Genomic DNA, 115,343 nt, shown 5'->3' with positions numbered 1-115,343 from the left:
AGCTGCGCGATGATCCAGTCACTGATCGCGTCGTTGGTACGCGACGTGTCCTGCATCTGCAGGCGTCCCCGGTCGACGGTCAGCCGCCGGGCGATGACGAGATCGATGAGGCAGGCACCGGCCAGCCCGATCGCCAGTGAACCGGTGTGGATACGGGACTCGCCACGGTCATCGTGGGCGAGCAGGTACAACTCGTCGCGCAGAGTCAGCCGCTCCACACCGGTCCTCCGTCTTCCTACAGGCTCGCGGCAGTCGCGCGAAGCCTTGCGTGCACGCCTTCGTACGCCTCGGCGCGACCCGGCAGGTAGCGCTTGGCGATCTTGGCGAGCATCGTGTAGTTGGGGTCAACGACATTGCCGGCGGGACTGGTGCCCGCCTGCGACAGCAACTGGTACGCGTCCAGCTGTTCCAGCCCGGTGAGCGAGCCGATCCACTCCGTCATGTCCACGTGCGCGATGCGGTACGCGTCTTCCAGCGGTCGCGTCACACCGATGGACAGCAGGTGCTCGTCCGTCTCCAGGCGGGGCCACGCGGTCGCCACGCCGGGGATGAGGTCCACCACGACCGTGGTGTTCATCGCCGTCTCGACGGCGACTCCGCAGACCTCGCCCTCGCCCTGGCGGGCGTGGCCGTCGCCGAGGGCGAACAGCGCGCCCTCGACGTTCACTCCGAAGTAGACGGTGACGCCCGCCCGGATCTCCGGGGTGTCCAGGTTGCCGCCGTGCGCGTCGCACGTCAGCGTGGACCGGGCCTCGTACCCGCCGGGCGCGAGCCCGACCGTTCCGTGCATCGGGTCGAGGGGCAGTTCGACCTCGTGTCCGCTCTGCGTGGCGCGGTAGCGCACCACGCCCTTGTCGGCGTCGATCTCGTAGACCCAGACCCGCTCCTCCAGAGCCGGGTGCAGGGTCGCCGTGTTGTGCGTACCGGTGAGCGCCCCGAAGTGCGGGAAGGTCGCCGACACACCCCAGTCACGCGCGGGCGTGATCGAGGCGAAGTGCAGGGCCAGCGTGTCGCCCGGGCGGGCCCCCTCCACAAAGAAGGGGCCCGTCGTGGGGTTGACGAACGGCAGTTCACATACCTGCGAAGGCAGGTCCTTGCCGGTCCGCACGAGACCGCCGAAGCAGTCCTCCGTGTAGACCTGGAGCACATCGCCGGGGCGTACCGTCGCCACCGGTGAGCGGCCGCCGAGCGTGTAGCCGTACTCGTCGGTCCCCGGCCGGTAGGTGATCAGTTCGCTCATGCGCTCGCACCCTCCGGGGCGGGCGTAGAGGTCTGCTCCAGCGGGTGCGGCTCGAACTTCGGCTTGTTGCCGACCGCGTACAGGCCGATGAGGACGAGGACGCCGACGCCGAGCCAGACGAAGCCGACGATCTGCGCCAGGATCTTCGCGTTGATGATGACGAAGATCAGGATGGCCGCGCCGATGAGCGGGGCGACCAGGTGCGCCCACAGGTTGCCCGAGCGCTTCTTCACGACGTAGTGCCAGATGACCGTGACGTGCAGGATGACGAACGCCACCATCGCACCCATATTGATCATCGAGCTCATGATCGTCAGACCGTCCGTACGGCCGTAGTTCATGTACAGCACCAGGCCGATCGACAGCGCGGCGACGAGCAGGATGGCGTTGGTCGGGACCGCCCGGCGGGGCGACACCTTGGCCAGGAAGCTCGGCAGCTGCTTGTCGCGGCCCATCGCGTACAGGAGGCGGGAGACCGCGACCTGGGCGACGAGGGTGTCCGCGAGGCCCCACGCGATGGCGGTGGCGATGGACGTCGTCTGGTACAGCCAGTGCCCGCCCGCCACCTGGGCGGTGTCGTAGAACGCGGTGCCGGCGGTGTCGCCGTTGGCGATCAGGCCGGCCGCGTCCGGAACGAGGGCCGCGGCCACCCAGACCTGCGCGATGAACAGCAGGCCGGCGAGGCCCAGCGCCCAGCGCATCGCCTTGGCGACGTCGGTCGCGCCGCCCTTGGACTCCTCGACCAGCATCGCGATGCCGTCGAAGCCGAGGAACGACAGGACGGCGACCGAGACGGCCGCGCCGACGACCGACCACGAGAACGCGGACGAGTCGAAGACCGCCTTGAAGCTGAGGTGGCCCTTGCCCTGCGAGATGGCGTAGATGCCGACCGCCAGGTAGATCGCCAGGATGATGAGCTCACCAATGATCATGAGCTTGGTGAAGTTCGCGGTCAGCTTGATGCCGCGGAGGTTGATGATCGTGTTGGCGCCCACGAAGATGAGCAGCCAGCCCCAGACCGGGATCGAGGTCACCGTGGCGTTCATGGCCAGGCTGGCGACCAGGTAGAGCAAGCCGGGGACAAGAAGGTAGTCGAGCAGGATCGCCCAGCCGGTGATGAAGCCGAAGGGCGCGCCGATGCCCCGGCCCGCGTAGCTGTAGACGCTGCCGGAAAGCGGGTACGCGCGCACCATCTGCGCGTAGCTCGCCGCGGTGAAGAGCAGGGCCACCAGGCCGACGGCGTACGCCAGCACGGGCATGCCGTTGGAGACCTGGAAGACCTGGCCGAAGATGGCGAACGGAGCGATCGGAACCATGAAGATCAGGCCATAGAAGACCAGGTCAGCAAGGTTTACGCCGCGGCGCAACTCCTGCCTGTACCCGAACTCGCCTAACGTGTTGTCAGACACGCGCACTCTCCCCTATCGACTCCCGCTGGGGGGTAGCGGGAGGAACGTTCGGTGGTCGAGGGAGAACACGGGGCGGGCAGCACCGCTCGCACCGGCGAGAGTGTGGGGTAGCCGGTGTGCAGATGCCGCACCTGCCCCGAGGCTCGCCCCGGGCCCCCCGTTTCTGCCAGCGGACAGCCTCCCATGTAGATCCGCTTTTGTCCACCAGCTCTTTCGTTCTACTATGGACCGTTTTCGGGAAGGTTAACGGGACGTCGCGGATGACGCCATCGATGAACGTCGTACCAGGTAGACGGGCCTTGCGACGATCCCGATCTTCATCGACGCCGCCGCATTCACCACCGTCTGACCGAATAGCACGCAGAGTAATTGCCGAAAGGCAACGACCGGACCGCCTGTAAAGGGTTACAGACCCGACCCGCGTACCGTGACCGCGGGACTCCGTAGTCATACGAGCACGATGTTGGAGCCGCCTGGGAGGCGTCCGGCGGAGTCATTACTCCTTATATGGAGACGGACTCCCTATAGGGAAACAGGTAGCATGGCGCCATGCCCCGCTATGAGTTCCGCTGCCGCGCCTGCGGCGACACGTTCGAGGTGGACCGGCCGATGAGCGGCGCCACCGAACCCGCGCGCTGCCCCGAGGGCCACGACGACACCGTCAAGCTCCTCACGACCGCCGGGATGGCGGGACGCGTACAGGTCTCGGCCCCGGCCGGCGGTGGTGGGGGCGGCTGCTGCGGCGGCGGCTGCTGCGGCTGACCGGGGTACGGAAAAGGCGCGGGACCCCGTCGGGGACCCCGCGCCTGGGTACGCCTGCTACTCGGCGGCGATCAGCTCCGCGATCTGCACCGCGTTGAGGGCGGCGCCCTTGCGCAGGTTGTCGCCGGAGCAGAAGAGCGCCAGACCGTGCTCGACCGTCTCGTCCGCGCGGATCCGCCCGACGAAGGTCGGGTCCTGGCCGGCCGCCTGCAACGGGTTCGGCACGTCGGTCAGCACGACGCCGGGCGCGCCGGCGAGGATCTCGCGGGCCCGCCCCGGGGTGATCTCCCGCTCGAACCGGGCGTTCAGCTGCAGCGAGTGGCCCGTGAACACCGGCACGCGTACGCAGGTGCCGGAGACCTTCAGTCCGGGCAGTTCGAGGATCTTGCGGCTCTCGTTGCGGAGCTTCTGCTCCTCGTCCGTCTCGTCCCGGCCGTCGTCCACGAGCGCGCCCGCGTACGGCAGCACGTTGAACGCGATCGGCCGGACGTACTTCCTCGGCTCCGGGAACGCCACGGCGGAGCCGTCGTGGGTCAGCTCGGCCGCGTGCTCGACGACGGCGCGGACCTGGCCGTCCAGCTCGGCGACGCCTTCCAGGCCGGAGCCGGAGACCGCCTGATAGGTGGCGGCCACCAGGCCGACCAGCCCGGCCTCCAGATGCAGCGGCTTGAGCACCGGCATCGCCGCCATCGTGGTGCAGTTGGGGTTGGCGATGATCCCCTTCGGCCGGTCGGCGGCGGCGTGCGGGTTCACCTCGGAGACGACCAGCGGCACCAGCGGGTCCATCCGCCAGGCCGAGGAGTTGTCGATGACGACCGCGCCGGCCGCCGCGACCTTCGGGGCGAGCGCGAGCGAGGTGCCCTTGCCGGCCGAGAAGAGCACGATGTCCAGGCCGCTGTAGTCGGCCGTGGCCGCGTCCTCGACCGTGACCGTGCCGTCACCCCAGGGCAGCTGCTTGCCCGCCGAGCGGGCGGAGGCGAACAGCCGCAGCTGGTCGACCGGGAACTTGCGGTCCGCGAGGATCCGGCGCATGACCCCGCCCACCTGGCCGGTCGCGCCCACGATGCCGATTTTCATGGCGGCCAGCCTACCGAGGACACCGGGCCCGCGAGCAGCTGACTTCCCACCTGCTGAACGTCGGGTGCGTCACGCGGCCGCCGCGGCGAGCAGGGTGTCGGCGGCCGGCGTACGCACGTTCAGCACGGAATGCCCGGATCGGTGGGCCGTGATGAGCCCGGCCGCCCGCAGCACCCCCAGCTGCTGCGACACGCCACCGGCCGACAGCCCCGTACGCCGGGCCAGCTCGGTCGTCGAGACCGGCGTCTCCAGCGCCACCAGCAGTTGCGCCCGGGACCTGCCCAGCACCGCGGCCAGCGCCTCGGGTGCCGACGCGGGGGTTTCCCAGAGCGTACCGACGCCGCGGGGCGGGAAGGCGAGTTGCGGGTGCTCGGCCGAGCTCACCGTACGCACGGCCGGCCAGGTGAACACGACCGGCACGAGGACCAGCCCGGCCCCGGCGAGCACCGTCCCGCCGGCGCACCACTTGTGCGCGACCGACAGCGTGTCGGCCTCCCAGCCGACCCGGTCGTGCAGCCCGTTGAGCAGGCCCGCCGTGCCCTCCTCGGCGAGCAGCCGGGCCCGGTGGAAGACCTCGGCCTCCAGCAGCGCCCGCATCCGGGGCCAGTCGGCGGCCAGCGCGATCTCCCAGTAGCGGGCGATCTCGCCGGTCAGCCGGGCCAGGCCGGCGGCGGGATCCGCGTACAGGGCCGCGACCGGTGCGGTGAACGGCGGTTCCAGGAGATCCAGCTCCCGGCGTACGACGGTGTGGTCGGTGGCGAGAACGACCCGCAGCTCGGCCGCGAGCGACGGCGTCAGGGTGCCCGGCGGCGGCGTCAGGAAGTCGGGCATGTAGCGCGGGCCGGCCGGGATGAGGCCGGTGAGCAGGTTGTCGCCGCCCGGGGCGAGACCCGCGGCGGACAGCGCCGGCAGGACCCGCTGGGCCCACGGCCGCAGCGCGGCGGGCGGGTCGAGCAGTGTGTGGAAGCTCGACGCCGCCTCCCAGAGGCACGAGAGCGCGAACCGGATGCGGGCGACGTCACCCGCGGTGAACTCCATGGTCAGCATCGGCCTGCCCCCAACATTCGGACCGGCCTAAAACAATACTCCGCACGCGGGGGCCGCCCGACGATCATCATGTGCGAGAACTTCCCCGCTCTTTCTGGATCATCGCCGGTGGCACCGTGGCCAACCGGATCGGCGGCATGGTCGTCCCCTTCCTCGTCTTCTTCCTCGGCGCGCACCAGGTGTCCGAACAGGACACCGGCTGGATCGTGACCGCCCTCGGCGCGGGCGGCGTCGCCGGCTCCGTCCTCGGCGGCTGGCTCGCCGACCGCGCCGGACACCGGACCACCCTGCTGATCGGCCTGCTCGCCGCCCCGGCCAGCCTCGGCTTCCTGTTCGCCGCGCCCGGCGTACCGGTCATGGCGGCGGCCGCCGTCCTCGTCGGGGTCACTGCCAAGATCTACCCGCCGGCCGCCGCCGCGCTCGTCGCCGACGGCGTCACCGGCGCCCAGCGCCTGCGCGCCTTCAGCCTCATCCACTGGGCCTACAACATCGGCGCCGCCGGGGCGGCCGCCCTCGCCGGCTTCCTCGCCGCGCACGGCTTCGGCCTCATCTTCGCCATCGACGCCGGCACCAGCCTGCTGTTCGCCGCGATCGTCGTGGCGGGAATCCCGCGCACCGGCCGGCGTACCCGGCCCGCCGGCGGCACCGGCTACGGCATCCTCCTGCGCGACAAGCTCATGCTCGCCTTCGTCGCCCTCGCGCTGTCCCAGGAGATCGTCTACAGCCTCACCGAGTACGCCGTCCCGTTGTCCATCCGCCTCGACGGACTGTCACCCGCCGTCTTCGGCACGGTCGCCGTGGTCAACGCCGCCCTCGTGGTCCTGCTCCAGCCGGTGGTGTATCCGGTCGTCGCGCGCCTCAACCGCTACGCGGTCCTCGCGGGTGCCACCGCCGTCGTCGGCCTCGGCATCGCGGCGACCGGCCTCGGGCACACCCCGCTCTGGTACGCGATCACGACCGCGATCTGGTCGGTCGGCGAGGTCGCCGGGGGCATCGTGGCCGGCGCGATCGCGGCCGACCTGGCGCCCGCCGGGGCGCAGGGCCGCTACCAGGGCGTGATCACGTGGACGGCGGCGTCCGCCCGGCTGATCGGCCCCGCCGTGACGACCTGGCTGTTCAGCACGGCCGGCCCGGGAGCGCTGTGGTCCGCGACGGCGGTGACGGGGGTCGTCGGAGCGGTCTGCCTGCTGGCGCTGGCCCCGGCCCTGGCCCGCCGCTCGGTCCCCGCCCCGGCCCCGGCTCTCGTCCCGGCCTGAGGCCCCTGATCCCCGTGGCGCCACACGACCCGTGGCGCCACATGATCCCGTTTGGATCAGCGAAATCACCCGGATCATGGGCCATGATTCGGGTGGCAACCGTGATCCAAGCGGGATCTTGAGGGCGGGAACGCTCAGTCGAGGAGATCCGGGTCCTCGGGCTCCTGGTCCTGGTCCGGGTCCGTACGCTGCGTCGGGATCACCGGCGCCGGTCCTTCCGGATAGACGGGCGCGACCGCGCGGTCGAAGAAGCGCAGCAGTTCCACCGGGAACGGCATGACGAGCGTCGAGTTCTTCTCCGCCGCCACCTCGACCACGGTCTGCAGCAGCCGTAGCTGCAACGCGCCCGGCGTCTCGGACATGATCTGCGAGGCGTCGGCGAGGCTCTGCGCCGCCCGGTACTCGCCGTCGGCGGTGATGACCCGCGCGCGGCGTTCCCGCTCGGCCTCGGCCTGGCGCGACATCGAGCGCTTCATCGACTCGGGGAGCTGGACGTCCTTGATCTCGACCCGCTCGATGTGGATGCCCCACGCCGCCATCGGCGCGCTGAGCACCTCCTGCAGGCCCCGGTGCAGCTCGTCGCGGTTGGACAGCAGCTCGTCGAGCTCCGCCTTGCCGATGGTCGAGCGCAGCGAGGTCTGCGCGAGCAGCTCGACCGCGACCCGGTAGTTCTGCACCTCGATGATCGCCTTCATCGGGTCGACGACGCGGAAGTAGACCACCGCGTCCACCTTCACCGACACGTTGTCACGGGTGATGCCCTCCTGCGACGGCACCGGCAGGGTGATGATCTGGATGTTCACCTTGCGGACGCGGTCGATGAGCGGGACGACGATCGTCAGCCCGGGCTGGCGTACGCGCCGCAGCGCCCGGCCGAACCGGAAGACGACGCCGCGTTCGACCTGATTGACGACGCGTACGCCGCCGAGGACCATCCAGCCGACGATGACGGCGGCGACCAGGCAACCGGCCGTCGAGGCGTATTTGTCCACGGTCATCACTCCCTCGATCCCCGCCCACCGTAATGCATGGGAGCGCGCGGGATCAGCCCGCCAACCGGACGAAGGCCTCGGTCAGGTGCGGCGTGGCCAGGATTCCGCCGCGCAGTTCGCGCAGCAGCCGTACGCGTACCGCCCGGGCGGCGGACTGGTCGGACTCGTGCGCGTACCCGAGTTCGGGGTGGAGCAGCTGGATCGCGTGCACCAGCAGGTCGCCGGTGACGAGCAGGCGGTCGTCCCCGTCGGCGACCAGGACGGACTGGTGGCCCGGGGTGTGGCCGGGGGTCGCCACGATCCCGACGCCGGGCGCGAGGCCGCGGTCGCCGGTGACCACGTCGAGCTGCCCGGTGCCGCGCAACGGTTCCAGCAGCCGGTCGAGCAGGGCCGAGCGGGCCTCCTCCAGGGCCGTCACGTCGGCCGCCTGCAGCAGGTAGCGGGCGTTGCGGAAGTACGGCCGGCCGCCGGTGACCGACCATCCGATGTGGTCGGTGTGCACGTGGGTGAGCACGACGATCTCGACGTCCTCGCGGGCGATGCCGGCCTCGGCGAGCGCCGCCGGCAACCGGCCGGGGACCGGCGCCCACGAGGCGGCGGGCGCGTCGGCGGGCCCGATGCCGGTGTCGACGAGGATCGTGCGGCCGTTCGGCTGGCGCAGCGCGAAGCACCGGAACCGCAGCTGCCACCGGCCGTCCGGCAGCAGCGCACCCGGGTCGTACGTGTCCGCGGCCGCCCACTGTTCCGCCGTGGCGGCGGCGAAGACCTCTTTCCGATCGGCGAAGAAGGGGCCGGCGCCGTCCTCGAGCATCACGATCTCAATGTCGCCGATCCGCAACGGGTCCATCCCGGGATCATGCCATCCGCCCGCTCACATTCCGCCCGCCGACTTTCGACGATCTTGCGCGAATGCCCCGAAATCAGCGTGCTATGTCCACAATGCCCGAACATTCGCGCAAGATCGTCGGAATCAGGGGGACGGTGGGCCGGCGAGGATGCGGGCGCGGGCGGCCTCGACTCCGCCCCGCCACCAGCCGAACGCCTCGATCCACCAGGTCACCCCGGCGTCTGCATAGGACGGTAGCAGCGGGGTCGGCGACACTCCTTCGATCGCCAGGTCGAGGCCGGGTACCAGGGCGGCGGCTGCGCGTACAGCCTCGGGGTCCGGGTTGCGCTCGCGCTGGTCGTCGAACGTGGGCATCGCGCCCTGCCAGCGCGCCGCCCGGCGCAGGCCGACCTTGCGGGGCCAGCGTCCGCCGCACCAGATCGGCAGGCGCGGCACACCCCATTCGTCCCACAGCCGCGTCAATCGGGCCAGGCCGTCGTCCAGCCGGGCGCCCCGGCCGGGCAGCGAGGCGTCCAGGCCGAAGTTCGCGTACTCGGAGTCCATGGAACCGATGGTGGCGACCAGGGTGACGCCGCCACGGGCGAGCGAGGCCAGCGTGGCGGTGTCCCGGGCGACATCCTGGACCTGCCGGCGCGGCAGGGCGACGGTGAGCATGATGTGCAGGTCCGTGGCCGCGGCGACGGCGCCGGCCACCACCGTCGGGCTCGCGACCGCCCAGCCGGGCTCGTGGTAGAGCACGTGGTCCCACAGCTGCACGCCCGACCAGCCGTTCCCGGCGGCGAGGGTCGCGAGGTCCGCGAGCACACGCGGATCGCCGAACTCGCCCACCGTCGGCAGCCCGATCGCGTATCTCATCACTGACACACTGCCACACCCCGGATACGCCGAACGCCGGCCCGGACGGGTCGGCGTTCCTCGGTACATCTTCAGTTCATCAGCTCATCCGGTGCCGGAGCCCCGGGGCGGTGTCGTCAGGCGCCGATGCGGGTGTGACGGCTGTCGGCGGTCCAGCCCGCGAGGCCGGCCACGGCGACGACGACCATGGTGGCGACTACGAACAACATTTCAGTTTCCTTCCCGGTGGGGGTGGTATTCCTATCGACAAGAACCATTCTGCGCCGCCGAGGATTCCGGATACAGTGGCCGGATTGCCAGTTGCCCTCGAAATCCTGCCAACTCCCGGCTACCCTGGTGGCGTGGCTCTCACCAAGGTGGCCGTTCTGGTCTTCGACAACGTCGCACCGTTCGAACTGGGGACCGTCTGCGAGGTCTTCGGCACCGACCGGACGGCCGACGGCTTCCCGGCCTACGACTTCCGACTGTGCGGTGTGGACGGTTCCGCCGTGCGTACGTCGTCGGGGTTCGAGCTCACCCCGCACGGCGACCTGACCCCGATGTCGTACGCCGATCTCATCGTCGTGCCCGCCCACGGGACCGGCACGCCCCTCCCGCCGGCCGCGCTGGACGCGTTGCGGCAGGCGTACGCGCGCGGCGCCATCATCATCAGCGTCTGCTCGGGGGCCTTCGCGCTCGGCGAAGCCGGCCTGCTCGACGGCATACGCTGCACGACGCACTGGAAATACGCCGAGGAACTGCAACGGCGCTTCCCGCTCGCCCAGGTCGATCCCGGTGTCCTCTACGTCGACGCCGGGCAGATCCTCACCAGCGCGGGCACGGCCGCCGGCCTCGACCTCTGCCTCCACCTCGTACGCCGGGAGCAGGGCACCGAGATCGCCACGAAACTCGCCCGGCGGATGATCGTGCCGCCGCACCGCGACGGCGGCCAGGCGCAGTACGTGGACGTGCCGCTGCCGGCCGAACCCGACGCGCCGACCCTCACCCCCATGCTGCTGTGGCTGGCCGAGCACCTCGACCGGCCGCACACCGTCGAGGACCTGGCCGCCCGGGTGTACATGGCACCGCGTACGTTCGCCCGGCGGTTCAAGGCGGAGACGGGCACCACGCCGCACGACTGGATGACGGGGCAGCGCGTCCTGCTCGCCCGCCGCATCCTCGAGGAGACGGACCTGTCGATCGACGCCGTCGCGGACCGGGCGGGCTTCGGCGATGCCGCGACCATGCGCCACCACTTCGCCAAGCGCCTCGGCACGACCCCGGTGTCCTACCGGGCGACCTTCTGCCGCCGCGACAAGCTCCCCGCCTGACCCTCCCCGCTTCCCCGCCTCCCGCCCTCTCCCTCCCCAAGATCCCGCTGGGATCAGGGAAATCACCCGAATCTTGGGCCATGATTCGGGTGGCAACCGTGATCCCAGCGGGATCTTGGGGGCTGTGCTACCGGCTCGCCGTCAGCGGGTGAGGGTCCGGGTGAACAGGACGGCGCCGGTCGCGTCGCGGAGGCGGACCGTGAGGTCTCCGCTGTGGCCGTCGATGTCCACCTCCCCGAAGTGCTGGTACGCGGGGTCCAGCGGTGAGGTGTTCGCGGCCGGCGGCGCGTGGACGAACACCGCTTCGGGGCCGAAGGTCGCGTCGAGCGCGTTGGGCCCGAACGCTCCCGCGTTGGCCGGACCGGAGACGAACTCCCAGAACGGCGAGAAGTCCCCGATCGCCGCGCGGGCCGGGTCGTAGTGGTGGGCCGCCGTGTAGTGCACGTCGGCGGTGAGGAAGACGATCCCGTCGACACCGCGCCGGTGCACTGTCCGCAGCACCTCGGCGAACTCCAACTCCCGGCCGAGCGGCGCGCCGCCGTCGCCCTGCGCGACGCCTTCCTGGGCGCTGGCACCGTCCGGGACGACGAGGCCGAGCGGCAGGTCGTTCGCGATGACCTTCCACGTGGCCTTCGAGTGAGTCAGCCCGTCGATCAGCCACCGGCGCTGGCGGGCGCCGAGCATGCCGAGGTGCGGGTCGGCGTACACATTGGAGCTGTTGGGGTCCTTGTAGGTACGCATGTCCAGCACGAACACGTCCAGCAGCGGGCCGAACGAGAACTTCCGGTAGACCTCGCCGGAGGCGATCGGCACGTACTCGAAGAACGCCTGCCTCGCCCGTGACGCGAGCACGTCGACGTTCTTCTCGGTGTACCGGTCGTCGGCGAGGATCTGGCCGGGGTACCAGTTGTTGCGTACCTCATGGTCGTCCCACTGGTTGATCTGCGGTACGCGCGCCGCGAACGCCTTCAGGTTCTCGTCGAGCAGGTTGTAGGCGAACTGGCCCCGGTACTCGGCCAGCGTCTCGGCGACCTTGTCCTTGGCCGGGTCGGTGAGGTTGCGGTAGACCCGCCCGTCGGGCAGCGTGACCGCGGCCGTGATCGGCCCGTCGGAGTACACCGTGTCACCGCTGCACAGGTAGAAGTCGGGGTCCACCCGGCCCATCGCGTCGAAGATGCGCATCCCGCCCAGGTCCGGGTTGATGCCCCAGCCCTGGCCGTTGACGTCGCCGGTCCAGACGAACCGGACGCCCCGGTGCCGGCCCGTCGAGGCGGTGGTCAGCCGGCCGGTCAGCCAGTCGGACGCCACGCCGTGCCGGTCCAGGCTCTCCGCGCGTACGCGATAGAAGACCTGGGTGCCCGGGTCGAGGTCGCGCAGGGCGACCTTGCCGGTGAAGTCGGTGCCGGGGGTGAGGACAGGGCCGCGCACGTGGCGCGCGCCGCGGAAGTCGGGCCGGTGCGAGTACTCGACCAGCAGCCGGCTGGGCCGGTCCGCGCGGGTCCAGACCAGCGCGGAGGTGGCCCGCGGCTCGCCGCTCTGCACGCCGTGGGTGAGGATCGGGCGTCCACCGGGGACATAGGCCGCGGCGGCGCCGGGAACCAGCAGGCTCCCGGCGGCTGCGGCCACGCTGCCCCGGAGAAGGTTGCGTCGATTCATGCCCGTGGTCTACCGACCACAGGTGACGCTCAGTCGACGTCCACCCGGCGGGCAAGGATGAGGTGGGTGTCCACTCGCATCGCCACCGAGCCGCCGCGCCCGGCGACCAGGTCGCGCAGCTCGATGTCGATCTCCGCCTGTACGCCGGCGGGCCGCGACCGGTACGGCCCGTACGTACGCTGCAGGTCGAGAAATTGTTGATCATCCAACGTAGAGGATCGCCGAGTGGTCCAGAGGACGGGCTCCGTGAAGAGCCCCGACTCCGTCAGCTCGGCCGGCGCCCAGCTGAACAGCGGTGGCCGGCGCAGGACCCCGCCGGGATGCTCCGTCATGATCCGCAGGATCTCCGCGTCCAGCTCCTCGTCCTCGATGACGTTCCGAGCCCCGATGATCGCCAGTACGCCGCCCGGCGCGAGGGCCGCCGCCGCCAGCTCGGTACGGCGTACCGGGGTGAGCCAGTGCCAGACGAGGGCGGCGTAGAGGAACGGGACGCCCCCGGCCGGCGGGGTCCAGTCCTCGAACGTCGAGGAGACCACGGTGACGTCGGGCAGTCCGCGGTCCAGCAGGACGGCCGCCATCCGGTCGTCCGGCTCGACCGCGGTGATCGGGAAACCGTTGCCGGCGAACAGGACCGTGGCCTGCCCGGTACCCGCTCCGATCTCGACGGCCCGGTCGGGCGTACCGCCGAGGTAGGTGAAGACCTGCTCGGCGACCTCGGGCGGGTGGCCGGGGCGGCGGGCGTCGTAGAGGGCGGCGACCTCGCCGAAGTTCGTCGTCATGTCCCCAATTTATAGGCACCACTTGACTTTTCGGAGGTGGAGGGCGACCGTGGGAACGCTCCCATTCGCGCTGTCCTCCACGCAGCGCTCGCCCACAGTCTCCTAGGGAGATACACGCCCATGAAAGTCCGTACCGCCCTGCTCGCGGCCACCGCGGCGGCGACGCTGGCGGGGGCCGTCAGCATCGCGCTCGCGCCCGCCGCGAGTGCAGCCGCGGGCTGCTCCGTCACGTACAACAACCAGAACCAGTGGCCGGGCGGGTTCACCGCCAACGTCACCGTCACCAACCTCGGCGACCCGATCTCCGGCTGGAACCTCGGGTTCGACTTCCCGGCCGCCGGCCAGTCCGTCCAGCAGGGCTGGAGCGCCACCTGGACGCAGTCCGGCCAGCATGTCAACGCCGCGAGCCTGGACTGGAACAAGAACCTGGCCACCAACGGCTCCACGTCGATCGGCTTCAACGGCCTGTGGACGGGCAGCAACCCGGTGCCGGCGTCGTTCACGCTGAACGGCATCACCTGCACCGGCGGGGTCACCACGAGCCCGTCGCCGTCCAAGAGCGCCTCCGCGTCCCCGTCGGCCTCGCCGTCGAAGAGCGCGTCCGCCTCACCGTCGGCCTCGCCGTCCAGGAGCGTCTCGCCGAGCCCGTCGGCCAGCACCAGCCCGCCGCCCGCGGGCAGCGCGCCGGCCCTGCACGTGTCCGGCAACAAGCTGCTCACCAGTACCGGCGCCACCTACCGGCTGCTCGGCGTCAACCGCTCCGGCGGCGAGTTCGCCTGCATCCAGGGGTACGCGATGTGGAACGGCCCGATGGACCAGGCCTCGATCGACGCGATGCGGACCTGGAAGATCCGGACGGTACGCGTACCGCTGAACGAGGAGTGCTGGCTCGGAACGGCCGACGTGCCGGCCGGCGGTACCTCGGGAGCGGCGTACCAGACCGAGGTCAAGAACTACGTGAACCTGCTGGTCGCCAGCGGCATCACGCCGATCGTCGAGATGCACTGGAACTACGGCCAGTACACCGGCCCCTCGGCGGGCTGCTCGGACGTCAAGGCGACCTGCCAGAAGCCGATGCCCGACGCCCAGTACGCGCCGAGCTTCTGGACCGGCGTCGCGAACGCTTTCAAGGGCAACAACGCGGTCGTCTTCGACCTGTTCAACGAGCCGTACCCGGAGCGCGGCTCGGGCAGCAGCGAGACGGCCGGCTGGGTCTGCTGGCGCGACGGCGGCACCTGCCCCGGCATCACCTACCAGGTGGCCGGTTTCCAGACGCTGGTCAACTCGGTCCGCGCGACCGGTGCCACCAACGTCATCATGCTGGGCGGCCTCGCGTACTCGAACGACCTGACCCAGTGGCTGGCCTACAAGCCGACCGACTCGACCGGCAACCTGATGGCGTTCGCGCACATCTACAACTTCAACACCTGTTCGAACACCTCCTGCTACGACAGCCAGCTGGCGCCGGTCGCGGCGTCGGTGCCGCTCACCCTCTCCGAGATCGGTGAGAACGACTGCTCGCACGGCTTCGTCGACACGCTGATGAACTGGGCGGACGGCAAGGGCGTCGGCTACCTCGGCTGGACGTGGAACAACTGGGACTGCTCGAGCGGCCCGTCGCTCATCAGCGACTACAACGGTACGCCGACCGCGTTCGGCCAGGGCCTGAAAGACCATCTCGCGGCGGTCTCCAACTGACGTTCCGCTGGATCGACGGCCACCCCTGGTCACCGGGGGTGGCCGTCGCTTACGTTGATCGCATGGCGCTGACGTCGCATGATCCCGCCTCACAGACCTGGCTGCTGCGGACGCCCGCCAGCGCGTACGCGCTGCGCTGGGACGGTTCGTCCGTCCGGAGCGTGCACTGGGGGCCGCCGCTGACCCTGGAGCAGGCCGCGACCATCCCGGTCCGGCCCGACCGCGACGACGAGCGGACCGGTGAGGAGTTCCCGGTACGCGGCGGCCACCGTTTCGGCCCGCCCAGCCTCGACGTCGTCTACCCCGACGGGACGGCGGCCGTCGAGTGGCACCTGGCCGGCCAGCTGCTCGACGGCGGCCGGCTGACCGTCGCCCTGGCCGACCGGCACTACCCGCTGCGGGCGGACCTGCACTACGTCGTCCGCGAAGGCACCGACGTGATCGAGCGGTGGACCGAGATCACCAACACCGGCCCCGACCCGGTCGAGGTACGCCGCGCCGACAGTGCCGCGTGGACGGTGCCGTGGCGGGACGCGTACCGGCTGACGTCGGTGTCGGGGGCGTGGGCCGCGGAGTTCCAGCTGCAGCGCACACCGCTGCCGGTCGGCGAGACGACGCTCACGACCCGCCGCGGGATCGCCCGCGGCCAGGGCAACCCGTGGGTGATGGTGGACACCGGCGACGCCACCGAGACCTCCGGCGAGGTCTGGAGCACCGTGCTCGCCTGGAGCGGCCCGTTCCGGTTCGACGTCCGGCGTACGCACGGCGGGCACGTGCACGTCGCCGCCTCGGGAGCGCACGAGGGCGTCACGATCCGGCTGGCTCCCGGCGAGACCTGGCGTACGCCGTCCAGTCTCGGGCTCTACCGGGCCGACGGGTTCGGCGCGACGAGCCGGTCCTGGCACGCGTACGCCCGCGCGCACGTTCTGCAGCACGCGGACGAGGTCGCGCCGGTGCTCTACAACGGCTGGGAGGGCACCTGGTTCGACGTGAACGAGGAGAACCAGAAGGCCGTCGCCACGATCGCCGCGGGCCTCGGCGTCGAACTGTTCGTGATGGACGACGGCTGGTTCGGCCGCCGGGTCGACGACCATGCCGGGCTCGGCGACTGGTGGCCCAACCCGGACCGGTTCCCCGACGGCCTCGGCCCGCTCATCGAGCACGTGCACGGGCTCGGGATGAAGTTCGGCATCTGGGTCGAGCCCGAGATGGTCAACCCGGACAGCGATCTCTACCGGCGCCATCCCGACTGGGTGCTGCACATGCACCATCGCCACCGCTCCGAGCAACGCAACCAGCTCGTCCTGAACTTCGCCCGGCCCGACGTGGCCGCCTGGGCGTACGCGTGGCTCGACGACCTGCTCAGCAGCAACGCGATCGACTTCGTCAAGTGGGACATGAACCGGTCGTTCACCGAGGCCGGCTGGCCGACCGCGGACGACCCGGACCGGCTGTGGGCCGGGCACACCCGGGCGGTCTACGACATCCTCGACCGGCTGCGCGCCACCCACCCCCACGTACGCGTCGAGAGCTGCGCCAGCGGCGGCGGCCGGGTGGACCTCGGCATCCTGGCCCGCACGGACCAGGTGTGGACGTCGGACAACACCGATCCGGTCGACCGCATCGCGATCCAGCACGGCTACTCGCAGGTGTATCCGGCGATCGCGATGGGCTCCTGGGCCAGCGACAGCCCGAACCCCATCACCCATCGGGCGGCCCCACTGGCAATGCGGTTCCACGTGGCGTCGGCGGGTGCGCTGGGCGTCAGCGGCAACCTCCGCGAGTGGGACGCCGGGGCGCTCGACGAGGCCCGTTCGCTGGTCGACGCGTACAAGCGGGTGCGGAAGATCGTGCAGCACGGCGAGCTGCACCGGCTCGCGAACGGGACGACCACGGTGGTCGAGTATGTCTCCGCGGACCGACGGGAGGCGGTGGTGCTGGCGTGGCGACCGTCGATGGCCTGGGCCACGCCCCAACCCCCCGTACGCCTCGCGGGGCTCGACCCCGACGTCGAATACGAGCTGGTCGGAACGGCCGAGACCTATAGTGGAGCGGTGCTGATGGGGCACGGTCTGGACCTCGCGCTGCCACCGGGACCGGACGCGAGCCGCATGATCCATGTTCGCGGACAGTGAAAATGCGGTGACACTCACCCTTTTGGCGGACCCGAGGGATCTCTAATGTCGGTACTCTGCGGCAGTGGGCGAACCGTGGCCATTTGTCGGACGTCACGCTGAGCGCGACGCGGTACTGCATTCTGTGACCGCGACCGCCCCGCGCGGCGTCGTCCTCAGTGGAGCGGCAGGGATCGGCAAGAGCCGTCTGCTGCGCGAGGTCCTCAAGCAGCTGGATCGCGATCGACTGTCGGTGCTGCAGGTCGCGGCCACCGCGGCGACGCAGAACCTGCCGCTCGGCGCGTTCGCGGAGATCCTGCCGCCGGCCCCGCCCATGGGCGCCAACGCCTCGCTGCTGCTGCGCTGGGCGCTCGACGCCATCCGCAGCCGCGCGGACGACCGGCGGATCGTGCTCGTCGTCGACGACATCCACCTGCTGGACCCGCTCGGCGCGACGCTCGCCCTCTACGTCTGCCGCAACAACGCGGCCACCCTGATCGCGAGCCACCGCTCGGAGGCCTCGGTCGACGACGCCATCACCGCATTGTGGAAAGACGGCCTCGTCGACCGGATGGAGATCAAGGCGCTCGACGAGACGCAGACGACCGAGCTGCTGACCACCGTCCTCGGCGGACCGGTGCAGCAGGCCAGCGCCAACCGGCTGTGGCAGATCACCGAGGGCAACGCCCTGCTGCTGCGCGAGGTCCTCGCCAGCATCGGCGACACCTCGGAACTCAACCAGGCGCAAGGACTGTGGACCTGGAGCGGCCGGCTGAACACCGGGACCGCGCTGTCACAGCTCGTGGACAGCCGCATCGGCCGCCTCGAAGAGCCGGAGCGGCGCGTCCTGGAACTGGTCGCGCTGGGCGAGCCGATCGGCTTCAGCCTCGTCGTCCGCGAATGCGGGGACGTCGCCCTGCGCTCGACGGAGGAGAAGGGCCTCATCCGCATCCTCGACGACGGCATGCGGTCCAACGTCCGCCTCACGCACCCGATCTACGGCGAGGTCATCCGGCAGAACCTCGGCACGACCCGGTCCCGGCAGCGGCGGGCCGAGCTGGCCGCGATGATCGAATCCACCGGCGCCCGCCGCCGCGAGGACCTGCTGCGCGTGGCCGTCTGGCGGCTCGACAGCCGGACGGCGACCAATCCCGACCTGCTGCTGCGCGCGGCCGGCATCGCGTTCGCCGACATGGACACGCGGCTGGCCGCCCGGCTCGCGCAGGCGGCCCAGGCGGTCGGGGCCGGACTGCCCGCGCTCGAACTGCACGCCACCGCCGTCGGCTTCAGCGGCGCGCCGCAGCGCGCGATCGACATGCTCGACGAGGCCGCCGAGACGCACACCTCCGACTGGGAGGTCGCCCGGATCGCGGTCGCCCGCAGCGTCCAGCAGATGACCGGCATCGACGACGCCGATCCGCTGCGCGACCTCGAAGAGGCGACCGCCAAGGTCACCGACCCGACCACCCGGGCCTGGATGCGCGCCCACATCGCCCCCGAACGCATGCTGTACGCGCAGTACGACAAGCTCGACGAACTGATCAACGACATCACGGCCGACCCGCACTCGTCGGACGCGGCCCGGGCGTTCGCGCGTACGCTGCAGTTGGAGATGAGCTGTGCCCGGGGCGAACCGGTGACGGCCCTCAAGCGCATCGTCCAGATGGAACGGACGTCCCTCGCACTGTTCCCGGAGATGCCCTACCTGAGCAACTCCATCCAGAACACGATCGGCACGGCGTCCCTGCTCTCGGGCGACCTGACGCACGTGCTCGGCCTGCTCGACGAGCCGGGCAGCTTCGCGATCCAGTTCTTCCCCATCCTGGAGGGCCAGGTCGTCCTCAACCGGGCGCAGGGCCTGCGGATGATCGGGCGTACCCGGGAATCGTTCCGGCTCGCCCAGGGCGCCCTGTCCCACCTGCACACCGCCGGACGGATCTTCCTGCCCGCCGTGTACGCCGAACTCGCCCAGGCCGCCGCGATCAACGGCGACGGCGTGGCGGCCGACGAGTACCTCGTCGAGGCGGAGCGGACCCTCGTGCGGTCGCGGCGCAACCACGCACCGGCCGTCGGGCTGTCCCGCATCCAGGTCGAGGCGAGCGCCGGGCGGCTGGAGGCGGCCCGCGACTCGGCCGAGCGGCTCCTCTTCGACCTGCGCCGCAACGGATTGCACGCGTTCGAGGTGCTGGCCCTGCACGCGCTGACCCGGGCCGGGCTCGCCGACGACGCCGTGGGCCGGCGCATCGCGGAACTCGCCGCGCACGTCGAGGGCGCGCTCGCCCAGGCCGCCGCAAGGCACACGAAGGCCCTGCTCTCGGCCAACGTGGGCGAGTTGAAGTCGGTCGTCGAGGACTTCGCCGGACTGCGCCTCAACCTGTACGCCGCCGAAGCGGCCGCGCAGGCGTACCAGCTCAACGCGACGGACGCGATCGCCTTCCGGCTGGCCGACCTGCTCGCGCTGTGCGAGGGCGTGCACACGCCGGCCCTGCGCCTCGGCATGATCCAGCTGACCGAACGCGAACTGGAGATCGCCGAACTGGCCGCGAGCGGCATGTCCAGCCGCCAGATCGCCGAGCACCTCGTCGTGTCGACGCGTACGCCGGACAATCATCTCTTCAAGGTGTACACGAAGCTGGGCATCGCCGGCCGCGCCGAGCTGACCGCCAGGTTGAAGCTGTACAAGGCCCTGCACGGCCAGCGCACCCGCTGACCAGGTCCGCCAGGGACTACTCAGCTCGGTACTACCCATTACTCAAGGGCAGTGACGCCGCCACTCATCCCGCGCCCGACTGTGCGCGATCGTGCAAATTGCACAGTGCACGGTGGGATGCTGTGCGTGCTCGCAACACCACCCTGCGGCGAGCGTCCCCCTTGAGAGGATCTTCCATGGTGAACACGGGGCTCCGGCTCCAGCGGTGCTTCGCCCAGACGCTCGGCGTCGGCGCGCTCTTCTGGCAGGCCGCCTCGGGAACCAGCTCGGCGGCCATCTGGCTGATGATCATGACGCTGGAAGAGAACGGCGTCACGGCGCAGGCCGACTACTGGCGGCGCATCCTCACCCAGGATCCGCAGACGACCTACGAACTCGCCGCCGACCTCGCCGACGTCGGTGCGTACCGGGCCGCACTGCACTGGGCCAACCAAGCCGCCACCTGTGGCCACCGCCAGGCCGGCGAGCTCTGCGTACAGATCAAGAACCGGCTCTCCCGTCCCGCCTGCGACGCGTCGCCCTAGGCGCGTACACAGCTGGGCCGCGCGGTGAACGCTCGCCCACGAGGTGCCCCTCTCACGAGCTGATCCGTTCGACCGGCGTCACGCACCGATGCACCGGCCGGATGCCGAACCACCGCGCGGCCCGCCCACACAAGCTCTGGATGCCCCGTGTTCTCGCCCGGCCGCGAGAGACGGGGCATCCGGATTTCCCTTCGGGAGCCACCCCGGAATCAGTCGTCGAGGCGGGGGCGCAGATCGTTGGGGGCCAGGCGGCGGACGATGTACAGCAGCTGCGGCGGTTCCAGGCGGCCCTCCAGGTCGCCCAGTTCCGACCAGTGCACCCACTTGCTCTCGACCAGGTTGCGCTGCTCGTCGGCGGTCAGCTCGGCCGGGGTCACCGGTGGCCTGGCCGACGGGAACTTGGCGAGGAAGAAGGGTTCCACGCCGACCCAGCGCCGGCCGTTCCACTGCGTGTCGCGGTGCACCGCCACGCTCATCTCGCCGATCATCGCCGGGTTGAGGCCGGTCTCCTCGACCAGTTCGCGCCGCGCGGTGTCGATCGGCTCCTCGCCGTCGTCGATCCCGCCGCCCGGGGGCTCCCACAGGGTCTCCCCGTTCGCCGGATCGCGCCAGCGCATCAGCAGGATCCGGCCGTCGGTGTCGAGGCAGACGACGCGTACGGCCGCACGGTGGGCCATCTCCTCCACGTGTACGCCTTCCCGGAAGCGCGCGTACGCGTCCTCGTCGAACTGCCCGGCGACCGGAGCGGCGACCGCGGCGGCCGAGAGGGCGATCGCGTCGGTGACGAGGTCGGACCAGGCCGCGTCGCGGACGAGTCCGCGGGCCAGGGCCGCCACCGCGGCGTCGCCGGCCCCAGTCGCGTTGCCGTAGACGCGTTCGGGCGGGTACGCGCGCCAGGTCCCCTGCTCCGTCACGACCTCCATGCCCTCTTCGCCCTTCGTGGCGACCACGGCCTTCGCTCCGCGCTTGAGCAGTTCGCGGGGTGTGTCGTCGCCGAGTTCGTCCACGTTGGGCTTGACGACGTCCGGCCCGGCCTCGATCCCGGCCGCCAGGGCGGGACCGTCCGCGTCCAGCACGGTCCGTACGCCGACGGCCTGGGCGGCCCTGATCAGCTGCGCGTACGCGTCCTGCGGCACGCCGGTGGGCAGCGATCCCGAGAGGACGGCCACGCGTACGGAGGGAAGGAGGCTCTGAAAATGGCCCACGAACCGCTCCCATTCGTCGGCGGTGACGGTGGGGCCGGGTTCCCAGAAGCCGGTGGCCTCGCGGTCGTCGACGACGGTGACGGTGCGGCGGGCCTCGCCGGCGACGGGCCAGAAGGCGTGCGGGATCGTGCCGAGGAGGGTGCCGAGCCGCGCGCCGGTGATCCCGCCGACCAGGCCGGTCGCGAGGACGGGCTCGCCGAGCTGGGCGAGGACGCGGGCGACGTTGAGCCCCTTGCCGCCGGCCCGCTCGGCGACCTCCCGTACGCGGTGCGTGGCGTGCGGCCGCAGCGTGTCGACCCGGTAGGTGATGTCCAGCGCGGGGTTCAGCGTGACGGCCAGGATCATGCCGCCATCCTGCCGGATCGGCGGCCGTCGGGACACCCTGCCACCAGACGACCGCTTGACCGCTCCACAAAGGGCGGACTAGCATTCCGCAGCATATGTAAGTCAGTCTAACTAACTGACGACATCGCCTCAGCAACCAGCACCACCGCATGAGCATCAGCACCTGGGCCGACGCGCCATCGGCCACGCGGACCTGTCCCGTCCGCGTGCACCGCATGCCCACATTCATCACGGCCGGGCGAGAGGCCCCGCCGTCCGTCGAACCATTTGGGAGGGTTCGATGAGTTTCCGCCATCAGCGCGGCCTGGTCGCCGGCCTCGCCGCCGCCGGGCTCGTCCTCGGCCTGCTGACCGCCGGCGCGGCGCCCGCCGCGGCCGCACCGACCCGGTACGAGGCCGAGAACGCCACGATCTCGCAGGGCGTCCTGGAGACCACGCACACCGGCTTCTCCGGCACAGGCTACGTGAACTGCGACAACGTCGCCGGCAGCTATGTACAGTGGACGGTCACCATGGCGTCCGCGGGCACGGCTTCCGTCTCGATCCGATACTCGAACGGCACCGCCGTCGACCGCGTCTCCGACATCACCGTCAACGGGTTCCTCGCGATGAGCGGCGTCTCGTTCCCGGCCACCACGAACTGGGACACCTGGGCGACGAAGACCGTCACGGTGCCCGTGAACTCCGGCGCGAACACCATCCGGATCACCGGCACGACCGCCAACGGCCCGGCCAATCTCGACTACCTGGACGTGGACCTGCTCCCCGCGTACACGGACTATCAGGCGGAGAACGCGACCATCTCGCAGGGGGCGGTCGCCACGAACCACCTGGGCTACACCGGCACGGGCTTCGTGGACTACACGAACGTGGCCGGCAGCTACGTCGAGTTCGCGGTCACCGGGGCGGTCGCGGGCACGGCCCAGATCACCTTCCACTACTCGAACGGCACAGCCGTCGACCGGCCGATGGACGTCTCCGTCAACGGCAACGTCGCGGCGAACGACCTGTCCTTCCCGGCCACCACGAACTGGGACACCTGGACCGACACGACGATCAGCGTGACGCTGGCGGCCGGGAGCAACACGATCCGGGCGACCGCGACGACCGCCAACGGCGGCCCCAACCTCGACCGGCTGCGGGTCACCCAGCAGAGCGACTCCCAGGCACCCACCACGCCCGGCCAGCCCGCCTGCTCGAACATCACCTCGACCAGCCTCACGCTGACCTGGCCGGCCTCCTCGGACAACGTGAGCGTGAGCGCGTACGACGTCTACAACGACGGCAACAAGCTGGCCTCCGTCGGCGGCACGACGCCGAGCGCGGACCTGACCGGCCTCAGCCCGAACACCGAGTACCACCTGTCGGTCTTCGCCCGGGACGCGGCCGGCAACGTCTCGCTCTCCAGCGCCCAGGCGTACTGCACCACGCTGCCCAGTTCGGACACGCAGGCGCCGACGGCCCCGACCGGCCTCGCCCAGTCCAACGCGACCGCCAGCACGGTCAACCTGACCTGGACGGCGTCGACCGACAACGTCGGCGTCACCGCGTACGACGTGGTGAGCGGCGGCACGGTCGTGCAGACCTTCGGGAAGGTGACCTCCGGACAGGTGACCGCGCTGCTCTGCAACACCTCCTACACCCTCAGCCTCGTGGCGAGGGACGCGGGCGGCAACGTCTCCGCGGCCAGCAACGCCGTGACGTTCTCGACCACCGCCTGCGGCTCGGGCGGCTTCCCCGGCACGCCGTCCACCTTCTCCTCCGGCTGGACCATCCCGTGGGGCACGTACTTCGCCCCCGACGGCCTCTCGGCGCTGGTCACCGAGCGGGACGACAAGACGACCGCCGGCCAGTTCAAGGTCTACAAGCTCACCACGGGCGGCACCAAGACCCAGGTCGGCACCGTCCCGAACGTGGTCACCACCGACGGCGAGGGCGGCCTGCTCGGCGTGGCCTTCGACCCGAACTGGGACACCAACCACTACGTGTACTTCATGCACACCGCCAGCGAGGGCAACCGCATCGTGCGGATGACCTACAACGGGAGCACGCTCACGGCGTACACGATCCTCGTGCAGGGCATCGCCAAGAACCGCTACCACAACGGCGGCCGGCTCGCCTTCGGGCCGGACGGCTACCTCTACGCCACCACCGGCGACGCCCAGAGCAGCAGCAACGCCCAGAACAAGAGCTCGCTCAACGGCAAGGTCCTGCGGATGAAGACCGACGGCACGCCCGCGCCCGGCAACCCGTTCGGCACCCTGGTCTACAGCTACGGCCACCGCAACCCGCAGGGTCTCGCCTGGGACTCGCAGGGCCGGCTCTGGGAGGCCGAGTTCGGCGACAGCATGTACGACGAGCTCAACCTGATCAAGCCCGGCAACAACTACGGCTGGCCCACCTGCGAAGGCACCTGCAGCGTCGCCGGCATGACCAACCCCGCCCGCCAGTGGTCGGTCTCCACCGCCTCGCCCTCCGGCATCGCCATCGTCCGCGACGTCGTCTACATGGCGGCGCTGCGCGGCACGCGGCTCTGGCGGATCCCGCTGCTGAGCGGCGAGAGCACCGGCTCGCCGACGGCGTACTACGTCGGAACCTACGGCCGGCTGCGCACGGTCACGAAGGTGCCGGGCGCGGACCAGATCTGGCTCAGCACGACCAACTGCGACAACAACGGCGGCCAGGCCAACGGCTCCGACAAGATTTACAAGATCATCATTTCTTGATGATCTTCGGGTGAGACCCCTGTGGTCCGGAGGGCGCGCTCCGGACCACAGGACCATATCCAGGGAAAAGTCCGTTCCCTTACACAAGATCAAAGTCAAGATCATATTCATGGCCCGGGTTCGTCGATCTCACTTCCGCTCCTCGCGCGGGAGACCGTTCCGCCCCTGTCGCTGCGCTCCGGGGACTCCACTGCCAGGTTTCTGGGGCGAAGCATCATCCACCGCGATCCGGTCGCCGTTTCACCCAAACCCCCGCCGTGCCTTTGTCGCGACTGTCCGATATGGCGGTTGGGTGGGTCGGCTCGCCGGTGATCGTTCGCGGCTGGGATGTAGTTTCCAGGCCCATCCCCTCGATCCATTACGGCTGAGATGTAGGCAGAGGCCGTTTTCCTACATCCCGACCGCTGTGGATCGAGGGGATGGGGTGCGTTTTGACATCTCAGCCGCTGCGGATCACGTCCACACCGTCCCGCGGTCGACCGTTGCCCGCGATGCGGGAACGATCTTCCGGCAGATGGGCACGGGGCGCTGATTTGTTGATCGTTTACGGCTGGGGTGTCAATCCGGCCCGATCTGCATGATCAATTACGCGTCAGGTGTGGCAAAGGTCGGTCAGCGTGCTCCAGAACCGTAAACGATCATGCGTCGGGGGGCTGTTTCCACGCCGCAGCCGTAAACGATCACCCCGTCGACCGCCGCCCCGCGCCCATATCGGACAGTCGCGACAAAGGCCGGGCAGGGGTTGAGGCGGTGACCGGGCCGCGGTGGATGATGCCTCGCCCCACTCACCTGGCAGTGGAGTCCCTGGAGCGTAGCGATAGGGGCGGAACGGTCTCCCGCGCGAGGAGCGGAAGTGAGATCGACGAACCCGGGACATGAATTTGATCTTTAGTGCCTACATGATCACAGGGTGAGTTCGTAGATCTGGCCGGTGAGGGTGGCGCCGAAGGACTCGTGCTCGTAGGACTCCACGAGCTGGAAGCCCTCCGCCAGGTAGATCTTGCGGGCGGCCGTCAGCGGATGGTTGGTCCAGAGCATCATCTTCCGGTAGCCGGCCGCGCGCGCGTACGCGATGCACGTGCGCACGAGTGCGCCGCCGATCCCGTGGCCGCGGAATTCCGGGTCGACGAGCAGGATGCGCAGCTGGGCCGTGTCGGCGTCCTTGCGTACGCAGAAGACGCAGCCGGCCCGCACGCCGTCGACCTCGGCGATCCAGGCCTGTTCGCGGGCGGTGTCGCGGTCGGTCGCGTAGTCCGCGACGATCTGCGCGACCAGTTCCTCGAAGGTCGCGTCCCAGCCGAACTGGTCGGCGTAGATCTCGCCGTGCCGCTGGACGACCCAGCCCAGGTCGCCCGGCCGGTCCAGTGGTCGTATCGCGGCTGTGCCCCGCGTCTGCGCCGTGCCCCGTGTCGTACCCCGTGTCGTGCCCCGTGTCTCAGCCATGACCTCAGTGAAACAGTCGTTTCAGTCCAGCGTCAAGGGCCAGTCCAGCGCCAAGAAGGGCGGTCCAAACGTCAAGCGGGCGGCTCGGCCGTCAGGAGGTTCTCGAACAGCGCCACGGCGGCATCCACCCGTTCGGTGTCCCCGGTGGCGAGGCGGTCCATGAGCAGGCCGCGCAGCATCGCCAGGATCAGGGTCGCGCCGGTCTCCGCCGGTACGCCGGGCAGCAGCCGGGCCGACAGCGGCAGCAGATGCGGGAGCCATTCGCGTACGCTGGCCGCGCCGAAACCGGCCCACGGCCCCGGATCGTCGCGCAGCGAGAGCGCGTAGCTCTCGTAGAACAGCCGGGTGACGTTGTCGTTGTCGGACAGCCACGCCCACAGCCGGTCGACGGCGGCCGCGTTCAGCTCCGGGGCGAGCGTGGCGACCTGCTCCGCCCGCGTGTACGCGACGACCTCGCGGACGAGCTTCTCCTTGCTGCCGAAGAAGTACAACAGCACGCGCGGGCTCGACCCGACGGCGGCCGCGAGCGGGCGCAACGACACGTCGGCCAGACCGTGCCGGCGCGCGTACGCGACGATCTTGTCCAAGAGCTCTGCCCGGCGGGCGCTGTCCTCAGGCTGCACCCGCCTACGGTAAGGCAGCGGTCAGACGGCGATCATCTTGTTCCACGGAATGTCCCAGACGGCGCCGGCGCTGTCGCCGATCTGCTGGGCCCGCCCGGTGTTGCGGACGACGACGACGTCGCCGAGCCGGAAGTTGTCGTAGAACCACTGGGCGTTCGGCGTGCTGATGTTGATGCAGCCGTGCGAGACGTTCCGCTTGCCCTGCGAGCCGACGCTCCACGGCGCCGCGTGCACGAACTCGCCGCTGTACGAGATGCGGCAGCACAGCTTGATCAGCTCGTCGTAGTAGTTCGGGTTCTTCGGGTCGGTGACCCCGTAGCTCGCCGACGACATCTGGTGCTCGAGCTCGCGGCTCATGACGACGTGCGTCCCCGAGCGGGTCGGGAACAGGACCTTGTCACCGGTGGCGGTGGTGACGTAGCCGTCCTTGCCCATGCTGATCGGGATGTTCTTCACCTGTACGCCGTCGATCGTGACGATCATGCGGTGGGTCTTGTTCTCGGCGATCGCGATCCGGGCCGGCCCGATCGTGAACGTGAGCGCCTTGTTGGCGTCGCCGTAGACCCCCTTGCCGAGGTTGGCGCCGACCATGTTGGCGTGCACGCTGACCTTGGTGCCCTTGACCCAGTACTGCTCCGGCCGATAGTGCGCGGTACGCGAATCGACCCAGTACCAACGGCCCTCGACCGCCGGCTCGCTGGTGATCTCGATCGCCCGCAGCGCCGCCGTCTTGTCCGACGGGGTCTTGCTGAACCGCGCGATGACGACCTGGCCGACGCCGTAGGTGGCGCCGTTCTGCAGCGAGGTCATGGCGTTCGCCTGGAAGGTCACGCTGGCCGTCGAGCCCGGCTTGACCGTGGTGAAGCTCCCGGTCTTCTGCACGGTCTGCCCGTCGGCGCCCGTGCCGGAGGCCGTCACCTGATAGGTGCGGTTGTAACCCAGCGGCCCGGTGCTCCGCCAGGTCTTGCCGTCCGCGTCGAGCGTGCCCACGACCGCCTTGCCGCTGTTGGTCACGGCGACGGTCGTCAGGGTGGCGTTGGTCGCGGTCACGACGACGGGCTCGCCCGGCGAGACGCCGGTGGCTCCGGCCGCGGGCACGATCGAGAATGCCGCGTCACCCGGTGCGGGGCTCGCGTCACCCACGGGGCTCGCGGACGAGCCGGTGCTCGGCTGACTCCAGGCAGGCTGGTCGTCGCTCTTGCACGCGGAAAGCAGGCTCGCGGTCGCGGCGGCGGTCGCCGCTCCGGCGGCTGAGATGAGAACGGTACGGCGGCGCATGTCGGATCCTCCCGCCGGAAGGGTACTCAACGCCGCCCCCGCCGCGACACCCCGTCCGGTATGCCTTGCCCTCCGCCGGACGGACCAACTGAGATCACAATCCGCTGGGAGTGGCAACCATCCCCGGGGCAGCCGACGTCTACCTTCACGCCCGCCGGGAACGCGCCTGCTCGCAGGCCCCGGCGGGACCATCTTTCCAGGGCTCCCCGCCCGTATGTGTGGGCGGCTCCTGCGGCGATCGTCTGGTTCGGGATCGCAACGGATCGGTTCCTCATGTGATCCGGGCTTTGTCGCAACCGTCCGGTATGGAACGTGCCGACCTCGTTCGCGGACGGCAGCCCCGTTGCGGGCTCGAAGACTTGATCAAATACCACTATTGCGGCATCACGACGCCGATTACCTTGATCAAATACCGTCATTACGGCGAGAGTGCACCCCCCTGCCGGATAGCCGGTATTTGATCAAGGAGACACGCCGCGGACTGCCGAAATAGCGGTAAATGATCACTCTGCGGCTGAGGCTAGTCGCTCACGACGGAAATCATGATCAAGTTCCCGGATTCTGCAGAAAACGGGCCGATTCTGCAGCTCCAGGGAACTTGATCAAGCCGTGGAGATCAACCACTACAGCATCCGGGCACTGGATCGAGGTCCAGGGGCGATCCGGACCCACACAAGCGACCGAAGAGCCCTTTCTAGAATCAAGATCTTTTTGTCCCGGGTCCGTCGATCTCACCTCCGCTCCTCGCGCGGGAGACCGTTCCGGCCTCCCGACCCCGGCGATCTTGCGCGAATGTCCCGAATTACGCGAAGTATGCCCGAATAGCCCGGACATTCGCGCAAGATCGTCGGGGATCGGGGGCTGCGCGGACGGAAGGGTGGGGCATCTTGACATGTCCATGGGTGAGGATAGACAGTCAGTCTGACAATTCATTCCGCTATGGCGACCTGGCTGATTGAGGTATCGATGGGTGTCTTGACGTCAGGGATGGGTACTCGTAACCTTCCTACGAACTGATTCCATCCTTCCGACACCCGTCCACATACATGAACAGGAGACGGTGATGCCCAGCCGTTCCGGAGGCGTATTGCGCCTTCTCGCGGTGCCCACGCTCGCCGTGGCACTCGTGGCCTGCTCATCCACGCCTTCGGGCGACACCCGCCAGGACGCCAAGGCGCAGATCGACATCTGGATCCGGCAGGCGCCCGATTCCGACTCGGCCAAGACCGCGCAGCGGCTCGCCGCCGCCTACACCGCCAAGACGGGCGTACCGGCGCACGTCACGGCGATCTTCGACGACTTCGAGACGAAGCTGCAGCAGCAGGGTGCCCAGCACAAGCTGCCGGACATCGTCATCAACGACACCGCCCAGCTGGGCAACATGCAGAGCCAGGGCTGGCTGCGCGAGGTCGACCGCGCTTCCTTCCCGGGCGCCGACAAGCTGCAGGAGCGTACGTGGAAGGCGGCCACCGCGGCCGACGGCAAGTACTACGCGGTCCCCTTCTCCGCGCAGTCCTTCGTCATGCTCGTACGCGCCGACTGGCGTAAGAAGCTGAACCTGCCCGTTCCGCGGACGTGGGCGGACGTGGCCGCGATGGCCAAGGCGTTCACCGAGCAGGATCCGGACGGCGACGGCAAGAAGGACACGTACGGCTTCGACATCCCCGGCACCACGCAGCGCGGCTACATGTCCTGGTACGCCTCGACGTTCATCTGGGGCAACGGCGGCGACTTCCTGACCGAGGCGGGTACCGGCCACTGGAAGCCGGCGGTCGCCGGGGACAAGACCGTCGAGGCGGTCAAGTTCCTGCAGGACCAGTTCTGCGTGGCGAAGACGGTGAACCCGGGCGCGGTCAACAACAACACCACGGTCGCCCACGAGGTGTTCGAGAAGGGCATCGCCGGCATCTACCTCACCGGACCGTACGTGCTGGCCCGGTTCGTGGCGAGCCTGGGCAGCGACAAGATCGAGGCGATCCCGCTGCCGGCCGGGCCGTCCGGCGGGCCGGGCACGCTGGCCGAGGGCGAGCACGTCTACCTGATGGCCGGTTCGAAGAACCAGGACGGGCAGCTCAAGTTCGCCGAGTTCGCGTCCTCCGTGGAGGGCCAGACGATCGGCATGAACGGCGACAAGGCCGGCGCGATCGTCCGGCTGCCCGCGAACAAGGACGTCGACATGGCCAAGGTCCGGCAGGACCCGCGCTGGCAGGTCTTCCAGCAGGCCTACGACTCCTCCAGCGTCTACACCCCCTCGGTGCCCAACTGGGCGCCGTTCCGGCAGGAGACCGCCGACGGGCTCAACGCCGTCATGGCGAACTGCGCCACCGACGTCAGGCAGGCCATGGCCAAGCTCTCGGATCAGCTTGGCGCGGAGCTGACCAAGCAGAAGGCCCTGGCTTCCTGACCCTCTCCGGCCCGGGCGCGACAATTCCGGGCGCCCGGGCCGGAGCCCCCAGAAAAGAGGGCACCCATGGCGAGCCATCGCCTGAAGAGCACCCTGGTCGCCTGGGGCTTCCTCGCCCCGGCGCTCGTGCTCTTCCTCTATTTCAAGTTCATCCCCATGGCCACCGCGCTGCGCATGAGCCTGTACGAGGTGCGTACGTATCTCGGGGACGAGTGGGTGGGGCTCGACAACTACAGGACCATCGTCAGCGACGAGCGGTTCACCGCCGCCATCTGGCACAGCGCCCTGCTGACCGTCGGTGTGACGGCCGGCTCCATGCTGCTCGGGCTCGTTCTCGCGCTGCTCGTCGAGGGACGCGCGAAATACCTGTGGTTCGTGCGTACGGCGGCGTTCCTGCCCGTGGTCACGACGCTGGCCGTGGTCGCCGAGGTCTGGCGCATCCTGTACTACCCGGCCGACAACGGCCCGCTGAACACCGTTCTCGGCTGGGTCGGCCTCGGTCCCCTGCCGTTCCTCGCGAACGAGCACAGCTCGCTGCTGTCCATCATGGCCGTCGGCGTCTGGAAGGGCGCCCCCTACGACATGATGATCATCCTGGCCGGCCTGGCCGGCGTCGACCGCACGCTCTACGAGGCGTCCGCTGTGGACGGCGCCACCACGTGGGGCCGGTTCCGGCACGTCACGCTGCCGTCGCTGCGCGGCGTGTTCGGCATCCTGTTCATTCTCGCCGCCATCCGCGGGCTGCGCGTGTTCACCGAGGTCTTCCTGCTCACCAACGGCGCGCCCAACGGCTCCACCGAGGTGCTCATGACCCTGATCTACAAGCTCGGCCTCCAGCAGGGCGAGCTGGGCGTGGCGGCCGCCGGGTCCGTCGTGCTCTTCCTCGCCACCGTCGTGCTCACGCTCGCCGTCCGGCTCGTCCGCCGCCGGGGTGCCGCATGATGGGCGACCGTTACGACAGCGTCCTGGGCCTCGACGCGCGCCGCGGCCCGCTGGCCGTCATCCTCAAGATTCTCCTGTACGCGACGATGACCGTCGTGTTCGCCGGCCCGCTGCTCGGCGTACTCTGGGGGGCCTTCAGCAAGATCGTCGATCCGACGCAGTTCACCCTCGTCCCCGAGCACGGCCTGACGCTGGAGAACTTCCGCCGCGCGGCCGACCGGAACGTCTTCGGCTACCTGCTCAACTCGTTCGTCGTGGTCGGCGTCGGGCTGCTGCTGCAGATCATGGTCAGCATCTTCGCGGCGTACAGCCTGGCGCGCAAACGGCTGCGCGGGGCCGCGATCGTCATGCTGCTCATCCTCAGCACGATGATGCTGCCCGAGGAGGTGCTGGCCGTTCCGCTCTCGGTGGTGCTGGCCGACCTGCCCGTCGTGCACCTCGACCTCATCGGCTCGTACGCCGGCATGATCCTGCCCGTCGCGGCCTGGGGCTTCTCGATCCTCGTCATGACCGAGTTCATGAAGGAGGTGCCGATCGAGCTGGAGGAGGCGGCCCGGATCGACGGCGCGGGCGAGCTGCGGACGTTCTTCTCGATCATTCTGCCGATGTGCCGGCCCGCGCTCGGCGTCATCGGCGTCTTCGGCTTCACGATGATCTGGGACCAGTACCTGCTCCCGCTGATCGTCGCGACGGACTCGCCCCAGTACACACTGCCGATCGCGCTGCGTACGCTGCGCGGCGACGAAGAGGTCGGGATCGGCGTCCTGCTGGCGGCGGCACTGCTCGCGCTGCTCCCCTCGGTCCTGGCGTTCCTGGCCTTCCAGCGCCAGTTCGTCCGGGGCCTCACGAGCGGCGCGATCAAGGGATGACCCCAACGGAGGTTCGATGCGTCCCCTTCCCCTGATCCTCGCCGGCGTCCTCGCGGCCGGCGTGATCGCTGTGCCGACACCGGCGTCGGCTCTGTCCACCGTGTACGAGGCGGAGAGCGCCACGGTCTTCCACGGCACGGTGGACGCCGACCACACCGGCTACACCGGCTCCGGTTTCGTCAACAGCACCAACGAGGCCGGCGCGTACGTGGAGTGGAGTGTTCCGGCGACCTCGGCCTCGGCGGTCACCCTCGTGATCCGCTACAGCGAGGGCGTCGCCGCGGGCCGGCCGGCCACGGTGGCCCTCAACGGAACGACGGTCGCCACGCCGTCCTTTCCGTCCACCGTCGACTGGAACACCTGGTCCACCCAGTCGGTGCCGGTGACGCTGGCCGCCGGGACGAACCGCGTACGCGTGACCTCGACGACCGTCGACGGCCTGGCGAACCTGGACTCGCTGACGGTCGACGACGGCTCGGGACCGCCGCCCGGCACGGACTGGACGGCCGAGGTCGTCCGCTCCACGATGCAGCGGTACACGCCCGCGACCCTCGGCTCCTGGAGCTATCCGGTCGTGCTGTACCTCTACGGCCAGTACCTGTACTACCAGCGGACGCACGACCCGGCGCTGCTGGCGTACATCAAGGCGTGGGTGGACCGGTTCGTGGGCTCGAACGGTTCGATCAGCGTGTCGTTCAACAGCCTCGACAACATGCTCGGCGGCCGGCTGCTGCTCATCCTCTACACGGAGACGGGCCAGCAGAAGTACAGGACCGCGGCGGCCACGATCCGCAACCGGTTGACCACCTATCCGCGTACGACCGATGGGGGCTTCTGGCACTCGACGGACCGGACCGGGCAGCTGTGGGACGACGGCGCGTTCATGGCCTTCCCGTTCCTGGCCGAGTACGGCGCGGTGGTGGGCGACGCGACCGCGACCGACGAGGCGGCCCGCCAGATCCAGATCTACTACAGCCACCTGAAGGCGACGAACGGGCTGCTCAAGCACGCCTGGGACGAGGACGGCAGCGAGAGCTGGGCCAACCCCTCGACGCACCAGTCGGCCGAGTCGTGGTGCCGGGCCGTCGGCTGGTTCGGCATGGCGACCGCGCAGATCCTCGACGTCCTGCCGGCGAACCAGCCCCGCCGGTCGTCGCTCGTGTCCGTGCTGCAGACACTGGTCCCGGCGTACGCGTCCTATCAGGACCCCGCCACCGGGCGCTGGTTCCAGGTCGTCGACAAGGGTACGCAGGCCGGGAACTGGACGGAGACGTCGTGCTCGGCGATGTTCGCGTACGCGGTCGACAAGGCGGTCGCGAAGGGCTACGTCGGTACGCAGTACCAGCCGGTCGCCGACCGCGGGTACGCCGGCGTGCTGCAGAAGATCTCGTTGCACTCCGACAACCTGACCTACCTGACGGACATCAGCATCGGTACGAGTGTGGGTGACTACGCGTACTACATCGGCCGGACCCGGGCGACGAACGACTTCCACGGGCTCGGCGCCTTCCTGATCATGAACGAGCAGCTCCGCTAGCCCCCCAAGATCCCGTTTGGATCAGGGTTTCGCACGTAATCTTGGCCCAAGATTCGGGTGATTTCCCTGATCCAAACGGGATCTTGGGGTGGGCGCCCGGGCGGGGAACGGGCAGGATCGGGGTCATGGACGCACTCACCGCGATGTCGATGCTGATGACCGCCGAGGGCCGCCGCGACCCGTACCCGCTGTACGAGGCGATCCGCGCCGCCGGGCCGGTCGCCGATTTCGGGGAGCAGGTCGTCGTCACCGGGTACGCCGAGGCCGACGCCGTCCTGCGCGACCCCGGGATGCGGGTGGTCGACCGGGCGATGCTGCTGCGGGTGGCCGGTCCCGAGTGGGCCGACCGCCCGGCGCAGCGCCTGATGACCGACTCCCTGCTCAACACCAACCAGCCCGATCACCGGCGGATGCGCCGCATCGTCAGCGCCGCCTTCACGCCCCGCCGCGTCGCCGGGCTGGCCGACGCCGTCACCGCCCAGGCCGAGCACCTCGCCGAAGCGGCCGCGGCCGACGCCGCCGTCGACCTCATGGCCGCCTTCGCCGTCCCGCTGCCGGTCACCGTGATCTGCGAGCTGCTCGGCGTACCCGAGTCCGACCGCGCCTGGTTCCGCCCGGTCGCGCTCGACTTCGCCGAGACCGTCGAGTACGCGCAGACCGCCGACGGCGCCGACCGGGCCGACGCGGCCGCCCGGGAACTGCGCGACTACTTCATCGGGCTGGTCGCCGACCGGCTGCGTACGCCGACCGACGATCTGACCAGCGAGCTCGCGCACGCGGAGGGGCTGTCCGGGGCCGAGCTGCTCGGCAATCTGGCCCTGCTGCTCCTGGCCGGTCACGAGACGACCACGAATCTGATCGGCAACGGAATCTCGATTCTTCTTCAGCGGCCGGAATCACAACTGCGGTTGCGGTCCGACCCCGCGTACGCGCAGCCGCTCGTCGAGGAGTTCCTGCGGTTCGACCCGCCCGTGCAGATGACGACACGCGTACCGGCGGAGGCCACCGAGATCGGTGCGGTGACGGCGGACCACCGCACGGCCGTCACCGTCCTGATCGGCGCGGCCAACCGGGATCCCTTGCGGTTCAACGATCCTGCGGTGTTCGACCCGGACCGTCCGGACAACACGCCGCTGTCGTTCGGCGCGGGAGCGCACTTCTGCCTCGGCGCCGCCCTGGCCCGGCTGGAGGGCCGGATCGCCTTCCCGTTACTGCTCGGCAGGTTTCCCCGGATCGCTCTCGGCGCCCCGGCGGTACGCCGCGACCGGCTGGTTCTGCGCGGTTATGAGCGGCTGCCGGTCACTCTCCGATAAGGACGGCGCGAAAACGGTCTTGTGATCGTCACAGCGCGCGACAAGTACATGGAAAACTCATTCCATCGTCCCATGAATGCGGTTGTTGAAAGGGGACACAATCACCGCACAAACCATTACTCACCTGGGACAACCATGCTGGAGTGAGTTGAAGCGGGCCGACGGAATTGGTACAACTTCCGGGGGACGATGCGCGCTGTCCGACGCGTACGCGAATGCGAGACAATGGAACCTCTCGCCCGCGGACCATTCGGTCGGGCATCGCCGACCGGCACACCACCCCCGGGCCGGCGGCGCGCCTCGTCGGAACGACCGATGGGTGGACATGACGGGGAGGGGCGCCCGTGCGCAACGAAAGGCTGCAGGCCGCCTTGACGGCGGCCGGTGTGACGATCAGGGAACTCAGCGAGTGGGCGGGCGTCGACCCGAAGACCGCCGAGCGCTGGATATACGAAGGACGTACGCCGCGCCGGGCGACCGCCCACCGCGCGGCCGCCGGACTCGGCGTCCCGTCGGGCTGGCTGTGGCCGCGGCTCGACGGTCAGCACGTGCCGACCGTCAACGGCCGCGGCGACTTCCTGCGGTTCTACACGCACCGCACCGAGGTGCCGACGGACATCTGGCGCGAGCTGGCCGGGGCCGCCACCACCACGATCGAGATCCAGGCGGTCAGCGGGCTGTCGATCCTCGCCGCCGAGCCCGCGCTGCTCGGCATCATCGAGGCGAAGGGGGCGGCCGGGACGGCGGTGCGGCTGCTGCTGGCCGACCACCGCACGCCGCAACCGCCGGCCTACGACGACGGCTCGTTCTACCAGAGCGCCGCCGACCGCGCCCGGACCGCGCGGGGGCTCTTCGACCCGGTCATCCGGGCCGGCCACGCCGAACTGCGCTGGAACCGCGGCGCGGTCTACAACTCGCTGTTCCGCTTCGACCACGAGATGCTCGTCCACCAGCACGTCTACGGCTCGCTCGGCTTCGTCGAGCCGATCATGCACGTCCGCCGGCTCACCGACGCCGGCCTGTTCGACATGTTCGCCACCGGGTTCGACCGGGCCTGGGCGCACGCGCGTACCGACGACGGACTCGCGGCGGAGACGCAGCCCGGGCCCGACGACGGGGACCACTTCTGACCGGACGCACGGGTAGGGTCGCGATCATGCTTGACGAGGACGGCATCGCCCGCGCCCAGTACGCGACCCTCGACCCGCTCTCGGTCCGCATCGAGACACACCGCCGCTACAGCGCCCGCCCGGATGACATCGAGGCGAGCGTCGACGAGGCCGTGGTCCTGCGCGACACCGCCGACCTGCTCGACATCGGCTGCGGCACCGGCTCCTACCTGCGCCGCCTCGCCGCTTCCGGGCACGCCGGGCGGCTCGTCGGCGTGGACGCCTCGCCCGCGGCGATCGCGGCGCTGGACGGCGTACCGGGGGTGACGGCGGTCGGGGCCGACGCCCAGGAGCTGCCGTTCGAGGACGCCACCTTCGACGTGGTCACCCTGCGGCACATGCTCTACCACGTCCCCGACCCCGGCCGCGCGCTCCGCGAGGCCCGGCGCGTTCTGCGTCCGGGTGGGACGGTGGCGGCTCTGGTCAACCTCGAACACACGACGCCGCTGCTGCACGAGGCGTCCCGGAGACCGCTGGCGGCGTTCGGCGTACGGCGGCCGGAGTTCTGGCTCAAGGTGCACTCCGGCAACCTGCCCGGCCTGGTCGGCGACGTCTTCGGCAACGCCCGGGTGCACCGCCACGACAACGAGCTCGTCTTCGACTCCCCCGGACCCGTTGCCGCGTACGCGGTTTCGTGCCTCACGGGCTACGGGATCACCGCCGACGACCCCCGGCGGGACGCGATGGTCGCGGCGATCGAGGCGTACGCGGTGGCGCTGTTCGACGAGGAGTCGCCCCGCCGCGACCCCAAGGGCTACGTCATCGTCACCGCCCACCGCCCGTAAAGCCCTCCCCCTGCCGCGCGACGATCTTGCGCGGATGTACCCGCATTCCGGGCATGCCCGACGAAATTCGAGACACTCGCGCAAGATCGTCGAGGAAAGGGATGAGGAAAAGGGATTCCGTCGGGCGGAGTTTACGTGCCGGAGGTGTCACCGACTCTCGCCCGCTAGTTGATCTTCGTAGCCTGCGGCCATGCGGGTCGCGATCATCACGGAGTCCTACGCCCCCGACGTCAACGGCGTGGCCAACTCGGTCCTGCGCGTGGCCGAACACCTGATGGCCAGGGGGCACAAACCGCTGGTCATCGCGCCGCAGCCGGGCCGGGCCCTGCGGCACCTCGCCGCACCGCAGGCGTACCCGGTGCTGCGGCTGCCGTCGTTGCCGATGCCGGGTTACCGGAACGTCCGCCTGGCCGGGCCCAGCCGTCTGATCAAGGATGCGCTGCGGCTGCACCGGGCCGACGTCGTGCACCTGGCGAGCCCGTTCGTGCTCGGCGCCTGGGGCGCGCGGGCGGGCGCCGAACTCGGGTTGCCGGTCGTCGCGGTCTACCAGACCGACGTTCCCGGGTACGCGGACGCGTACGGGGTCACGTTGGCGCAGCGGGCCGCGTGGCGGTGGATCGCCGACATCCACGGGCGGGCCAGCGTGACGCTCGCGCCGTCCTCGTCGACGGCCGACCAGCTGACCGAGCACGGGATTCCGCGGGTGGCCCGGTGGGGTCGCGGGGTCGACACCACGTTGTTCCATCCGGGCCGGCGCAGCGCCGATCTCCGCCGGGAGCTGGCGCCCCAGGGTGAGCTGATCGTCGGATACGTCGGCCGGCTCGCCCACGAGAAGCGGGTGGAGCTGCTGCGGGACGCGTCGCGGGAGCCGGGCGTACGCGTGGTGGTCGTCGGCGACGGGCCGACCCGCAAAGCCGTCGAGAAGGCGTTGCCGGACGCGGTGTTCCTCGGCGGGCGGTCCGGCGCGGACCTGGCGACGATCTACGCCAGCCTCGACGTGTTCGTCCACACCGGACCCCACGAGACGTTCTGCCAGACCATCCAGGAGGCGCTGGCGAGCGGCGTACCGGTGGTGGCGCCGGCTTCGGGCGGCCCGCTGGACCTCGTCGAGCAGGGCGTGACCGGCTTCCTCGTGCCCGCGTACGATTCCGCCGCGATCGCCCACGCCGTGACCGCACTCGCCGACCCCGAGGTACGCCAGCGGTTCGGGCTCGCCGCCCGGCTGGCCGTGGCCGACCGGAGCTGGGCCGCGCTCGGCGACCAGCTCATCTCGCACTATCGGGCCGCGCTCGGCCGGCGCGCCCGGGAACTGGAGCTCGTGCCGTGAGCGGCCTGCGTATCGTGCGCCTCGCCAACTTCATCACGCCGAAGTCGGGCGGCCTGCGGACCGCGCTGCGCGAGCTCGGCCGGGGGTACGCGGCCGCCGGGCACGAGCCGGTGCTCGTCATGCCGGGCCCGGCGCACTCCGACGAGCTGACCCCGCAGGGCCGCATCATCACGATTCCGGGGCCGGAGGTGCCGTCGATGGGCGGCTACCGCGTCCTCTTGGGACGGTCGGACGTCGCCGACGTCCTGGCGGGCCTGAAGCCCGACCGGATCGAGGTCTCCGACCGGCTCACGCTGCGCTGGACGGGCGGCTGGGCGCGCCGCCGCGGCGTCGGATCGGTGATGGTGTCGCACGAGAGCCTCGACGGGCTGCTGCGCGTGGCCCGGCTGCCGCAGGGCGCGCGGACGGCGTTTGCGAAGCGGCTCAACCGGGCCACCGCCCGGCACTACGGGCGGGTCGTCTGCACGACGAGCTGGGCGGCCGAGGAGTTCCGGGCGGCCGGCGCGCGGAACATCGCGCAGGTGCCGCTCGGCGTGGACCTCGACCTGTTCCAACCGGCCCGGTTCGATCCCGCCGTCCGCGCCCGGTACGCCGACCCCGGCGAGCTCCTGCTCGTCTGCTGCACCCGGATGTCGGTGGAGAAGCGACCGCAGCGGGCCCTGACCACGCTGGCGACCCTGCGGGCGGCAGGCGTACGCGCGAAGCTGGTGATGGCCGGCGACGGGCCGCTGCGGGAGCGGCTGCGCAGGACGGGCGAGGCCGAGTTCACCGGCTGGATCACGGACCGGACCGAACTGGCCGGCCTGCTCGCGGCGGCGGACGTCGTGCTCGCGCCCGGGCCGATCGAGACCTTCGGGCTCGCCGCGCTGGAGGCGCTCGCCTGCGGTACGCCGGTCGTGGTCAGCTCATCGAGCGCCCTGCCGGACGTCGTCGGGCCGGCGGGCGTCGCGGTGGCCGGCGAGGACTTCGCGGCGGGGGTCCGGCAGCTGCTGGCCGAGCCGGCCGACGTGCGCCGCCGGCGGGCTCGCGACCGGGCTGAGCGGTTCGGCTGGGACGCGGCGGTCCGCGGCTTCCTCGCCGTCCACGAGAGCCTGTGACGCGGAGCCTCCGGCAGCAGCCGCGGAGCCCCCGGCGGCAGCGGAGCCTCCGGCAACGGCGGAGCCCCGGACCGGCAGCCCGAACAGCAGTCCCAGTCCCACGAACACGTACGCGTCGGCGCCGAGGAAGCCCAGGACGCCGTCGTAGTGCACGGACCACAGCCAGACGATGCTGCTGACCAGGATCACGTATCCGGTCACGCCCCACCAGGGCACCCGGCGGCGGCGTACGCCCTCGTCGAGGAGGACCGCGAACGCCGGGACCACCCACACGAGATGGTGTACCCACGTGATCGGGCTGAGCAGGCAGGACGCGATTCCCGTCAGAGCGAATCCGGCCGTCGGCGTCGCTACGCGTACCCGGAGGAACCAGACGACGAGCACGACGAGCCCGGCGGCGGCCCAGAGGGTCTGATCGGCGTGCAGCCGGCTGACGAGCCCGAGCAGCGACTGGTTGGAGACGTAGTCGAGGTTGCCGATGCGGCTGGTGTCGAAGGCGACGCCGGTGAAGTACGTCCGCGAGGTGTCGGGGTCGTACGCGGCCGCGAGCAGCGTGGCGGCCGCGGCGGTGAGGACCGCGGTGAGCGCGGCGCGGCCACGGCGGGTGACGACCAGGTAGAGGATGAACAGCGCGGGGGTGAGCTTGATCGCGGCGGCGAGGCCGATGCCGATGCCGGCCCAGCGGCTGCCCCGGAGTAGCAGCTGAAGGTCCACATAGGCCAGTGCGACGAGCACGAGGTTGATCTGGCCGAAGCTGACCGTGTCGCGGACCGGGTTGAGGCAGGCGAACGCGCAGGCGGCGAGGGCGAGGCTGTACCACCGGCTCCAGCCCGCCCGCCGGGCGATCGGGTCGACCAGCGTGAACAGCAGGAACGCCGACGCGATCGCGGTCAGGACGCACGAGACCGCGATCGTCGTGTGCCAGCCGAGCAGCGCCATCGGCAGCATGACCACGGCCGCGAACGGCGGGTAGGTGAACCCGTAGATCGTGCCCGGGCGCAGGAACGCGTAGAGGTCGCCGTGATCGTCCACCCAGTAGTGGACGGCGTCGTGGTAGACGCCGACGTCGAACCAGCCGCGGTGACCCGGGACGAGCGCGATCACCACGCCGATCGCCGTCGCCAGGGCCGCGACGATCCCCGCACGCCTGACGTTCACCATCGGTAGGCCGGGGCGAGGGTCTCGGCCCACAGGCGGCCGTAGGCGAGCACGATCCCGGCCAGCAGGACGCCGGCGGCGGCGAGGGCGAACTGCGTACCGTCGGGGCCGAAGCCGCTCGGCAGCACGAGCAGGGTCAGCATCGCGCTGCCGGCCGCCGCCCATCGGCGTACCACGCCCTCGGGGGCGGCGGCGGCCAGCGGGATCACGCCCCAGAGCGCGTACCAGGGGCGGGTCGCCGGACCGAGCAGGGCCACCGCGGCGAGACCGAGGCCGATCGCGTACACGGGGCCGAGCCGGGCGCGCCGCCACCACACGTAGGCCACGATCGCCGCCGTCGCCGCGAGCCCGCACCAGATCCAGAACTGCATCGCCGCGTCACCCAGGCCCGGCGGCGCGATCAGCTTCGAGGCCCGCCCCAGCGCCGTCGACAGCGACCAGCTGCGGGGGGACATCGGCGTACGCAAGGAGGCCACCCAGCCGTAGCCGGTGCCCGTCGCCCATGTCACGGCCGCGGTCGTCGCCGCCGCGATGCCGCCTGTACGCACGGCCGCGTTCACCAGGGCCGCCCGCTTGGGCAGGTAGGGCCACCACAACGCGGCGACCACCAGGAGACCGGCGGCGGCCGGCGCCTTGACCAGGGCCGCGAGCGTCACGAGGACCGCGGCGGCGGCGAACCGGCGGTCGAAGGCGATCGACAGGCCGGCGACGAGCAGCCCCATCATCAGCGCGTCGTTGTGCGCCCCGGCCACGAGATGCAGCGGCACCAGTGGATTGAGTACGCCGAGCCACAGCGCCCGGCCCGGGTCGACGCCACACTGGACGGCCAGCCGCGGCAGGAAGTACGCGAGCAGTGCCACACCGCCGACGGCGACCAGCCGCAGGCCCAGGACACCGAGGACGATCTTCGCACCGGCGAGGGCCGACACCGCCGCCGCCATGGCCAGGAACACCGGGCCGTAGGGCGTCGGGGTGTGCTGCCACATCCCGGGCACCTGGGCGGCCAGCTGCCCGCCGAGTTCCGCCACACCGTCCTTGTACACGTCGATCCGGGACACGACCATCGCGCCCTGCGCCAGGTACGCGTACGCGTCGCGGCTGAACAGGGGCGGGGCGAGCAGCAGCGGGGCACACCACAGCGCGAGCGTCGTGAGCTGGCCCCGGCGGTCGGTCTCGACCCGGCCGGCCCACAGCCAGGCGGCCACGAGCAGAGTGACGCCGAAGTATCCATAGAGGACGGCAGGCAGGGCGTACTCGCTGAGGTCGGGGCCCGGCCAGACCTCGAAGCCGCCCACAGGTAACGCGCCGGCCGCGAGCCCGGCTCCCGCGAGCGTGATCGCCCCGGCCATGCCCAGCAGGCGAGCGCCGATCACGCTGGGGAGTCTTGACACCTCGGCAGAGTGCCAGCCGCTCGTTTCCGGCAGGCGAACAGCCGGCCACTTCCCGGTATCCGCCGGGTTGCTTGCCCGCCGGTCACTTGATGTTCACAGAGTGTCATGCCGCCGGACGACCGGCCACCGCATGATCCGGAGCATGCCGGCCGGAATACTCCTCGCACTGACCTCGGCCCTCTGCTTCGCCGCCGCCGGTGCGCTGCAGCACTCGGCGACCCGCACCATCGCGCTCGACGCCGGCCCGCCGTCCGGCGTCGCCCGCTGGATGCCGGTGCTCGGCTTCGCCTCCCGGGTCCTGTCGCATCCGGTGTGGTGGCTCGGCCTCGGCGGCAACGTGCTCGGCTTCTTCTTCCACTCCACCGCCCTGCACGTCGGCTCGATCTCCCTCGTCCAGGCGCTGCTCTGCGTCCAGCTGATGTTCGCGCTGCCGCTCGGCGCCTGGCGTACGCGGATGCCGCTGCTGGCCCGCGACTGGATCGGAACCGCCTCGACCTGCGTCGGCCTCGTCGTCCTCGTGGCCGCCCGGGGTGCCGTGCCGCAGACGCTGTCCCGCACGCACCTCGTCCCGTACGTCGCCGCCGCGGCCGCCACGCTCATCGGGCTGTTCATCGGTCTCGCCCGGCTGTTCCACGGGCGGGTCGCGCGTACGGCGCTGATCGGAACCGCCGCCGGCATCGGATTCAGCCTGTCGGCCGTGCTCATCGTGGTCTGCACCGACCTTCTCGTCCATGGTGGACTGTTCCAGCACTGGCCGGTGTACGCCCTGGCCGGCTCCGGCGTCGTCGCGTCGATCCTGGCCCAGGACGCGTACGCGAGCGGCTCGTTCCCGGCCGCACTGACCACGATGAGCATCGCCGACCCGTTGTTCAGTGCGATCTGGGGAGCGATCCTGTTCGACGCCACCCGGCCGACGACGGCAATGTCGCTCGGCAGCATGGCCCTGGCCGGCAGCCTGATCGCGCTCGGAGTGGGGTTGCTCGCCAACTCGCCCACCGTCGCACCCCAAACCTAGAACCTCTCCTGCTCACGCACCGTCCGGCGCGCAGGCGAAATCGGCGGCCCTGGTCGCACCGGACGCGTCCATGTTCGTGCAATATGGGCTGGAGATGGAGAAATAATAGTCCCGCATCGCCGACGCGATTGCCTTGATCGAGTACCGCCATTACGGCACCGCGACACCGATTTCCATGATCGAGTGCCGTCATTGCGGCGGGAGAGCGCTCCCTTGCCGAATAGACGGTACTTGATCAAGGAGTTCTGCCGTGGACTGCCGAATCGGCGGTACGCGATCACTCGAGGTGAGGGTCACTTGATCACGACATGAAAGCATGATCAAGTTCCCGATTCCTGCAGAGAACGGGCCGATTCTGCAGCTCCAAGGAACTTGATCAAGCTCTGGAGATCCACTACTGCAGAATCCGGGCACTGGATCGAGGTCCGGTATTGGGTCGCGGGGCGAAGATCGTGGTGGTTTTCCGAGCTGTCCTGATGATCGTGGTTGGTCGGAGGCTCGTTGACACACGTCTGATCAGCGGATGACGTCGCCCGTGCCGGATTCCGCCAGCGCCCGCACCTCGGCCAGGGTCGCCATCGACGTGTCGCCGGGGGTTGTCATGGCGAGCGCGCCGTGCGCCGCCCCGTACTCCACACAGGACAGAAGGTCCAGCCCTTGGTGCAGACCGTAGAGGAAGCCCGAGGCGAATCCGTCGCCGCCGCCGATCCGGTCGAGCACGGCCAGGCGCTCGCGGTGGGTCGCCACCGCGACCTCGCCGTCCCGCCAGGCGATCGCCCCCCAGTCGTGGCAGTTCGCGGAGTACGCGTGCCGCAGCGTGGTCGCCACCACCCGCAGGTCCGGGAACTCGGCGGCCAGCCGCTCGGCGTGCGCGGCGAACGAGTCGACGTCGACCGGGTCGGCCGTCGGTACGCCGAACACGACGTCCACGCCGCGCAGCAGCCGCCGGTTGACGGCCTGGGCCGCGGTGAGCCCGCCCCGGCCGTGCCACAGACTCGGCCGGTAGTTGAGGTCGTAGGAGGTACGCACCCCGTGCTCGCGGGCCGCGTACAGGGCGGTCTCGATGAGGTCGGGGGTCGTGTCCGAGAGGCCGGCGAGGATGCCACCGGTGTGCAGGCCGCCGACGCCGGTGGCGAACAGCGCGCCGAAGTCGACGTCGGCCGGCTTCAGCTGCGCGACGGCCGTGTTGCCCCGGTCGGAGACCCCGAGCGGGGCGCGTACGCCGAACCCGCGCTCGACGAAGTTGAGTCCATTGCGGACGGTGCGGCCGATCCCGTCGTAGGGCAGCCAGCGGATCAGGGAGGTGTCGACGCCGCCGGCGAGGATCAGGTCCTCGACGAGCCGGCCGACCTCGTTGTCCGCCAACGCCGTCACGATGCCCGTCGACAGCCCGAAGCAGCGGCGCAGCGCCCGGGCGACGTTGTACTCCCCGCCGCCCTCCCAGACGGCGAAGCTGCGCGCCGTGCGTACGCGGGCGTCACCGGGGTCGAGGCGGAGCATCACCTCGCCGAGGGCGACCAGGTCGAGGCTCACAGCGCCGCCACGGCCGCGGCCCGACGGGCGACCTCGGCCCAGTCGCCGGCGGCCAGCAGGTCGGGGGCGGCCGGGAACGACGTCCCGACGGCGAACACGCTCGGCTCGGCCAGGTAGGCGGGCATCGTCGCCGGCGAGACGCCGCCGGTCGGGATGAACCGGACCTCGGGGAACGGTCCGGCCAGCGCGCGGATCGCGGCCGGGCCGCCGAGCTGCTCGGCCGGGAAGAACTTGACCGTGCCGACCCCGTGCTCGAGCGCGTTCTGCAGCTCGGTCGCGGTGGCGATCCCCGGCACCACCGGTACGCCCAGCTCCAGGCAGCGCAGCACGACGGCCGGGGAGAAGCCGGGGCTGAGGACGTAGCGGGCGCCCGCGTCGACGACCTCGGCGACCTGGGCGGCGGTGAGCACCGTGCCGGCCCCGACGATCAGGTCGGTCCGCTCGGCGAGGATCCGGATCGCGGCGAGCGCCGCCGGCGTCCGCAACGTGACCTCGACCGTACGCAGGCCGCCGGCGGCCAGGGCCCGGCCGAGATCCTCGGCGACGGCGGCGTCGCGGATGGTGACGATCGGGATGACGCGCGTTCCGTCCAGCTGAACATCGTTCACGTAGATGAAACTACCGGTCAGACCTCGGGCGCGTCCAGCCGCCGGTACAGCTCGGCCAGCTCCTGGGACAACCCCTCCCCGCCCAGGTACGCCGACGGCACCGGCAGCTGCCGGAGCACGGGGACGTCGGGCCGGTCGGCGGGGATCTCCGCCGGGATGGGGCTCGGCGGCGTCCACCACTGCGCCGGGACGGCCGGGCTTGCCCCGGCGGCCGGCGGCATCGCACCGAGCGCCGCCCGGGTCCCGATCGTCGGCGCCGCCACCGCGGGCTTCGCCGGGGGTTCGGCGGCCCCGCGCAGCTTCCGCAGCCGCCCGAGCAGTTCCTCCCGATCGCGGCCCCGCCAGCGCAGCAGCTCGAACGGGTCGGCGTCGAACGCCTCGGCCAGCAGGTAGCAGGCGGCCGCCACGTGCTTGCACGGCCAGCCCCAGTCCGGGCAGCTGCACTCCAGGTCGAGGTCCCGGGTCGCGGCCGGGAACAGGTCCACCCCCTCGGCTTCGAACACGTCCACCAGTTCGTGCGGGACCTGGCCGGCGAGCAGGTGGGCGGCGTACCGGGCCTGGGCCGCGAGGCGGTCCTCGATCCGCCGCCAGACCGGGGACGGCACCGCCGCGTACGCGATCCGGACCTGGTACGGCTCGTCCCGCGAACCCTGCACGACGGCGGTCACCACGCCGGCCGAGAGCTGCATCGAGACGACCTGGCCCTTGCGCGCGTACGCCCGGCCGCGTTGCAGGCGACCGCCGTCGGCCAGCCGTTCGAGCGCCCCGAGGAACGCCTTCGACCACCACGTGTCGCCGATCGCGCCGCGGGTGCTGCGAGCCTTCAGTCCACCTTGGACGGACTTGGCCGGGCCGGGGAAGCCGTCGGCGAACCTCATTCGACCGCCGCGTTCGTCTCCAGCCGGAACAGGTCCTTGAGTTCCGCGGTGCTCAGTTCGGTCAGCCATCCCTCCCCCGTCCCCACGATGCGGTCGGCCAGCTCCCGCTTGTCCCGGATGAGGGCGGCGATCTTCTCCTCCAGGGTGCCGGCGCAGACGAACTTGCGGACCTGGACGTTGCGGCGCTGGCCGATCCGGAAGGCCCGGTCGGTCGCCTGGTCCTCGACGGCCGGGTTCCACCACCGGTCCACGTGCACGACATGGTTGGCCGCGGTCAGGGTCAGGCCGGTGCCGCCCGCCTTGAGCGACAGCACGAACACCGACGGGCCGCCGTCGGCCTGGAACCGCTCCACCATCGCGTCACGGTCCGGTTTGGACACCCCGCCGTGCAGGTAGAGCACCTCGCGACCGAACCGGCCCGACAGGTGGCCCTGCAGGGCGCCCCCGAACTCCGCGTACTGGGTGAACAGCAGGGCCTTCTCGCCGGCCGCGAGCACCTCTTCGAGGATCTCCTCCAGCCGGGCGAGCTTGCCCGAGCGCCCGGCCAGCCGCGACCCGTCCCGCAGCAGCTGCGCGGGATGGTTGCAGACCTGCTTCAGCTTCGTCATCGTCGCCAGCACCAGGCCGCGCCGCTCGATCCCCTCGGCGTTCTCGATCGCCCGCAGCGCGTCGTCCACCACCGCCTGGTAGAGCGTGGCCTGCTCGGTGGTCAGGTTGCAGACCACTTCCATCTCCAGCTTCTCCGGCAGGTCGGTGATGATCGTCTTGTCCGTCTTCAACCGGCGCAGCACGAACGGCGCCGTCAACCGCCGCAGCCGGTCGGCCGCCAGCTCGTCGCCGTGCCGCTGGATGGGCTCGGCGTACGCCCGCTTGAACTCGGCCGCCGGGCCGAGCAGTCCGGGATTGGCGAACTCCATGATCGACCAGAGGTCGGCGAGGCGGTTCTCGACCGGCGTACCCGTGACGGCGACGCGGTGCAGCGCGGGCAGCGACCGAATCGCGACGGCCTGCTTGGTCGCGGCGTTCTTGATCGCCTGCGCCTCGTCGACCACGATCCGGTGCCAGCCGATCCTGCGCAGCGCCGCCGCGTCGCGCGTCGCGAGGGAATAGGTCGTGACGACCAGGTCCGAGGCTTCGACGGCGTCCGTGAACTTCTTGCCCTGCACGCGTTCCGCGCCATGATGCACGTGTACGCGCAGCGCCGGCGCGAACTTGGCGGCCTCCCGCTGCCAGTTGCCGACCAGGGACATCGGGCAGACGATGAGCGTCTTGCCCCCTTCGCCGGCGGTGCTCGCCAGGGCCAGGATCTGGGCGGTCTTGCCGAGCCCCATGTCGTCGGCCAGCACCGCGCCGAGCCCGAGCCGTTCGAGGAAGCACAGCCAGGACACGCCGCGCAGCTGGTACGGGCGCAGCGTCCCGGTGAAGGCGTCGGTCAGCTCGGCCGGCGGGATCTGCTGTCCCGTCAGCAGGTCGCCGACCCAGCCGGTCGCGGCCACCTCGACGACCGGAAGCTCCACATCGGACGCGGCTCGCCCGGTCAGCAGGTCGAGCACGGTCATCTGGCCCTGATCGGCCAGCAGGGCCAGCCCGGCGGCCAGCCGTTTCGGATCGAGCTCCACCCACTGCCCGCGTACGCGTACCAGCGGGGCCTTGAGCCCGGCCAGCCGTTCGAGCTCCTCCTGCGTCAGGGTGTGCTCGCCGAGCGCCAGCTCCCACTCGTAGTCGACCATCGCTTCGAGGCCGACCGTGGACTTGTTCGCGACCGTGGCCGGTGCCGCCGGCGACGACGCGGTGAGTTTCACGCCGATCCGGGCCGCCGGCTTGCCCCACCACCGCGGCAGCAGTACGCCGAATCCCGCTCCCGCCAGCAGCGGCGCGGCGTCGCGGAGGAACGCGTGCGCCCGGGTGGCGTCGAGATCGAGGATCGCCGGCTTGGCCTCGCTCAGCGCCCGGTCGAGGTCCGGCCACAGCCGGGCGGCCCGGCCGAGCTCGCCGAGGAAGGTCTCCTGCGGGGCGTCGAGGTGCCGGGCGAACGCGCCGGTGCCCGCCCAGATGTCGGCCGCGCCGACCACGAGGCTCGGTTCGTCGGCCGCCTGCAACGACAGCTCGACCCGCCACGGCTCGTCGTCGCCGGCCTCCTTCGGCGGTTCGACCAGCCGGAACAGCGCCCGCACGGCGCCACCGGCCGCGTCGCGCTGCCAGGCGGCGAGCTCGGCCGCCAGCCGGACCAGGTCCTCCGGCGCCGCGGGGAACTCGCGCCGGCGGCCGGTCAGCGCGGAGCGCCAGTCCTTGGGCGTCCGCCGGGTGGACGGGAGGAAGGCGCGGGCGGTGGCGTCCACGAGCGCGTCCAGCGCATCGCTCACGACGGCCGCGGCAGCCGGCATCCCGGTCGCGGGAGACCCCGCATCCACTATGGACTCGGGCCGGACGGCGCAGCGGCCCGAGGGCGGCAGGGAGGCGGCGAACTCCTGGGCCCGGCGCCGGTCCGTGTCGGTGAGCACCGGCCGCCAGACGGCCCGCCCGCCGCCGGCCGCCCGCTCCAGGTCGGCCCGCGCTTCGGCTGCGTCGACGACCCGGCCGTCCCCGGCGAGCACGTCGAGGCTGGGCAGGATCCGCCCGCGCGCCACGATGTCTGCCGCGAACTCCGCCAGCGCGACGAGATGGCGCAGCGAAGCCCCCATCGTGATCCCGCTCGCCGGCAGGTCGCGCAGCATCGACAGCGCCTCGTCGGCGTCGAACGCGACGGCCGGCACCGCCCACCGGCCGAGCAGCGTGGGACCGGCCGCCGGCGACCCGTCGGTCTCCACCGGCTCGCGGAAGACGTCCGGCGAGTCGTACGGGCGGCGGCCGTCGCCGGGCAGCAGGAGCTCGAGAGTCCCCGGCTCCCCCGCCCCGACCTCGGCGAGCAGGGTCTCGACCGCCGCCGCCGACGGATGCCGCCCGATGCCGTCCGAGGTCACCGGCGGCACCGGACCCGGGAAGGGCGAGCCGGCGGAGGGGTCCTCCGCCCACACGGCCAGGCGGCCCTCCCACCACAGTCCGTGTGCGACGATCACCCGCATAGTTTAGGAGTCCAGCTCAGTCGGCCCGGGTGGGCGCCTCGACGGTGATGCCGAGCGCGCCGGCCAGCAGCTCGGCGAGGACCGCGAGATCGTCGGCCGCGACGGTCGCACCGGCGAGCGCCGCGACGCCGCCGAGCCCGGCGAGATCACACCCGGCGATCCGGGCACCGTCCATCTTCGCGTTGCTGAACTGCGCCCCGCCGAGGTCGCAGTTCTCGAACACGGCGCCGCGCAGGTCCGCCCCGATGAAGTCGGCCCGGCGCAGGTCGCAGCCGGTGAACACGGCCTGGGTGAAGGTCGAGCCGCGCCAGGTCGACAGGTCCAGCCGGCAGTCGCGCACGACGACGTCCCGCAGGGCCCCGGCGATGTAGGTCAGGCCGGTCATCCGGCACTCGACCAGTTCGACCCGGCGCAGGCCGCAGCCCTCGGCGTAGAGGTTGGCGAGGTCGCCGTGCTGGACCAGGCAGTCGATCACCGTCGACTTCTCCAGGCGTACGCCGGACATGCGCGGCCGGGTCAGCCGGCACTGCTCGATCTCCATGCCGGCCGCCGCGCCGGCGAGCACGGGCCCGTCGAGGTCGAGCTGCCACCACTCCGCCTCGTCCTCGATCACCGGCTCGATCGCGGGCGGACCGGGCGGGAACGACTTCGGCAGTTGCGGCGCGGCGGGAGTCTTCGGCATGAGGACGACCCTAGAACCAGCCCCCGACAGAACAGCCGTAGGGACCATTGACTGCGAACGCGAAAACCACTCGAATACCCTGCATGATCGAGATCCGCCGGGCGACCCCCGCCGACGCTCCGGCCCTGGCGACGACCCTCGCCGAGGCCTTCGACGGCGATCCCGTGTGGTCCTGGATGATCCCCGCGGCGCACCGGCCGAAGCGACTGGAACGGATCTTCGGCGCCCTGCTCGCGTACGCCCTCCCGCGCGGGCACGTCTACACGACCGGGGATCTGCGATCGGTGGCCGTCTGGTCGCCGCCCCGCCAATGGGAGATGCCCCAGAAGGAACTCCTCAAGGCGGCGCCGTCGATTCTGCGCGGGGCCGGGCTGCGTACCGGGCGGTTGCTGGGCCGGCTGTCGGCCGTCGACCGCCACCACGCGCGGCAGCCCCCGGAACACTGGTATCTGGAGTTCATCGGCACGGCGCGCTCCGGACGCGGTCAAGGGCTAGGCTCGGCGGTGCTGAGCGACGCGCTGCGCCGGTTCGACGCCGACGGCCTGCCGGTCTATCTCGAATCGTCGAACCCCCGCAACCTGCCGTTCTACCGTCGGCACGGCTTCGAGGTCAGCGGAGACGTGCCGGTCGACTCCGGCCCGCCCCAGCCCGCACTGTGGCGCAGCCCCGGGCAGGTGTAGGAGGTGGGCATCGTGACCGAGGCCATGCCCGGCGTCTCGCAGACCGCGATCGGCGTCGCGATGGTCCGCGCGTACGAGAGTTCGCGGCCGGACCGGCTCTTCGACGATCCCTACGCCCGGGACTTCGTCCGCGCGGCCCCCCGCGAATTCGTCGAGCGCCGCCGGGCCGACGTCGACCACGCGCAGGGCGTACCCAGCCTGGCGGTGGTGGTCGGCTTCTCGGCGATCATCCGGACCCGCTACTTCGACGACTACCTGCTGGCCGCCGCCCGCGACACCGATCAGGTCGTGCTGCTGGCCGCCGGGCTGGACACCCGCGCCTACCGCCTCGACTGGCCGCCCGGCGTACGCCTCTTCGAGGTCGACCTGCCGCAGATCCTGGCGTTCAAGGCACGCGTACTCGGGGAGAAGGGCGCGACGCCGCGGTGCGAGCGCCGGGAGGTCGCCGCGGACCTGCGGTTCGACTGGGCCACCGCGCTCACGGCCGCGGGTTTCGATCCCGCGCGGCCGACGGCGTGGCTGGTGGAGGGCTTGTTGATCTACCTGACCCACGAGGAGGCCGCCGCCCTGCTGACCACGGTGGGCGGCCTGTCGGCGGACGGCAGCCGGCTCGCCTTCGAGCACAGCTCGTACAACGGCACCGCGCGGCGCGGCCTGGATCATTACGTGGCGCTGTGGAAGGGTGGACTCGGCCCGGAGGCGCCGCGGTGGCTGGCCGAGCACGGCTGGGACCCGCACCCCGACGAGCGGGTGGACGTCGCGCGCGGCTACGGCCGCCGGCCGCCGCCCGGCCTGCGCGGCACGTTCATCACCGCGAACAGGACGGAGAGGGCCCCGGATGCGGCCTGAGACCCCCGGTTACGAGATCGACGACGATCCGGAGCGGATCGACCTCGACGCCGCCTGGACGTTCCTGTCCACCGAGGCTTACTGGGGCAAGTGGCGCGGCCGTGAGGACTTCGCCGCGCAGGTCCGCGCCTCGTGGCGGGTGGTCGGCGCGTACGACGGGACCGGCGCCATGGTCGGGTTCGCGCGGGCCGTCTCCGACGGGCTCGCCCTGGCGTACCTGGCCGACGTCTACGTGGACCCGGCGCACCGCGGCCGGCGGCTCGGCGTCGCCCTGGTCCACGTCATGATCGAGGAGGGGCCGGGCGCCGAGTTCCGCTGGATGCTGCACACCTCCGACGCTCACGACCTCTACCGGAAGTTCGGCTTCGGCGAGCCCACCACCGTCCTGGAACGGCCCGCGGGCCCCAGCCGCCAGGCCGTGGGCTAGGGCTTGTCTCCCAGGCCTCGTGGTCCAGCCGCCAGGCCCCAGGGCGCCGCGCTCCCCAGCGTCGCCGTCCACTCCGCGACACTCAGGGAACGCGGTACGCGGCCCTCCGCCGCGAACCGGTTGGCCCAGCGCCGCGCGTTCTCGTTCAGCGGCGCCGCCAGCCCGCGCTCGCGCGCGAGCAGCACGATCTCGCCGTTGAGGTAGTCGGTCTCGATCGAGCCGGTCCCCCGGGTCAGGCTCTGCCACGACGATCCGCCGCCCCGCTCGGTCCGCACCTGCAGGATCTCCCCGCGCCGCACGGCGTCCTCCGCGTCCGACGCGTACCCGATCCCCGCCGCGTCCAGTACGCCGCGCGCCTCCGCCCGGGCCCGCGCGGTCAACTCCGCCACCTCGGGGGTACGCGTACACACGGCGTCGATCGCGTTGCCGAGGTTCGTCAGCAGCTTGGCGTACTTCCAGCGCATGATGGCGGGGTCCGGTTCGCTCACGAACCCGGCGTCGGCCAGTGCGCTCGCGATCGCCACCGCGGTCTCGTCGACGCCGCCGGGGAACTGTCCGATGTCGAGGATGCCGGGTGTCGGGGCGCAGTCGGCCCGCACGACCCCCGGTTCGAGATGCGTCGTCGGGCACATCACGCAGATCCCGTAGACGTGCTCGAAAAGGCGCAGCGCCGCCCGCTCGTTGGCGACGCCGTTCTGCAGGCACACGACAGGCGTACGCGGATCGGCGACGGGCGCCAGCGACCGCAGGGCCGCCCCGGTGTCGTTGCCCTTCATCGCGAGGAACACGACGTCGTCCGGGCGCATGCCGAGTTCCGCCGGCGTCTCGGCGGCCGCGACCCGGACCAGGTGCCGGTCGGTGGGCGTCTCGACGGTCAGCCCGGCCGACCGGATCGCGGCGAGATGCCGGCCCCGGGCGAGCAGCGCGACCTCGTGCCCGGCCACCGCCAGCAGACCGCCGACGACACCGCCGACCGCACCCGCCCCGAAGATCACAAAGCGCATGCGGCGAGCGTACGCGTCGCGCTCCGGGGACGGGTGTGGCGGATCGGCGGTCGTGGTGGATCGACGGTTGTACGGATCAGCCGGCGCGGCGGTTGGACCAGATGCGCGGGGCGTGGCCGCCGCCGCCCTTCGGCACGAAGTTCCCGGAGCCGTAGGGCTGCGGCTTGGCGCCCTTGCCCTTGGCCCGGCGCTCGGCCCGGGTGAGCTGGACCTCTTCGCCGGTCTCCGGGGTCTCCTCGGACTCGGCGGCGTCGTCGGCAAGCGGTTCGGTTGGCATGATGTCTCCTGACAAGGGTTTCGGGGCGCCTTCGCATCACGTGAGTCGCATCAACGCCCTAGGGGCGGACGGGGACTATGGCTGCCGACAACGGCACAGGCGGGACATCACGCTCAGATGAACATGGCCCGAGCCTAACAGCATCGCGGCTTGAGTACGCAACCGCCTTCCCGCCGCCTTCCCGCCCCCTTCCTGCCGGCCCGCCCGCCGGCCCGCCCCCAAGATCCCGCTTGGATCAGGGTTTCGCACGTAATCTTGGCCCAAGATTCGGGTGGTTTCCCTGATCCAAGCGGGATCTTGGGTGGGCGGCGGGCGTACGCGGGATGATGGCGGGATGAGGCCCTTCGCCGATCGCGCGGAGGCCGGCCGGCGGCTCGCCGACGAACTGCGGCACCTGGCCGGCGGCCGGCTCGTCGTGCTCGGACTGCCCCGGGGCGGCGTACCGGTCGCGGCCGAGGTCGCCCGGGTGCTGCGCGCCCCGCTCGACGTGATCGTCGTCCGCAAGCTCGGCCACCCCGACCAGCCGGAGTACGCCGTCGGCGCCCTCGGCGAACAGGGCGCCCGGATACTCATGCCGGCCGCCGCCCGGGTCGACCCGGGCCGGCTGGCCGACGTCGAGCGGGCCGAACGCGCCACCCTCCACAATCGAGTGATCGCGTTGCGGGGCGGCCGCCCGCCGGTGCCGCTCGACGGCCGGACGGCGATCATCGTGGACGACGGCATCGCCACCGGAGCCACCGCCGCGGCCGCCTGCCACGTGGCCCGCGTACGCGGTGCGGAGCGGATCGTGCTCGCCGCGCCGGTGGCGCCGCCACAGGCGTACCACGAGCTGGCGGAGGTGGCGGACGAGCTGGTGGCCGTCCTGGTCCCGCCGCACTTCACCGCGGTCGGCGCCTGGTACGCGGACTTCACCCCGACGACGGACGCGGAGGTGGCACGGGCCCTCGCCGAAGCCGGAACCGTGCCATGATCCTCGCGTGAGCACCTACGAAGTGGCCATTGTCCTGTTGGTGGACCGCGACGGCCGGCTCCTCATGCAGCAACGCGACCAGTACGCCGAGGTGGCCCCGCTCCAGTGGGCGATGCCCGGCGGGCGCATCGAGCCCGGCGAGACCCCGATCGAAGCGGCGCACCGCGAACTCCTGGAAGAGACCGGCCTGACCGTCGGCGAGCTCGAACCGTTCTGGAACGGGCCGCGCCCCTACGAAGAAGGCTTCCCGCACACGGTGACGATGCACGCGTTCTGCGGGGCGACCGACGCCCGGCAGGAGGACGTGGTCCTCGGCGAGGGGCTGGCGATGGTGTTCATCCCGGCCGAGGCGACGACCGACCGGGACCTCGGCGCATCGGCCCGCTTCCTCGTGCCGCTGTTCCTCGCCTCCGACGCCTACACCCGCCTCACCGCCTGACCACCCACCAAGATCGCGCTTGGATCAGGGAAATCACCCGAATCTTGGGCTCTCCGCCGGCCCGTGTGGGCCGCGACCACGTAGGCGCGGTCTTGGATCCGGTGGACGCGTTGGTCGCCGACGCGATTCGTCTTGATCAAATACCGCTATTACGGCACCACGACGCCGATCTCCTTGATCAAATACCGTCATTACGGCGGGAGAGCGCTTCCCTGCCGAATAGGCGGTACTTGATCAAGGCCATTCGCCATGGCCTGCCGTAATAGTGGCAAACGATCACCCCGTGACGGTCCGCGCGACAGGGGCCGCTCGATCACGACGAGAAAGCATGGTCAAGTTCCCAAATCCTGCAGAAAACCGGCCGATTCCGCAGCCCCAGGAAACTTGATCAAGCAATGGAGATCTTGCGAATCGAAAGAGGGAGTGGGCGGCGGCGAACGATGCCTCGCCCCACTCACCTGGCAGTGGAGGCCCCCAGGGCCGGAACGGTCTCCCGCGCGAGGAGCGGAGGTGAGATCGACGAACCCGGGACATGAATTTGATCTTAAATTTGATCTTGAATTTGATCTGCCCTCGAACGTCGTGAGCTGGGGAAGACGAAAACGGGCCCCGCCTCTGCCGCTCAGCAGAAGGTCGAGGCCCGTTCACGAGGGCGGTGCCGCCGGTCGCCTCTCGGCGCGTGGCACGATACGGCTCCAGCCGAACGGTATTCCGTAAAGGCGATAGTTGAGGCCCGGGGACACTGTCGCGGCACCGACCTGTCCAACCGTAGACCACGCGCAACGATTCCCCCAGTGGCCCAGCTCACCCTCACCCCCGCCGCGCGGCGGCGGGCGGCGGATCAGGACGGGTCGAGGACGTGGATGGTGACCGAGCGGGCGGTGACCGCCGCCTCTTCGAGGACCGCGTACCGGGGTTCGGGGACGTCCAGCAGGCGGGCCGAGCGCAGCGCCGCCAGCTCCGCCAGCCGGGGATCCTCCAGGATCGCGTCCACCGTCGTCCGGTCACCCCCGCAGACCAGGGCGGACAGCTGTCTGCGGTACGGCTCGACGACCCTCAGCACGATCTCGGCGGCGTCGCGTACGGCGGCGGTGGCCTGGTTGCCGCGACGGCGGGCGTACCGCTGCTGGGACCAGCCGCCGGCCGCGGTACGCGCCTGGACGTAGTAGCGCTCGACCTTGGAGGTCGCGACCGCGCCGTTCTTGATCACACCGATCGCGACGGCGTTCTTCCGGGCGAGCAGCAGTCCGAGCGTGCGGTCCTCCTCGGCGGCGGCGACCAGCCGGTCCAGGTCGAGCAGGCTGGGTTCGCCGGTGGGCGGTGGCACGACGGCCCCCGCGGGGGTGTGGAAGGTCGCCCGGGAACCGTCGTCGCCGACGAGCGTGATCCAGCCGCCCGGCGGTGTCGCATCGGGCCGTTCGACCGTGACCGAACCGTGCCGGGTGCGGAACCCCGAGATCCACTTGGACAGGCGCTCGGGTGGCACGTCGACCCAGCGGCCGCCCCCCGCGGCCGGGCGCGCCGTCACGAGGAGAGCGCCGCGACAGCCGCGTCGACGTCCGCGATCGTGGTGTAGACGTGGAAGGCCGCGCGTACGCGTCCGGCCCGCACGGCCGCCCGGATCCCGGCGGCGGCCAGCTTCTCCTCGGCCCCGGGCACGTCGACGGTGACGATCGCGCTGTTGCCCGGCGCCTGGCCGAGCGCGGTGAGGAAGCGGTTGGCCAGGCCCACGTCCCAGTCGTGGATGTTGGCCACGCCCATCCGCTCGATCAGCTCCAGGGCGGGCGCGGTGCCCACCCACGGGTGCCACGCCGGTGAGAGGTCGAACGCGCGCGCGTCCTTGGCCAGCCGCAGCGGCATCGAGTAGTAGGAGTCGTGGACGTCGAGCCCCGCGTACCACCCGGCGCTGAGGGGGCGCAGCCGGTCACGCAGCGCCGGTGCCAGGTACGCGAATCCGGTCCCGCGCGGCGACATCATCCACTTGTACGCGCCGACCACCACGACGTCGGCCAGCCGGCCGTCGAAGGGCAGCCAGCCGCACGCCTGGGTCGCGTCGACCACCACGAGGGCGCCCACCGACCGGGCCGCCGCCGCGATCGCCGGCAGGTCGGCGACGTAGCCGTTGGCGGACTGGACGAGCGCGAACGCCACCACGTCGATGCCCGGCCGGATGGCGTCGAGGTAGGCCTCGACGGGCGCGGTCTCGACCCGCACGCCGCGGTCCTGGTGCACCGCCCACGGGAAGACGTTCGAGGTGAACTCGATGTCCGGCACCAGCACCGTCGTCCCGTCGGGCAGCCCGGCCGCCACCGGCGCGAGCAGCTGCGACACCTGCGCGCCGACCGCCACGTCCGAGGCGTCGACGCCCACCAGCCGCGCGAAGGACTCCCGCGCGCGGGAGGTCGCCCCGTCCCAGACCTCCCAGCTGGTACGCCCGCGGCGCCAGTCCTCCAGCGCCGACTGCAGCGCTTCCCAGGCGGGTTCGGGCGGCAGGCCGTAACTGGCGGTGTTCAACCAACCGGGTTCGGCCCGCCACAGCGCCGGCGGATTCCACGGGGCCGGCGAATTCCACGAGGTGTCCACCCGCCGAGTATGTCAGGCTGGACGGACAGTTTCGCCAGATCCAATCCAGGGGTGGTGGCACGATGGCCGAGCTGGCCCCGACCGTGCTCGGCCGGTTGCGCTCGACCCTGCCCGAGCACGCCGATCCGGTACGCGCGGCCGCGATGTCGGCGTACATGCGGGACAAGTTCGCCTTCCTGGGCATCCCGAGCACGCCCCTGACCGCCTTGACCCGGCAGGCGCTCGCCGGACTGCCCCGGCCCACCTCCGCCGACGCGGCCGGGATCGCGCTCGGCTGCTGGGCGATGAACGAACGCGAGTACCAGTATGTGGCGTGCGCGTACCTGCGCCGGCACGTGCGGGTTCTCGATGCCGGCTTCATGGCCACCCTGCGGGAACTCGTCGTCACGAAGTCGTGGTGGGACACAGTGGACGCGCTCGCCGCCCACGTGGCCGGGCCGCTGCGGGAGGCGTACCCGGAAGTGGTTGTGATCTTGGACGAGTGGGCCGCGGGCGAGGAGCTGTGGCCGGCCCGCACGGCGATCCTGCACCAGCTCCGCTACCGTGCGCGCACCGACGCCGAGCGGTTGTTCCGCTACTGCGCGATGCGGGCGGACCACCCGGACTTCTTCATGCGCAAGGCCATCGGCTGGGCCCTGCGCGAATACGCGAAGACCGACCCGGCCGCGGTCGTCCGCTTCGTCGAGTCGCACGAGCTGTCGGGGCTGTCGCGGCGGGAGGCGCTGAAGAACCTACCGCGCTGACCCGCGGTGTGGCAGGCTTCCCGGATGGAGTTCACGCTGCCCGGTGTTCCCCTGGAGTTCACCTGGACCGTGCCGCCCGCGGAATGCGGACTGCGCAACGGATCGCTGCGCGCCGTGCCACCCGCCCGCACGGACATCTTCGTCCCGCCCGACGGCAGTCCGTCCACCATGAACGGTTCCCGCGCCCTCGCCCCCCTGCCCGACGGGGACTTCTCCCTGTCCGCCCGCGTACGCGTCACCTTCCGCGACACGTACGACGCCGGAACCCTGCTGCTGTGGGCCGACGAGAAGCATTGGGCGAAACTCTGCTTCGAACGCTCCCCGGCCGGCCAGCCGATGGTCGTCAGCGTGGTCTGCCGGGACCTCGCCGACGACGCCAACTCGTGGCCGGTGTCCTCGTTGGACGGTGTCTGGCTGCGCATCTCCCGGGTCGGCGGCGCCTTCGTCTTCCACGCCGGCGACGACGGCTCCCGCTGGGAGTTCGTACGCCAGTTCGCGCTGCCCGCGACGCACGTCGGCTTCGGCGTACAGGCGCCGAGCGGCAACGGGTGCGACGTGCTGTTCGACCACGTCGGCTTCAGCACGGCCAAGCTCACCGATCTCCGCGACGGAAGCTGAACCCGTCAGGGCCGCCGCCCCGTCACGAAGCCATGGATCGCAGGCCGGAGGGGCGCTGCACCGTTCCCCGACTATCCGATGTGGAGACGAAGGTCGGCCGGCCTTGGTGATCATTCGCAGCTGAGATGCCATTTCCGGCCCGCTTTCTCGATCCATTGCGGCTGGGACGCAGCCAGAGCCGGCATCCCGCACCTGAGGCGCTTTGGATCTTGGACGAGGAGCCGGGTTTACCGTTCAGCCGCAGTGGATTACGCTGACGCCGCCCGGCCATCGAGTGCTTCCCATGATGCGGGAACGATCTTCCAGCAGGCGAACCGGGATCACCGATTTCTTGATCAACCCCGCCGCCCACCGCCGACTGCCGCCCGCCGCCGCCAGGCCCCCATATCGGACAGTCGCGACAAAGGCCAACAGGCCGAGGTGAACGGCATCCCCGATCCTCAGGGACCTTCAGCGGCGCTCGGCGATCTTGCGCGAATGTCTCGAGTTTCGTCCGGAGTACCCGAAATGCCCGGACATTCGTGCAAGATCGCCGAGCAGCTCCGGGTACAAGTCGGATCGACGAACCCGGGACATGAATGAACTTGAGGACTTCCCAAGGAAAGGTCCCGCCCGGCGGAGAACCACCGAGCGGGACCCAGAAGAACGGTCAGCTACAAGCGACACCGTTCAGCTTGTACCCCGAGGGCGCCGGAGAAGACGCCCCGTTCGCCTGGAAGCTGAAGTTCGTCGACGCACCCGGCGCCAGGCTGGACGCCCACGACGGCGCGGTGGCCGTCAGCGTCTGCCCGCTGGCCGCGACCGTCGCGTTCCAGCCGTTGACCAGCGACACTCCGCTGGGCAGGGTCAGCGTGACCACCCACGGGTTGTACGTGGTCGTCCCGTTGTTCTTCACCGTGACCGTGGCCTGGAACCCTTGCGGCCACGAGTTGTCGATGTGGTAGGTCACCGCACACCCGCCGGTTCCGCCCGAGGAGGGCGAGACCGACGGCGAAACCGAAGCCGACGGCGAGGGCGAGACCGAGCGGGACGGCGACGCCGAGACCGAGGCGGCCGGCGACGAGGGCGGCGGCGAGGTCGTTCCCCCGCCCACCGGCGGGATCAGGTACGGCTGCAGGATGCTCTGCTTGTTCTGGTTGACGGTCACCCAGTCGTCCTGGACGATGCCGCCCGTGTCGCCCGAGTCCGGGTTCCACGACCAGTAGGTGAACGACATCCCGCTGGTGCCGGTGCCCATGTACGCCATGAGCTTGGTCATCCACTGGGTGTCGAGCGGGTTGGCCAGGGTGCTGCCGAACTCGCCGACGAGGATCGGGGCGGTGTTGTTCTTGTACAGGTAGCCCCAGAAGTGGTCCCACACGTCGGGCAGGTTGTTCGGGAAGTTGGCGTCCTTGAACCAGGGCTGCCGGTCGTAGACCGAGATGCCGTAGTCGTGCGCCGAGTAGACGAGCCGGTTGGCGGTGTTGAGGACCACCGGGTAGGTGCCCGCCAGGGCGAGGTTGCCGCCCCACCAGTCGCAGGTCATCGGGTCGTCCGGGATGGTGTCCCAGGTGTTGGGCGTACCGCCGGAGGGGCAGCTCACGCCCTCGACGATGATCAGCCAGTTCGGGTTGGTGCCGAGGATCGCGTTGCCGATCCGCTGGGCGGCCAGCCGCCAGTCGCGGGCCGTGTCGCCGCAGCCCCAGCAGGAACCGGTGCTGTTGGGCTCGGTGCCGTCGGCGTGCGGCTCGTTGAACAGGTCGCCGCCGATGACGGTCGGGTTGCCGGCGTAGTGGCCGGCCAGCATCTGCCAGTCCGCGATCATGCTCGCCTCGGACGCCGAGGCCGTGTACCAGAGGGCGGTCTGGCCGGCGGCCGTCGGGCGGTGGCGGTCGAGCAGGATGCGCATGCCCTTCTGGCCCGCGTAGTCCACGACCTTGTCGAGGATCTGCAGCGGGGAGAGGCCGACCAGGTCCGGGTTCGTGTTCGTGTTGACGCTCGTCGCCTGGGCGCCCGAGCGCAGCGAGTCGCCGGTGTAGGGCACGCGGATCGTGTTGTAGCCCAGCTGGGCCATGTGGTCGATCATGGACTTCCACGTCACGTTGGCCCAGAGGCCGTGGAACGTGTGGTTGTCGGTCTCCATGCCGAACCAGTTGATGCCGGTCAGGCGTACCGTCGCGCCGGTGCTGTCGACGATCTTGCTGCCGCTCGTGTGCAGGTAACCCGTACCCGTGCCGGCCGCCTGGGCCGGGGTCGCCGTGAGCACGGCGCCGGCCACGAGGGCCGCGCCGGCGAGGGCCAGCGACGTCGCCGCCGCACCCCAGCGTCTGATGGGGGACATAGGGAAACTCCCGTCCGTGGAGGTGGATGTCGCGGGCATGGGCGTGCCCGTGGCCGGAACGCCCCTGCGCCGCCCGGAACCGAAAGCCACTCGGCACCGAAAGCCGCTCGGAGCTGCAAGCCGCTCGGAGCTGCAAGCCGCTCGGAACCGAAAGCCGCTCGGAACTGAACGCGCGGGAGCGTTCCCACCACCGTCGAATCTAATCGAAGAATCAGCCGATGTCGCGCCTGCGGAAGCCCCAGACGCCGGCCCCGGTGAGCAGCGCGGCCAGGACGGCGAGCCAGATCAGCGGCGGCCAGCTCAGGGTGCCGCCGGGCAGGTGGGGCACGTGGCTGAACGGCGAGAGGTCCAGCGCCCACTGTGGAAGTTGCAGGACGGCGCCGAGCTGACCGAGCAGCAGGAAGGCCGCGAGCAGCACCCAGCCCGCCGCCACCAGCCGCGGCAGCAGGCCGAACAGGGCCACGACGATGCCCACCGTCAGCCACACCGCCGGCAGCACGGCGAGCGCCGCGCCGAGCACCCGGGGCAGCTGGCGGCCGACGCCGTCGCCGCCGGCGCCGTAGCTGATCCCGCCGCAGAGGCCCAGCACGACCAGGCTGAGCGCCGGGCCGCCGAGGGCGAACCCGATCCACCAGCCCCACCAGCGCGTACGGCCGACGGCGGCGGCCAGCACCGGCTCGACCCGGCCGGCCTGCTCCTCCGCCCGGGCCCGCAGCGCGGTCTGGATGCCCTGCGCGGCGGCGGCGATCGCCGCGATCGAGATCAGCGTGACCATGAACAGGTCGCCGAGCGCGCCCGCCCCGCCGAGGCGGCGGAAGATGTCGGCCAGCTGCGGGCTCTCCTTCACCGCGTCGCCCGCCGAGTTCGCCGCCGAGCCCAGCACCAGGCTCAGCACCGCGAACCCGACCGCCCAGCCGATCAGCGTCCCCCGCTGCAGCCGCCAGGTCAGGCCGAGCGGTCCGGTCAACAGCCGCGAGGCCCGCGCCGGTCCCGGCCGCGGCGCGACGAGCCCCGCGTCCAGATCGCGCTGGGAACTCAGCGAGTACGCCCAGAGCGCCACCCCGATCGCGACGGCCGCCCCGACCGCGGCGATCCACCAGCGTTCGCCGCCGTAGGGCCGAATGCGCTGGAGGAACCCGAGCGGGGAGATCCACGACAGCGGGCTGTCCTGCGAACCGCCGGCGTCACCGGCCGCCCGGAGCAGGAAGGAGCCGCCGAGGACCGCGCCGAGGATCCACCGGGCGGTACGCGCGCTCTGCGTCACCTGCGCCGCGACGCCGGCCACGGCCGCGAAGAACCAGAGGCAGACGATGTACTGGACGCCCATGGCCAACGCGCCGGCGCCGGGGGCGACCGAGGAGATCCCGCCCCAGAGCAGCAGTCCGATGATGACGGACGCCGCTCCGGTGAGGAGGAACGCGGCCGCGAGCGGGGCCTGCCGGCCGACGGCCGTGGCACCGAGCAGCTCGCGGCGGCCCTGCTCCTCCTCGGCGCGGGTGTGCCGGATGACCGTCAGCCCGGCCGCCAGTGCCCCGATGACCAGCAGGATCCCCGACCGCCACGCGGCCAGCGCGCCCAGGGTGTCGCCGTAGACCGGGCCGTAGAAGCCGACGATCGCCGGCGTCGCCTGCATCTGGTGGGCGAAGTCGGCCAGCTGCTTCGGGTCGGTGTAGAGGCTCTTGAAGCTGCTCGCCACGCTCATCGGGAACAGGGCCACGACGAGGGCCCAGAGCGGCAGGATGATCCGGTCGCGGCGCAACGCCAGCCGCGTGAGCGCGCCGGTGCCGGCGAGGCCGTTCACCGCTCGTCCCGGTAGTGCCGCATGAACAGCTCCTCCAGCGTCGGCGGCTGGCTGGTGAGGCCGCGTACGCCGACCGCCGTCAGCTTGCGCAGGGCGTCGTCGAGGTTCGCCGTGTCGACCTGGAACCGGACCTGCGATCCCTCGGCGGTGAAGTCGTGCACGCCGGCCAGCGACGACAGCCCGTCCGGCGATCCGGCGAGGTCCGCCCGGATGCTCGTACGCGTGAGGTGGCGCAGCTCGGCGAGCGTACCGGTCTCGACGATCCTGCCGGCCCGGATGATGCTCACGCGGTCGCACAGCGCCTCGGCCTCGGCCAGGATGTGGCTGGACAGCAGCACCGTACGCCCGTTCGCCCGCTCCTCGTTGATGCAGGCCTGGAAGACGGATTCCATGAGGGGGTCGAGGCCGGAGGTGGGCTCGTCGAGGACGAGCAGTTCGGCGTCGGAGGCCAGGGCCGCCACGAGGGCCACCTTCTGGCGGTTGCCCTTGGAGTAGGTGCGGCCCTTCTTGCGCGGGTCGAGTTCGAACCGCTGGATCAGCTCGTCCCGCCGGGCGGGATCGGTACCGCCGCGCAGCCGCCCGAGCAGGTCGATCACCTCGCCACCGGTCAGGGTCGGCCAGAGCGTCACGTCACCGGGCACGTACGCGAGCCGTTTGTGCAGCGTGACCGCATCTTTCCAGGGGTCGCCGCCGAACAGGGTGACGGTGCCGCCGTCGGACTTGAGCAGGCCCAGCAGGACCCGGATCGTGGTCGACTTCCCCGCCCCGTTGGGGCCGAGGAACCCGTGGACCTCCCCGCGGCGGACCGTCAGGTCCAGGCCGTCCAGCGCCCGGGTCGGGCCGAAATGCTTGGTCAGCCCGGTCGCCTCGATGATGTTTTCCATGTTTCGCACGCTACACTTGCTTCACAAAACTGTGAAGCTTCAGTCGTGTCAGAATTTCGTATGCGCGAAGAGGAGGCCACCATGCCGGTTCAGCCAGGCCCGCCCGAGGGCCAGCGGGATGAGGAGGCGCTGCGCGCGTACGTGGAGCGGATGGCGCGCGTGCTGTCGGACTGGGGTTTCCCCCGGATGGCCGCCCGGATCCTGATGCTCATGATGGTCCAGGAGGAGCAGGAGCTCACCGCCGCGCAGATCGCCGCGGGCCTCGGGGTGTCCCCCGCCGCGGTCTCCACCTCGGTCCGCTACCTCCAACAGCTCGGCATGCTCATCCGCGAGCCCGTCCCCGGCTCGCGCCGCGACGTCTACCGGCTGCCCGACGACCCGTGGTACTCGGTCTCCATGACCAAGGGCGGCCTGTTCACCACGCTGTCGAAGATGTCCCGGGAGGGGCTCGGCGCCGCGGGCGGCGAGACGACGGCGGCCGGTGCCCGCATCAAGGAGATCGCCGACTTCTACGAGTATCTCCATGACGAGGTCACCGGCCTGCTCGAGCGCTGGCTCGAGGTCCGCAACGACGCGCGCGCTACCGCCAGATGACCCGGCCCGGCAGCGCCGCGGATTCGTGCCACACCCGGTCCAAGCCCCGGACCACATAGGTGTACGCCTGCCCCGCGACCGCGGTCGCGTCGACGAACTCCTCGCCGCGGACGGTCGCCAGCAGGTACGCCGCCGTGTCCATCATGGACGGATCAGGGAGCGGCACGAACCCGTCGAACCGGTAGACCGCGTACGCGACGGTGTCGGCGAACGGGCCCTTGTCGTCGGCGGGCGTGTGCCACTTCAGGCGTACGCCGGCCGTTTCGCGGCGCAGCTGGGTGATCACGGGCGGCAGCATCGGCTTGCCGGCGTACCGGGCCAGGGCGGGGACGAGGGCGGGCCGCGAGTAGCGCTCGGCCGCGTACAGGTCGGTGGCGCCGAGCCGGTTGGCCAGCACGTCCTTCGCCGAGAAGTGGATGCTCCCGCTGACGTTCAACCCCCGGTTGTACGCGATGTGCCGGCTCATCTCCTCGGGGTCGAACCAGGCCGCGGGCTGCCCGGCGGCGGAGATCTTGTAGTCGGCCTGGCCGATGTAGAGCTGGACGTCGGTGCCGGTCACCACGTCCGACCACCAGGACACGAGCTTCGCGTAGTCGGCCACGGCGAAGCCGATGTTCCAGTAGACCTGCGGCACGATGTAGTCCAGCCAGCCCTCCTTCACCCACGTGCGGGTGTCGGCGAAGTTGGCGTCGTAGGACTGCGTACCGTTGGTGTCCGAGCCCAGCGGGTCGGCCGCCTTGTTGCGCCAGATGCCGAACGGGCTGACCCCGAACTTCACCCACGGCTTCGCGGCCCGGATCTTCTCGCTCATCTCGCTGACGAGCAGGTTGATGTTGTTCCGCCGCCAGTCGGCCTTGGTCGCCCAGCCCGCCCCGTACTCGGCGAACGTCGCCTCGTCGCCGAAGTCCTGTCCGGACGCCGGGTACGGGTAGAAGTAGTCGTCGAAGTGCACGCCGTCGATGTCGTAGTTCAGGACGGCGTCCATGATGGCCGTCTGGACGAACTCGCGTACAGCAGGAATGCCGGGGTTGTAGTAGAGCCGCGTGGCGGCGTTGCCCACGGGATAGGCCACCGCCCACTCGGGGTGCTCGCGGACCGGGTGGTTGGGGGCGAGCTTGGTGACGTCGCCGGCCGCGCCGGTGGGCATCGAGACGCGGTAGGGGTTGAACCAGGCGTGGAACTCCAGGTTGCGCGCGTGGGCCTCCTCGACGAGGAAGGCCAGCGGGTCCCAGCCGGGGCCGACGCCGTCGCGGGCGCCGGTCAGCCACTCCGACCACGGCTCGTACGGCGACGGCCAGAAGGCGTCGGCGGTGGGCCGGATCTGGACGACGACGGCGTTGTGGTTCAGGCGCTCGGCGAGGTCGAGCCAGCCGCGGTAATCCGCTTTGAGGGTCTCCTCGTCGAGGTGGGGGGCCTTGGGCCAGTCGATGTTGACGACGCTGGCGATCCACAGCGCCCGCAGTTCGCGCTTGGGGACGTCGGTGGGGGTGGCGGCCGGGGCGGCCTCCTCCGCGGCGGCGGGCGCCGCGGCGATCTCGGGGACCAGCAGGGCTCCGAGCGGGGCAGCCGCGGCGATTGCGGCCAGCCGGCGCCGGGAAATGCCGGACGGGGACATCGTCGTTCCTCCATCTATCGGGCGGTTCTCCGATTCTGCGATCGCCGTTAAAGTTTCACCATTTCCATCAACTTGGCAAGACTTCTTAACGAGCCGTCCGGACCAATCCTCCCCGTCTGTCCGAAGGTTGGTTTACGCGCTGTCGGAGGAGGTGGCATGCTGTCGCAGACTCGCGGGGAGGGCGCACATGTCGGGGGTACGAGACCTCAGGCCGAACGACGGCCAGGACATCGGCGGCTACCGCCTGCTGGGCCGCCTCGGTGAAGGCGGCATGGGCACGGTCTTCCTGGCCGAGGACGCCGGCGGGACCCGGGTGGCGATCAAAGTCATCCGCGATCACCTCCTGGAACGCGACGAGTACCGCGAGCGCTTCCGCGGCGAGGTCGAGCGGGCCAAGACGGTGCCCCCCTTCTGCACGGCCGAGGTGCTCGACGCCGACCCGGACCACGAGCCGCCCTATCTCGTGGTGGAGTATGTGGACGGCCCCTCGCTCGCCGAGGTGGTCGCCGAGGCCGGCCCGCTGCGCGGCACGTCGCTGCACTCCCTCGGGATCGGCATGGCGACCGCGCTGACCGCCATCCACGGCGCCAACGTCATCCACCGCGACCTCAAGCCCGGCAACGTGCTGCTGCCCCGCGGCGGGGTCAAGGTGATCGACTTCGGCCTCGCCCGCGACGTCGACACGGCCACCGGGATCACGCGTACGGACCAGGTCATGGGGACCGTCCCCTACATCTCGCCGGAGCGGCTCGGCGGCGCCTCGTTCGGCGGGCTGCGCCCGGTCACGGCGGCGGCCGACGTCTTCGCCTGGGGCGCCGTCATGACCTACGCGGCCACCGGGCGTACGCCCTTCGGCGGCGACACCCCCGCGTCGACGGCCGTCCGCATCCTCACCAGCGAGCCCGACCTCGACGGCATCGGCGGAGCCCTCCGCGACATCATCGCCCGTACGCTGGCCAAGGACCCCGCCGACCGGCCGACCGCCCGGGACCTGCTCGACGAGCTGATGTCGACCGGGGCGACGCGCAGCGGCGTACCGAAGGCGGTCATCGAACCGGCCAAGGAAGCGCAGGCCGGCGGCGCCGAACTCACCCGGGCGGACGTCGGCACGACCTCGTCCGTCCCGATCCCCCGCCTGCGCTCCGGGCGGGGCCGCAAGGTGTTGACGGCCGTCGCGGCCGTACTGGTGCTCGCGGCGGTGGCCGCGGGCGGCGTCTACTTCGGCACGCAGCACCGCACCTTCGCGGCCGGGCCGGGCGCGGGTCCGAGCACCCCGGCGTCGGCCGGCGCGTCGGCCGCGGCCACTCCCTCCGCCTCGGTCGCCGCCAACGGCGACGTCGTCCCGGCGGGCTTCCTCCCCGCGGCACAGGACACACTGGACGCGGCCGGCCTGTGGCATGAGCGCACCGACGTCCCAAACAAGGCGACCTGCCATGTGTCCGGCGGTGTGCACGCCTCGGTCACCGGCCCGACCTACCGCTGCCCCGGCCCGAAGGACGAGCTGACCGACACGGCCGCGTTCGTCGACGTGACCCTGCTGTCCGCGGCGTCCTGCGCCGGCATCTGGTTCCGCTTCGACGACGCCGCCCGCGGCGGCTACGCCCTGGAGATCTGCCAGGACGGCGCGCTGCTCATCCGCCAGGAGAGCAACGACGGCAAGCATTGGAGCACCCCGCACCTGCGCACGATGCAGTACCCGTCCCCGATGGAGGTGGGCGTGAGCCGCCGCTTCGGCGTCGTCGCCCAGGGCCCGACCATGACCCTGTACGCCGACGGCAAAGCGATCGGTGTGGCGTCCGACAGCTCGTTCGACCACGGCAGGGTGGCGATCGGCGTCCTGCAGCGGGACGAGGTCCAGGCGGGCCAGACCTACGAGGTGCTGTTCCGCAACATCGACCTCTATGGCACGTCCTGGGCCCGGCCCCACGCCTCGGCGTCAGCGACTCCCGGCGCCTGAGATCAGTTCGCGGACCATCCGCGGGACCGCCGTGCCGATCGGCTCCCGCACGATCTCGTCCGCGATCACGTCGTAGGGCGTCGGATCGGCGTTGACGATGGTCAGCCGCGCCCCCGACTGCGCCGCGACCGCGCAGAGCGTCGCCGCCGGCTCGACCGTCAGCGACGTCCCGATCGCCCAGAAACGGTCGCAGGCCAGCGCCACCTTGAGCGCCGTGTCGATCGTGTCCGGATCGAGGTTCTCGCCGAACATGACCGTGCCCGACTTGAGAATGCCGCCGCACTCGGTGCACGCCGGGTCCGGTTCACCCGCCGCCACCCGGTCGAGCGCCTCCCGCATCGTCGTGACCGCTCCACAGTCGACACACCGTACGCGGAACATCGTGCCGTGCAGCTCGATCACCTTGCGCTCCGGCGACCCCGCCCGCTGATGCAGCCCGTCGATGTTCTGCGTGATCACGCGGACCGGGAAGCCGGCCGCGTCCAGCTCGGCGAGCGCCCGGTGAGCCGCGTTCGGTTCGGCCGTCCACGCGGCGTTGTCCTGGCGGGCCAGCCAGCTCCGGCGGCGTACGTCCGGGTCGGCGAGGTAGTTCTGCAGGGTGAAGAGCTTCTCCATGGCCGGATCCCGCGTCCAGACGCCGTTGGGGCCACGGAAGTCGGGGATGCCGGAGTCGGTGGAGATGCCGGCGCCGGTCAGCACGGCGATCATCGGCTTCCGATCGGTCATGCGATCATCCTGGCATCGCGGGCAATCCGATATCAGGCACCGCCCGCGGCGACCTAGGATCAAGATCGTGACTTGTGAGACTGGGAACCTGGGCGACCTCGGCGTCGCTCGCGTCGGCTATGGCGCGATGAAGCTCACCGGCTGGCCGCGCGGCGACCGGCCCGACCGCGACACCGCCCTGGCCGTGCTGCGGCGCGCCGTCGAACTGGGCGTCAACCACATCGACACCTCGAACTACTACGCCCGCGACGGCGTCTCCGCCAACGAACTGATCCGCAGCGCCCTCCACCCGTACGCGGATGATCTCGTGCTCGTGACGAAGGTCGGCGCGCTGGTCGAGGGCCCGGACATCATGTTGCCGCCGGAGCAGCACACGGGGCTGTCGCCGGACGGTCTGCGGCGCGGGATCGAGGCGAACCTGACCTCGCTGGGCATCGACCGCGTCGACGTGGTGAACCTGCGGATGGGCGACCGGGGGCACGGCGACGCCTCGATCGCGGAGCCGCTGGAGACCCTGATGAAGCTGCGCGAGGAGGGCCTGATCCGGCACATCGGCGTCTCCAACATCGGCCTGCCCGAGTTCGAACTCGCCCGGAGCATCGCGCCGATCGTCTGCGTACAGAACCAGTACAACGTGGCCCGGCGCGACGACGATCCGCTGATCGACGCGTGCACGGCGGCCGGGGTGGCGTACGTGCCGTTCTTCCCGATCGGCGGCGGTTTCCAGCCGGTGACGGCCGAGCACCTCACCACGGTGGCGGAACGGCACGGGGCGACCGTCGCGCAGGTGGCGCTGGCGTGGCTGCTCGCCCGGTCGCCGAACATCCTGCTGATTCCGGGGACGGGGTCACTCGCCCACCTTGAGGAGAACATCGCGGCGGGCGATCTCACCCTCACCCCGGAAGACCTGGCCCTCATCGGCTGACCCGCCCCGGCGGTCCCCCGGGCGGTTCCCCCGCCCCGTCATTCCGACGATCTTGCGCGAATGCCTCGAATTTCGCGGCGAATGCCCGTAATGCCCGGACATTCGCGCAAGATCGTCGGAATCGGGGGGTCGGAATCGGGGGGTCGGAATCGGGGGGTCGGAATGGCGGGGCTAGGGGAGGCGCTTCACCCAGCGGGCGTTGTTGGTCTCGCGGGTGTAGCCGGCGGCGCTCCAGGCCAGGTGGCCCTGCTCATTGGCGTTGAGGACCATCGCGTCCGCCCGGCGCGCGCCGAGCGACGCCAACCGCTGCTCGGCGGCGGCCACCAGCCGGCTGCCGATGCCCTGACGGCGGCGGGCGGGATCGACCGCGAACCGGTAGAGGCTGGCCCGCCAACCGTCCCAGCCCGCGATCAGAGACCCCACGATCTGTCCATTGTCGACAGCCAGGATCAGTGCGTCGGGGTCACGGGCGATGAGGGCGGCCACGGCCTCGGGCCGGTCGTCGCGGTCGGTCCCCTCGGCGGCATAACGCCAGAATTCCAGCACCGCTTCTACTTCGTGTACGCCCGCCGGCCGCAGCTCCATGCCGACAGGATGCATAAGTCATGATGGTGGATGCGCCGCGCCCCCTTCGCGTACCTCATTCTGGCCACCGGAGCGTCCGTCACGGGTGACGGGATGCTCGTCGCGGCCACGCCGCTCATGGCGGCCACGCTCACCCGGGACCCTGTCGAGATCGGCTTCGTCGTGGCCGCCTCCACGGCCGCGTGGTTGCTGGTCGGCGTACCCGCGGGGGCTCTGGTGGACCGGTGGGACCGGCGTACGGCGATGATGGGGGCGGATGTCGTGCGGGCCGTGACGCTCGCGGTGTTCGGTGCGCTCGCGCTGGCGGGGCGGGCGAGCGTCGCGGCGCTGGCGGTGACCGTGTTCGTGGTCGGCGTGGCGACGTGCTTGTTCCAACCGGCGAGCGTCGCTCTCATCCAGCAGCTGGCCGCGGGTGACAAGGCGCGGCTGACCACGCTCAACGGGCGCATCTGGAGCATGGACGCGTTCGGCCGGTCGCTCGCCGGGCCGCCGCTGGGCGCCGCCGCCTTCGCGCTCGCGCGCTCGCTGCCGTTCCTCGCCGACGCCGCGACCTTCGTGATCTCCGCGGCCCTGCTCAGCCGGGTCCCCCGCGCCGCCGTGCCCGCCGTCCCGCGTGGCGGCGGCGTCACCTACCTCCTGCGCAACCCCGAACTGCGCCTGCTGGCCGGGTGCGCGTTCTCCTTCAATCTCGCGTACGCGATCTCGTCCGCCACCCTCGTCCTGTACGCCCAGGACCGGCTGGATCTCGGCACCCTCGGCTTCGGCCTGCTGCTCGGCGCCGGCGCGCTCGGCGCGGTGGCCGCCGGCCTCGTCGCGCCCCGCTTCCTGCGCGACGCCGCCGCCCTGGCCGTGTACGTCCCGGTCTTCGCCGCGCAGGTGCTGGTCTGGCCGGCGATCGCGCTGAGCGGCAGCGTGACCGTGGCGGCGCTCGGCCTGGCCGTCCTCGGCGTCGCCGGAGCCGTCGGCACCATCGCGGGCACGGCCGCCCGCCAGCTCGCCACGCCGGCCGGCCTGATGGGCCGGGTCGCGGCCGGCCACCGGGTCGCGAGCGCGGGCGGCGGCGCGATCGGCGCCTTCCTCAGCGGCTTCATCGCGTCCGGCGGGCTGGTCGTTCCATTATGGACGGGCGGAGCGTTGGCGGCGGTCATCACCACACTTCTCGCCGTACGCCACCTCCGGCAACGCCCCGCGGAGATCCCCGAGAACTAAGCACCGCAGCCGTGCCCAAGATCGGGTTTGGATCGCGGTCGGCACCTGAATCTTGGGCTCCATGAACGCTCGTATAGTGCCCTGAATCTGCGGAATCGGCCGGTCTTCTGTAGGAGCCGGAAACTTGATCAAGCTGCCACGCCGTGAACGAGCGGCCCCGCCGAGCGGCCCGCCGCGAGATGATTACTTACCGCTATTTCGGCAGTCCAAGGCGGATGGCCTTGATCAAGTACCGCCTATTCGGCAGGGAAGCGCTCTCCCGCCGTAATGACGGTACTTGATCAAGGAGATCGGTGTCGCGGTGCCGTAATAGCGGTACTTGATCAAGGCGGTCGCGTCGGCGGCGCCGACGAGATCCTCCGCCCGGCGGATCGCGGTCGCCATTCTTGATCGCTGACGGGTGAGGTGGCATTTCCAACCCACGATGCATGAACGTTGACGCACCCGGTGTGAGCAGGGGCCGCCGACTTCAGTGATCCCCGTTGGGATCGGGGAGCCATGGCGCCGGACCGGCGCCGACAGCCTGGTCAGGCTCCGACCATGTCGCGACTGTCCGGTATGGACGGTGACGATCCGTCCAGATCAAGCTCCCGACAAACCAGGAAACGCGCAACCGCTTGCATGATCGAGGTGGGTTTCCGGTTGTGCGGCGAAGATCGTGGTGGCGTTCCGGCTGTCCTGACGACCAGAACTCCGCCTTGATCTTCACGGAGCGACCAGAAACCCGCCTCGATCATGGCAGCGGCGCGGCTGTAGAGCCCATGATTTCGGGTGACAACCGTGATCCAAACCCGGTCTTGGAGTCCCGACGGCTACGGGCGCTTGACGCAGGTGTACGCGCCGTAGAGCCGCCGTTCGTACGCCACCGACACGATCTGGAATCCCGCCTGTTCCAGCAGCGGCTCGAACAGCCACCGGTACGTCGAGTACTCCGTGCGGATGTGTTCCGCGTAGTCGTCGGCGGTGTATCCCACTGCCGGGTCGGTGACCGCTCCCGCGAACCATTCGTCGAACACCGCCGGTGCCTCTGCCGGGTGGAAATCGTAGATGAGGTCGCGTACGCGCAGGATGCCGCCGGGGCGCAGCAGGTCCGCGATCCGCTGCAGCGCGATTCCCTTGAAGAAGTCCGGCAGCTGGTGCAGGCCGTTGCGGGTGTGTACGCCGTCGAACGGGCCGCCGGTGTAGCTGAGGAATCCGCCCTGGGTGACCTTCAACCCGGCCGGGGCGTGCGCGCGCAGGTAGGACAGCATCGCCGGGGACACGTCCGCCGCCGTGACCGCGAAGGTCTCCGCCGCCGCGATCGCGAACCGGCCGGTGCCGGCCGCGAGGTCGAGGATGCTCGCGCCCGGTTCGAGGCCGTGGTCGCGGAATTCGGCGATGTCCGGCGCCGGGTCGGGGTGCCCCTGTTTGCGGTCGTACCCCGCCACGAAGGCCGGGTCGAGATGTTCGGGACCGGCGTACGCCAGCTCGTTGATCATCCACATGCCGTTCAGGATTTCAGAAACACGCCCGCAGCCGGCGCAAACCCTCCGGAATCCGGTCCAGCGGGATCGCGCCGTACCCCAGCACCAGGCCCGCGCGCCCCGGCGGAACGGCGTAATAGCCCGCGAGCGGCTCGATGCCCACGCCCTGCCGCACGGCCCGCGGCACATCGCAATCCACCAGGGAGTACGCGCTGAGGTGCAGACCGGCCGCGGACGGCACGATCTGGAGCACGTCCGCGAAGTCGCGTTCCAGGATCTCGACGATGAGCTCGTGCCGGGCCGCGTACGCCCGGGTGGCCTTGCGGACGTGCCGCCCGAGCTGGCCGTCGTCGAGGAACCGGGCGAGGGCAGCCTGGGTGGGCAGGTGCCCGTGCCAGTCCGACAGCTGCCGGGCGAGCCGCAGGGCCGGGGCGAGCGCGGCGGGCGCGACCAGGAAACCCAAGCGCAGCAAGGGAAGCAGCGTCTTGGAGTAGGTGCCGACGTAGACGACCCGGCCGGTGCGGTCCAGGCTCTGCAGGGGTTCGAGCGGCCGGTCGGAGAACCTGAACTCGCTGTCGTAGTCGTCCTCGACGATGAGCGCGTCCGCCCGCTCGGCCCAGTCGAGCAGCGCCGCCCGCCGCGCCAGCGACATCGGTACGCCCAGCGGGAACTGATGCGACGGCGTCGTGTAGACGAGCCGGGCGGATTTCGGCAGCGCGTCGACGACCAGCCCCTCCTCGTCCACCGGGACCGGCACGATCGTGGCGCCGAGCGACTCGAAGAGCAGCCGGGCCGGCGGGTACCCCGGTTCCTCGACGGCCACCACGGCACCGGGGTCGAGCATCACCCGCCCGATGAGGTCGAGCGCCTGCTGCGCCCCCTGGGTGACCAGCACGTCGTCGGGTGCCGCGCGTACCGAGCGGGACAGGCCGGCCGCCCGGGCGATCGCCGCCCGCAACGCGGGATGACCGGCCGGATCGCGGTACGCCGCGTCGCGTACAGCGGAAGCCTGAAGTTCGTGGGCGAGCAGCCGCCGCCAGGTCTCGATGGGGAACAGCCGGCCGTCGGGGACCCCGACCCGGAAGTCGTACGCGAGCGCCGGCGCACCGAGGGTGGTGGTCTTCTCCAGCAGCGCGGAGAAGAGCCGCCGGGGCGTGACGCCGCCCGAAGCGGCGCTGCGCGGCCGGGTCCGCAGCGGTTGATCGCTGACGAACGTGCCGGAGCCGACCCGCGCGACCAGGAATCCCTCCGCGGTCAACCGCTCGTACGCGGCCGCGACCGTGTTCCGGGAGACCTCCAGCCGCGCGCCCAGCTCCCGGGTCGGGGGCAGGCGCTCGCCCGCGCGCAACCGGCCGTCGACGATCGCGTCGAGCAGCTCGCGGTAGATGCGAGTGGCCAGGTCACCGCGTCCGGCCAGGGTGACGTGGAGATCCACGCCCCGAGCCTAAGCCATCCCCGTCCCGGTCCCCACCCCTCGCCACCACGACCCTGCGCACCCGGCCCAAGATCCCCCCGGAGTCGGTCAGATGAGGTGGGAGCGGCGCCAGAGGGCGTGGGCCGGGCCGCCGATGAGGCCCAGCTCCCCGAGGTACGCGTACACCCGCTCGGCCGACCAGCGCAGCGTGGCCTGGAAGTGCGGATTCGTCCGCGCCGCCGCCCGCCCGTCGCGGGGCCGGATGCCGACGGACGCGTACACGCGGGGGTTGACGAGCCGGTTGGCGATCGAGTTGGCCGCCCGGGCGATGACCGTCCGCGCGTACGCGATCCGCAGCGGGCCGGCCGACTCCACCTGGCGGGCCAGTTCCTCGCGGGCGTAGCGGACGTGCCGGGCCTCCTCGACGACGTGGATGCGCGACACCATGCGGATGAGCGGCTGGAGCGACTCGTCGGCCATGATCTCGCGCTGGAACGCGTCGAGGATCTCCTCGGCGATCAGGATCGAGGCGAACATGTGCGGGCCGGCCGCGGTCGCCTTGAGGAAGCGGCCGAGGTTGTGGTCGAAGCGGCTCGCCGGGTAGAACGGGCAGCCGGTGGCCTCGATGAGCTTGCCGAACATGATCGAGTGGCGGCACTCGTCGGCGACCTCGGTCAGCGCGTACTGGGCGTGGCGGCTGGTGGGGTCGGCGTCGTAGTAGTGCCGGACCAGCATCTCCATGAGGATCGTCTCGAACCACACGCCGGCGCTGGCGGCCGAGGCCACCTCGTGCTTGCTCAGCTCGATCCGCTGCTCCTCGGTCAGGCCCTGCCACAGCGAGGTCCCGTAGAGGCTGCTGCGCCGCGGGGGAAGCCAGTAGCGGCCCGGCTCGGCGGGCGCGTCCCAGTCGATCTCGACGATCGGATCGAAGCTCAACCGCGCCGAGGTGTCCAGTAGCCGTTGCGCTGTGCGTTCCCGAGTGTCCACCGGCGCTCCTGACTCTTGACGGTTACCCGACGTAACTGTTACTCCTAGTAGCATGCAAGCGGACGTGAACCCTGTCAATGCCGAACCGACGGCCGAACCAGCCGCCGAACCCGCTGCCGCAGCCGCCGCCCAACCCGTCAGCGGCCGGAAGGCACGCTGGGTCAAGCACCGCGAGCAGCGCCGGGCGGAGATGATCACGGCTGCCATCCGGGCCGTCCTCCACAACGGACCGGACGTCGACATGGATCAGGTGGCGGCCGAGGCGGGCGTCTCCAAGCCGGTGCTCTACCGGTACTTCGCCGACAAGCAGGAGCTCTGGTCGGCGGTCGGCGAGCACATGACCGCCATCGTCGTCGACACGGTCACCCCCGCGATCGACCGCGTACGCGAGGAGCGCGACCTCATCGAGGCGACGATCGACGCGTACCTCGGGGTGATCGAGGCGGAGCCGAAGCTGTACATGTTCGTCATGCGGCAGCCGGCCGCCCAGCGGCTCGTGGCCGGCACCTCGCAGCAGATCGCGGCCGGGCTCGCCCGGGTCATCGGCGACCGGCTGCGCAGCCTCGGACTCGACGCGGGGCCGGCCGAACCGTGGGCGTACGGGCTGGTCGGGTTCGTGCAGGCGGTCGGCGACTGGTGGCTGACGCACGGCCAGCCGATCCGGCGCGCGGCCCTGACCGAGTACCTCACCACCCTGCTGTGGAGCGGCATCGCCGGCGTACGCCAGTCGGCCGACCTCCCCCACGAGCTGATGACGGCGAAGCTGCCATGAGCTACCACGGGGCGGCGGTCGTCGCCGGGACCGAGGTACGCGTCCATCTCTCCGGCCGCTTCGACCCCACGGACGGCCGGTTCCACTGGAACGGCCGGATCGAACCGGCGCCGGCCCTGGTGGCGCTGCTGCGCGCGGGCCGGCGCGACGTGACAGTCCACATTGGAACACGAACCGCCGACGGCCGGCTGGGCGAGGCCGACCCCTGGGGCGGCGTACGCCTCACCGGCACGGGCACCCCACCCTGGGAAGACGAGGAGGAGGACGAGTGACCGACATCGACATCGCGATCGTCGGGGCCGGCTTCGGCGGGCTCGGCGCGGCGATCCGCCTGCGACAGGCCGGGTTCACCGACTTCCTGCTCTTCGACGCGGGCGAGGACGTCGGCGGGACCTGGCGGGACAACACCTACCCCGGCTGCGCCTGCGACGTGCCGTCGCACCTCTACTCGTTCTCGTTCGCCCGCAACCCGGACTGGTCCAACACCTTCTCCGGACAGGCCGAGATCTGGGCGTACCTGCGGAGATGCGCGGACGACTTCGGTCTGCGGCCGCATCTGCGGTTCCGGCATCTCGTCCGCGAGGCCGTCTGGGACGGCGCCGCCCAGCGGTGGCGGATCGAGACGTCCGGGGGCGCGTACACGGCCCGGGTGCTGATCAGCGCGGCCGGGCCGCTGAGCGATCCGTCCATTCCCGACATTCCTGGGATCGAAGCGTTTCAGGGCACCGTCTTCCATTCGGCCCGCTGGCGGCACGACGTCGACCTCACCGGCCGCCAGGTCGCCGTCATCGGCACCGGCGCGTCGGCCGTCCAGTTCGTGCCGCAGATCCAGCCGCTGGTCGGGCGGCTCACGCTGTTCCAGCGTACGCCCGCGTGGATCATGCATCGCGGCGCGCGCCGCATCAGCCGCGCCGAGCGCTTCCTCTACCGGCACGTGCCGGGCGCGCAGCGCCTCGTGCGGACCGGCCTCTACTGGATGCGCGACGGCATGGGCGTCGGCTTCCTGCACCCCGCCGTCAACCGTCTGGCCTCGAAGATCTCCCTGCGCACGCTGCGCCGCCAGGTCCGCGATCCCGAGCTGCGAGCCAAACTCACCCCGGCGTACGCGATGGGCTGCAAGCGCGTCCTCATCAGCAACGACTACTGGCCGTCCCTGACCAACCCGAACGTACGCGTGGAGGCGGCCGGGATCGCGCGGATCGAGCCCGACGGCGTGGTATCGGCCGACGGCGTGAAGCACCCGGCCGACACGATCATCCTCGGCACCGGATTCCACGTGACCGACGCACCGATCATGCGCCACATCCGGGGCACGGACGGCCGATCGCTGGCCGAGACCTGGACCCCCAGCATGTACGCGCACCGCGGCACCACGGTCCCCGGCTTCCCGAACCTGTTCCTGCTCCTCGGCCCGAACACGGGGCTCGGGCACACGTCGGTCGTGCTGATGATCGAGGCGCAGCTGAAGCTCGTGGTGAACGCGTTGAAGCACATGCGTTCCCGGGGCATCGTCGCGATGGAGCCGACCGCCGAGGCCCAGCGCGACTGGTCGGCCGAGGTCGACCGGAAGATGGCCGGCACGGTGTGGCACACCGGCTGCGCCAGCTGGTACCTCGACGCCAGCGGCCGCAACACGACGATCTGGCCCGGCTTCGCCACGAGCTTCCGGCTGAAGCTGCGCTCCTTCCATCCCGCCGAGTACGCCGCCGTCGCCCCCACGCTCGAAAGGCGATACGCCGATGTATGACCTGTCCGGCAAGACCGTCCTCATCACCGGCGGCGCCCGCGGCATCGGCGCCCAGGTCGCCCGGGTCGCCGCCGCGCGGGGTGCCCGGGTGTCGGTGGTCGGCCTCGAACCCGACCTGCTGAAGAACGTGGCGACCGAGGTCGGTGGCCACTGGCACGAGTGCGACGTCACCGACTCCGCCGCCCTCGACGCGGCCGTGGCATCCACGGTGGAGCACTTCGGCCGGATCGACGTCGTGGTCGCCAACGCCGGGATCGCGAACCTGGGCACCGTCGCGTTGGGACCGGTCGACGCGCTTGTGCGTACCGTGGAAGTGAACTTGATCGGAGTGATGCGGACGGTGAGCGCCGCGCTGCCCGAGGTGACGCGGGCGCGGGGGCATGTGCTCGTCGTGTCGTCGGCGGCGGCGTTCACGGCGATGCCGGGGATGGCGGCCTATTGCGCGTCGAAGGCCGGCGTCGAGCAGTACGCGAACGTCCTGCGCCTGGAGTCCGCGGAGCGCGGCGTGACGGTGGGCAGCGCGCACCCGATCTGGATCGACACCGACCTGGTCCGCGACATCCGCGAGGACCTCGCGTCGTTCCGCACGGCGCTGAAGCGGCTGCCCTGGCCGCTGTCGACGGTGGTCTCGGTCGAGAAGTGCGCCGACGCGATCGTCCGCGGGATCGAGAAGCGCAAGCGGAAGGTCTACGTACCCCGCACGATGGGCCTGGTGCAGGCGATGCGCCCGGTCGTCCTGAGCGGATTCTCGGACTTCGTCGTCCGCAAGGGCATGGGCAGCACGGTCACCGACATGGAGACCGAGGTACGCGGCCTCGGCCGGTCCTTCGGCAAGTCGACGGTCGGAGTACGCCATGATTAACCACGTACGCCGCGGTCAGGGCGAACCGCTGGTGCTCGTGCACGGGATCGGCCACCGGTGGCAGGCGTGGCAGCCGGTCCTCGACCGGTTGGCCGCCCACCACGAGGTGATCGCGGTGGACCTCCCCGGTTTCGGCGCCTCCCCCGTCCCCGAAGCCGGTATGCCACAGGGGATGCCCGCGACCGTCGAAGTGCTGGCTTCCGTGCTGGATTCATGGGGGCTCGACCGGCCGCACGTCGCCGGGTACAGCCTCGGCGGCGCGATCAGCCTCGAACTCGCGGCCGCCGGGCTGGCCAGGTCGGCGACCGCCTTCTCCCCCGCCGGGTTCTACACCGAGGCCGAACGCCGCCGCGCGCTGCGGATCCTCGGCGCGATGCGGGCGAACACCTACCTCCCGGCGCCGGTGATGAAGGTGGCGCTGCGGTCGCCGGCCGTCCGCTCGCTGTGCTTCGGCTCGCTGGTCGTGCACACGTCCCGGATCTCCCCCGCCCAGGCTCTGGGTGATGCCCTGGCCTTCCGTCGTGGTCGGGGCTATTCCTCGGTGGCCCGGTCCGCCCGCGGGTACGCGTTTCCCCCATCTCTGTCCACATCGGAGGTTCCGGTGACGATCGGGTGGGGCGAGGCGGATCGCATCTTCGGCGTACACCAGGCGGAACGGGCCGCGGCCGCGCTTCCCGGGGCACGGGTCGAGCGCCTACGCGGATGCGGTCACGTCCCGATGAGCGACGCCCCCGACGAAGTAGTACGCCTCATCCTCGAGACGACCTCCTCATGAGTGTTCAGCCCTTTTGAGCGTTCGGGCTCGCTGCGGCGCCGTCGTTGTCCTTGCCCATCCGGGAGTACGCGTCGCGGCGCCTGCGATGTCGGAGGAGACCTCGGGATTCGGTGCGATCGGGCACGGTGGGCGGGCCGGTTGCGGTTTTGATCTTGACGGATGTGGCGAAATCAACGCTTCCTGGCCGGGTTGACGTTGGTTTCGCCACATCGGTCAAGATCGCTCAACAGGTGGATTCCCGCAAGACGGACAGTCGCGACTACGGCGCCGCCCCACGCCCCGCTCCCCACGGCCCCGCTCCCCACGGCCCCGCGCCCTGCGCCGGCGGGCCCGGCGGCCCGATGATCCCGTTTGGATCAGGTTTTTCACCCGAATCTTGGGCCATGATTCGGGTGATTTCCCTGATCCAAACGGGATCAAGCCCCCGCGGGATCAAGGCCCCGCGGGATCAAGCCCCCGCGGGATCAAGCCCCCGCGGGATCAAGCCCCGCGGTAGGCCCCGCGGGGTCAAGGCCGCGACCCCGCTGGAGCAAAGGGCACAAGGGGCGGTGCTACTTCAGGGTCAGGGTCCAGGAATTCACGCGGCCGGAGTCGCCGCCGGTGACGTCCTCGGCCTCCAGCGTCCACGCCCCGTCGGCCGCCTCCCCCGACAGGTCCACGGTGTACGACCGCTTGATGTCGTTCAGGTCCGCGCCCGTCCCCAGCGCGTGCAGGACGAAGCGCGTACCGGTCGGGGATTTGAGGGCGATCTCCAGGTCACCGATGTGCGTGTGGGTGACGTCGAGGTCCACTCGGGCCGTCGTTCCCGCGTTGCCGCCGCAGGCCGCGATCGTCACCGTGTTCGACACGAAGGTCGAGGTGCCGTCGGGGATCGTCAGCCGGGTCGCGTTGCCGCCCGCGCACGCGGCCGTGCCGGTGACCGTCAGCGTCACGCGGGCTGTGCGTACGGTGCCGGCGGTGCCGTTGCCGACGAGGACGACCGTGTAGGTGCCGGGGGTCGTGGTCGCCGAGGTGTGGATGGTCGCGGACTGCGCCGATCCGTCGGTCGGGATCGAGCCCGTCGAGAAGGTGACGGTCGCGCCGGGCGGCGTACCCTCGGCGGTCATCGAGACGAGCTGGGCGGCGCCCGTGGTCTTGGTGGCGGTCAACGCGACCGTCACGTCCGCGCCCTGGGCCACCGTCGCGGTCGCGGGGGCCGTCAGCGTGTAGTCGTCGGTCTTCTTGCAGTAGGTGCCCTCCTTGCCGATCGCCCGCTGGGGGCAGTCGGCGTACCCGAGGAAGCGCATGATCGCGGGGATGTTGCGCGAGGTCTGCGCGGAGATGACGCTCGACGGCGGGTAGAAGGCGTCGGGGTCGTTCTCCTTGGGGTACATCTCGGTGGTGAAGGTGTAGATCTTCTGGGTGCCCCACAGCCAGTCGTCGATGCTGCCGTCGGTGATGTAGAGGCCGCTCGCCTGGCCGGGCGTGTAGCCGTTGAGCATCGCGAACTCCGTGCCGATCGCCTTGTGGGTCGCGTACTCGTCGGCGGACATCGTGCCGGTGACCGTGGTCTTCGTCGTGTACCCGAACGGCCACAGCACCAGCTCGGTGAACGTGTGGATGTCGATGGCCTCGGTGATCTGCTGGACGCCGCCGACGCGCCGGGACAGGACGAAGTCGCGTACCGCCTGGGTCTCGGGGGCCGAGAACGCCGACGGGCCGCGGTAGTCCTCCTCGGTCGGGAACGGCGAGGATCCGGCGCAGCAGGCGAACTTGTAGCCCCAGTTGCGGTTGAGGTCGGTGCCGATCTCGGTGCTGCCCGGCGTCGCCTGCCGGTTCTTGCGCCACATCTGGTAGAGGCCGCTGACCATGTCGAACGAGACGCCGTCCGGGTTCACCATCGGGATGATCCAGATCTCCCGGCTGTTCACCATCTTCTGCACGTCCGGGTTGATCGCGTACTGGCCGGTGAGGAAGCCCGCCAGCGCGATCGCCATCTCCACCGTCAGGTGTTCGCGCGCGTGCTGGTTGGCGGTGAAGAGCACCTCCGGCTCGTTCTCGTCGGTGGCCACGTTGTCGGAGATCTTCAGCGCCACCAGGTCCCGGCCCTCGGCGCTGTGCCCGATCACCTGCTTGGCGGCGATGCCCGGGAACGCGGTCGCGATGCCGTCGAACGCCGTCAGCATCTGCGCGTAGGTCGTGTAGCCCGGGTCGACCGGCGTACCGACACCGGTCGCGAGCGACGCGACGCCACCGCCTTCCAGTTTGATCCCCAGGCCGCGGAGCCGCTCGGCCTGATCGGCGGTCGCCCTGATCATCGTGAACCCCGGCTCGCGCGTGGAGATCTCCGCGCCGACCTTCCGGGCGAGCGCCACCGCCGTCTCTCCGGACTTCATCTTGTACGCGGAGACGCGCGTCCCGCTCCTGTCCGGCGGTCCGGCGTGGGCGGTGGTCGTCGTGGCGGTCAGCGTACCCAGACCGAGCGCCACAGTGGACAGTAGGACGGCGAACCGTCGAAGCATGACGTCCTCCGATACGGATGGGCCGGCGGGGCGAACCGCCCCGCCGGCCACGAACTCAACTCTTCTTTAATCGGTGCAGGCGACCGGGTCGTCGAAGTGCCCCGGCGTGCCCGGGTACGCCCTCCCCGCCCCGTGATCGTTGTTGTCGCTGGTGTAGGTGTAGGCGAGTTCGAGGAAGGCCGAGGTGCCCGGCGTGTTCACGTCGGCCGCGGTCTGCCCCGCCCCGCTGGCCCAGGCCACATGGGTGAGGAAGTCCTGCATCGCGGGGCTGTGCTGGCGGATGTCGTTGTAGCCGCCGTACGCCGCGTTGCAGTGGGTGTAGAGGTTGTACGCGCCGTTCCAGTCCATGAGCCGGTCGCCGTTGTTCGGCCCGTTCGCCGCCACGTCGGCCTGCATCGCGTCCCGGTCCCAGCCGCCGTAGATCCAGTCGGTGCCCTGGTGCGTCTGGTTGTCCGTGTCGGTGGCGTTGTCCATGTCGGTCATCTGGTACCAGATGCACGGGTCCTTGGTGACGCTCCCGGTGGTCACCGGCCAGCGGCCGGCGACGCAGTCGGGGTAGACCCCGCGCGGCTTCATGTCGAGCAGATCCGAGCCGAAGCCCTCGTCGTTCGACTCGCCGGAGCCGCCGAACGTGTGGTCGACGAACTGGTCGAGGCTGCCCCGGGCGGTCGGGTCGAACACCCCGTTCTTCAGGCAGTCCGGGTTGGCCGCGTCGAGGACCGGGTCGCAGCCCTTGCCGCCCCACAGCACGTCCGAGCCCTGCGCCCCGAAGATCTGGTCACCGCCGCTGTCACCGTTGGCGATGTCGTTGCCCCAGCCCGCGTGGATGTTGTCGTTGCCGGACCCGCCCCGGATCAGGTCGCTGTCGCCGGTGGTGTACCCGTCGTGCGGCATCGCCGGGCTGGCCGGCCCGCCGATCCACTGGTCGCCGTCGGTGTCGTGGAGCAGGTCCACCCGCCGGTCGTAGGTGCCGACGGCGAACCCGGTGTAGTGCTCCTTCGGCACCTGGTTCAGGTCCATCGAGAACCCGAGCGCGGCGTTGTCGTCGGCGTTGACGTACTGGTTCACGACGCCGCCGCGGTCACCGACGATCGCGTCCTCGCCGGCCCCGCCGTAGATCGTGTCCGCGCCGAGCTCGCCGAACAGGTCGTCGTTCCCGTCGTTGCCGTAGACGGTGTCGTCACCGTCCTGGCCCCAGACACCGTCGTTGCCACCGTCGCCGTAGAGCGTGTCGTTGCCGAACGAGCCCGCCGGCTCGCAGGTGAACAGGCTGGTCGCCGAGCAGAACCGGGTCGACGGGCCGGGCAGCGCCGGGTCGTGCGTACGCGCCACCGTGGCGTTGGTCAGGTCGGCCCCGGTCGGGTAGCGCTCGGAGTAGACCTTCTCCTTCCCGTTCACGACCGTGCGGACGAGCGAGCCGTCGTCGCCGAGCAGCACGTCGTCACCGCCGTCGCCCTCGATCACATCGGCGCCGTCCCGGAAGCCCTGGGCCGAACTGCCGCCGATGAGGTCGTCCTGGCCGTCCGGCGTACCGGGGCCGACCAGGTCGGCGGCCGTGCCCGCGGCACCCGGCCACGGCTGGGCCGCGATCGGGGTCACGGCGGCGTGCCCGGCCGCGCCGAGCGGCAGGTCACCGCGCAGGATGTCGTTGCCGCCGTTGCCTTCCAGGTAGTCTGCGCCGCCGTCACCCGTGATCGCGTCCGACCCGTCCTGCCCGTACGCGAGGTCGACCCCGTCGCCGCCGCTGATCCGGTCGTCGCCGAACTTGGCGGCGTCCGGCGTACCCCGGTCGAGGAAGGTGACGACACGCGGCGGGAAGGCCGTCCCGTCGGCCGCGAGCCGGTTGGTGACCGCGGCGGGCGTGTCCCCGGCGAGCGGGCGCAGGATCGCACCGTTGTCGCCGAGCAGGATGTCGCTGCCGGGGCCGCCGAAGAGCGCGTCGGCCGTGTCAGGCCGGCCGGCCGGCGGCACGGTCACGACACCGTCCGGAGTGGACGAACCGCCCACCACGTCGTCGTCGCCGGTGTCGCCCTCGACCCAGTCGCTGCCCGGGCCGCCCTCGGCGTAGTCCTTGTCCGCCCCGCCGCGTACGCGGTCCGGCCCGCCCTGGCCGAGCAGCACGTCGTCACCGGCGTCGCCGGAGATGTAGTCGGCCGCGCTGGTCCCGGCCGCCGGTGCCGCCCCGAGATCGAGCAGTTCGATCCGCACCTGCGGTACGCCGCGCCCCTGCACGAGCCGGGTCACGCCGTCCGTGGTGAACCGGGCGTTGTCACCCGCGATCAGATCGTTGCCGGCGTCGCCGTACAGGTAGTCGGTGGCGTCCGGCCGCCCCGTGCCGCTCAGCGACTCCGAGGAACCGCCGATGAGCTGGTCGTCGCCGTCGTCACCGTGCACGACGTCCGTACCGTTGTTGCCTTCGAGGTAGTCGTTGCCCTCGTCGCCCTTGACGGAGTCGTCGCCGAGCCCGCCGTACGCGTGGTCGTCACCGGAGCCGCCGGAGATCACGTCGCCCGCGCCGGCCGCCGGGGTCGCCCCGGACAGGTCGAGCGGATACGGCGTCGTGTCCCCGTTGTCGCCGACGATCCAGTCGTTGCCGGCCTCGCCGAACAGGTAGTCCGTCGAGTCGGCCGCCCCGGCGGTACGCGTACCGCCGTAGATGGTGTCGGCGTCGTCGCCGCCGAAGGCGTAGTCGCTGCCGTCGTCGCCCTCGATGGTGTCGATCCCGGTGCCGCCGTAGAGGCCGTCGTCGCCCTCGTTGCCGTAGAGCGTGTCGGTTCCGGAGTCGCCGAGCAGCTGGTCCTTGCCGAGGCCGCCCCACGCCTTGTCGTCGCCGTCGCCCAGGTTGAGCGTGTCGTCGCCGCGCTGGCCGCAGGCGATGTCGTTGCCGCCGCCCAGATCGGAGCGGTCGTCACCACCGCCCGCCGAGACCTTCTCCACGCCGGAGCCGCCGAGGATGAGGTCCGAGGCTCCCTGGTCGGCCGCGGCCGGCTGGGCGGTCGCCGAGGCACCGTCCACACAGGCCTCGTTCACCAGGTACGCGTCGCCGAAGACCGTCGCTCCGCCGTCGCCGCCGATGATGTGGTCGTGCCCGGCCCCGCCGACGAGGAGCTTCGGCTCGGATTCGACGCGCGGCGGCAGATCCTGGTGCACCACCGTACGCGCCGCGCCGTACCCGTCCGAGGCGCCGGCCGGGCCGACGGCCGAGGGTTCGGCGAGCACGTAGTCGTCGCCGGGGCCGCCGAAGATCTTGTCGGTGCCGTAGCCGCCGGACAGGACGTCGTCCCCGCCGAAGCCGTAGATCTCGCCGGTCTGCCCGTTGGCCGAGTGCGACACCACGAGGTCGGTCCCGGCCGCGCCGTAGACCTTGTCCTGGCCGCCACCGGTGTTGACGTTGTTGACCAGATTCTCGTCACCGCTCCCGGACTGGTCCGGATCGGCGGGCGGGTTCTGGTCGTAGGTGTAGATCCTGTCGTCGCCGTTGCCGCCGTTGAGGGTGTCCGCGCCGGCCCCGCCGACCATGATGTTCGCGCCGTTCGGCGTACGCTCGTCCACCAGCGCGGCGATCACGTCGTCACCGCCGTTGCCGTAGACCTTGTTCGCGCCGTGTCCGACGGTCAGCGTGTCGGCACCCGTGCCCGCGGTCGCGTCGTCGCCGGGCGCGTGCAGCTGCGTCCAGTCGATGACGCCGCTGAGGCTCTTGTCGCCCTTCTCGCCGTGGACCGTCAGGTCCTTCTGGGCCGTGCCGAGCCCGGTGTCGCCGGCCACCACGTCGTCGCCGGCGCCGGTGGTGATCGAGTCGTTGCCCTCGCCGCCGGTCACCCAGGAGGTGACGCCGGCCGCCTCGCCGGTCACGATCGTGTCGTCGCCCTTGCCGCCGTCCACGAAGGACGGTCCGGTGCCGGTCTTGATGTTGTCGGCCCCGTCGGAGCCCATCACCACGGCCGTCTTGTCGAACGGCGAGGTGGCGGTGCCGTCGCCGGCCGGGTCGCCGTCGCCGAGGAACACGACCGACATCGCCGTCTTGCTCGCGTCGTCGAGGTGGTAGTCGCGGCCGTCGACGACCACCCGGGTCAGGTTCGGGTCGAGGAACTCCTGCTTGCGGCCCAGCGCCTCGACCGCGAAGCCGTCGAAGCCGTTGGTCGCGCCGTCCTGGCCGGAGTCCGCGTAGTGCAACGCGTACACCTTGATGACGTCGCCGTTGTAGGTGTCCTTCGTGTTGTCCCAGACCTTGTCGCCACGCTGGGACTGCCCGCCGAACTTGCCGGCGAAGACGACCAGCGTGTCACCGACGGTGCCGCCGAGCTGCGGTGGCGGTGGCGAGCAGTCCGGTTGGGCGCGGAAGTCCAGCAGGGTCGCGTTGACCAGGGTGAAGCTCCACGTCTTGGAGAACAGGAACAGGTCGATCGTGATGTAGACCCGCAGGAACACCGACAGCTGGCCGCTGGTGGTGAACAGGCAGATCGGGTTGGTCAGCAGCGCCTGGAGGAACTCGCTGAGCCGGAACTTGCCGTCGTTGTTCGGGTCGTTCCAGCTGAACCCGACGGTGAGCCGGATTCCGCCTTCGATGCCCGCCTTCACGATCAGTACGCTCACCTCGGCGCCGGCCGCGATCTCGCCGCGCAGCGTCACGACGGGGACCGCCTTGCCGCTCGCGTCGGCCGTCTTGAAGTAGAGGCCGTCGAGGATGTCGATCGCGCGTACCGGGCCGCCGTTCTGGATCGCCTCGACCGCCGAGCGGATGCCCTTGGTGTCCAGGCCGGCGATGAACCGGGCGGTCACCGAGGCACTGCCCGACAGCGTGATCAGGACCGGCGGCGGCGCGTACACCGGGCCGAACGACTGCCGCCAGCTGAACCCGAGCTCCAGCGGACCGCTGTCGAACCCGATCAGCTCCACGTCCTGGCCCATGAGCAGGCCGAACAGCGAGCCGGGGTTGTCGAAGACCGGGAACGAGAAGCCGATCTTCGAGGCGTTGTTCGCGGCCAGGCCGGTACCGAACAGCTTCCGGCCGGTCGTCTTGCCGTCGATCGCGTTCTTGACCTCGTCGGCGGTCTTCGGCTGCGGGTTGTCGATCAGGCTCGCCGCCGACGCCGGGGACGCCAGGGTGTCGAGCGCCTTCGCCGGGTTGACGAAGAACTGGCCGATCGGGATCTTGCAGTCGCCCGAGCCGCAGGACGGCATGTGGTTGATGAAGTCGATCACCGCGCGGATGGTGTCCACGAACTGGAGGTTCGGGCCGCCGGTCAGCGTGCTGAACTGTTTCGCCAGCCACACCAGCGTGATGTCGGGTCCGCCGGTCGCGTGCGAGAGGTCGGACAGGACGGGGATCGGCGCGTACAGGGTGTCGATGACCGGCTGCAGCGGACCGGTGACGGCCTTCAGCTTGTCGAGCACCGGCTTGAGGATCTTCGAGAAGAACGAGCCGACGTCCAGCGCGATGTCGGTGAACTCGATGTGCAGGTCGCCGGCCTGCAGCGTACCCGTGGTGTTGGAAACGCCCCAGCTGAGCCGGAACGTGGCGCTCACGCCGGGCAGCGCGGAGCCGATGTCGGAGGTGGGGTCGATCTTGGCGGTCAGCGCCCAGTCGATGTTGACGCTGGCCTCGACGTCGGTCTTGACGAGCGAGCCCAGGTCGCCGAACTCGGCGAGGGTGAGCCGGGCGTCCTCGTCGGCCGTGCAGTGCGCCGCGTCGGTGCCGTTGAAGCAGCTCTCCTCGTCCGGCGCGCCCTTCAGGTCGATCCCGAAGTACGCCCGCGCGAGCGGCGCGCTGGTGTTCTTGTGCGCGTTGACGTTGATGAACGCCAGCTGCGCGTCCAGGTCGGCCGCGTCGAACGAGGCGCCGATCTGCAGTTCGGGGGCAAGGTTGTCGGCCCCGTGCGTCGCGATGTAGAAGCCCTCGGACCGGTCGAGCACCATGTCGAGGTGCAGCTTCCAGCCGAGCTTCACCGACACGCCGTTCGGCGCGCCCTTCGCCGCCTTGAGCGACAGGCCCGGGATGCCGAGGTTCAGCGGCACGTTGGTGGCGAGGCAGTCGGTCGTGCAGCCGGCGGCCGCGGACGGATCGCCCTCGCCCTTGGTGAGCTGGATGCGCACGGACTGCACGTCGGTCAGCGCGCACGGCGAGGTGACACCGGTGGCGCAGGCGACCGAGACGGTCAGACCGGGGTCGATGTTCTTCAGCGCCTCGTGCAGCGCGGTCGTCAGGCCGTCGCTGTTGGCCGGGGCGTTGGCGAGGACCGGGCCGATGGCGGCCTTGATGTCGTCGCGCAGCTGGTGGATGAAGTGCTGGCCCTGCTGGAGGTCGTCGCCGACGAGCGGCAGCTTGCCGTCGAAGCTCGCCAGCCGGAGCGCTTCCTCCAATTTAGACAGGTATCCGTCGATGCCGACGTTGAAGTCGGTCAGCTTGATCGCCAGGCTCTGCAGACAGGGCCCGAGGTCGGGCAGGCTCGACGTGGTGTGGAAGTCGGTGTCGATCTGGAACGACAGCACGTTGGTGCCCGCGGGCGGGTCGCAGTCGTTGAGGAACACCGGTGCCCGGGCGCACAGCGGTACGCTCGCCCCGCCGACCCCGCCGCCGCAGTCCGTCCCGTCGGTGGTGAGTTCCGGCGTCAGGCCCAGCAGGCCGTCGAGGACCGGCTTGTCGTCCTCGTCGGTGGTACCCAGCCCGAACTTCAGGTTGCCCTGGACCGCGGCGAAGTCGCCGTCCTTGCCCAGGCTCAGCGCCAGCGGCCCGACCCGGGCGGCCAGCACGACCTGGCTCGCGCCGGCCGACACCGTCACGCTCGCCGACGACTCGTGGTCGAGCAGCGGGCCGGCGTTCAGCGCCAGCGGCAGCAGCAGGCCGAGGTGCGCGTCACCGGTCACGTCCAGCGCCACGACGCCCGACGAGTCGAGGCTCACCAGGTCGCCCGCGCCGGACCACGCGAAGTTCAGCGGCGCGCCCGTGTGGAAGTTCCGCTTCCAGGCCAGGTCCATCCGCAGGTAGGGGCCGCCCTCACGCTGGTCGAGCGCGAACGACAGGCCGCTGCCCGCACCGATCGCGTTGTTCACCAGGTCCAGCGCGTCCTGCAGGGTCTCCGGCGGGTTGGCCAGCAGGCGGTCGACCGCCTCGGCCAGCTCGGGGCGGAAGGCGTACGCGGAACCGGCCGCGGGCACCGGCGAACCGGCTCCGGCGATCTTCAGCGTCTGCCCGTCCATCACCGCCAGCACGCGGTACGCCTTGCTGCCGATCACGACCGTGCGGTCCTTCAGCTTGTCGGCGAAGACCGCATCCCCGGTACGCGCCGCGTCGTGGAGGTCGAAGTCGGAGTTGTCGGCCGCGTACGTGACGGAGGCGCCGACACCGCTCTCGTCGCTGCCCATCAGCTCGCGCGGGGACTTGTTGAGCAGCGGGATCTTCTGGTCCATGAGGCCGCTGCCGCCGCTGGTCGTGGCGAGCGCCTTGTTGACCAGCCGCAGCGCCTCGACGACCGAGCCGAACAGCGCGTTGGGGTCGTCCGGGTTGAAGTCCAGCGAGAACAGGCCGCTGAGGTTGGTCTTGGTGACGACCGGGTCGCTGCCGGCGGTCCAGCTGAACGACGCCGACACGCCCTCGCCCAGGATCCCCGTGTCCCCCGGTACGCTGATCTTGGCGGTGCCGGTCGTGCGTACCGACGACGTGATGTCGAACAGGCCGGCCGGATTCGTCTGCAACTGCGCGAACAGCTGTCCGAGGCTGATGTCCTGGGCGGTCTTGAACTTGATCGACAGCATGTGCGCCGCGCCGGTCACCGGGCCGACCGCGAGCGAGCCGTTCACGCGTACCTTGAGGAAGCCGATCTTGCCGTAGAAGTCGATCTGCGACGTGATCGGGAAGTCCGCCGTGAACAGGGGCGTCGCCGGGTCGGTACGCAGCAGCACCCGGTCGGCGTTGGCGACCGGGTCGGTGATCCCGTCCCGCAGGTCGAGCACGAGCGTGACGCTCGCCGCGTACGACGGCTTCACCTGGGCGAGGCTGGACTGGGCGTTGCCGATCTTGAGGCCGACCTTCTTGTCGTCGCCCGTCGTCGCGGTGAACATGCTGCCCAGCTGCACAGCGCCGATGTGCGCGTCGGAGCTGGAGATCACCCAGGTGCTGTCGTCCGCGGGCCGGCCGCCGATCCACTCGGCGTCCAGCGTGACCGAGTTCGCGGTGTTGTCGGTGATCTGGCCGGCCGAGGTGCCCGCGACGACCCGCTGGCCCTTGAGCGCGCCGGGCTGGAACCGGTTGGCGGGCAACGTGAAGCCGCTCGGGGTGAACGTCGCGCCCTTGCCGGAGACCTGCGCCGCGCCCGCGTCGAGAGCGACGTTCGCGGTGGCGCTCTTGGCGAGGGTCAGCGTGAAGGCGAGCTTGTCACCGGCGAAGGTCAGCGGCGTGTTCTGCAGCAGCCCGGCGTCCGCGAGCAGCTTCAGCAGCTGCTGGATCGAGGTGAACTTCGGCTGCCCGGCCCGGCCCGGATCGTCGACGCCCGGCTGGAAGTTCGGGTCGTCGGTCTTCGGGTAGGTGTTCGCCTTCAGGAACGCCGTGATCTTCTCGTTGATCGTCACCGCGTCGGCGAAGGTGCCCTTGAGGAACGGCAGGTCGAGGTTGCCCGCGCCCTTGCTGGCCTGGATGCCCGAGAGCAGGGTCGCCAGCTGCGCCAGGCCCGCCCCGAGATCGAGCGGGCTCATGTTGCGGAACTTGGCGATCGTGCCGTCGAGGCCCGGAGTGTCCACTGTGGGCGTACCGGCGGTGATGTCGGGCCAGGTGACGTTGACCGTCGCGTCCAGCGGGGGCAGGCCGAGCGGAGCGCCCGTGGCGGCCGCGCCGAGGTGCAGCGACGCCGACACCTTGCCGGGACCGGTCTCCGTCTCCGTATCGGAGATCTTGCCGCCGCCGTTGCTGTCGAACCCGGCCTGCACGAGACCCGCCAGGGAGCCGGTCGCGCTCAGCTCGCCGCCCTGGCCGAACGCCAGCCGGCCGTCACCGTTGGGGTCGTTCACGCGTACGACGAGATGTGTGGAGGCCGACAACGACGCGCCCGCCTGCAGGGCGACCTCCAGGATGCCCACGGAGGCATGGGCCTGGTCGAGGTCGGTACGCAGATGCGCCACGGCGTCGATGTCGAGTCGCGGCGCGTCGGCGTCCCGGACGAGGTAGGCGCCGGACGCGCCCGCGCGGACCTTGAGCCGGAGGGTCGCCCAGCCGGTGACCCGGACGGCGGCCGCGGCGGTGATGCCGCCCGCCGTGAAGTCGACGGGGTCGGATTCGCGCTTCGCGGTCAGGGTGAGGTCGAGGAGGTGATCACCGTCCACGTCCGACACCGCGCTCGTCAGGTGTACGCCGCCGCCCAGGTCGCGGTCGGCGTTGGCGAGCCCGTTCGCGGCGATCGCGTCGGACGCCTTCTTGATCAGGTGATCGGCGTCCACGAGGCTGCCGGGGCTGACCCCCAGCAGTGGCAGCGACTGGCCCAGCCGGCCGACCTTGGCCAGGCCGTCCGCCCAGCCGGCGGTGTCGGCGAGGGTCTGGTCGATCGCCGTCTCCCAGGCGGGCGGGTCGGCGTGCGCCGGTGGTCCGGCGACCACCACCGCGACGGGGGTGACGAGGACGGACGCCATGAAGGCGCGCAGAGCGGTGCGGAACAGCCGCGACATGACCCACCCGTTTCCCTGGCCGGAATGCGGAAGGGGCTACCTCACGGAAACCTGGTAGCCCACGGGCGCATCAGATCAGGGTTAGGAGGTCCATAAACATCGATGTAAATTTACCGACACGAAACATCGCCGTTCGTCCACACGTCTGTCACGGTGACTGTCCGTACTGGATGGTTCACAATGTACGCATGGCCGGGACAGGCGACGGGAGCAGCCACAACACCCCCGCGACGGCCCCTACGACACTGATCCACAGTGTCGTGTGCACCCCGAGAGCGGTTCCGAGAAAGCCACCGATAAGCGCACCGAGGGGACGGATGCCGTAGTTCACCGTACGCTGCGCGCCGGCCACGCGCGCGCGGAGATCGTCGGGGATCGTGGCGGCCTGGATCGAGCCACTGCAGATGTCGAGGAGCATCACACCGAACCCGGAGACGAACTCGGCCGCGAACAGCAGCGCCAGCGACCCGATCCCGTTGCCGGACACGATCGGCACGAGGATCAGCGGGGCCGGGAACAGGAAGTAGCCGAGCAGGGCCGCCCGGCCGATCCCGAGCCGCCGGCTGAGCCACGGCGTGACGGTGGCCCCGATGAGCGCGCCGGCCGACGCCATCCCCAGCACGACACCGAGCACCCCCGGCGACACGTGCAGGTACGCCGTCACGTACAGGATGACGAGCGCGCCGAACATGTAGTTGAACAGGTTGAGCGTGGTGGCTCCCAGCAGCAGCGGCCGCAGGATCGGATCGCGGACGAGGAAGCGCAGCCCGGTGCCCAGCCCGAGACCCCGCTGCCGGGCCGGCGGCGGCTCGGTGACGTCGATGCGCCGCAGGAAGAGCGCCGAGCCCACATAGGACAGAGCGTCGGCCACCAGCGCGAGCGGCGCCGACAGCAGCTGGACGAGCAGCCCGCCGGCGGTCGGCCCGGCCACGAACGACATCGCCCGGGAGCCGTTGAGCAGCGTGTTCGCCGGGATGAACTCGGCCGGCGACACCAGCGAGACGAAGAGGGTGTTGCGGCAGACCTCGAACAGCACGCTGAACGTGCCGACGGCGAACGCGACGACGTAGAGCTGCGTCAGGGTCAGCAGGTCGAGCAGGTACAGCGCCGGGACGGTGAGCAGGAGCAGGGCGCGCCCGGCGTCCGCGACGATCATCAGTCGCCGCTTCACCGGCCGGTGATCCACCCACGCGCCCAGCAGCAGCGAGAACAGCAGGCTCGGGAGCAGTTCGGCGGCGGTCAGCAGGCCCATCTGGCTCGGCCCGGCGTGGATGGCGAGGACGGCGAGCAGCGGCAGGGCCAGCGCGGTGATCTGGTCGCCGAACAGGGAGATGCTCTGGGCCGTCCAGTAGCGACGGAACATCGGCCGGCGCAGCAGGCTCGTGGCCTTCACCGGGGGCTGGTCGAGGATGGGGGCGGTCGTCGTCATCGTCAGCTCCGGGGGGCCTCGTTGGTGATCACGAACTGGACGACCGTCACGCCGCGGGCCCCGTCCGGCCGGCTCGCCGGATCCGCGTTGCGGTACGCGTACTCGTCGGCGATGGCCTGCATGCGTTCCTGGATCTCGGCCAGTTCGGCGGCGGTGACGTAGAGCTGCGCGTCGCCGGGACCGGTGTGCTCCCGCCACTCGGGCGGCTCCTGGTCGGCCCGCGCCAGCCATTCGCGCGCCTTCTCGGCGTACCGCGCGATCAGGACGCCTTCGAGGTGGTCGACGGCCGCCTGCGACTCGGGGTCGGTGCGGCCGCTGTTCCAGCGGGTGGCCGGAGCGGTGGCGCGCCAGGGCTTCTCGCGACCGTCGGCTCCCGGCACCCGTTCGACCAGCCCGTACTTGGCGAGCTGGCGGAGGTGGAAGGAGCAGTTCGGCACGTTGTCCCCCAGCCGCTGGGCGGCCTGGGTCGCGGTCATCGGTCCCTCCCGGCGCAGGAGGCCGACGAGCGCCATGCGGAGCGGGTGCGCGTAGGCCCGCAGGGCCACGGGGTCGTCGAGGCTGACGAAGGGCTCGTTCAGAGTGCCGTCGCTCATGATGCTAAAGATAGCTTTAGAAAGAAGTCTCTACAATCCCCCTCGACGGAGGAGTTTGACGCGTAGGAAATTTCCTACGTATCGTGGGTCGCATGAACATCACCCATGTACAGGTCGTCTCCGTGCCCGTCGCCGACCAGGACCGGGCCAAGAGCTTCTACGCCGACACGCTCGGCTTCACCGTGATCGCCGACCAGCCGATGGGCGACGAGGGCCGCTGGGTCCAGGTCGGCCCGAAGGGCTCGAAGACCAGCCTCACGCTGGTCACCTGGTTCCCGACCATGCCCGCGGGCAGCCTGAACGGCCTCGTCCTGGAGACCACCGACATCGACGGCGACGCCGCCGCGCTGGCGGGCGCCGGGGTCGAGGTCGACGGCCCGCACGACGAGTTCTGGGGCCGGCACGCGACCTTCCGCGACCCCGACGGCAACGGGATCGTCCTGCGCCAGGCGCGATGACGGACGTCTTCGGGGCCCTGGCCAGCCCGGTCCGGCGGGAGATCCTGCGCCTCCTGCTCACCGGGCCCCAACCCGTCAACGCGCTCGCCGAGCGCTTCGACATGAGCCGCCCGTCCGTGTCCGAGCACCTCAAGGTGCTGCGCGAGGCCGGCCTGGTCGGTGAGTCGCGCGACGGCCGCCACCGCCGCTACGAGCTGCTTGCCGAACCCCTTTCCGAGGTACGCGACTGGCTGACGCCCTACGAGGAGTTCTGGCGCAGGAAGCTGCGCAACCTGCACGAGCTGCTGGACAGTGAGGAATCATGACGGACACCGCGATCGAGGTCGACGAGTTCCTGCCGCACCCGCCCGCGAAGGTGTGGCGCGCCCTGACCGACCCCGTACGCCTCGCCCGCTGGCTGATGGCCAACGACTTCGAGCCCGTGGTCGGCCACCGGTTCACCTTCCGCACCGAACCCGTGCCGTCGCAGGGGTTCGACGGGATCATCGACTGCTCGGTGCTGGAGATCGAGCCCGAACGGCTGCTCAAGATCTCCTGGGGCCGGGTCGGGCTGGACACCACGGTCACCTGGCGGCTGCACCCCGAGGGCACCGGCACGCGGCTGCTCCTCGAACACGCCGGCTTCGCCCCGGACGACCCGGCTCAGCAGCGCGTACGCATGATCCTCGACGGGGGCTGGCGGTCGAACCTCTGGCGGCGCCTCACCGAGGAGCTGTCGCGCGAGCAGTGATCTCCTCGATGTTGTCGATCAGGTACGCACCGACCGCGACGGGGTGGATGAGCAGGCCGCTCAGCGCGGCCGCGGTCGGCGGGAAGTAGACGACCTCGTAGATCCCCTTCGCGGGGTTGCTGAACTCCGGGCCGAACCGGTTCGCGAAGTCCATCGAGACCAGGTGGCAGGCGAACAGGTGCTGCGTCTCCCGCCTGCCCTCGATGTTGTCGGTCTCGACCCCGGCCAGGTAGACCGGCTCGGTGACCACGGCCCGGAGTTCCTCGTCCAGCTCCCGGTAGAGCGCGGCGACCAGGTCGGCGTCGTCGGCCTCGACCCCGCCGCCCGGCAGCGTCCAGTACCGGGGCCAGTTCGGCCGGTCGCGCTGGAAGAGGACGATCCGGTCCCCGTCGAAGATCACACCGCGTACGCGTTCCGTGGTCATGCAGGCAGCGTAGCCATCGCGGTGGAATCATGGTGGCGTGCGCGTCGGGATCATCGGATACGGACTGGCCGGACGGATCTTCCACGGCCGGCTGCTCAAGGCGGCCGGGGCGGACGTCGTCGCGGTCGTCACCAGGAATCCGCAACGCCGGGCGGAGGTCGCCGCGGACTTCCCGTCGGCGGCCTGCCGGGACGACGTCGCGGCCATGCTCGCCCACGACCGGCTCGGCCTGGCCGTCGTCGCCAGCCCCACGGCCGCCCATGCCGAGGCCGCCGCCGAGTGCGTCCGCGCCGGCGTACCCGTGGTGGTGGACAAACCCTTCGCCACGACGGCCGCGCAGGCGCGCGACGTGCTCGACCAGGCGCGGGCCGCGGGCGTGCCCTTGACGGTCTTCCAGAACCGGCGCTGGGACAGCGACTTCCTGACCCTCAAACGGACGATCGCCGACGGCGGCCTCGGCCACGTCATCCGCTTCGAATCCCGGTTCGAGCGGTGGCGCCCGGAGGTGGCGCCGGGCAAGTGGCGCGAGGAACTCGGCCCCGACCAGGGCGGCGGTACGCTGCTCGACCTCGGGAGCCACCTCGTGGACCAGGCCGTCCAGCTCTTCGGCCCCGTCCGATCCGTGTACGCCGAGATCGCCGCCCGCCGCGGCCTCGCCGCCGACGACGAGGTGTTCCTCAGCCTCCGGCACGCCGACGTCCACTCGCACCTGTCCTGCGGCGCGATCATGGGGTCGCCCGGACCCCGGATGCGCGTCCTCGGCACCAAAGGGGCGTTCGTCGTCGAAGATCTCGACGGGCAGGAGGACGCGCTCCGCGAGGGTCTCAGCGCGGACCAGGCCCGGCCGGCGATCGCCCGGGTCCTCGCCGATCCCTCGATGACGCCGGTGCCACCAGTGGCCGGAAACTGGGCGGGGTACTACCCGGCGGTCCTCGCGGCACTGCGCGGCGAGGGGCCGCTGCCGGTGGACCCCGCGGACGTCGTGCATGTGATGGAGGTACTGGACGCGGCCCGCGAAGCGGGTGCGACCGGCGAGATCGTCCACCTCTGACGGGCCTTCACACCACCACTCCCGGCGATCCTGCGCGTCACCACGGCGTGCCGGCGTGCCGATCCGCCTGCGTACCGGTCCGCTGGTCTCCCGGTCTGCCGGTCGCCCGGCTTGCCTGCGGCGTGCCGCTGGGCGGCGTGATCTTGCTTCCCGCCGCCCGCAAGGGGCGGCCCCGCTTGCGGCCGCCTCCGCGAGCCGCCGACCCACTTGCCGACGATCTTGCGCGAATGCCCCGGATTCTGTCCGCTTTGCCCCAATAGCCCGGACATTCGCGCAAGATCGTCGGAAGAGCCTCGGGTCGGCAGGGCAACGGAGGCCGGAGCGCGGCAGGGCCGGAGCGCGGCAGGGCCGGAGGGCGGCGGAGGGGCGAGGGTCCGGAGGGTCAGGCGCAGGACGGGAAGCCCGCGGCCACCCGCGAAGCCCCCGGGTCGGCCAGCGCCGTCCCCAGCTGGGCGCGCAGATCGTCCACGGCGAGCGACGACAGTGTCCACGCCAGCGGAGCCGGCAGCCCCGGCGACGTCCGCGGCGAGATCACCAGGAAGCGCCCCTGCCCGTCCGCCACGTCGCACGACGCGGACAGGCCCGGGACGGGACCGGTGAACGTGCTCCCCGCCAGCTGTTCCATCGCCCGGTCGTCGAGTTCGTCCGGCTTGGCCTTGGTCGACGGCGGTACCAGGCCCTCGATCGTGCGGCCGGCCGCGCGTGGGGCGGCGACCTGGGCGTACCCGTTGTCGATCTCGATCAGCACGGGGACGATCCGGGCATTGCCGGTGGCGGCGTTGTGCGTCGCGATCAACGTCGCGAGCCGCGGCCACAGGGCGAGCAGCATGCCGATACCGGTGTCCTCGGCGTACCCGCCGTCGACGATCGCCGTCTTCTGGCCGCGCATCGTGTCGCATCCGTACAGGTGGCCGGACGGGGAGACGTAGGGGAATCGGGCGGACAGGACGGCCGCCGTCGCTCGGGAGATGCTCTGCGGGTGCGTACCGTCGGGGTCGCAGAGGAAGTCCAGCAGGTCCGTGGTCACCGGGGCGTCCGACCGGGCCGCGCCCGTGCCCAGCGTGGCGCAGGTCCCGCCGGCGGCCCGCGCGTCCGCGTCGGTCAGCCGCAGGCCCGCGATGTTGAGGCGGCAGCCGCTTTCGGCCTGCGTACCGGTGAGGAGCATCAGCGGCGTGCGGCCCGTCCCCCACTGCCCGCCGAGGAAGTCCGCGTCGAGGCCGGTCACGTGCCGGGCGAGGTCGTCCTCCAGGCGCCGGGCGCGATCCTGCCCGCCGTATCCGGCGTAGCCGCGCGCGAGGTCCACGGTCAGCATCCAGGTCAGCCCGTCGGTCAGATAATCCTGGCGGCCCAGCTGCTCGTCGTACCAGGTCGCGGTCCGCGTGCCCGCCAGGTCCGCTTCATACGCGAGTACACCGAGCGAGCCGCCCGACGCCCCGCCCATCGCGAAGATCCGGTCGGCCGCCGCCGCGCCCGGGCAGCCGTCGACCGCTCGTTGCCGGTCGGCGCCGAACAGCCCGGTGAGCGCCGACGACGTCCAGTACGCCGCCCGTAACCCGCCGCCCGGCGCGGCGACGAGATACAGCGGGACCGTCTGTCCACTGTGTCCGGATCCGGCGCAGTTCGCGGCGGCCCAGGCCGAGAAGGCGTCGTCCAGGCTCAGCCCGGTACGCGCAACCGCCACGTCCCGCTGCCGGTGCACGGCGTGCTCGGAGCCGTCGCCGAGCCAGAAGCTGGCCAGCAGCAGCACCCCGACGAGCAGGGCGGCCACCGGGACCCGGGTGAACCCGAGCACCAGCAGTCCGGGCGGGGCGGCATGGGTCTCCGACCAGCGCTGCGCCTCGCCGAGCGCGATCATCAGCGCGGCCAGGAACAGCCCGATGAAACAGATCGCGCCGACGTACGCGACGCCGCGTACGGCACCGGTGAAGGCGGCCGCGACGGCGACGGCCAACCCGATGATGCTGAACAGATACTTGCGCTCGAACGGGTCCGGGCGCTGGTCGACCGCGCCGTCCCAGGAACGCAGCAGCGCCCAGCCGCCCATCGCCACGAGCGGCGTACCGATGAGCGACAGTCCGGTGAGGACACAGGCGACCACGAAACGGAACGAGTCGCTCTCCCCCGACAGCGGCAGCACCACCAGCGCGGGCGCGTACGCCGCGGCCGTCAGGAGCAGCAGCGTGACGAGCGGGACGATCGCGAGGAACCGGGCGGTACGCCGGGCGGCGAGCACGTGGCCGGTCTCGGGTGCGGCGGCGTCCCCGGCCCGGCTGGCCTGTGCGGCCTCGACGAGCCGGTCCCGCTGCTCCTGGTCCACCCGCGTACGCCACAGCAGCCCGAGCAGGAGCAGCCCGGCGAGCACGGCGGCGGTGGCCCACAGCTCGATCCAGCCGAACGCGAGGGCGCAGAACGCGGCCGCGGCCGCCGCGACGAACAGCCAGATCGCCCAGGTCACCTCGTGCCGGGCCGGGTCGGGGGCGTGCTCGGCCAGCACGAGCCGCCGGGTCAGCAGCCACGCCGCGAGGCCGAGGACCGCCGCCGCCAGCACGGTCAGCACGCCGGCGACCAGGTCGGCCGGACCGCCGACCCACCGGCGTACGAGGTCGCGGGCCTGGCCGGTGGGGTCGAGGAGGAGCAGGGCGGCGTACAGGGCCACGGCGACGACGGCCACCCGCAGCCGCCACAGCGCCCAGCCGCCGTTGCGCAGCCAGACCTTCAGCCGGCCGGTGTCGAGCAGCAGCACGACCAGGAAGACCGCGAAGGCGCCGAGCGCGGCGAACTTCAGCGTCGTGCAGACCCACGACGCCCAGACGAGCCAGGTCGGCACGCTCCACCCCGCGACCGTCCGCTCGACCATCACCAGCCGGGCGACGTCCTCCAGCAGGTCGAACCCGACCGCCGCCAGCACGAGGTACGGCAGCCGCACGTCGTGCGCCCAGATCCGCAGCCGCGACCAGCCGTCGCGCGACGCGTACGCCGGAACGTGCCCGCGCACCCGTGCGCCGAGCCGGATCAGCAGCATCGCGTACGCGGCCATGAAGAGAAGATCCGCGAAGGTGTACGCGCGCGTCGTCCAGGCGATGAGCGCGGCGGTCGCGGGGGTCTGCGCCGCGGCCTGCCAGACGGCGAGCAGGGCGCGCGTGTCGGCGACGAAGTCCAGGCTGAGGCCACTGGCCAGGCCCTCCAGGTCGCCGAAGGTCGAGCCGGAGGCCAGCTGCACCTCGGTGAGCAGGCCTCCCACGGCGCGGAGCACGAGGTAGACGGTGAGCGCGAGGGTCGCCCACGGCAGCACCCGGGGCAGCGGCTCGGTACGCGCATCGGCGGTCATGAGCGGAAGGTAATCGATGCGGCGCCATGCCGAGCATCCCCCTGCCGGATGTCACGCGATGTTTCGGGCAGAATGCTCGGGTGACTTCCACCGAGACCGCCCTGCCGCCGATCAACGCCCGCATCGCCGAGGAGCTCGGCGTCCGCGAGGGGCAGGTGAGCTCCGCGGTCGAGCTGCTCGACGGCGGCGCGACCGTGCCGTTCATCGCCCGGTACCGCAAGGAGGTGACCGGCGCGCTCGACGACGCCCAGCTGCGTACGCTGGAGGAGCGCCTGCGCTACCTGCGGGAGATGGAGGAGCGGCGGTCCGCCATCCTGGAGTCGATCGCGAGCCAGGGCAAGCTGGACGACGCGTTGAAGGCGCAGATCCTCGGCGCCGACACGAAGGCGCGCCTGGAGGACATCTACCTGCCCTACAAGCCGAAGCGGCGGACCAAGGCGCAGATCGCCCGCGAGGCCGGGCTGGAGCCGCTGGCCGACGCGCTCATCGGCGACCCGAACCTGGACCCGCAGAGCACCGCGGCGGACTACCTCACCGAGACGGTGACCGAGGTCGCGGCGGCCCTGGACGGGGCCCGCGCGATCCTCATCGAGCGCTTCGCCGAGAACGCCGACGTCATCGGCGAGCTGCGCGAGCAGGTGTGGGCCCGCGGCCGGCTCGCCTCGAAGGTCAAGGCCGGCAAGGAGACCGACGGCGCGAAGTTCGCCGACTACTTCGACTTCGCCGAGCCGTTCACGAAGCTGCCCTCGCACCGCATCCTCGCCATGTTCCGCGGCGAGAAGGAGGAGATGCTCGACGTCGTCGTGCAGCCCGAGGACCCGGCCGACGCGCCCGAGATCGGGCCGACGCGGTTCGAGCAGCACATCGCCGCCCGCGTCGGGGTCGCCGACCGCGGCCGCCCGGCCGACAAGTGGCTGTCCGACACCGTCCGGTACGCGTGGCGTACGCGGATCGTCACGCATCTCGGCATCGACGTGCGGATGCGGCTCTGGCAGCAGGCCGAGGAAGAAGCCGTACGCGTCTTCGCGGCCAACCTGCGCGACCTGCTGCTCGCGGCGCCGGCCGGCACCCGGGCGACCCTGGGCCTCGACCCCGGCTTCCGGACCGGCGTGAAGGTCGCCGTCGTGGACGCGACCGGCAAGGTCGTCGCGACCCACACGATCTACCCGCACGTGCCGCACAACAAGTGGGACGAGTCGCTGGCGGTCCTGGCCCGGCTGTGCCAGGTGCACGCCGTCGAGCTCATCGCCATCGGCAACGGCACGGCCTCCCGGGAGACCGACCGGCTGGCCGCCGACCTGATCAAGATGTTCCCGCAGCTGAACCTCACGAAGATCGTGGTCTCCGAGGCCGGCGCCTCCGTCTACTCCGCCAGCGCGTACGCGTCCGCGGAACTGCCGGACATGGACGTCTCGCTGCGCGGTGCCGTCTCGATCGCCCGGCGGCTGCAGGACCCGCTGGCCGAGCTGGTGAAGATCGACCCGAAGTCCATCGGCGTCGGCCAGTACCAGCACGACCTGACCGAGGGCAAGCTGTCCCGCTCGCTCGACGCGGTCGTCGAGGACTGCGTGAACGCGGTCGGCGTCGACGTCAACACGGCCTCGGCACCGCTGCTGACCCGCGTCTCGGGCATCACCGAGTCGCTGGCCAAGAACATCGTCGCGCACCGCGAGGCCACCGGCCCGTTCACCAACCGCCGCGCCCTGCAGCAGGTGCCGCGACTGGGCCCGAAGGCGTACGAGCAGTGCGCGGGCTTCCTGCGGATCCGGGGCGGCGACGACCCGCTGGACTCGTCCAGCGTGCACCCGGAGGCGTACCCGGTGGTGCGGCGGATCCTCGACGGCGCGCAGACCGACATCGGGCAGCTCATCGGCAACACGACCGCGCTGCGCAAGATCAAGCCGACGGACTACGTGGACGAGACCTTCGGCCTGCCCACCATCACCGACATCCTCAAGGAGCTGGAGAAGCCCGGCCGCGACCCGCGCCCGGCCTTCCAGACGGCCACCTTCAAGGAGGGCGTCGAGAAGATCGGCGACCTCCTGCCCGGCATGCTGCTCGAAGGGGTCGTCACCAACGTGGCGGCGTTCGGGGCGTTCGTCGACATCGGCGTACACCAGGACGGGCTCGTGCACGTGTCGGCGATGTCCAAGACCTTCGTCAAGGACCCGCGCGACGTCGTGAAGTCCGGGGACGTGGTCCGGGTCAAGGTGATCGACGTGGACGTGCCGCGCAAGCGAATCTCCCTGACTCTGCGTTTGGACGACGAAGCCACCCCGTCCTCCCCGGAAGATCGTGGCAACAACCGGCAGGGTGGCGGCAATCGGCAAGGCGGTGGCAATCGTCAGGGTGGTGGGCGGCCGCAGCAGCAGGGACGGCCGCAGCGTCAGCAGGCGCCCGCCGACACGGCCCTCGCCGACGCCCTCCGCCGGGCTGGACTCGCCTGACCTCGATCAAATTCAAGATCTCTCAAGACTTTGTCCCGGGTCCGTCGATCTCACCTCCGCTCCTCGCGCGGGAGACCGTTCCGGCCCTGGGGGGCCTCCACTGCCAGGTGAGTGGGGCGACGCATCGTTCGCCGTCGTCCCCTCACCCGTCGTTCGCCGTCGTCCCCTCGCTCCGTCGTTCGCCGTCGTCCCTCACTCCGCCTTGGGGCTCGGGGGTGTCGGCGCTTCGGGTGGGGAGTTGTCCGCTCGGAGGCGGAGGGCGGCGAAGGATGCTGCTACCAGGGCTGCTCCTGCTACCAGGAGGATGACTGCTCCGCCGGCGGCGCCGCCGGTCCAGTCCCAGACGGCTTCTGGTGCAGCGAGCGCTACGCCGACGACGCCGCCCACGAGCACGATCGCCGTACGCGTCTGTCGATACAGGACGAAGCAGCCGATCGCGATCGCGAAGGTGAGCGCGTACCGCCAGGCGCCGGGGGTGACCTGCGCGCCGATGATCGCCAGGGTGATGCCGACGGCCAGGGTCACCGGCCGGGGCGGCAGCCAGTACGCGAGTCCCGTCCACACCAGTCCGGCGAGCAGGAACAGCAGTCCGGTGCCGAGTTCGGTGGTGTGCAGGTGTTCGCCCGTCACTCCGAGCAGCAGCACGATCGTGTGCGCCCCGGCGGCGATCAGCAGGATCGGCGAGCGGAGGAACGCGTACGCGCAGAAGGCGACGATGAGTCCCGCGAGCCCGGCGGTCGTCCCGGAGCCGTGTTCGACGGCGGTGCCGGCGGTGGCCGCGGCGGTGCCGGAGGCGAGCGTCAGCAGGACCGCGGCGACCCGACCGCGCACGGCCGTACGCCGGCCGAAGACGGCGGCCGCGGCGACGAGCAGCAGGGTGATCCCGAGCAGGCTGAGCGTCCGGGTGACCCGGGACATCGCGTCCCACTGGGTGGCGAGCAGGAATCCCGCCCCGCCCAGCATGAGTACGCCGCCCACGTAGCCCGCGGCCTCGGCCAGCCACTTCGGCGAGCCGGCGTTCTTGTGCAGTGCCTCGTGGACCTCGACAGCCTGCTCCTCGGTGAGGACACCGCGGCGGACGAGATCGCGTAACGCCTCTTCCATCCGTCAACGGTACGTTGTCCACCGTGGGCCTCAGGACACCTCTTTGGCGCGCCGTGGCCGTCTTCCGGTTCGCGGCGCTCTGCTACGCGGCCATTCTCCTGCTCACCTATCACCGTCAGTATTCACGGCCGTGGCTGGGCGTGGTCGTGCTCGCCGGCATGCTCGGCTGGTCGATCGTGACGGCGGTCGCGTACGCGGATCCGGGCCGCCGCCGCTGGCCGCTGCTCGGGGTCGACCTGTTCATCACCCTGCTCAGCCTGCTCGCCAGCTCCTGGGTGATCCCCCGCGACATGCTCCGCCACGGCTCGCCGACGCTGCCGATGGCCTGGGTCGCGGGCGGCGTCCTGGCCTGGGCCATCGCCGGCGGCCGCCGCTGGGGCGTCTTCGCCGTCTTCCTCGTCGGCGTCGTCGACCTCACCCTGCGCGGCTCGATCACCGCGACCACCCTCAACGGCACCGTGCTGCTCCTGCTCGCCGCGTTCTGCATCGGCTACATGATCAAGGTCGCCGGCGAGGCCGAGGCCCGCATGCAGCGCGCGACCGAACTGGAGGCCGCCACCCGCGAGCGCGAGCGCCTGGCCCGCGGCATCCACGACTCGGTCCTGCAGGTCCTCGCGCTCGTCCAGCGCCGCGGCACCGAGCTCGGCGGCGAGGCCGCGGAACTCGGCCGCCTCGCGGGCGAGCAGGAGGCCACCCTCCGCGCGCTGGTCGGCGTCACCCCTTTCCGGACCTCGGAAGGCTCCTGCGACCTGCGCTCCTTCCTCAGCCCCTTCGCCTCCGCGACGGTCACCATCGCCTCCCCCGCCACGGCCGTCCCGCTCCCCTGCGCGACGGCCGCGGAAATCTCGGCCGCCGTCGGCGCCGCCCTCGACAACGTCGTCCAGCACACTCCCCCGGGTACGCGAGCCTGGGTGCTCGTGGAGGACGAGCCGGACACCATCGTGGTGACCGTCCGCGACGACGGCCCCGGCATCGCACCCGGCCGCCTCGCCGAAGCCGCCGCGGCCGGCCGCCTCGGCATCAGCCAGTCCGTCCGCGGCCGCCTGCGCGACCTCGGCGGCGCCGTGGCCATCACGACCACCCCCGGCGAAGGTACCGAGGTGGAGCTGCGGGTTCCCCGGAAGCTACCGTGACCTCATGACCGCCCCGGTACGCGTACTCGTCGTCGACGACCATCCCATGTGGCGCGAAGGTGTCGCCCGGGACCTGACCGAGGCCGGCTACGAGGTGATCGCCGCCGTCGGCGACGGTACGCAGGCCGTCCGCGTAGGCCGCTCGCTGCGCCCCGACGTGGTGGTCCTCGACCTCCAGCTGCCGGACCTGTCGGGGGTGGAGGTGATCACCGCCCTCTGCGCCGACCAGTCGCCCTGGCGCATCCTCGTGCTGTCGGCCTCCGGCGAGCAGCAGGACGTCCTCGACGCCGTCAAGGCGGGCGCGACCGGCTACCTCATCAAGTCCGCCGGCCGCGAAGAGTTCCTGGAGGCGGTCCGGCGTACGGCCGACGGCGACGCGGTGTTCACGCCCGGCCTCGCCGGACTCGTCCTCGGGGAGTACCGGCGACTGGCCACGGCCCCGGCATCGGACGCGCCCGTGCTGACCGACCGGGAGACGGAAGTGCTCCGGCTGGTCGCGAAAGGGCTGTCGTACAAGCAGATCGCGGAGCGGCTGGTGCTGTCGCCGAGGACGGTCCAGAACCACGTTCAGAACACGCTCGGGAAATTGCAGCTGCACAACCGGGTGGAGTTGGTGCGGTACGCGCTCGAACGCGGCCTCGACTCCTGATCCACTATTAATAAAGGACCCTGAAAGATGAAGGGTCACACAAATATGCGGTAGGCAGATTTCGGCGGGAACGGTCGTCCGCACGGCCCGCGCCTGACCGAAAGTCACTCGATTGAGCGACGCGGACACCGCCTCCATCAGCATCAACACACGTGGATCTGCTGGCGAACGCCAAGGTCAGATCCAGTTGATCGAGAATCTTCGCGCGCAATCCGCATCGTCCACATAGCCAATGTCACCAGAGTCACGCGGAGTCGTGTAATTTTCAGCGTCGTAACCGCATACCCCTGATGTGCCATATAGCAGAAAGACCCCTCACCCTATGACCAGCAAGGTCGCGGCCGCCGTCGCCCGGCGGCGGATGGGCTCCACCCTCCGCAGGTTGCGGGAGACCGCCATGCTGACGCAGGGTCAGCTCGCCGAGCGGCTGCACTGGTCGCTCTCCAAGGTCCAGCGCATCGAGTCCGGCCATGTGGCCATCTCCGAAACCGACCTGGACGAACTTCTCCTCGACCTCAAGGTCGCCGACCCCGTGGTGGCGGAGGAGCTGACGGCCGACGTGCGGGCCGCCCGGCAGCGGGGTTGGTGGAGTACCTCGGTGTATCGCCTTCACCTGACGCCGGCGACGATCAAACTCTGCCAGTTCGAGACCGAGGCGCGCCGCATCCGCACCTTCCAGCCGATGATGTTCCCCGGCGTGCTGCAGACCCGCGAGATGGCCGAAAGCACCTTGGACATGTGGGCGGGGCAGATTCCGGCGGAGACGCTCACGAAGCGCTTCGAGGCCCGGATGCGTCGCCGCGCACAGGTCTTCGACCGGCCCGACCCCCTCGAATACCACCTGGTACTCGACGAGGCCGTCCTCCTGCGCAGGATCGGCGGCGCGCTGACGATGGTGAACCAGCTGACCGCCCTCCTGCGCGACATCACGGACGGGCGCATCGTCCTTCGCGTACTGCCCCTCTCCTCACCGGCGGCCTTCGGCCTGCTCGGGTCGTTCACGCTTCTGACGATGGCGGACGAGGAGATCCTCTATCGCGAGTACTGGATGTCCGACCAGCTGCAGTTCGACCCGGAGTCCGTCGCGACCTACCACGAGTCGTTCGAACGCATCTGGCAGGCATGCCTCAGTCCCGACGCGAGTACCCGGCTGCTCCATGCCCGCACCGCGACGCTGCTGTCCGATATCGACCTGGCCCGACTGCGGGAGTTCCCGCTTCCGTACGCGACGCCCGCCTGACCGGGCGCAACCGTTTCGAGGAGGACATCGGTGGCACCCACCCCACAAGACTGGCAGCGCAGCAGGCGCTGTGACTCGGGCTCCTGCCTTGAGGTCGCCTACACCAACGGAGAGGTATGGGTACGCAATTCGAATCAACCGGACGGCCCACGGCTGGCGTTCAGCCGCGCCGAATGGGAGGCGTTCCTGGGCGGGGTGGCCGACGGCCAGTTCCGGATCCTGAACGACACCGAGATCTCCTGACCGCATCACCGCCGGTGGTCCACCTCCTGCAAGAGGCGCCGACCGGGGATACCGAAGACCACGCTCTGGCTCGGAGCAATGGACGTGAAAGGACGCAGATGACCACCCGCGAGAACGACTCGGACAGCGCCGGAGAACAGCCGGCCAAAGACCCACGGCGGTTGCCCGACATCATCACGACGCTGCTTGTCGTGGTCCTTGTCTACCGGCGTGTCAAGCACGCCTCCCCGCAAGCGCTCAAGCCGGTGGCGCGACGGTCGACGGGCCGTGCGGTGGGCTATCGAGTGGTGCAGACAATCGTCCTGGGCGGGCTCGGCGCCATCACCACCCACTCGGTCACGAACGACGACCGGACCGCGACACTGATCGCCATAGTCATCGTCGTCGTGACAGGCCTGCGGCGGATACCGCGATAGCGCGAGACGACCACCATATATAGAGCGAGGGCTCTCCTTCTGCAAAAGGAGAGCCCTCTGATCTGCCTGAATCGACCACGCTCTGGCTCAGGGCAACGGACGTGACAGGTAGATGCGGGCAACCCTAACACGGGCAAATCGCACCGCCGACGGCTCAAGGTCCCCCGGCGACCGCCGAGCGGGCGCCGCCGCGCTACCAATGACAAGCGTCGGGGGCCGTCCGGGCGAGCCGCGCTGACCGCTTGAAAGCTTCTTCCGGAAGACGGCTGACTCACCGGTGGTGGGCCGGTTCCGTACGCCGAGATCACGTTCCGGTGTTCCGGCCACTGTAGACGGCGCTACCGGATCAACGACAAAGGAGAGGGGCACGTCAGCTTACGTGCCAATCAATGCCACGCCTCTTTCTCCGGCCGGTACGCGTTCCTACCCTGAGGTCACGGGAGGTGACCCACATGGCGGAGAAGAACAGCCTGTGGAAGAAGTCCAGTAGATGCGACACGAGTGCCTGTGTCGAGGTGGCGGAGATCGACGATGCCGTCGGCGTACGCCAGTCGGAGGACGGGGACCATGTCCTCATCGTGAGCCGGGAGGCCTGGCGGGACTTCGCGGCGGGTGTGAAGGACGGCGAATTCGACCGTCCGTAGAGTGCTGCCGGTGAACGAGACCACCCGGCAGGCGGTGACCGCGGCGCGTATCTGGCTCGACGGGCATGACGGCAGCTCCGACGACCAGATCACGATGCGGATGATGAAGCTGATGGAGGAGTCCGGGGAGGCCGCCGCCGCGTGGATCGGCGTACGCGGTCAGAATCCCCGGAAGGGCGTGACCCACGAGCGCGCGGACGTGGCGGCTGAGCTGGCGGACGTGGTCTTCACCGCGCTGGTGGCCATCGAGAGTCTCGGCTTCGATGCCGAGGAGGCCGTCACGGCCTGTGCCGCCAAGGTGCTTTCGCGGCTCAGTTGAGTGCGCCGCGGAACACCGTGAGGTGCCGGGCGGGAACGTGGTCGGTCAGCCAGACGCCGTTCTCGCTGCGGTAGAAGTGCAGTCCCTCGGCGAGCATCGAGGCGGTGTCGACGCAGAGCACCACCGGGGCACCGTGGCGGGCGCCGACCTTGACGGCCGTCTGCACGTCACCGGAGAGGTGTACGTGGTGGCGGCCGGCGCGGACGAGGCCCTCGATGAAGATCGAGTCCAGGTTCTGCCGGGCGGTGCCGTGGTAGAGCGCCGACGGGGGCGCGATGGGGATGAGCCCGAGGTCGACGTCGACCGAGTGCCCCTGCTGGGCGCGGATGCGGTCACCGTCGATGACGAATCGCCGCTTGTCGTTGTTCTCCACGACGTCCTCGAGGTCGGTGCGGGACAGGGGGGTGCCGGTCCGGGCGAGCCCGGTCAGCAGGTCGTCGACCGGCACCCACCCGTCGGGGGCGAGCGTGATGCCGATACTGTCAGGGCGATGCCGCAACGCGTACGCGATGCGTTTGCTCGCCTTCACCAAATCCATGGGAAAGACGGTAGAGGCGAAAAGTCACGACTGTCGCACGGATTTGCTGAGCTTTGGCTGGACAAACATGATCGAGAACTGGCCGCGTACGCCGGGCGAAGCCGTTGATCTTCAGGAGACCCTCCGCCACCAGGTGCGTACCGAAACGCCGCTGACCAGGCAACCACGGTTCGTGGCGGGGGTGGATGTCGCGTACCCGATAGCCGGCCAGACGGTCGCGGGGGCGGTGGCGGTCCTCGACGCGGCCACCCTGAATGTGGTGGAGATCGCCACGGCGACGGCCCCGACGGCCTTCGAATACGTGCCCGGGCTTCTCGCCTTTCGGGAAATCCCCGTGCTCCTCGCCGCACTCGCGAAACTCAGCGTCCGGCCGGACGTCTTCGTCTGCGACGGATACGGGGTCGCGCATCCGCGCCGGTTCGGGCTCGCCTGCCACTTCGGGCTGCTGACGGACACGCCCGCGTTCGGGGTCGCGAAGACCAGCTTCATCGGGACGCACGGGCCGGTCGGCCCGGAGCGCGGCGACCACACCGATCTCGTGGACGGTGGCGAGATCGTGGGCTCGGTCGTGCGTACGCGCAGGAATGTGAAGCCGGTCTACGTCTCGGCCGGGCACCTGATCGATCAGGCTGGGGCCCGGGACCTCGCTCTGCGGTTGACCCGGGAGTTCCGGCTGCCGGAGACGACACGCGCGGCGGACCATGCGTGCCGCGCGGCGCTGAAGGCAGACTGAGGGTATGGCGAGACTCGCGGATCTGGGCGACCAGACGTACTGCTACCTCACGACGGTCGGCCGCCGCAGCGGGCGCCGCCACACCATCGAGATCTGGTTCGCGCTCAGCGGATCGACGCTCTACCTGCTGTCGGGCGAGCGGGACCGCTCCGACTGGGTACGCAACCTGCTCGCGCGGCCGGCGGTGGGCGTGCGTATCGGGGACGAGGAGTTCACCGGGCACGCCCGGGTCGTCGCCGACGCGGCCGAGGACGCGCAGGCGCGGGAGCTGGTCAGCGGCAAGTACCAGCCGGACTACGCGGGCGATCTCAGCGAATGGAAGTCGGGGTCGCTTCCGATCGCCGTCGATCTGCCGCAGGTGCGTCTCTGACTGTCCGTCCATACTGGATGGAAATGGCGATCTTGCTCGGCCGCCCGGCTACGCGGATGCCGTCCTGATCATTTACCGCCATTACGGCAGGGCGGCGTCGGTCCTCTTGATCGGCAGGGCGGCTCGACAGGCCACTTGATCACGGAGTGCAGGCTTGATCAAGTTCCCTCAGCCTGCAGAAAACCGACCGTTTTTGCAGATCCAGGGAACTTGATCAAGCGATAGAGATCCACTTCTACAGATTCCGGGTACTTGATCACGAAGCCCCCCGGCCTCCGCGTTCGCGCACCTCACCGAGAGCTAGGGCCTGTCTCCCGGATCATCCGCGGCCCGTTGGCGGCCTCAGGCGACGATCGGCGGCGCTTGAGTCTTCGCCGACAGGCCACCAGCCTGACGACGAAGATCAAGCTTGCCGAGTCGCCGCCTGAGCCTCGCCACCGGACCACGAGATCCGGGAGGCAGGCCCTAGGGGGCGGCGGCCAGGACTTCGGTGGCGGCGCGTTCGCCGGAGCTGATCGCTCCGTCGATGTAGCCGCACCAGCGGACGGCCGTCTCCGTGCCGGCCCAGTGCAGCCGCCCCACGGGTTCGCGCAGCGCGGCGCCGACCTGGGTCCACGCGCCCGGCGGGAGGTGCGCGCCGTAGCAGCCGCGCGTCCATTCCTCCGCGTTCCAGTCGCGTTCGAGGTAGGCGATCGGTTCCAGCGCCCGCGGCCCGATGTAGCGCGCGAGCGAGGTGAGCACCGCGGTGCGGCGCTCGGCGGCGGGGGCCGTGCCGAGGCGCAGCGACGCCGGGCCGTCGAGGAACGCCAGGATGATGCCCGCGCCATGGTCCGGCGGGCTCGCGTCGAAGACCACCTTCACCGGGCCTTCGTCGCTCGCGCCCTCCGCGGACAGGCCCGCCGCGCGCCAGAACGGCTCACTGTAGACCGCGTGGCACTTGATGATGCCCCCGTGCGGCGCGCGCTGCGTCAACTGGTCGCGCATCGCGGGCAACGCCGGGGAGTACGCGATGCGCCCCGCCAGCGTCGGCGGAACAGCCACGATCACCCGGGCCGCCGTGTGCTCGCCCTGGTCGGTCACGACGGTCACGGACTGTTCCGTGTGGACGATCGAACGGACGGGCTCGTTCAGGCGTACGACAGCGCCGAGGTGTTCCGCCAGCTTGTGGGCCAGCTGCCCCATTCCACCGCGTACGCGGTCCTGCTGCGCTCCGCCGACGGTCGAGATCAGCGTTTCGAGGGTGTCGCCGCTGGCGCAGTAGAACAACGCGTGCAGCAACGACAGGTTCGACGGGATCGTGGCGAAGACCGCCTCGGTGGCGACCCGGAAGAAGTCCCGTCCCCGTTCCGTCCTGCACGTACGCCGGATCCAGCTCTCGAACGTCTCGCCGTCCAGACGCTCGGCGCGCGGCGTACGCCACGGCTCGTCGAGGTCGACGGTGCGGGCCAGACGGTCGAAGCGCAGCTGGGCCTGGCCGATGTCGGCGAGGGTGAGCGGGTCGAGCTTGGGGATGCGGCCGGTGTAGCGGCGGCCCTTGCCCCGGAACAGGACCAGCGCGGCGCCGCCGGTCGACTGCGGGTGCAGGTCCAGGCCGAACCGGTCCAGCTCGGCGCGCACGGCGTGCTGGGACGGGCCGACCCACTGGCCGCCCTGGTCGACGACGACGCCGTCGAGGCCGGGCACGGGGACGGTCAGCGTACGGCCGCCGACGCGGTCGCGGGCTTCGAGAACGCGTACGCTGCGGCCGGCCGCGGTCAGCCGATCGGCCGCCACCAACCCGGCCACGCCGGCGCCGATGACGAGGACGTCTACGTCGGGGGCTGTCATGACGGGGGATCGTACGCGAGAAAAGATCGCGATAGGGTGCGCCCCGTGATCATCGCACTCGCCGGTCCCGGCCGTCGCGCCGCCGGCTTCTTCCTCGACGTTCTCCTGTTCGTCGTGACTCTCGGCGTCGGCTGGCTGATCTGGTCGATCTGGCTGTGGTCGTCCGCGCGTACGCCGGGCAAGCAGATCCTGCGGATGCGCGTGGTGGACGGCCTGACCGGCGAGCCGGTCGGCTGGCGGCGGATGGCGTTGCGCCAGGCGGTCTACGGCATCGGGATCGCCGGGCTGTTCGGGGCGGCCACGGTCGGCGTCGGCTGGGCGATCTCGGCGGTGTTCGTCCTGTCGCCGACGCGGCAGGCGCTCTGGGACCGGCTCGCTTTCACCACGGTGGCACTGGTACCCGGGCCCGCCGCGAACCCCGCCACCGTCGCGAACCTCGCCGCCGAGGCAGCCGCCGACACCGTCCCCCTGCTCGCGCCCAGCGGAACCGAGAGGGTTCCCAGCGGCGTCAAGAAGGCCGCCGGTGGGGACAAGAAGGCCGTCAAGGCCAAGGAGGCGTCGTGAACCGGTTGTCCGCTCCTTTGTCGCTGCCCGCCCGGATCGTCCGCGTGATCGTCCTCATCGGACTGTTGCCGGCCGCTCTGCTCGCCTGGCTGGCTCTGGTCCCGACCAAGGCCGCCCCGCTGGTCGCCGCGTTCGGCGCCGCCCCGGCCGACCGGCCCACACCGGCGCAGTGCGCGCCCTATCGGAGCCCGGATCGCGTACCGGAGACGGGACATGACGACGCGGCGGCCCGGCTGCGGGTGTTCGCGATCGGCTACCACCTCGATCTGCGGCACGCGACCAGTTACGACACGTGGCGTACAGCGATGCGATGCCTGATCGAGGACACCGTCCAGCCGTTCCGCAAGCCCGGCGTCCCGACGCTCGTCGTGTTCCCCGAGGACATCGGGCTGCCCACGATCGCCGTCGGCGCGCGCGGAGCGCTGCTGCGTACGCAGGCCCAGACCCCGCTGGGAGCCGTCTCCGAGGACGTGCCGCTCGGCATGGCGACCGCGTTGGCCGAGCTGAACGTCGCGTACGCGCCGCAGATCGCCGCGTACCAGGCGAAGTTCGTCGGGGTGGACGTCCGCAAGCAGCCGTTCCTGGCGGCCACGGACACGTTCGCGCGGGCGTTCTCGAAGACGTTCTCCGACATCGCCAAGGACTACGGGATCTACGTGGTCGCGAGCAACAACATGGCGAAGTACCGGGTCACCCACAACCCGCTCGAAGTCTCCCTGTACGCCGATCCCGCCGTCCTGCCGACGAACACCGCGTACGTGGCGACCGACTCCCGGGTCACGAACACGACGTTCCTGTGGGGGCCGGACGACGTGAACGGGTCGGCGCCCGACTTCGAGCACAACCTGTTGTTCCGTAACGAGAAGGTGCCGCTGACGGACACCGAGTCGACCCTGCTCGGGCTGGACGCGGGGCCGAGCACCGGCGCGGCCGGGCGGGCGAACGCGGACGGCGTGACGGTGGCGGGGTTCAAGCTCGGCTTCGCGACCTCCCTGCCGGCCTTCCAGTACGGCTACGACTTCGGGCAGCGCCCGGCCGGTCTCGACCCGTGCGCCGACCTCACCGTCTCGTACGCGGCCTGCCAGGACTCGCTCGGCGTGGACGTGATGATCCAAGCGGACGCGAACAACGGCCGGTGGACGTCCACCGCCGCCAGCGGAGCCTGGCAGCCGCTGGAGTGGATGGGTTCGACCTGGCGGGCCGTGGCCGATCCGACCGTCCACTTCAAGTACAACGTCACCCCGATGATGACGGGCAACCTCTTCGACCTGCTCTTCGACGGGCAGAGCGCCATCACCGGCCGGGGTGCCCAGCAGCCGCCCAGGCACTACGTCGGCAACTCCTCGCTGTCCGGGTCGGACCCTTCCGCGTACTCGATATATGCGGGTGACAAGACGGAGTTCCTGGCGCTGGCCCCCTGGGCCGACCCCGACGAAGGCCGGGACGCTCTGACCGCGACCGGCGGCGACCTGGCTCCGGCGTCGGGCTCAGCGCGCGAGAACCACTACGTGGAGGCGGTCATATACGCGGACCTGTCGTGAGTGGGCGGTCCGGCCGCGACGCGTGCGAGCAGATTGTCGTACGTGTCGCGGCGGCCGTGGATGTGCTCCAGCCACCAGGTGACGCCGGCGTCGGCGTAGGCCCGGACCAGCACGGCGTCGTCGGGCGCGGAGACACCGACGAGCGCGACGTCGAAGGGAAGGTCGTCCCCGCGCAGCCGGCGCAGGCGCTGGACGTGCTCGGCGACCTTGGCCGGTGACATCACCATGTTGCCGTCCTCGTCGTCGCCGCCGGCGATCCAGCCGTCCCACTGGGCCGCGCGGCGCATGGCCCCCGACGAGTGCCCGCCGATCCACACCGGTACGCGTTCCTGCACCGGCCGCGGCGCGAGCGCGACATTGTCCACCGTGTAGTGCAGCCCGTGATGGTCGACGCGTTCGCCGGTCCACAGGGCGGTGAGCAGGTCGAGCCCCTCGTCGAGGCGCGCGGCCCTGGTCGGTGTGTCGGCCGGGTCGTCGAACGCGGCGAACTCGGCGGCCACCCCGCCGAGCCCCGCGCCGAAGACGAACCGGCCGCCGGACAGGCGGTCGAGCGTGGCGACCGCGTTGGCCACGACCACCGGACGCCGCCGGGGCAGCGCGGTGACGGCCGTGCCGAGCCGGATGCGGGTGGTGGCCTGCGCGACGGCGCTCAGGGTCACCCACGGATCGGCCGACGGGACACCCCACGCGAACGCGAGGTGGTCCCAGACGAACAGCGCCTCCCAGCCGGCGGCCTCGGCGGCGACGGCCACCTCCACCACCCGGCCCGGGTCGGCGAACTCCCCCAACGTGCAGACATCGATTCCGTATCGCACGTGAAGGAGGTTCGCACACGGGTACGACAAAACCCGCCCCAAGATCCGCCCCGCCCCCCAAGATCCCGCTTGGATCAGGGAAATCACCCGAATCATGGCCCATGATTACGTGCGAAAACCTGATCCAAACGGGATCTTGAGAACGGTCAGGCGCCCCAGTCCGGGCGCAGCGGCATGTGCGACACGTGGTCCGGGCCGAGCTTGACCCCCAGCACCTGGTGGAGCTGGATGTCGTTGCGCTCGAAGCCGATCCGCGAGCCGACCAGGTACAGCTTCCAGACCCGGGCCTTGGCCAGCCCGACCTCCTCGACCGCCTCGTCCCAGTGCTCCTCGAGGTTGGCCGACCAGTCGCGCAGCGTCATCGCGTAGTGCTCGCGGAGGTTCTCCTCGTGGCGCACCTCGAAGCCGGCGTCGTGGACGGCCGAGAGGATGTAGCCGGGGCCGGACAGCTCGCCGTCCGGGAAGATGTACCGGTTGATGAACTCCTTCTCGCGGATCGCCGGGTCGAGGTTGTCCCGCCGCGTGATGCAGTGGTTGAGCAGCCGCCCGCCGACGCGCAGCCGCTCCAGCAGGAAGCCGAAGTAGCTCGGGTACTGGGCCCGGCCGATGTGCTCGGTCAGGCCGATCGAGCTGATCGCGTCGAACTCGCCCTCGGGCACGTCCCGGTAGTCCAGGAAGCGCACCTCGGCCAGCTCGGACAGGCCGTTCTCGGCGATCGCCTTCTGCGCCCACTCGGCCTGCTTGCGGCTCAGCGTGACGCCGATCGCGCGTACGCCGTAGTGCTTGGCCGCGTGCATCACCATCCCGCCCCAGCCGCAGCCGACGTCGAGCAGGCGCATGCCGGGCTGCAGCCCGAGCTTGCGGGCGACCAGGTCGTGCTTGGTGTACTGGGCGGTCTCCAGGCTCGCGTCGAGCTCCGGATAGACCGCGCAGGTGTACGCCATCGACGGCCCGAGGATCCACTCGTAGAACCGGTTCGACACGTCGTAGTGGTGCGAGATCGCCTCGGCGTCCCGCTTCTTCGAGTGGCGCCGGCCCTTGAGGACGACCTCCTGCGGCGGGATCGGCGGGCGGCGCAGCAGCTTCAGGCCGCCGAGCGCGCGCAGTGCCTGGACGCGCTCGCGGGCCGACATGGTGAAGTCCATGTTGGTCAGGTCGCGCATCGCCAAATAGAGATCGCCATCGACGTCCAGGTCGCCCATCACGAACGCCCGTGCGAGCCCCAGGCTGCCCCCGCCGGTCGCGATGTAGTTCAGCGCCCGTGGCGAGCGGATCTCGACGGTCGCGGTGCCGGCGGGATCCCCCGCCGAACTGCCGTCGAACGCCTCGATCTTGACACCGGGCGCGTCCCCGATGAACCGCTTGACCGCCTCCGCGACACCCATGTTCGCCATCACCCCATCCGTACGCATTTCTGGTAGAGATCCGGCAAGCGACGGTCGCGGTCGTAGGCTGCCTTGACCGCGGCGTACTTCTCGCCGTTGTAGAGCCGCCAGAACTCGTCCTCGTCGTAGTGCACGGTCGAATAGAGCGACTTGTGCCCGCCGTTGGCGGTGACCGCGTCCTCGATGAGGCGATTGTGGAATCCGTCGGGCTGCCCGGGCTTCAGGTCGACGGCGGACCAGAAGCCGACGTTCACATAGAGCTCGCCGGGGTGCAGCGGGTAGAGCGGCCACGACTTGTCCCCGCGCAGGCGCAGCGGGC

96 protein-coding genes and 2 pseudogenes (2 of these 98 only partly in view) are annotated in these 115,343 nt (G+C 70.8%); 50 read left to right on the top strand and 48 right to left on the bottom strand.

The features are described 5' to 3' along the window. The 3 genes in view from G401_RS0126275 to G401_RS0126265 are tightly spaced (at most 17 nt apart) and all read right to left on the bottom strand, a layout consistent with a single transcriptional unit that may run on beyond the window. A protein-coding gene (locus G401_RS0126275; RefSeq protein WP_027344827.1) for a GOLPH3/VPS74 family protein crosses the window boundary here: on the bottom strand, nt 1-218 show its beginning. Its footprint begins 418 nt before the window's first position; 218 of the gene's 636 nt are visible here — the first part of the coding sequence; its start codon is at nt 216-218; its stop codon lies off the left edge, out of view. A 17-nt stretch (nt 219-235) separates the two neighbouring features. Beyond that, a complete protein-coding gene (locus G401_RS0126270; protein WP_027344826.1) occupies nt 236-1,240 on the bottom strand; it encodes an acetamidase/formamidase family protein in 1,005 nt (334 codons plus the stop codon). Next, the gene (locus tag G401_RS0126265) at nt 1,237-2,556 is read right to left on the bottom strand and encodes an APC family permease (RefSeq protein ID WP_084557614.1); all 1,320 of its coding nucleotides are present in this window, start codon (nt 2,554-2,556) and stop codon (nt 1,237-1,239) included. Before G401_RS0126265 ends, G401_RS0126270 begins: the two co-directional genes overlap by 4 nt. Before the next feature lie 642 nt (nt 2,557-3,198). On the opposite strand from G401_RS0126265, the gene G401_RS0126260 reads away from it, so the two are divergent. Beyond that, a complete protein-coding gene (locus tag G401_RS0126260; RefSeq protein WP_027344824.1) occupies nt 3,199-3,411 on the top strand; it encodes an FmdB family zinc ribbon protein in 213 nt (70 codons plus the stop codon). 57 nt (nt 3,412-3,468) lie between these two features. Here the strand turns inward: G401_RS0126260 and G401_RS0126255 are convergent, their stop codons facing one another. Together G401_RS0126255 and G401_RS0126250 are read right to left on the bottom strand one after the other, a co-directional pair. Continuing rightward, the gene (locus G401_RS0126255; RefSeq protein ID WP_027344823.1) at nt 3,469-4,488 is read right to left on the bottom strand and encodes an aspartate-semialdehyde dehydrogenase; all 1,020 of its coding nucleotides are present in this window, start codon (nt 4,486-4,488) and stop codon (nt 3,469-3,471) included. 69 nt (nt 4,489-4,557) lie between these two features. Further along, nucleotides 4,558-5,535 (bottom strand): ArsR/SmtB family transcription factor, encoded by a 978-nt coding sequence (locus G401_RS0126250; RefSeq protein ID WP_027344822.1) that lies wholly within the window; start codon nt 5,533-5,535, stop codon nt 4,558-4,560. A 71-nt stretch (nt 5,536-5,606) separates the two neighbouring features. Between G401_RS0126250 and G401_RS48525 the strand changes: the two genes are divergently transcribed. Continuing rightward, nucleotides 5,607-6,791 carry an MFS transporter gene (locus G401_RS48525; RefSeq protein ID WP_064741855.1) on the top strand — a complete coding sequence of 395 codons (1,185 nt, stop codon included), beginning with the start codon at nt 5,607-5,609 and terminating at the stop codon, nt 6,789-6,791. Between the two features lie 134 nt (nt 6,792-6,925). Here G401_RS48525 and G401_RS48520 read toward each other — a convergent pair whose 3' ends face one another. The 3 genes from G401_RS48520 to G401_RS0126230 all read right to left on the bottom strand — a co-directional run bounded on the left by G401_RS48520 (nt 6,926) and on the right by G401_RS0126230 (nt 9,485). Continuing rightward, a complete protein-coding gene (locus tag G401_RS48520; protein ID WP_084557613.1) occupies nt 6,926-7,789 on the bottom strand; it encodes a slipin family protein in 864 nt (287 codons plus the stop codon). 46 nt (nt 7,790-7,835) lie between these two features. Further along, entirely contained in the window at nt 7,836-8,630 is a 795-nt protein-coding gene (locus G401_RS0126235) for an MBL fold metallo-hydrolase (RefSeq protein ID WP_027344821.1), read from the bottom strand. Nucleotides 8,631-8,753: 123 nt separating this feature from the next. Next, nucleotides 8,754-9,485, bottom strand: coding sequence for an LLM class flavin-dependent oxidoreductase (locus G401_RS0126230; protein WP_034593137.1), 732 nt, complete (start codon nt 9,483-9,485; stop codon nt 8,754-8,756). 341 nt (nt 9,486-9,826) lie between these two features. Here G401_RS0126230 and G401_RS0126220 point away from each other — a divergent pair, with 341 nt between their 5' ends. Continuing rightward, a complete protein-coding gene (locus G401_RS0126220) occupies nt 9,827-10,795 on the top strand; it encodes a GlxA family transcriptional regulator (RefSeq protein WP_027344819.1) in 969 nt (322 codons plus the stop codon). A gap of 141 nt (nt 10,796-10,936) precedes the next feature. Here the strand turns inward: G401_RS0126220 and G401_RS0126215 are convergent, their stop codons facing one another. Together G401_RS0126215 and G401_RS53340 are read right to left on the bottom strand one after the other, a co-directional pair. Then, on the bottom strand, nt 10,937-12,451 hold the full coding sequence (locus G401_RS0126215) for an alkaline phosphatase D family protein (protein WP_027344818.1): 1,515 nt from the start codon (nt 12,449-12,451) through the stop codon (nt 10,937-10,939). A gap of 29 nt (nt 12,452-12,480) precedes the next feature. Continuing rightward, on the bottom strand, nt 12,481-13,230 hold the full coding sequence (locus G401_RS53340) for a class I SAM-dependent methyltransferase (RefSeq protein ID WP_051367172.1): 750 nt from the start codon (nt 13,228-13,230) through the stop codon (nt 12,481-12,483). A 120-nt stretch (nt 13,231-13,350) separates the two neighbouring features. Here G401_RS53340 and G401_RS0126205 point away from each other — a divergent pair, with 120 nt between their 5' ends. From G401_RS0126205 to G401_RS0126190, 4 genes are all read left to right on the top strand, one after another. Continuing rightward, nucleotides 13,351-14,928, top strand: a complete 1,578-nt coding sequence (locus G401_RS0126205) for a cellulose binding domain-containing protein (protein WP_051367171.1) — start codon at nt 13,351-13,353, stop codon at nt 14,926-14,928. A 62-nt stretch (nt 14,929-14,990) separates the two neighbouring features. Then, on the top strand, nt 14,991-17,063 hold the full coding sequence (locus G401_RS0126200) for an alpha-galactosidase (RefSeq protein ID WP_027344816.1): 2,073 nt from the start codon (nt 14,991-14,993) through the stop codon (nt 17,061-17,063). 64 nt (nt 17,064-17,127) lie between these two features. Beyond that, complete coding sequence (locus G401_RS0126195; protein ID WP_084557612.1) at nt 17,128-19,752, top strand: helix-turn-helix transcriptional regulator; 2,625 nt, start codon at nt 17,128-17,130, stop codon at nt 19,750-19,752. 176 nt (nt 19,753-19,928) lie between these two features. Next, nucleotides 19,929-20,276, top strand: a complete 348-nt coding sequence (locus G401_RS0126190; RefSeq protein WP_027344814.1) for a hypothetical protein — start codon at nt 19,929-19,931, stop codon at nt 20,274-20,276. Nucleotides 20,277-20,485: 209 nt separating this feature from the next. Here the strand turns inward: G401_RS0126190 and G401_RS58660 are convergent, their stop codons facing one another. Together G401_RS58660 and G401_RS58655 are read right to left on the bottom strand one after the other, a co-directional pair. After that, on the bottom strand, nt 20,486-20,962 hold the full coding sequence (locus G401_RS58660; protein ID WP_407636947.1) for an NUDIX domain-containing protein: 477 nt from the start codon (nt 20,960-20,962) through the stop codon (nt 20,486-20,488). Between the two features lie 6 nt (nt 20,963-20,968). Beyond that, nucleotides 20,969-21,826, bottom strand: a pseudogene (locus G401_RS58655) (1-phosphofructokinase family hexose kinase); the annotation flags it as partial. Between the two features lie 280 nt (nt 21,827-22,106). Here G401_RS58655 and G401_RS48505 point away from each other — a divergent pair. Continuing rightward, on the top strand, nt 22,107-24,551 hold the full coding sequence (locus G401_RS48505; protein WP_051367170.1) for a PQQ-dependent sugar dehydrogenase: 2,445 nt from the start codon (nt 22,107-22,109) through the stop codon (nt 24,549-24,551). 903 nt (nt 24,552-25,454) lie between these two features. Here the strand turns inward: G401_RS48505 and G401_RS0126175 are convergent. The 3 genes from G401_RS0126175 to G401_RS0126165 all read right to left on the bottom strand — a co-directional run bounded on the left by G401_RS0126175 (nt 25,455) and on the right by G401_RS0126165 (nt 27,895). Then, nucleotides 25,455-25,994 carry a GNAT family N-acetyltransferase gene (locus G401_RS0126175; RefSeq protein WP_084557611.1) on the bottom strand — a complete coding sequence of 180 codons (540 nt, stop codon included), beginning with the start codon at nt 25,992-25,994 and terminating at the stop codon, nt 25,455-25,457. A 71-nt stretch (nt 25,995-26,065) separates the two neighbouring features. Beyond that, nucleotides 26,066-26,617 (bottom strand): TetR/AcrR family transcriptional regulator, encoded by a 552-nt coding sequence (locus tag G401_RS0126170; RefSeq protein WP_027344812.1) that lies wholly within the window; start codon nt 26,615-26,617, stop codon nt 26,066-26,068. A 21-nt stretch (nt 26,618-26,638) separates the two neighbouring features. Further along, entirely contained in the window at nt 26,639-27,895 is a 1,257-nt protein-coding gene (locus G401_RS0126165) for a L,D-transpeptidase (RefSeq protein WP_051367169.1), read from the bottom strand. Between the two features lie 1,063 nt (nt 27,896-28,958). On the opposite strand from G401_RS0126165, the gene G401_RS0126160 reads away from it, so the two are divergent. The 9 genes and pseudogenes from G401_RS0126160 to G401_RS55020 all read left to right on the top strand — a co-directional run. Then, nucleotides 28,959-30,299, top strand: coding sequence for a sugar ABC transporter substrate-binding protein (locus G401_RS0126160; protein ID WP_051367168.1), 1,341 nt, complete (start codon nt 28,959-28,961; stop codon nt 30,297-30,299). Between the two features lie 66 nt (nt 30,300-30,365). Continuing rightward, nucleotides 30,366-31,241, top strand: a complete 876-nt coding sequence (locus G401_RS48500) for a carbohydrate ABC transporter permease (RefSeq protein ID WP_034593135.1) — start codon at nt 30,366-30,368, stop codon at nt 31,239-31,241. After that, on the top strand, nt 31,238-32,110 hold the full coding sequence (locus tag G401_RS0126150) for a carbohydrate ABC transporter permease (RefSeq protein WP_157546337.1): 873 nt from the start codon (nt 31,238-31,240) through the stop codon (nt 32,108-32,110). The genes G401_RS48500 and G401_RS0126150 overlap by 4 nt, the downstream gene beginning before the upstream one ends. A gap of 16 nt (nt 32,111-32,126) precedes the next feature. Next, nucleotides 32,127-33,647, top strand: a complete 1,521-nt coding sequence (locus G401_RS0126145) for a glycoside hydrolase family 88 protein (protein ID WP_084557610.1) — start codon at nt 32,127-32,129, stop codon at nt 33,645-33,647. A 125-nt stretch (nt 33,648-33,772) separates the two neighbouring features. Beyond that, entirely contained in the window at nt 33,773-34,960 is a 1,188-nt protein-coding gene (locus G401_RS48495; RefSeq protein ID WP_034593133.1) for a cytochrome P450, read from the top strand. A 344-nt stretch (nt 34,961-35,304) separates the two neighbouring features. Next, nucleotides 35,305-36,090 (top strand): hypothetical protein, encoded by a 786-nt coding sequence (locus G401_RS56175; RefSeq protein ID WP_027344807.1) that lies wholly within the window; start codon nt 35,305-35,307, stop codon nt 36,088-36,090. 26 nt (nt 36,091-36,116) lie between these two features. Beyond that, a complete protein-coding gene (locus tag G401_RS56850) occupies nt 36,117-36,914 on the top strand; it encodes a class I SAM-dependent methyltransferase (RefSeq protein WP_027344806.1) in 798 nt (265 codons plus the stop codon). 190 nt (nt 36,915-37,104) lie between these two features. Further along, a complete protein-coding gene (locus G401_RS0126125) occupies nt 37,105-38,241 on the top strand; it encodes a glycosyltransferase family 4 protein (RefSeq protein WP_027344805.1) in 1,137 nt (378 codons plus the stop codon). Beyond that, a pseudogene (locus G401_RS55020) lies at nt 38,238-39,212 on the top strand (glycosyltransferase); the annotation flags it as partial. The gene G401_RS0126125 and the pseudogene G401_RS55020, both read left to right, overlap by 4 nt. Here the strand turns inward: G401_RS55020 and G401_RS58650 are convergent. Both G401_RS58650 and mptB read right to left on the bottom strand, forming a co-directional pair. Further along, nucleotides 39,147-40,496 (bottom strand): glycosyltransferase 87 family protein, encoded by a 1,350-nt coding sequence (locus G401_RS58650; RefSeq protein ID WP_407636946.1) that lies wholly within the window; start codon nt 40,494-40,496, stop codon nt 39,147-39,149. The pseudogene G401_RS55020 and the gene G401_RS58650 sit on opposite strands and share 66 nt — an antisense overlap. Then, nucleotides 40,493-41,887 carry a polyprenol phosphomannose-dependent alpha 1,6 mannosyltransferase MptB gene (gene mptB, locus G401_RS0126110; protein WP_027344803.1) on the bottom strand — a complete coding sequence of 465 codons (1,395 nt, stop codon included), beginning with the start codon at nt 41,885-41,887 and terminating at the stop codon, nt 40,493-40,495. The genes G401_RS58650 and mptB overlap by 4 nt, the downstream gene beginning before the upstream one ends. Nucleotides 41,888-42,029: 142 nt before the next feature. On the opposite strand from mptB, the gene G401_RS48485 reads away from it, so the two are divergent. Then, on the top strand, nt 42,030-42,902 hold the full coding sequence (locus tag G401_RS48485; RefSeq protein WP_051367166.1) for a DMT family transporter: 873 nt from the start codon (nt 42,030-42,032) through the stop codon (nt 42,900-42,902). Nucleotides 42,903-43,418: 516 nt separating this feature from the next. Here the strand turns inward: G401_RS48485 and G401_RS0126100 are convergent. The 5 genes from G401_RS0126100 to G401_RS48475 are packed head-to-tail and all read right to left on the bottom strand — an operon-like array spanning nt 43,419 to nt 49,665. Continuing rightward, nucleotides 43,419-44,435, bottom strand: a complete 1,017-nt coding sequence (locus G401_RS0126100; RefSeq protein WP_027344802.1) for a sugar kinase — start codon at nt 44,433-44,435, stop codon at nt 43,419-43,421. Next, nucleotides 44,432-45,043 carry a bifunctional 4-hydroxy-2-oxoglutarate aldolase/2-dehydro-3-deoxy-phosphogluconate aldolase gene (gene eda / locus G401_RS0126095; protein ID WP_245601843.1) on the bottom strand — a complete coding sequence of 204 codons (612 nt, stop codon included), beginning with the start codon at nt 45,041-45,043 and terminating at the stop codon, nt 44,432-44,434. Before eda ends, G401_RS0126100 begins: the two co-directional genes overlap by 4 nt. Nucleotides 45,044-45,060: 17 nt before the next feature. Beyond that, entirely contained in the window at nt 45,061-45,921 is an 861-nt protein-coding gene (locus G401_RS48480; RefSeq protein ID WP_034593131.1) for an SWIM zinc finger family protein, read from the bottom strand. Then, nucleotides 45,918-48,977, bottom strand: coding sequence for an SNF2-related protein (locus G401_RS0126085; RefSeq protein ID WP_027344800.1), 3,060 nt, complete (start codon nt 48,975-48,977; stop codon nt 45,918-45,920). The genes G401_RS48480 and G401_RS0126085 overlap by 4 nt, the downstream gene beginning before the upstream one ends. 22 nt (nt 48,978-48,999) lie before the next feature. Further along, nucleotides 49,000-49,665, bottom strand: a complete 666-nt coding sequence (locus tag G401_RS48475) for a pentapeptide repeat-containing protein (RefSeq protein WP_051367165.1) — start codon at nt 49,663-49,665, stop codon at nt 49,000-49,002. Between the two features lie 83 nt (nt 49,666-49,748). Here G401_RS48475 and G401_RS0126075 point away from each other — a divergent pair, with 83 nt between their 5' ends. The 3 genes from G401_RS0126075 to G401_RS0126065 are packed head-to-tail and all read left to right on the top strand — an operon-like array spanning nt 49,749 to nt 51,621. Continuing rightward, nucleotides 49,749-50,345, top strand: a complete 597-nt coding sequence (locus G401_RS0126075) for a GNAT family N-acetyltransferase (RefSeq protein WP_027344799.1) — start codon at nt 49,749-49,751, stop codon at nt 50,343-50,345. A 12-nt stretch (nt 50,346-50,357) separates the two neighbouring features. Continuing rightward, complete coding sequence (locus G401_RS0126070; RefSeq protein WP_211240841.1) at nt 50,358-51,194, top strand: SAM-dependent methyltransferase; 837 nt, start codon at nt 50,358-50,360, stop codon at nt 51,192-51,194. After that, nucleotides 51,184-51,621 carry a GNAT family N-acetyltransferase gene (locus G401_RS0126065; RefSeq protein ID WP_027344797.1) on the top strand — a complete coding sequence of 146 codons (438 nt, stop codon included), beginning with the start codon at nt 51,184-51,186 and terminating at the stop codon, nt 51,619-51,621. The genes G401_RS0126070 and G401_RS0126065 overlap by 11 nt, the downstream gene beginning before the upstream one ends. On the opposite strand, the gene G401_RS48470 is transcribed toward G401_RS0126065, so the two are convergent. Together G401_RS48470 and G401_RS0126055 are read right to left on the bottom strand one after the other, a co-directional pair. After that, entirely contained in the window at nt 51,618-52,625 is a 1,008-nt protein-coding gene (locus tag G401_RS48470) for a ketopantoate reductase family protein (RefSeq protein ID WP_051367164.1), read from the bottom strand. The two genes, G401_RS0126065 and G401_RS48470, sit on opposite strands and share 4 nt — an antisense overlap. 76 nt (nt 52,626-52,701) lie before the next feature. Continuing rightward, nucleotides 52,702-52,902, bottom strand: a complete 201-nt coding sequence (locus G401_RS0126055; protein WP_027344796.1) for a hypothetical protein — start codon at nt 52,900-52,902, stop codon at nt 52,702-52,704. Nucleotides 52,903-53,236: 334 nt separating this feature from the next. Here G401_RS0126055 and G401_RS48465 point away from each other — a divergent pair, with 334 nt between their 5' ends. Further along, nucleotides 53,237-53,872, top strand: coding sequence for a phosphoribosyltransferase (locus tag G401_RS48465; protein ID WP_034593130.1), 636 nt, complete (start codon nt 53,237-53,239; stop codon nt 53,870-53,872). A 7-nt stretch (nt 53,873-53,879) separates the two neighbouring features. Next, the gene (locus G401_RS0126045) at nt 53,880-54,311 is read left to right on the top strand and encodes an NUDIX hydrolase (RefSeq protein ID WP_027344795.1); all 432 of its coding nucleotides are present in this window, start codon (nt 53,880-53,882) and stop codon (nt 54,309-54,311) included. An 841-nt stretch (nt 54,312-55,152) separates the two neighbouring features. On the opposite strand, the gene G401_RS0126040 is transcribed toward G401_RS0126045, so the two are convergent. Further along, the gene (locus G401_RS0126040; RefSeq protein WP_027344794.1) at nt 55,153-55,839 is read right to left on the bottom strand and encodes an acVLRF1 family peptidyl-tRNA hydrolase; all 687 of its coding nucleotides are present in this window, start codon (nt 55,837-55,839) and stop codon (nt 55,153-55,155) included. Further along, nucleotides 55,836-56,894 carry an aminotransferase class V-fold PLP-dependent enzyme gene (locus G401_RS0126035; RefSeq protein WP_245601842.1) on the bottom strand — a complete coding sequence of 353 codons (1,059 nt, stop codon included), beginning with the start codon at nt 56,892-56,894 and terminating at the stop codon, nt 55,836-55,838. The genes G401_RS0126040 and G401_RS0126035 overlap by 4 nt, the downstream gene beginning before the upstream one ends. Nucleotides 56,895-56,956: 62 nt before the next feature. On the opposite strand from G401_RS0126035, the gene G401_RS0126030 reads away from it, so the two are divergent. Together G401_RS0126030 and G401_RS0126025 are read left to right on the top strand one after the other, a co-directional pair. Then, nucleotides 56,957-57,637: a DNA alkylation repair protein gene (locus G401_RS0126030; protein ID WP_051367163.1), complete on the top strand. Its 681-nt coding sequence runs from the start codon at nt 56,957-56,959 to the stop codon at nt 57,635-57,637. Nucleotides 57,638-57,661: 24 nt separating this feature from the next. Beyond that, entirely contained in the window at nt 57,662-58,255 is a 594-nt protein-coding gene (locus tag G401_RS0126025; RefSeq protein ID WP_034593129.1) for a DUF1349 domain-containing protein, read from the top strand. A gap of 649 nt (nt 58,256-58,904) precedes the next feature. On the opposite strand, the gene G401_RS0126020 is transcribed toward G401_RS0126025, so the two are convergent. The 3 genes from G401_RS0126020 to G401_RS0126010 form a co-directional block, all read right to left on the bottom strand. Then, nucleotides 58,905-60,575: a cellulase family glycosylhydrolase gene (locus tag G401_RS0126020; RefSeq protein WP_051367162.1), complete on the bottom strand. Its 1,671-nt coding sequence runs from the start codon at nt 60,573-60,575 to the stop codon at nt 58,905-58,907. 211 nt (nt 60,576-60,786) lie between these two features. After that, nucleotides 60,787-62,376: an ABC transporter permease gene (locus G401_RS0126015; protein WP_027344789.1), complete on the bottom strand. Its 1,590-nt coding sequence runs from the start codon at nt 62,374-62,376 to the stop codon at nt 60,787-60,789. Continuing rightward, entirely contained in the window at nt 62,373-63,260 is an 888-nt protein-coding gene (locus G401_RS0126010; RefSeq protein ID WP_027344788.1) for an ABC transporter ATP-binding protein, read from the bottom strand. Before G401_RS0126010 ends, G401_RS0126015 begins: the two co-directional genes overlap by 4 nt. A gap of 81 nt (nt 63,261-63,341) precedes the next feature. On the opposite strand from G401_RS0126010, the gene G401_RS0126005 reads away from it, so the two are divergent. Continuing rightward, entirely contained in the window at nt 63,342-63,854 is a 513-nt protein-coding gene (locus G401_RS0126005; RefSeq protein WP_027344787.1) for a GbsR/MarR family transcriptional regulator, read from the top strand. On the opposite strand, the gene G401_RS0126000 is transcribed toward G401_RS0126005, so the two are convergent. Further along, nucleotides 63,841-65,469 carry a glycoside hydrolase family 10 protein gene (locus tag G401_RS0126000; protein ID WP_034593128.1) on the bottom strand — a complete coding sequence of 543 codons (1,629 nt, stop codon included), beginning with the start codon at nt 65,467-65,469 and terminating at the stop codon, nt 63,841-63,843. The genes G401_RS0126005 and G401_RS0126000 overlap by 14 nt on opposite strands. A 187-nt stretch (nt 65,470-65,656) precedes the next feature. Here G401_RS0126000 and G401_RS57910 point away from each other — a divergent pair, with 187 nt between their 5' ends. Further along, nucleotides 65,657-67,426 carry a serine/threonine protein kinase gene (locus G401_RS57910; protein ID WP_051367161.1) on the top strand — a complete coding sequence of 590 codons (1,770 nt, stop codon included), beginning with the start codon at nt 65,657-65,659 and terminating at the stop codon, nt 67,424-67,426. Here the strand turns inward: G401_RS57910 and G401_RS0125990 are convergent. Continuing rightward, complete coding sequence (locus tag G401_RS0125990) at nt 67,406-68,152, bottom strand: SIR2 family NAD-dependent protein deacylase (RefSeq protein WP_027344785.1); 747 nt, start codon at nt 68,150-68,152, stop codon at nt 67,406-67,408. The two genes, G401_RS57910 and G401_RS0125990, sit on opposite strands and share 21 nt — an antisense overlap. 67 nt (nt 68,153-68,219) lie before the next feature. On the opposite strand from G401_RS0125990, the gene G401_RS0125985 reads away from it, so the two are divergent. Continuing rightward, the gene (locus G401_RS0125985; protein ID WP_027344784.1) at nt 68,220-69,077 is read left to right on the top strand and encodes an oxidoreductase; all 858 of its coding nucleotides are present in this window, start codon (nt 68,220-68,222) and stop codon (nt 69,075-69,077) included. Nucleotides 69,078-69,248: 171 nt separating this feature from the next. On the opposite strand, the gene G401_RS0125980 is transcribed toward G401_RS0125985, so the two are convergent. Next, nucleotides 69,249-69,662, bottom strand: coding sequence for a GNAT family N-acetyltransferase (locus G401_RS0125980; RefSeq protein WP_034593126.1), 414 nt, complete (start codon nt 69,660-69,662; stop codon nt 69,249-69,251). 30 nt (nt 69,663-69,692) lie between these two features. Between G401_RS0125980 and G401_RS0125975 the strand changes: the two genes are divergently transcribed. After that, nucleotides 69,693-70,871, top strand: coding sequence for an MFS transporter (locus tag G401_RS0125975; protein ID WP_027344782.1), 1,179 nt, complete (start codon nt 69,693-69,695; stop codon nt 70,869-70,871). A gap of 225 nt (nt 70,872-71,096) precedes the next feature. On the opposite strand, the gene G401_RS56165 is transcribed toward G401_RS0125975, so the two are convergent. The 4 genes from G401_RS56165 to G401_RS0125955 all read right to left on the bottom strand — a co-directional run bounded on the left by G401_RS56165 (nt 71,097) and on the right by G401_RS0125955 (nt 74,735). Beyond that, nucleotides 71,097-71,255 (bottom strand): hypothetical protein, encoded by a 159-nt coding sequence (locus G401_RS56165; RefSeq protein WP_157546334.1) that lies wholly within the window; start codon nt 71,253-71,255, stop codon nt 71,097-71,099. Between the two features lie 428 nt (nt 71,256-71,683). Beyond that, nucleotides 71,684-72,355: a class I SAM-dependent methyltransferase gene (locus G401_RS0125965; protein ID WP_034593125.1), complete on the bottom strand. Its 672-nt coding sequence runs from the start codon at nt 72,353-72,355 to the stop codon at nt 71,684-71,686. A gap of 13 nt (nt 72,356-72,368) precedes the next feature. After that, nucleotides 72,369-73,769, bottom strand: coding sequence for a MocR-like pyridoxine biosynthesis transcription factor PdxR (pdxR, locus tag G401_RS0125960; RefSeq protein ID WP_027344780.1), 1,401 nt, complete (start codon nt 73,767-73,769; stop codon nt 72,369-72,371). 87 nt (nt 73,770-73,856) lie between these two features. Beyond that, nucleotides 73,857-74,735 carry an AurF N-oxygenase family protein gene (locus G401_RS0125955; RefSeq protein ID WP_027344779.1) on the bottom strand — a complete coding sequence of 293 codons (879 nt, stop codon included), beginning with the start codon at nt 74,733-74,735 and terminating at the stop codon, nt 73,857-73,859. A 64-nt stretch (nt 74,736-74,799) separates the two neighbouring features. Here G401_RS0125955 and G401_RS0125950 point away from each other — a divergent pair, with 64 nt between their 5' ends. From G401_RS0125950 to G401_RS0125930, 5 genes are read left to right on the top strand one after another with little or no spacing between them, the layout of a single operon-like run. Further along, the gene (locus G401_RS0125950; protein ID WP_322787759.1) at nt 74,800-75,507 is read left to right on the top strand and encodes a TetR/AcrR family transcriptional regulator; all 708 of its coding nucleotides are present in this window, start codon (nt 74,800-74,802) and stop codon (nt 75,505-75,507) included. After that, complete coding sequence (locus G401_RS0125945; RefSeq protein ID WP_027344777.1) at nt 75,504-75,779, top strand: DUF4873 domain-containing protein; 276 nt, start codon at nt 75,504-75,506, stop codon at nt 75,777-75,779. Before G401_RS0125950 ends, G401_RS0125945 begins: the two co-directional genes overlap by 4 nt. Beyond that, nucleotides 75,776-77,254: a flavin-containing monooxygenase gene (locus G401_RS0125940; protein WP_027344776.1), complete on the top strand. Its 1,479-nt coding sequence runs from the start codon at nt 75,776-75,778 to the stop codon at nt 77,252-77,254. Before G401_RS0125945 ends, G401_RS0125940 begins: the two co-directional genes overlap by 4 nt. Continuing rightward, complete coding sequence (locus tag G401_RS0125935; RefSeq protein WP_027344775.1) at nt 77,247-78,116, top strand: SDR family oxidoreductase; 870 nt, start codon at nt 77,247-77,249, stop codon at nt 78,114-78,116. The genes G401_RS0125940 and G401_RS0125935 overlap by 8 nt, the downstream gene beginning before the upstream one ends. After that, the gene (locus G401_RS0125930; RefSeq protein WP_027344774.1) at nt 78,109-78,891 is read left to right on the top strand and encodes an alpha/beta fold hydrolase; all 783 of its coding nucleotides are present in this window, start codon (nt 78,109-78,111) and stop codon (nt 78,889-78,891) included. Before G401_RS0125935 ends, G401_RS0125930 begins: the two co-directional genes overlap by 8 nt. Before the next feature lie 551 nt (nt 78,892-79,442). On the opposite strand, the gene G401_RS48455 is transcribed toward G401_RS0125930, so the two are convergent. From G401_RS48455 to G401_RS0125910, 4 genes are all read right to left on the bottom strand, one after another. Continuing rightward, the gene (locus G401_RS48455; protein WP_064741852.1) at nt 79,443-81,392 is read right to left on the bottom strand and encodes a M14 family zinc carboxypeptidase; all 1,950 of its coding nucleotides are present in this window, start codon (nt 81,390-81,392) and stop codon (nt 79,443-79,445) included. Between the two features lie 66 nt (nt 81,393-81,458). Further along, nucleotides 81,459-91,043, bottom strand: coding sequence for a calcium-binding protein (locus G401_RS0125920; protein ID WP_027344773.1), 9,585 nt, complete (start codon nt 91,041-91,043; stop codon nt 81,459-81,461). A gap of 175 nt (nt 91,044-91,218) precedes the next feature. Next, on the bottom strand, nt 91,219-92,472 hold the full coding sequence (locus tag G401_RS0125915) for an MFS transporter (protein ID WP_051367159.1): 1,254 nt from the start codon (nt 92,470-92,472) through the stop codon (nt 91,219-91,221). 2 nt (nt 92,473-92,474) lie between these two features. Next, nucleotides 92,475-93,065 (bottom strand): winged helix-turn-helix domain-containing protein, encoded by a 591-nt coding sequence (locus G401_RS0125910; RefSeq protein ID WP_027344771.1) that lies wholly within the window; start codon nt 93,063-93,065, stop codon nt 92,475-92,477. A gap of 92 nt (nt 93,066-93,157) precedes the next feature. On the opposite strand from G401_RS0125910, the gene G401_RS0125905 reads away from it, so the two are divergent. The 3 genes from G401_RS0125905 to G401_RS0125895 are packed head-to-tail and all read left to right on the top strand — an operon-like array spanning nt 93,158 to nt 94,253. Then, nucleotides 93,158-93,523, top strand: a complete 366-nt coding sequence (locus tag G401_RS0125905) for a VOC family protein (protein WP_027344770.1) — start codon at nt 93,158-93,160, stop codon at nt 93,521-93,523. After that, nucleotides 93,520-93,828, top strand: coding sequence for an ArsR/SmtB family transcription factor (locus G401_RS0125900; protein ID WP_027344769.1), 309 nt, complete (start codon nt 93,520-93,522; stop codon nt 93,826-93,828). Before G401_RS0125905 ends, G401_RS0125900 begins: the two co-directional genes overlap by 4 nt. Continuing rightward, nucleotides 93,825-94,253, top strand: a complete 429-nt coding sequence (locus G401_RS0125895) for an SRPBCC family protein (RefSeq protein ID WP_027344768.1) — start codon at nt 93,825-93,827, stop codon at nt 94,251-94,253. Before G401_RS0125900 ends, G401_RS0125895 begins: the two co-directional genes overlap by 4 nt. Here the strand turns inward: G401_RS0125895 and G401_RS0125890 are convergent. Further along, complete coding sequence (locus tag G401_RS0125890; RefSeq protein ID WP_027344767.1) at nt 94,225-94,677, bottom strand: NUDIX domain-containing protein; 453 nt, start codon at nt 94,675-94,677, stop codon at nt 94,225-94,227. The two genes, G401_RS0125895 and G401_RS0125890, sit on opposite strands and share 29 nt — an antisense overlap. A gap of 37 nt (nt 94,678-94,714) precedes the next feature. Between G401_RS0125890 and G401_RS0125885 the strand changes: the two genes are divergently transcribed. Beyond that, on the top strand, nt 94,715-95,728 hold the full coding sequence (locus tag G401_RS0125885; RefSeq protein WP_027344766.1) for a Gfo/Idh/MocA family protein: 1,014 nt from the start codon (nt 94,715-94,717) through the stop codon (nt 95,726-95,728). Nucleotides 95,729-96,110: 382 nt separating this feature from the next. Here G401_RS0125885 and G401_RS56160 read toward each other — a convergent pair whose 3' ends face one another. After that, nucleotides 96,111-99,056, bottom strand: a complete 2,946-nt coding sequence (locus G401_RS56160; protein WP_027344765.1) for a hypothetical protein — start codon at nt 99,054-99,056, stop codon at nt 96,111-96,113. 80 nt (nt 99,057-99,136) lie between these two features. Here G401_RS56160 and G401_RS0125875 point away from each other — a divergent pair, with 80 nt between their 5' ends. After that, on the top strand, nt 99,137-101,503 hold the full coding sequence (locus G401_RS0125875) for a Tex family protein (protein WP_051367158.1): 2,367 nt from the start codon (nt 99,137-99,139) through the stop codon (nt 101,501-101,503). A gap of 192 nt (nt 101,504-101,695) precedes the next feature. Here G401_RS0125875 and G401_RS0125870 read toward each other — a convergent pair whose 3' ends face one another. Beyond that, nucleotides 101,696-102,607, bottom strand: a complete 912-nt coding sequence (locus G401_RS0125870; protein ID WP_027344763.1) for a DUF2157 domain-containing protein — start codon at nt 102,605-102,607, stop codon at nt 101,696-101,698. Nucleotides 102,608-102,630: 23 nt separating this feature from the next. Between G401_RS0125870 and macS the strand changes: the two genes are divergently transcribed. The 7 genes from macS to G401_RS0125835 all read left to right on the top strand — a co-directional run bounded on the left by macS (nt 102,631) and on the right by G401_RS0125835 (nt 107,251). Next, the gene (gene macS / locus G401_RS0125865; RefSeq protein ID WP_027344762.1) at nt 102,631-103,740 is read left to right on the top strand and encodes a MacS family sensor histidine kinase; all 1,110 of its coding nucleotides are present in this window, start codon (nt 102,631-102,633) and stop codon (nt 103,738-103,740) included. A gap of 4 nt (nt 103,741-103,744) precedes the next feature. Continuing rightward, nucleotides 103,745-104,389, top strand: a complete 645-nt coding sequence (locus tag G401_RS0125860; protein ID WP_027344761.1) for a response regulator — start codon at nt 103,745-103,747, stop codon at nt 104,387-104,389. Nucleotides 104,390-104,711: 322 nt separating this feature from the next. Continuing rightward, nucleotides 104,712-105,629 carry a helix-turn-helix domain-containing protein gene (locus tag G401_RS0125855; protein WP_027344760.1) on the top strand — a complete coding sequence of 306 codons (918 nt, stop codon included), beginning with the start codon at nt 104,712-104,714 and terminating at the stop codon, nt 105,627-105,629. A gap of 30 nt (nt 105,630-105,659) precedes the next feature. Continuing rightward, entirely contained in the window at nt 105,660-105,872 is a 213-nt protein-coding gene (locus tag G401_RS0125850; protein WP_027344759.1) for a DUF397 domain-containing protein, read from the top strand. A gap of 98 nt (nt 105,873-105,970) precedes the next feature. Then, nucleotides 105,971-106,288 carry a hypothetical protein gene (locus G401_RS0125845; protein WP_027344758.1) on the top strand — a complete coding sequence of 106 codons (318 nt, stop codon included), beginning with the start codon at nt 105,971-105,973 and terminating at the stop codon, nt 106,286-106,288. Between the two features lie 452 nt (nt 106,289-106,740). Further along, nucleotides 106,741-106,932: a DUF397 domain-containing protein gene (locus G401_RS0125840; RefSeq protein ID WP_027344757.1), complete on the top strand. Its 192-nt coding sequence runs from the start codon at nt 106,741-106,743 to the stop codon at nt 106,930-106,932. A gap of 10 nt (nt 106,933-106,942) precedes the next feature. Beyond that, nucleotides 106,943-107,251, top strand: a complete 309-nt coding sequence (locus tag G401_RS0125835) for a MazG-like family protein (protein WP_027344756.1) — start codon at nt 106,943-106,945, stop codon at nt 107,249-107,251. Here the strand turns inward: G401_RS0125835 and G401_RS0125830 are convergent. Then, complete coding sequence (locus G401_RS0125830) at nt 107,244-107,789, bottom strand: RNA 2'-phosphotransferase (protein WP_027344755.1); 546 nt, start codon at nt 107,787-107,789, stop codon at nt 107,244-107,246. The two genes, G401_RS0125835 and G401_RS0125830, sit on opposite strands and share 8 nt — an antisense overlap. Nucleotides 107,790-107,856: 67 nt before the next feature. Here G401_RS0125830 and nfi point away from each other — a divergent pair, with 67 nt between their 5' ends. Together nfi and G401_RS0125820 are read left to right on the top strand one after the other, a co-directional pair. Further along, nucleotides 107,857-108,522 (top strand): deoxyribonuclease V, encoded by a 666-nt coding sequence (gene nfi / locus G401_RS0125825; protein ID WP_051367157.1) that lies wholly within the window; start codon nt 107,857-107,859, stop codon nt 108,520-108,522. Nucleotides 108,523-108,526: 4 nt separating this feature from the next. Continuing rightward, the gene (locus G401_RS0125820; protein ID WP_027344753.1) at nt 108,527-108,892 is read left to right on the top strand and encodes a nitroreductase/quinone reductase family protein; all 366 of its coding nucleotides are present in this window, start codon (nt 108,527-108,529) and stop codon (nt 108,890-108,892) included. 465 nt (nt 108,893-109,357) lie between these two features. On the opposite strand, the gene G401_RS0125815 is transcribed toward G401_RS0125820, so the two are convergent. After that, nucleotides 109,358-110,719: a flavin monoamine oxidase family protein gene (locus G401_RS0125815; protein ID WP_027344752.1), complete on the bottom strand. Its 1,362-nt coding sequence runs from the start codon at nt 110,717-110,719 to the stop codon at nt 109,358-109,360. Nucleotides 110,720-110,764: 45 nt separating this feature from the next. Here G401_RS0125815 and G401_RS0125810 point away from each other — a divergent pair, with 45 nt between their 5' ends. Next, nucleotides 110,765-111,283 carry an RDD family protein gene (locus G401_RS0125810; RefSeq protein WP_169734252.1) on the top strand — a complete coding sequence of 173 codons (519 nt, stop codon included), beginning with the start codon at nt 110,765-110,767 and terminating at the stop codon, nt 111,281-111,283. Continuing rightward, nucleotides 111,280-112,824 (top strand): hypothetical protein, encoded by a 1,545-nt coding sequence (locus tag G401_RS53330; RefSeq protein WP_157546329.1) that lies wholly within the window; start codon nt 111,280-111,282, stop codon nt 112,822-112,824. Before G401_RS0125810 ends, G401_RS53330 begins: the two co-directional genes overlap by 4 nt. On the opposite strand, the gene G401_RS0125800 is transcribed toward G401_RS53330, so the two are convergent. The 3 genes from G401_RS0125800 to G401_RS0125790 form a co-directional block, all read right to left on the bottom strand. Next, nucleotides 112,788-113,639: a TIGR03619 family F420-dependent LLM class oxidoreductase gene (locus G401_RS0125800; protein ID WP_027344749.1), complete on the bottom strand. Its 852-nt coding sequence runs from the start codon at nt 113,637-113,639 to the stop codon at nt 112,788-112,790. The two genes, G401_RS53330 and G401_RS0125800, sit on opposite strands and share 37 nt — an antisense overlap. Before the next feature lie 146 nt (nt 113,640-113,785). Then, on the bottom strand, nt 113,786-115,033 hold the full coding sequence (locus G401_RS0125795; RefSeq protein WP_245601841.1) for a class I SAM-dependent methyltransferase: 1,248 nt from the start codon (nt 115,031-115,033) through the stop codon (nt 113,786-113,788). Then, on the bottom strand, nt 115,033-115,343 hold the final stretch of the coding sequence (locus G401_RS0125790; protein WP_027344747.1) for an FAD-binding oxidoreductase. Its footprint extends 1,108 nt past the window's final position; the window shows 311 of its 1,419 coding nt (coding positions 1,109-1,419); its start codon lies beyond the right edge, outside the window; it ends in the stop codon at nt 115,033-115,035. Before G401_RS0125790 ends, G401_RS0125795 begins: the two co-directional genes overlap by 1 nt.

It is taken from the genome of Hamadaea tsunoensis DSM 44101 (assembly GCF_000428945.1).
Lineage (GTDB): Bacteria > Actinomycetota > Actinomycetes > Mycobacteriales > Micromonosporaceae > Hamadaea > Hamadaea tsunoensis.
This window is presented reverse-complemented; position numbering and strand designations above follow the sequence as displayed.

What these genes read in the sequence shown, in the direction of transcription:
- G401_RS0126270 (WP_027344826.1), bottom strand. Translation starts at nt 1,240, where the DNA reads ATGAGCGAACTGATCACCTACCGGCCGGGGACCGACGAGTACGGCTAC.
- G401_RS0126265 (WP_084557614.1), bottom strand. Translation starts at nt 2,556, where the DNA reads ATGGTTCCGATCGCTCCGTTCGCCATCTTCGGCCAGGTCTTCCAGGTC.
- G401_RS0126260 (WP_027344824.1), top strand. Translation starts at nt 3,199, where the DNA reads ATGCCCCGCTATGAGTTCCGCTGCCGCGCCTGCGGCGACACGTTCGAG.
- G401_RS0126255 (WP_027344823.1), bottom strand. Translation starts at nt 4,488, where the DNA reads ATGAAAATCGGCATCGTGGGCGCGACCGGCCAGGTGGGCGGGGTCATG.
- G401_RS0126250 (WP_027344822.1), bottom strand. Translation starts at nt 5,535, where the DNA reads ATGCTGACCATGGAGTTCACCGCGGGTGACGTCGCCCGCATCCGGTTC.
- G401_RS48520 (WP_084557613.1), bottom strand. Translation starts at nt 7,789, where the DNA reads ATGACCGTGGACAAATACGCCTCGACGGCCGGTTGCCTGGTCGCCGCC.
- G401_RS0126235 (WP_027344821.1), bottom strand. Translation starts at nt 8,630, where the DNA reads ATGGACCCGTTGCGGATCGGCGACATTGAGATCGTGATGCTCGAGGAC.
- G401_RS0126230 (WP_034593137.1), bottom strand. Translation starts at nt 9,485, where the DNA reads ATGAGATACGCGATCGGGCTGCCGACGGTGGGCGAGTTCGGCGATCCG.
- G401_RS0126215 (WP_027344818.1), bottom strand. Translation starts at nt 12,451, where the DNA reads ATGAATCGACGCAACCTTCTCCGGGGCAGCGTGGCCGCAGCCGCCGGG.
- G401_RS53340 (WP_051367172.1), bottom strand. Translation starts at nt 13,230, where the DNA reads ATGACGACGAACTTCGGCGAGGTCGCCGCCCTCTACGACGCCCGCCGC.
- G401_RS0126205 (WP_051367171.1), top strand. Translation starts at nt 13,351, where the DNA reads ATGAAAGTCCGTACCGCCCTGCTCGCGGCCACCGCGGCGGCGACGCTG.
- G401_RS0126200 (WP_027344816.1), top strand. Translation starts at nt 14,991, where the DNA reads ATGGCGCTGACGTCGCATGATCCCGCCTCACAGACCTGGCTGCTGCGG.
- G401_RS0126190 (WP_027344814.1), top strand. Translation starts at nt 19,929, where the DNA reads ATGGTGAACACGGGGCTCCGGCTCCAGCGGTGCTTCGCCCAGACGCTC.
- G401_RS48505 (WP_051367170.1), top strand. Translation starts at nt 22,107, where the DNA reads ATGAGTTTCCGCCATCAGCGCGGCCTGGTCGCCGGCCTCGCCGCCGCC.
- G401_RS0126175 (WP_084557611.1), bottom strand. Translation starts at nt 25,994, where the DNA reads ATGGCTGAGACACGGGGCACGACACGGGGTACGACACGGGGCACGGCG.
- G401_RS0126165 (WP_051367169.1), bottom strand. Translation starts at nt 27,895, where the DNA reads ATGCGCCGCCGTACCGTTCTCATCTCAGCCGCCGGAGCGGCGACCGCC.
- G401_RS0126160 (WP_051367168.1), top strand. Translation starts at nt 28,959, where the DNA reads ATGCCCAGCCGTTCCGGAGGCGTATTGCGCCTTCTCGCGGTGCCCACG.
- G401_RS48500 (WP_034593135.1), top strand. Translation starts at nt 30,366, where the DNA reads ATGGCGAGCCATCGCCTGAAGAGCACCCTGGTCGCCTGGGGCTTCCTC.
- G401_RS0126150 (WP_157546337.1), top strand. Translation starts at nt 31,238, where the DNA reads ATGATGGGCGACCGTTACGACAGCGTCCTGGGCCTCGACGCGCGCCGC.
- G401_RS0126145 (WP_084557610.1), top strand. Translation starts at nt 32,127, where the DNA reads ATGCGTCCCCTTCCCCTGATCCTCGCCGGCGTCCTCGCGGCCGGCGTG.
- G401_RS48495 (WP_034593133.1), top strand. Translation starts at nt 33,773, where the DNA reads ATGGACGCACTCACCGCGATGTCGATGCTGATGACCGCCGAGGGCCGC.
- G401_RS56850 (WP_027344806.1), top strand. Translation starts at nt 36,117, where the DNA reads ATGCTTGACGAGGACGGCATCGCCCGCGCCCAGTACGCGACCCTCGAC.
- G401_RS0126125 (WP_027344805.1), top strand. Translation starts at nt 37,105, where the DNA reads ATGCGGGTCGCGATCATCACGGAGTCCTACGCCCCCGACGTCAACGGC.
- G401_RS48485 (WP_051367166.1), top strand. Translation starts at nt 42,030, where the DNA reads ATGCCGGCCGGAATACTCCTCGCACTGACCTCGGCCCTCTGCTTCGCC.
- G401_RS48480 (WP_034593131.1), bottom strand. Translation starts at nt 45,921, where the DNA reads ATGAGGTTCGCCGACGGCTTCCCCGGCCCGGCCAAGTCCGTCCAAGGT.
- G401_RS48475 (WP_051367165.1), bottom strand. Translation starts at nt 49,665, where the DNA reads ATGCCGAAGACTCCCGCCGCGCCGCAACTGCCGAAGTCGTTCCCGCCC.
- G401_RS0126075 (WP_027344799.1), top strand. Translation starts at nt 49,749, where the DNA reads ATGATCGAGATCCGCCGGGCGACCCCCGCCGACGCTCCGGCCCTGGCG.
- G401_RS0126065 (WP_027344797.1), top strand. Translation starts at nt 51,184, where the DNA reads ATGCGGCCTGAGACCCCCGGTTACGAGATCGACGACGATCCGGAGCGG.
- G401_RS48470 (WP_051367164.1), bottom strand. Translation starts at nt 52,625, where the DNA reads ATGCGCTTTGTGATCTTCGGGGCGGGTGCGGTCGGCGGTGTCGTCGGC.
- G401_RS0126055 (WP_027344796.1), bottom strand. Translation starts at nt 52,902, where the DNA reads ATGCCAACCGAACCGCTTGCCGACGACGCCGCCGAGTCCGAGGAGACC.
- G401_RS48465 (WP_034593130.1), top strand. Translation starts at nt 53,237, where the DNA reads ATGAGGCCCTTCGCCGATCGCGCGGAGGCCGGCCGGCGGCTCGCCGAC.
- G401_RS0126030 (WP_051367163.1), top strand. Translation starts at nt 56,957, where the DNA reads ATGGCCGAGCTGGCCCCGACCGTGCTCGGCCGGTTGCGCTCGACCCTG.
- G401_RS0126025 (WP_034593129.1), top strand. Translation starts at nt 57,662, where the DNA reads ATGGAGTTCACGCTGCCCGGTGTTCCCCTGGAGTTCACCTGGACCGTG.
- G401_RS0126020 (WP_051367162.1), bottom strand. Translation starts at nt 60,575, where the DNA reads ATGTCCCCCATCAGACGCTGGGGTGCGGCGGCGACGTCGCTGGCCCTC.
- G401_RS0126010 (WP_027344788.1), bottom strand. Translation starts at nt 63,260, where the DNA reads ATGGAAAACATCATCGAGGCGACCGGGCTGACCAAGCATTTCGGCCCG.
- G401_RS0126005 (WP_027344787.1), top strand. Translation starts at nt 63,342, where the DNA reads ATGCCGGTTCAGCCAGGCCCGCCCGAGGGCCAGCGGGATGAGGAGGCG.
- G401_RS0126000 (WP_034593128.1), bottom strand. Translation starts at nt 65,469, where the DNA reads ATGTCCCCGTCCGGCATTTCCCGGCGCCGGCTGGCCGCAATCGCCGCG.
- G401_RS57910 (WP_051367161.1), top strand. Translation starts at nt 65,657, where the DNA reads ATGTCGGGGGTACGAGACCTCAGGCCGAACGACGGCCAGGACATCGGC.
- G401_RS0125990 (WP_027344785.1), bottom strand. Translation starts at nt 68,152, where the DNA reads ATGACCGATCGGAAGCCGATGATCGCCGTGCTGACCGGCGCCGGCATC.
- G401_RS0125980 (WP_034593126.1), bottom strand. Translation starts at nt 69,662, where the DNA reads ATGGAGCTGCGGCCGGCGGGCGTACACGAAGTAGAAGCGGTGCTGGAA.
- G401_RS0125975 (WP_027344782.1), top strand. Translation starts at nt 69,693, where the DNA reads ATGCGCCGCGCCCCCTTCGCGTACCTCATTCTGGCCACCGGAGCGTCC.
- G401_RS56165 (WP_157546334.1), bottom strand. Translation starts at nt 71,255, where the DNA reads ATGGCGACCGCGATCCGCCGGGCGGAGGATCTCGTCGGCGCCGCCGAC.
- G401_RS0125965 (WP_034593125.1), bottom strand. Translation starts at nt 72,355, where the DNA reads ATGTGGATGATCAACGAGCTGGCGTACGCCGGTCCCGAACATCTCGAC.
- G401_RS0125945 (WP_027344777.1), top strand. Translation starts at nt 75,504, where the DNA reads ATGAGCTACCACGGGGCGGCGGTCGTCGCCGGGACCGAGGTACGCGTC.
- G401_RS0125935 (WP_027344775.1), top strand. Translation starts at nt 77,247, where the DNA reads ATGTATGACCTGTCCGGCAAGACCGTCCTCATCACCGGCGGCGCCCGC.
- G401_RS0125930 (WP_027344774.1), top strand. Translation starts at nt 78,109, where the DNA reads ATGATTAACCACGTACGCCGCGGTCAGGGCGAACCGCTGGTGCTCGTG.
- G401_RS48455 (WP_064741852.1), bottom strand. Translation starts at nt 81,392, where the DNA reads ATGCTTCGACGGTTCGCCGTCCTACTGTCCACTGTGGCGCTCGGTCTG.
- G401_RS0125920 (WP_027344773.1), bottom strand. Translation starts at nt 91,043, where the DNA reads ATGTCGCGGCTGTTCCGCACCGCTCTGCGCGCCTTCATGGCGTCCGTC.
- G401_RS0125915 (WP_051367159.1), bottom strand. Translation starts at nt 92,472, where the DNA reads ATGACGACGACCGCCCCCATCCTCGACCAGCCCCCGGTGAAGGCCACG.
- G401_RS0125910 (WP_027344771.1), bottom strand. Translation starts at nt 93,065, where the DNA reads ATGAGCGACGGCACTCTGAACGAGCCCTTCGTCAGCCTCGACGACCCC.
- G401_RS0125905 (WP_027344770.1), top strand. Translation starts at nt 93,158, where the DNA reads ATGAACATCACCCATGTACAGGTCGTCTCCGTGCCCGTCGCCGACCAG.
- G401_RS0125900 (WP_027344769.1), top strand. Translation starts at nt 93,520, where the DNA reads ATGACGGACGTCTTCGGGGCCCTGGCCAGCCCGGTCCGGCGGGAGATC.
- G401_RS0125895 (WP_027344768.1), top strand. Translation starts at nt 93,825, where the DNA reads ATGACGGACACCGCGATCGAGGTCGACGAGTTCCTGCCGCACCCGCCC.
- G401_RS0125890 (WP_027344767.1), bottom strand. Translation starts at nt 94,677, where the DNA reads ATGACCACGGAACGCGTACGCGGTGTGATCTTCGACGGGGACCGGATC.
- G401_RS56160 (WP_027344765.1), bottom strand. Translation starts at nt 99,056, where the DNA reads ATGACCGCCGATGCGCGTACCGAGCCGCTGCCCCGGGTGCTGCCGTGG.
- G401_RS0125870 (WP_027344763.1), bottom strand. Translation starts at nt 102,607, where the DNA reads ATGGAAGAGGCGTTACGCGATCTCGTCCGCCGCGGTGTCCTCACCGAG.
- G401_RS0125860 (WP_027344761.1), top strand. Translation starts at nt 103,745, where the DNA reads ATGACCGCCCCGGTACGCGTACTCGTCGTCGACGACCATCCCATGTGG.
- G401_RS0125855 (WP_027344760.1), top strand. Translation starts at nt 104,712, where the DNA reads ATGACCAGCAAGGTCGCGGCCGCCGTCGCCCGGCGGCGGATGGGCTCC.
- G401_RS0125845 (WP_027344758.1), top strand. Translation starts at nt 105,971, where the DNA reads ATGACCACCCGCGAGAACGACTCGGACAGCGCCGGAGAACAGCCGGCC.
- G401_RS0125840 (WP_027344757.1), top strand. Translation starts at nt 106,741, where the DNA reads ATGGCGGAGAAGAACAGCCTGTGGAAGAAGTCCAGTAGATGCGACACG.
- G401_RS0125830 (WP_027344755.1), bottom strand. Translation starts at nt 107,789, where the DNA reads ATGGATTTGGTGAAGGCGAGCAAACGCATCGCGTACGCGTTGCGGCAT.
- nfi (WP_051367157.1), top strand. Translation starts at nt 107,857, where the DNA reads ATGATCGAGAACTGGCCGCGTACGCCGGGCGAAGCCGTTGATCTTCAG.
- G401_RS0125820 (WP_027344753.1), top strand. Translation starts at nt 108,527, where the DNA reads ATGGCGAGACTCGCGGATCTGGGCGACCAGACGTACTGCTACCTCACG.
- G401_RS0125815 (WP_027344752.1), bottom strand. Translation starts at nt 110,719, where the DNA reads ATGACAGCCCCCGACGTAGACGTCCTCGTCATCGGCGCCGGCGTGGCC.
- G401_RS0125795 (WP_245601841.1), bottom strand. Translation starts at nt 115,033, where the DNA reads ATGGCGAACATGGGTGTCGCGGAGGCGGTCAAGCGGTTCATCGGGGAC.